Origin of the sequence: Oryzomicrobium terrae, assembly GCF_008274805.1 — a bacterium.
GTDB classification, from domain to species: Bacteria; Pseudomonadota; Gammaproteobacteria; order Burkholderiales; family Rhodocyclaceae; genus Oryzomicrobium; species Oryzomicrobium terrae.
Window position 1 is genome coordinate 3,113,856 of record NZ_CP022579.1, and the last position, 115,343, is coordinate 3,229,198.

The following is a 115,343-nucleotide window of genomic DNA, read 5'->3' on the forward strand; positions in this document are numbered from 1 at the left end:
ACGTCTTCCGCCACGCCAACGCCGCCGGCAGTTCCCGCTACGGCGGGGTGCTGGTGGTGGCCGGCGACGACCACGCCGCAAAGTCCTCGACCCTGCCGCACCAAACCGAGCACATTTTCAAAGCGGTGATGATGCCGGTGCTCTACCCGGCCAACGTCCAGGAGTACCTGGAGCTGGGCCTGCACGGCTGGGCGATGAGCCGCTATTCCGGCTGCTGGGTCGCCTTCAAGGCCTTGGCCGACACGGTGGAAACCTCGGCCTCGGTGAACGTCGATCCCTTCGCCGTGGACATCCGCCTGCCCAGCGACTACGCCCTGCCCGAAGGCGGCCTCAACATCCGCTGGCCCGACCCGCCGCTGCAGCAGGAAGCCCGCCTCACCCACCACAAGCTCTATGCCGCCCTGGCCTACGCCCGTGCCAACCGGCTCAACCGGGTGGTGCTCGATTCCCCGGCGCCGCGTCTGGGCATCCTCACCGCCGGCAAGTCCTACCTGGACGTGATGCAGGCCCTCGACGAGCTGGGCATCGACGCCGAGCTGGCGGCCCAGATCGGCCTGCGCGTATTCAAGGTGGCCATGGTCTGGCCCCTGGAATCCGACGGGGTTCGCCGCTTCGCCGAGGGACTGGAAGAGATCCTGGTGGTGGAAGAAAAACGCCAGATGCTCGAGTACCAGCTCAAGGAGGAGCTCTACAACTGGCGCGAGGACGTGCGCCCGCGCATCGTCGGCAAGTTCGACGAGAAGGGCGAATGGGCCCAGATTCCCAAGGCCAACGGCATCGTGGACCACGGCGAGTGGCTGCTGCCGGCGGCCGGCGAATTGTCGGTGGCGCGCATCGCCCAGGTGATCGCCCAGCGCATCGAGCGTTTCTTCACCTCGCCGGTGATCGAGGCGCGGCTGAAGCTGATCGAGGCCAAGCAAAAATCCCTGGAAACGCCGCTGGTGCTGGTCGAGCGCAAGCCCACCTTCTGCTCCGGCTGCCCGCACAACACCTCGACCAGGCTGCCCGAGGGCTCCCGGGCCCTGGCCGGCATCGGCTGCCACTACATGGCCACCTGGATGCCGGACCGCACCACCACCACCTTCACCCACATGGGTGGCGAGGGCGTGCCATGGGTCGGCCAGGCGCCCTTCACCGCCGAGAAGCACATCTTCGCCAACCTGGGCGACGGCACCTACTTCCACTCCGGGGTGCTGGCGATCCGCCAGGCGGTCGCCGCCAAGGTGCCCATCACCTACAAGATCCTCTACAACGACGCCGTGGCCATGACCGGCGGCCAGCCCATCGACGGCACCCTGACGGTACCCCAGCTGACCCGTCAGCTGGAGGCCGAAGGCATCGCCAGGATCGTCATCGTCACCGACGAACCGGAGAAGTACGCCGGCGTCACCGGCCTGGCCACCCCGGGCGGCCAGCCGATCCCGATCCGCCACCGGGATGAGCTGGATGCGGTGCAGCGCGAGCTGCGCGACTACCCGGCCCCCTCGATCCTCATCTACGACCAGACCTGCGCCACCGAGAAGCGCCGTCGGCGCAAGCGGGGCAAGATGATCGACCCGCCCAAGCGCGCCTTCATCAACGAGCTGGTGTGCGAGGGCTGCGGCGATTGCTCCCGGGAATCGAGCTGCATGTCGGTGGTGCCGGTGGAAACGGACTTCGGCCGCAAGCGCGCCATCGACCAGTCCTCGTGCAACAAGGACTTCTCCTGCCTGCGCGGTTTCTGCCCGTCTTTCGTCACCGTCGAAGGTGGCACCTTGAAAAAGGGCCGCGCCGTAGCCGGCGCCCAGGCGGACTTCCCCGAACCGCCCCTGCCTGAGCTGGCCGCCACGGCCCGGCCGTTCAACCTGCTGGTGACCGGCGTCGGCGGCACCGGGGTGGTGACCCTGGGCGCCCTGATCGGCATTGCCGCCCACCTGGACGGCAAGGGCATTTCGGTGCTCGACATGACCGGGCTGGCGCAGAAATTCGGCGCCGTGTTCTCCCACATCCGCATCGCCGACCGGCCCGAGGACATCCACGCCACGCGCATCGCTACCGGCGAGGCGGATGCGGTGCTGGGGGGCGACCTGATCGTTACCGCAGGCAGCGAGGCCCTATCGAAGATGCGCGAGGGCACTACCCGGGTGGTGGCCAACGTGGCCGAGGCCCCGACCTCGGACTTCCTCCTCAACCCCAACTGGCAGCCCCCCACCGCCAAGCTCGACCAGCGCCTGGAAGACACGGTGGGTGAAGGTAACGTCTGGTTCCTCGACGCCCAGAAACTGGCCACGGCGCTGATGGGCGATGCGCTGTACACCAACATGTTCCTGCTCGGTTTTGCCTGGCAGAAGGGCCTGGTACCCCTCTCCCTGGCGGCCCTGAGCCGGGCCATCGAGCTGAACGGCACGGCGGTGGAGAAGAACCTGGCAGCCTTCCTCTGGGGTCGCCGCGCCGCCACCGACCTGGCGGCGGTGCAACGCATCGCCGAACCGCCCGAGGTGGTCCACCTCCACCCGAGCCAGTCCCTGGACGACCTGGTGGCGAGCCGCGTGGCCTTCCTCACCGCCTACCAGAACGCCGCCTATGCCGAACGCTACCGCCGCCTGGTGGAGCAGGTGCGGGCCGCCGAGGCCTCCTTGGGTGGCACAGCCTTGAGCGAAGCGGTCGCCCGCTACTACTTCAAGGTGCTGGCCATCAAGGATGAGTACGAGGTGGCCCGGCTGTATACCGACGGAACCTTCACCGAACGCCTCCAGGAAGTGTTCGAGGGCGTCCCGGGCAAGGACTACCAGGTGCACGCCTATCTGGCGCCGCCCCTGTGGGCCAAACCCGACCCGGTCACCGGCAAGATCAAGAAGCGCCAGTACGGCCCCTGGATCTGGCCGGCGCTGAAAGTGCTGGCGCGGCTGCGCTTCCTGCGCGGCACGGCGCTGGACATCTTCGCCCGCAGCGCCGACCGGCGTCTGGAGTTGCAGCAGCTGGCCGACTACGAGGCCGATGTGGCGCTGATCCTGGCCAACCTCGGGACGGATCGCCGCGAAACGGCCCTGGCCCTGGCGCGCCTGCCCGAGCAGATCCGCGGTTATGGCCACATCCGTGCCGCCACCGCCCGTCCCGTCGAAGCAGAGCGGGCCCGGCTGCGCGCGGCCTTGACGGCCCCGGCCCAACCCCCGGCATCCCGCCCGGTCCCGGTACGCGTGGTCGCTGCCTGACGGCGGGTGCCCGGTCGCCTCAGGGGGCCGGGCACCCGCCGGCACGACCGCGCAGGGAGCTTGCGACAACGGGCATGCGGAGCGAGGGGGGCGCCGGTACAATCGCCGCCCATGTCTGCTCCCTCCCAACTCCCGCCCGACGACGCTGGCACCCCGCCCGACACGAACGCTGTCAGCGATGTCCCGGCACCGGCCGACGCGACCCCCTACCCTTCCCCGCGCCGTCAACTGGCGCTCCAGGGCGGCGCCATCTTCCTGGTGCTATGCATCGCCGTACCCACCTTCGGCCTGGGCAACACCCCCTGGCCCTGGGGCGGCATCGCTGCGGCCATCGGCGCTACGGCCCTGGGCCTGGCCTTCCTCACCCGCCAGCCCTGGTGGTGGAAGCTGATCCACGCCCTGTTCTTCCCCCTGGCCTGGGCCGTTTCCGGGCTGGGCATCGATCCGGGCTGGTTCCTGTTGGCCGCCATCGTTCTATTGTTGATCTACCGCGGCGCCCTGACCGGCCAGATCCCCCTGTTCCTGTCCAACCGGGCCACGGTGGCGGCCCTGGCCGAACATCTGCCGCCGGGCGCGCGGGTGGTGGATCTGGGCGCCGGCATCGGCAGCGTAGTCTTTCCCCTGGCGGCATTGCGCCCGGACCTGCACCTGCGCGGTGTGGAAAACGCCCCCCTGGCCTGGTTCATCGGCCGCGTACGCCAGGCCCTGGGCCCGCACCGGGCAAATGTCGCCTGGCAATTCGGCAGTCTGTGGGATGAACGGCTGGAGGCGGTGGATGTGGTCTATGCCTTCCTCTCCCCGGCGCCGATGGCAGCCTTGTGGGACAAGGTACAGGCGGAGTTGCCGCCGGGCGGCAGGCTGGTGTCGAACAGTTTTCCGGTACCGGACGCCACGCCCGAGCAGGAGGTGGTCGCCGGCGGCGATCATGGCCGCCACCTGTTCTTCTACCGGGTCGGGGCGGAGAGGGTCGAGGCGGAGGAATAGCCCCACAACTCAGCGTGCTCAACCGGGCATGGCTCGGGCCTCAGAGCCCCGGCGCCCACGGCTGGAGCAGCCAGGGGCGGTGCGCCTCCGTTACAGCTGGATACCGTAACGGCTGGCGGTGACCAGGGCCTGGGTGCGGCTGGAGACGCCGAGGGCTTTGAAGATGGCGGTGATGTGGATTTTCACCGTGCCCTCGGACAGCCCCAGAATCTGGGCGATATCCCGGTTCGACTTGCCCCGGGCCATCAGGCCGAGCACTTCGGCCTGCCGTTCGGTCAGGCCGTAGTCGGCGGGGGAGGCGTCCTTGCCCACCTGCCCCGGGGGCGCATCGACCAGGGGACGCTGCAGCGGTGCCCGGCTGGGGGTGAAGATCTGCCCCTCAAGCACCAGGCGCAGCGCGGCGAGCAGGGCTTCGGAAGAATAGGACTTGGGCACGAAACCCGAGGCGCCGACCTTCAGGGCACGGGTCACTGTATGGGTATCGTCGTAAGCGGACACGATGACCACCGGCAGCGCCGGAAAGCGCTCGCGGAACATGGTCAGGCAGCTCATGCCCTCGACCCCGGGCAGGGCCAGGTCGAGCAGCACCAGGTCCAGGTCGGGATTGGCCTCGACAATGGCCATGCCGAGCACGCAATCGCCGGCCTCGAACACCTCGACCTCGTCGTCCAACTGGCGCACCACGTTCGCCAAGCCTTCGCGAACGAGAGCGTGGTCTTCAATGACGATCAACTTGAGCATGGCACCACCCGGTCAACCCATTCATGACGTTTGATTTGCTGCGATTGTATCACCCCGGCCCCTCTCGCCGCTGCTTGTCGCCGTGATGATTGGGTTACTATGACAATTCCAACTTCAGACCAGGAGGCCTACGCCATGTCCGACCCCATTTCCGCCTCTGATCCCATGGAATTCATGCGCAACATGTGGGGGCAGCTGGGTTTCTCCCTGCCCGGCATGGTGGCGCCGACCCTGGATGTGGATGAACTGGAAAAGCGCATCAAGGATCTGAAGGCGGTCGAAGGCTGGCTGCGCATGAACCTGTCGATGCTGCAGCTGACCATCCAGGGCCTGGAAATGCAGCATTCCACCCTAGGCGCCGTGCGCGCCATGGGCAACCTGGCCCAGGCCAACGCCGCCCCGGAGAGCGCCGCGCCCGGCGCAGGCGACGCCGCCGGCCAGGCCTTCACCGACGCGGCCACCCAAGCGGCGCTGTGGCCCTTCAATCTGATGAGCCAGATGCAGAGCCAGTTCCAGGCCCACGTTCAGGATCAACTCGATCAGCACGCGCCCGCCACCCAGCCTGCGGAGCAAGCCCCTCCTCCGACCAAGAAAGCGGCGACGAACAAAGCGGCTGCCAAGCCGGCAGCGAGCAAGAACGGTAGCAGCGGTCGCAAAGGGAGCTAAGTCCGCCAGGGCCGCGATTCCACATCGGTTTCATGCCGTGGGCAACCTGGCCGCTCTACCCACCACCATGCGTGACTAGGCCCGGGAAATTCCCGGGCTTTTTACTGGGCGCTGGCCAGCCAGGCGGTCCACAGCGGCATGGTGACCATGGAAGCCACGGTTGTGGCGGAAATCAGCCAGGCCACGCTCTGACCGTCGCCCCCCATGCGCATCGCCAGGATGTAGGCCGAGGAGGCCGTCGGCAGGGAGGCGAACAACACCACCACCTGCAGGTACAGTCCGGACAACCCCAGGGCCTGCCCCATCAGCCAGGCCGCTACCGGCAGGGCGAGCAGCTTCACCACCACCAGGTACACCCCGGCGCCGCGCAGGGGCGTGCCGCCGCGAAAACGCAGGGCCGCCCCTACCGCCATCAGGCCGAGGGCCACCGATGCGTCGGCGAGGCGACCGAGGAAGACTTGAAGGGGTTTGGGCGGCACGAAACCGGCCCAGTTGAGGGTCAATCCGGCCAAGGTGGCCCAGATCAGGGGATTCCGGGCGATCTCTTTCCACACGTTGGCTTCGGCGTGGCGGGCCAGCATCCACACCGCCACGGTATTGGCCAGGGGCACGGCGCAACCGGTGATGAGCGCCATGGTGGCGATGCCCGGGGCACCGAAGAGCAGCCCTGCGGTGGCCAGGGCCACGTAGGTGTTGAAGCGAAAGCTACACTGGAACACCGAGGCGAATACCATCGGCGTCGGGCGAAAGAGCGGCGCCACCAGCAGGCCCAACACCATGCCTACGGCCATGGCCAGGTAGGCGGTAAGCACCAGGGGACCCGCGGCCCCCAGGTCGAGGGGGGTCTTCATTACCGAGTTCACCAGCAGCGCCGGGAACAGGACGTAATAGACCACTTTTTCCAGGCCGACCCAGAAATGGTCGCCCAGTTGCAAGTGGCGGCGCAGACCGTAGCCCAGCAGGATCAGGACAAAATCGGGAAGCAGGAGCAGGGCGGCAGACATGGGCGGCATTCTAATGGAGTCACCCCGACCTGGCCGCACCCGGCTACCGGGCGCCCATCCGGGCGCTCGGGCCCGAACGGGTGCAACGAGAAGAGGACTACAGGATGCCCTGGGCGAGCAGGCCGTCTACTTCGTCGATGGCGAAGCCGGCCTCGACCAGGATCGCTCGGCTGTCCTGTCCCGGCGACGGCGGAGTTCCGGTGGCGGCCAGGCGCACCCCATCCATGACGAAGGGCGAGGCGGCAGGCCCTTGCCCCAGCTCATCCGCCCCGCCCAGACCACGCGCCTGGAATTGGGGCAGGGCCAGGGCCTCCTCCGGGGTCAGTACCGGCGTGACGCAGGCATCCACCGTGGCGAATACCTCGCTCCAGTAGGCCAGGGGCTGGCTGGCGACCAAGGCCGCGACTTCGTGGCGCAGGGAATCCAAGGTCGCGCCCTCCTCGCTGTGGCGCCCGGTCCAGTCGGGGCGACCGACCGTGGCGCAAAAGGTGGCCCAAAACTTGAATTCCAGGGCGGCCACCGCCAGGTGGCGGCCGTCCTGGGTGGCATAGACCCCGTACCAGGGCAGACCCCCCGTGAGCATTTCGCGCCCTCGCGGCGCAGCCTCGCCTTCCCCCAGCAGGGGCGTCATATGGTGGATCAGCACCACCTCGGCCATGGCCACATCGAGCAGGCGGCCCTGGCCGCTCTGCCGTGCGCCATACAGCGCGGCGACGATGGACAGGGCCGCCGGCAGGGCGCCGCCGAGCAAATCGCCGATCTGCAGGCTGGGCACCGCCGGCAAGGAGGAATCGCGACTGGCGGTGCGTTCCAGCACTCCGCTCACCGCCAGGTAGTTGAGGTCGTGGCCGGCCAGGTCGCGCCAGGGGCCGTCCTGACCATAGCCGGTGATGGCGCAATAGATCAGGCGTGGGTTGACGGCCTTGAGGGCCTCGTAACCCAACCCGAGGCGGTCCATCACCCCAGGACGGAAGCTTTCCACCAGTACGTCGGCGGATTCGGCCAGGCGGCGCAGCACGGCCTTGCCCAGGGGATGCTTGAGGTCCAGGCGCAGGGCGCGCTTGCCCCGGTTGAGGGCGCGGAAGAAGCGGCTGTCGGCGTCGCGCAAACCGGGAGGGGGCGGCCCCATTTCCCGAGCGTAATCGCCAGCGCCGGTATCTTCGATCTTGATGATCTCGGCCCCCAGGTCGGCCAGGTGGCGGGTCGCCAAGGGCCCGGGCAGCAGCCGAGTCAGATCGAGGACCCGGACCCCGTGCAACGGAGCGGTGACAGGAGCAGAAGCGACAGAAGCGGTGGTCACAGCGGAAACTCCAGGCAGGAGCGAAAGAAAAACCCCGAGACCGATCTCGGCCCCGGGGTACGGATGTCAGGGGAAGCAGGCCGATGGCACAGCGGTATTCATCGTCCCGGGTCCGGTACGGCGGCGTCAGTCGTACTTGCGCGCGTCCTCGATCACCTTGCCATCGTTGGGCAAGGTGCCGGGAGTCGTGAGCAGGACCTCGCCACGCAGTTTGGTGATGTCGCGCACGCTACCCACCAGGGCCTCGGCCAGTCCTTCAGGCCGGCTTTCGACCTCGCAATGCACCACCATGTTGTCCTGGCCGGACGCATTGTCCACCACGATGCGGGCGCGCCGCACCTCCGGGTGACGCTTGACCAGGGCCGCCACCTGGGAAGGATGGACAAACATGCCCTTGATCTTGGTGGTCTGGTCGGCCCGCCCCATCCAGCCCTTGATCCGGGTGTTGGTCCGGCCGCAGGGGGAGATGCCGGGCAGCACCGCCGACATGTCGCCGGTGGCGAAACGGATCAGCGGGTAGTCCGGGTTGAAGGTGGTCACCACCACCTCGCCCACCTCCCCTTCGGCCACCGGGTCGCCGGTGCCGGGGCGGACGATCTCGACGATGATGTCCTCGTCGATGACCATGCCCTCCATGGCCGGGGTCTCGTAGGCGATCAGCCCCAGATCGGCAGTGGCGTAGCACTGCAACACCTGCAACCCCCGCTCCTGGAAGCTCTTGCGCACCGCCGGCAGCAGAGCCTCGCCGGACACCAGAGCCGTCTTCAGGCTGGAGATGTCGGCGCCCTGCTCGTCGGCCTTGTCGGCGATGATCTTGAGGAAGGACGGGGTGCCGACGTAGCCGGCCGGGCGCATCAGGGTGATGGCTTCTACCTGCTGCTCGGTCTGCCCCACGCCGGCGGGGAACATCGGACAGCCCAGGCGGGCGATGCCGCCGGCGAAGATGAAGGCTCCCGGGGTGAAGTGGAAGGAAAAGCTGTTGTGCACCAGGTCGCCGGGGCGAAAGCCGGCGGCGTAGAGTGCCCGAGCCATGCGCCAGGGGTCCTGGCCCTTGCCTTCCGGCTCCAGGATCGGCCCGGGGGAGCAATAGACGTGGCGCAGGTTGCCAAGCGGCGTGGCGGCCAGGCCGCCGAAGGGCGGCGCCGCCTTCTGCCGCTCGATCAGGTCGGACTTGTGGGTTACCGGCAGGGCGGCCAGCGCTGCCCGGTTGTGGATGTCAGCCGGGTCGACACCGGCCAGGATCTCGGCAAAGTAGGGAGCGTGCTGCTTAGCGTAGGCCACCTGGCTTGGCAGGCGGTCGAACAGGGAACGCTCCCGCTCGGCGGGGTCGCGGGTTTCGAGGGAATCGTAATGGGGCATGAAAGCCTCGCGAAACGGTGGGGTATGGGGCTGCGACAACGGGGAGATGGGGCGAACCCGGGGGGAGTGCTGATCCGCCGGCGGCTAAGGGACGGGGCCAGGCCTGCCTGTGCCGCCGACCGCCTCGCCGCCGGGAGGATCAGGACAGCCAGCGCTTGCGGCGGCGGTAGTGCTTGACGTCGCGGAAGCTCTTGCGTCCGGCGGAGGACAGGCCCAGGTAGAACTCCTTGACGTCCTCGTTGTTACGCAGCTCGTCGGCCGCGCCTTCCATGACGATGCGGCCCGATTCCAGGATGTAGCCGAAATCGGCGTAGCGCAGCGCCACCATGGTGTTCTGCTCGGCGAGCAGGAAGCTGACGTTCTCCCGGGCGTTGAGGTCCTTCACGATCTCGAAGATCTCTTCGACGATCTGCGGCGCCAGGCCCATGGAAGGCTCGTCGAGCAGGATCATTTCCGGATTGGCCATCAGCGCCCGGCCGATGGCGCACATCTGCTGCTCGCCACCGGAGGTGTAGCCCGCCTGGGACTTGCGCCGGGTCTTGAGGCGCGGGAAGTAGTGGTACACCTTTTCCAGCTGCTCGTTGAGCTGGCCGCGGGAAAGGGACTGGGTATAGGCGCCGGTGAGGAGGTTCTCCTCGATGCTCAGGTGACCGAAACAGTGACGGCCTTCCATCACCTGAATGACGCCCTGGCGCACCAGGTCGGAGGGCGTGAGCTGATCGACCCGGCCGCCCTTGAATTCGACGCTGCCCTTGGTGACATCGCCCCGTTCGGCGTGCAACAGGTTGGAGATGGCCTTGAGGGTGGTCGTCTTGCCCGCGCCGTTGGCGCCGAGCAGGGCGACGATCTTGCCCTTGGGCACGGTCAGGGAAACGCCCTTGAGCACCAGGATCACGTGGTCGTAGATGACCTCGATGTTGTTGATGCTGAGGTAATCAGCGCCGGGGGCTGCTGCAATGTGTGCGGTCATGTGTCGTCCCGTTTCACAGGTGGCGGAGCCGGCACGGCGTCCGCCGGGGACGCCGTGCCGTAGCCTCGCGGCTTACTTTTCCTTGGAGCAGTCGCGGGGCGTGATGCCCTTTTCCTTGGCGTACTGCTTGGCGGAGGCTTCGAACAGCGGGTGGATCAGGGACTTGTTACCCTCAATCCAGTCCGACACGGGCACCCACTTGGCGCCGTCCCACTGCTGGATCTTCACCTTGCCGGAGCCCTCGTGGTTGCTGCACGAGGTCTTCACCTCGGGCAACAGGCCGGTGGCACCCAGGGCCTTCAGGCGGGCATCGGTGACGTTGAGGTTTTCCAGGCCCCAGCGCACTTGCTCACCGTTCATGCCCTTGCCCTTGCCGTACTTTTCCTGGGCCTTGTAGATGGCTTCGACCGACACCACCGCAGCCGAGACGCCGCGGTTGTAGAGGATGGTGCCGAGCTTGGACTTGTCCTTGACGTTGCCCTGGCCGGCGCCGTAGACCACCTTCTCGATGTCGGTGATGAGCGGCACGTTCTTGCCGGCCACGTTCCAGGTGGCAGACATGTAGCCCTTGGCGGCGTCGCCGGCCGGCACGGTGTCCTCCTCGGAACCGGCCCACCAGGAACCGATGATCTTGTCGCGAGGGAAGCCCACCTTCTGGGCGGCCTTCAGGGCGGTCTGGTTCATCACGCCCCAGCCCCAGAAGATCACGTAGTCCGGCTTCTCCTGGCGGATCTTCAACCACTGGGCGCCCTGCTCGTTGCCCGGGTGGGCCACCGGAATCTGCACCAGGTTGAACTTGTTCAGGCGGCTCTCGGCCTCCAGGGCAACGATCGGCTCCTTGCCGTAGGCGGAGTCGTGGTAGAGGAAGACGATCTTCTTGCCTTCCAGGCTGCCCTTTTCCTTGTCCTTGATGAACTTGACGATGGCCGAGGCCTGCATCTGGTAGGTAGTGATCAGGGGGAAGGCGTAGGGGAAGACCGAGCCGTCCACCGCGTCGGTGCGACCGTAACCCATCATCGCCAGGGGCAGCTTGTCCTGGGCGGACTTGTCCACCAGGGCGTAGGAAATGCCGGTGGACATGGTGTGGATCGGACCGGCGGAAGCCTTGGCCTTGGACTTGAGGCGCTCGTAGCACTCGACGCCCTTGGCGTTGTTGTACTCGGTCTCGCACTCTTCCCAGGTGATCTTGACGCCGTTGATCCCGCCATTCTTCATATTGACGTAGTTCAGGTAGTCGACGAAGCCCCCGTAGAAGGCTTCACCGTTGGCACCGTAGGGGCCCACCCGGTACGAGGGAATCGGGAAAAACTGTTCGTCGGCCATAACAGCGCCCGGAGCAGCAAACACGGCGGCCACGGCAGCGGCACTGGCAACAATCTTGAATTGCTTAAACATGAAGTGTCTCCTCTTCGTTGGTATGGAACTGCACGGCGGCAGGGCTGCCCCTTAGTGGGGGAAAGGCCACAACCGCAGTTTTTCCTTGGCGATCTGCCACAGACGGGCCAGCCCGTGCGGCTCGACGATCAGGAAGAACATGATGAGCGCGCCGAAGATCATGGTCTGGATGTGGGAAATCGAGGCCCCATCCACCGGCAGGCTCAGCACTCGGGACACCGCCGGCAGCAGCACGTCGAGGAACACCGGCAGCAGCAGGATGAAGGCCGCACCGATGAAGCTCCCGAGAATGCTGCCCACGCCGCCGATGATGATCATGAACAGGATCTTGAACGACAACTCCAGGGAGAAGCCGTCCGGCTCCACCGAGCCCAGGTAGCAGAAGGCATAGAGGGCACCGGCCACGCCGCAGTAGAAGGAACTGACGGCGAAGGCGGTGAGCTTGGTGCGCATGATGCGGAAGCCGATCACCTCAGCGGCCACATCCATGTCGCGCACCGCCATCCAGGAGCGGCCGACGTTGCCGCGCACCAGGTTCTTGGCGGCCAGGGCCAGTACCACGACGATGCCCAGCACCAGCAGGTACTTCTCTTGGGGGGTACTGAACTCGTGGCCGAAGATGATGATCTTCTGCGCCGAGATCACCCCGGAAGAGGAGTTGTTGGACAGCCAGGGGAACTTGGTCAGGCACCAGACGATGAAGAATTGGGCCGCCAGAGTCGCCACGGCCAGGTAGAAGCCCTTGATGCGCAGGGACGGCAGGCCGAACAGGATGCCCACCCCGGCAGCGGTGACGCCCCCCAGCAGGAAGGACACCAGGATCGGCATGCCCTCGACACGCAACTGGAAGTTGTAGGCGGCGTAGGCCCCCACCGCCATGAAGGCGGCGGAGCCCAGGGACAGCTGGCCGGCGTAGCCGGTCAGAATGTTCAGCCCCAACGCGGCCAGGGCGAAGATCAGGAAGGGAATGAGGATCGCCGAGAACCAGTATTCGCTGGCGAACAGCGGTACCCCGAGGAAGGCCACGGCGAGCAGCACCACCATGCCGATGCGGTCCTGGCGGATGGGGAGGATCTGCTGGTCGGCCCCGTAGCTCGTCTTGAACTGACCGGCTTCACGATAAAACATGGGTTGTCTCCGTCTTGTTCTGGGGGTCGATCACACGCGGTCGATATGCTTCTCGCCGAACAGGCCTTCGGGCCGGAACAGCAGGAAGACCAACGCCAACACGTAGGGGAACCAGCCTTCGATGCCGCCGAAGTTGCCGCCGAACACGCTCTGCATCACCGGCGGGATGTACACCTCGGCGAGCTTCTCGCTGGCACCGATGATCAGGCCACCGACGATGGCGCCGGGCACCGAGGTGAAGCCGCCCAGGATCAACACCGGCAGGGCTTTCAAGGCAGTGAAGGTGAGGGCGAACTGGACGCCGTTGCGGGCCCCCCAGAGCATCCCCGCCACCAGGGCGACGAAACCGGCGACGCCCCAGACGATGGCCCAGATCCGCTCCAGCGGAATACCGATGGACAGGGCGGCCTGGTGATCGTCGGCCACGGCGCGCAGGGCGCGGCCGACCCGGGTGTATTGGAAGAACAGGGCCAGGCCGGTGACCAGCAGGCCGGCGATCAGGGCCGCCACCAGGTCGAAGCGGGAGACCACGATGCCGAAGCTGTCGAGGATGCTCTCGATCGGCTCATCCACGATGCCGATGTCCAGGCCGCGCACCGAGTGGCCCCAGACCAGGGGGGCGAATCCCTCGACGAAGAAAGTCAGGCCGATGGTGGCCATGAACAGGGAGATCGGCGCCTGGTTGACCATCTTGCGCAGCACGAAGCGCTCAGTGGCCATGCCGAACAGCAGCATGATGAAGAAGGCCAGGATCAGGGCCAACCACAGGGGAGCGCCCTTCTCCATGCAACCGACCACCGACAGGGCGGCGAAATAGACCATGGCGCCCTGGGCGAAGTTGAACACGCCGGAGGCCTTGTAGATCAGCACGAAGCCCAGGGCCACCAGGGAATACATCACCCCGGAAAGCAGGCCGCCGATGAGGATTTCGAAAAAGAACTGCATGGTGTCCGTCCCCTTCTTAGTGCTGGGTGCCGAGGTAGGCAGCGATCACCTCGGGGTTGTTCTTCACTTCGTCCGGCACGCCGTCGCCGATCTTCTTGCCGTAGTCGAGGACCACCACCCGGTCGGAGATGTCCATCACCACGCCCATGTCGTGCTCGATCAGGACGATGGTGGTGCCGAACTGGTCGTTCACGTCGAGGATGAAGCGGCACATGTCCTGTTTCTCCTCTACGTTCATGCCCGCCATGGGCTCGTCGAGGAGCAGCAGATTGGGCTCGGCAGCCAACGCCCGGCCCAACTCGACCCGCTTTTGCAGGCCATAGGGCAGGCGCCCCACCGGCGTCTTGCGGATGTGCTGGATCTCGAGGAAGTCGATCACCTCCTCCACCTTCTTGCGGTGCTCCAGCTCCTCATTGCGCGCCCGGCCCCAGAAGAAGGCCTGCTCCACCAGGGTGGCCTTCATCTTCAGATTGCGCCCGGTCATCAGGTTGTCGAGCACGCTCATGCCCTTGAACAAGGCGATGTTCTGGAAGGTGCGGGCGAAGCCCTGGCCCGCGGCTTCGTAGGGCTCCATCTTGCGGCGTTCCTCACCCCGGTAAATGATCTTGCCTTCCTGGGGGTGGTACACACCGTTGATGACGTTGAGCATGGAGCTCTTGCCCGCGCCGTTGGGGCCGATGATCGCCCGGATCTCGTGCTCGCGGATGTTGAAGCTGATGTCGGTCAGCGCTTTCACGCCGCCAAAGCGCAGCGAGATGTTCTGCAGGTCAACAATGACCTCGCCGATTTGTCGAGCCACCTGTTGTCTCCTCCGTGGCAACGGTCCCGACCCGGGCCTGGATCATGGATCAGGCCGGCCGGTCCGTCTTTGTGAAGTCGGATAGTGCGAATCAGGAAATGGGGACGGGTGCCGTAACCGTTCAGGCCGCCTGGCGCTGGGGAATCGCGTAGGTCTTGGCGTCGCAGATGCGCAGATCGGCGGCCACCATGCCCGAACGTCCGTCCTCGAATTTCACCTGGGTCTCGATGTACTGGCTGGAACGGCCGGCATAGAAGGCATCCACCAGCACCCCGTACTTCTCGGCGATGAAGCCGCGGCGCACCTTGCGGGTACGGGTCAGCTCGTCGTCGTCCGGGTCCAGTTCCTTGTGCAGCACGAGGAAGCGCGCCACCTGGGAATCGGCCAGCATCGGGTCGTGGATCAGCTCCGAGTTCACCTTCTCGACGCACTCCTGGATCAGGCCATAAACCTCGGGCTTGGCCGCCAGGTCGGTGTAGCCGGCGTAGGCGATGCCGCGCTTTTCAGCCCAGTTGCCCACCGCTTCCATGTCGATGTTGATGAAGGCGCACACCTGGCCCCGGTTATGACCGAAGCACACGGCTTCCTTGATGTAGGGGAAGAACTTGAGCTTGTTCTCGATGTAGTTGGGGGCGAACATCGCGCCATTGGCCAGCTTGCCCACGTCCTTGGCCCGATCGATGATCTTGAGATGGCCGTCCTCGTCGAAGAACCCGGCGTCGCCGGTGAGGAAGTAGCCCTCGGCATCGATCGCCTCGGCGGTGGAATCGGGGCGCTTGTAGTACTCCTTGAGCAGCATCGGGCCCTTGACCAGGATCTCGCCCTTGTCGGAGATCTTCACTTCGACGAAGGGGCCGGGCTTGCCGACGGAATCGAGCTTGATCTCACCATTCGGTTGCAGGCAGACGTAGGCGCAGGTTTCGGTCTGGCCGTAGAACTGCTTGAGGTTGATGCCGATGGAGCGGTAGAAGCGGAACAGGTCGGGGCCGATCGCCGCGCCGGCGGTGTAGCCGACCCGGATGCGGCTCAGCCCGAGGACGTTCTTGAGCGGCCCGTAGACCAGGGCATTGCCCAGGGAATAAAGCATCCGGTCGGCGAAGCCCACCGGCTTGCCGTCGAGGATGTCGGCGCCGCAGCGCTTGGCCACGTCCATGAAGAAATGGAACATGCGCCGCTTGATCGCCCCGGCGTCCTCCATGCGAATCATCACCTGGGTGAGCAGGTTTTCGAAGATGCGCGGCGGGGCGAAGTAGTAGGTGGGCCCGATCTCGCGCAGGTCGGACATGACCGTGTCGGACGATTCGGGACAGTTGATGGTAAAGCCGGCTACCAACGCCTGGGCGTAGGAGAACAGGTGGTCGCCAACCCACGCCATGGGCAGGTAGGACAGGGTTTCCTCGTCGGCGGTCAGCCCATCGAACTGGCAGGCGCCACGGGCGGCGCTGATGAAGGCGTGGTGAGCCTGGCAGACCCCCTTGGGCTTGCCGGTGGTGCCCGAGGTGTACAGCATCACCGCCGTATCGCTGCTCTCACCCTTATCGATCTCCGCCGCGACGAAGCCCGGATGGGCGGCGTTGTACTCGCGTCCGAGGGCCATCGCCGCCTCGATGTTGTGCAGGAACGGCTGATCGTAGTGACGCATGCCGCGCGGATCGTCGTAGATGATGTGCGCCAAGGCCGGCAGGCTGTCGCGGATTTCCAGCAGCTTGTCCACCTGCTCCTGGTTCTCGGCGAAGGCGAAGGTCACCTCCGCGTCCTGGAGAGCGAACTGCATCTCGTTGGCCACCGCATCCTGGTAGAGAGGCACCGGCACCCCGCCCAGGCACTGGACAGCGGTCATGGCCAGATACAGGCGCGGCCGGTTGTCGCCGATGATGGCGACATTATCGCCGCGCTTCAGCCCCAGCTTGGCCATCCCCCCCGCCAGCGCCACCACCTGTTCGCGGACGTCTTCCCAGGTCCAGGTCTGCCAGATGCCAAGGTCCTTTTCCCGCATGGCGGGGTGATTGCCGCGAACCTTGGCGTGATGCATCAACAGTCGCGGAAAGGTCGAGATCCCTTCCACTGCCTTGCTTGCCTTGTCAGGCATAGTCGTCTCCTCCGTTGCCACCTCACCGCCGCGGCGCTGCCGAGCGGTTGGAACAATTCGGGGGCGGGTGGGGCGGCGTGGTTGCCGCACCGGTTTTATTGATATCACCCGCCGGTGTCGTTGCTGTAGGAAGCCTTCGATGTGCGGTATCGCTGCAGGTCATGCTAGGCGGATGGCCTGACACGACACTTACGGCATAGTAAAACCATTTACCGAAACTGCTTCTGGGAACGCAGTCTAGTGACAAGTGGCGCCTATAATTGTCGCCTGGCTGACATTTGCGAAAAAAAATGCAAACGCTCAAGGAAGCATTACGTGGCGCCGTCTGGGCGAGGGAACTGGACGAGGAGACGCTGGCCCGCATCGAGGCCGGCACGGTGGAACGCAAAATCCCGGCAGGGGGCTTCGTCTGCCACCGGGGCGAGCCCACCGATCACTGGATCGGCGTGGTGGACGGGCTGGTCAAGATGAGCAGCCACTGGATCACGGGGAAGACAATGACCTTCACCGGCGTCCCCACCGGCGGCTGGTTCGGCGAGGGCTCCCTGCTCAAGCGCGAGATCCGCAAGTACGACGTGCTGGCCCTGCGCGAATCCCGGGTGGCCTATATGGGGGCAAGCACCTTCTACTGGCTGCTCGACCACAGCATCCCCTTCAACCGCTTCCTGCTCACCCAGCTCAACGAGCGCCTCGGCCAGTTCATCGGCATGGTGGAGTACGAGCGCATGCTCGACACCGACGCGCGCATCGCCCGCTGCATCGCCGCCCTGTTCAACCCGGTGCTCTACCCGGGGACCGGGGCCGAGCTGGGGATTTCCCAGGAAGAGATCGGCTACCTCGCCGGGGTTTCCCGGCAGCGGGTGAACCAGGGGCTGAAGGTCCTGGAGGACGCGGGCCTGCTCTCCCTCAACTACGGCAAAGTCACGGTACTCGACGTGGACGGGCTGCGCCGCTTCGGCCTGTAGCCCCTCACTCGATCGGCTCGGCCACTTCCACCCGGTTGCGTCCGCCGCCCTTGGCGGCGTAGAGCGCCGCGTCCGCCGCCTGGAAAAGGCGCAGCCACGCGCCATCGCCCGGCAGCACTTCGGCCACGCCGAAGCTGCAGGTAACGGTCAGAGAGACACCGTCCTCGGTGACGATCGGCCGGGCCTGAAGTTCGGCGCGCAGCTTTTCCGCCTTGGCCCGCAGGGCGTCGCGCCCCGGACTGGCCTGGGTGAGGAAGGCGAACTCCTCACCGCCGTAGCGCACCAGGATGTCATCGCCCCGGATCATGGCCTGCACCCGTCGCGCCACCTCCTGCAACACCCGGTCGCCGGCCAGATGGCCGTGGCTGTCGTTGATGCGCTTGAAATAGTCGATATCGAAGAGGATCAACCCGGCCGCCATGCCGGCGCTATCCGGGTGCGACAGCTCCTCGCCGAATTGCTCCAGGGCACGGCGGTTGAGCAGGCCGGTCAGGGCATCGGTCTCGGCCTGGCGGCGCAGCCGTTCGCTCAGAACCTGGCGCTCCTTGTCCCGCACCAGCGCTTCGCGCTGCCGCTGGCGTAGTACACCGATGGCTTCGAACAGGGCCGTCACCTCCCGCCCCCGGGCTGGTGGCGGCGGCACCTCGCGGAGGTCGCCCTTGGCCAGCTCGACGATTTCCCGCTTGGCACGCAGCAGGGGGCGGAAGACCAGGCGGTCGGCGCCGACCAGGATCGCCACCAGCACCAGCAGGCTGGCCAGCACCGCGGCCAGGGACAACAGCATCGAGTTGCGCGCCGCATCGCGCGCCGCCACGGCACGCTGCATGGTCAGGACGACCACCCGTTCGCGCAGGGTTTCCAGGGGGCGGAAGTCGGGGACGATGCGCTCGGTGAACTGCCCGGCGGTCAGGGGATAGACCCGCCCCGCCAGGCTTGCCTGCACCACCTCGTCCACCAGGTCGAGGGCGGCGCCGAAGTAGCGGCGCTGCACCTGCTCCATCAAGTGGGTGGTGGCATCATCGTGCAATACGACCGCGGCGTGCTGCTCCAGGGTCGCCCCGAGTTGCTCGACCCGCCCGCGCAGGCGGTTGACCCCGTGGCGCTGGGCGGTGTTCATGGGCTGCCCGGTGACCAGGGAAGGCACCAGCAGGGAGCCGATCCGGCCGGCGTTCTCGCGCAGGTCGCCCATCAGCCGTGCCAGGATCACCGGGCCGGCCAGCTTGTTGTCGTTCTCGATGATCCGGGCGCCACAGGCGTTCACTACCGGAACCAGGGTGTCCACCACCGTGAACATGGTGGTGATGGCTTGGCGGATTTGTTCCGGGCTGCGCGCCTGGCGCGGCAGGGCGGCCACCCGGTCCACTTCGCGCCGGCCCACGGCCAGGCGTTGGCGCACCAGGGTCAAGGCCTCCGGCGCGCCCTCGCCCGCTGCATCGGAATCGGCAGAAAGGGCCCGCCCCAGTTCATCCAGGGCCAGGTCCGAGCTTTCCCGGTAGGTCTGCAGCCGGGCCAGGTAAGGACTATCCGGATCGTTGTCGTCGCCCATCAGGCTGTTGCCGGGCCCGCGCTCGGCCGACACCAGGGTGGCGGCGCGCAAGGCGGCATGAAACACCTGCATGCGTTCGAGGCTGCGGGTATTGCGACGGTATTCCTGGAATGTCGGCGATACCACCTGCGTCGCCAGTGTCAGCGCCCCAAGCACGATCGCCACGGCACCCAGGCGGAGCTTGCGGCTTAACATGGTGAATCAGATTCCAGCGTCCACCTCCCCGGCGGTCCCGGCCCCTGCGGGGCTCTTCTCGGAATATGACAACAGCTGCCATTGTCTCCGAAAAGCCCCGCGCTTCCCTGACAACGCCGACAAAAAAACAGCCCCTGACGGGGCTGGGCGCCATGCGGCGCAGAGTGGTAGGCATGTCGGACCGGGCCGCCTGCCGGGGGGTTTCCCCATCGGCGGCGCCGGCACCACACCGTTCTACCGGAGGAAATTACTGTTTGAAGCCGAGGGCGGCGGATTCCTTGTAGATCGCCTCGATGGTGTCCTTGCCGACGCGGCCGGCCATCTCCTTGTGCACCGGCAGCAGGGCCTGGCGCCAGGCTTCGCGCTCCTTGTCGGTGAGGGTGATCACCTTGACCTTGCCGGACGCCTGGATCTTGCGCAGGGCTTCGTCGTTCTCCTGCTGGGCGATGGCGTTGGTGTACTTGGTGGCATCCTTCATCGCCCCTTCGAGGATGGTGCGGATGTCGGCGGGCAGGCCGTCCCAGAACTTCTTGTTGGTGATCACGGCGTAACCGATGTAGCCGTGGTTGGACACGGTCATGTCCTTCTGCACCTCGTGGGTCTTCTGGGTCCAGTAGTTGGACGGGGTGTTCTCGGTGCCGTCCACCACGCCGGTCTGCAGGGCCTGATACACCTCGGAGAAGGCCATCACCTGGGGCAGAGCGCCCAGGGCGCGCATCTGGGCCTCAAGGATTTTCGAGGACTGGATGCGCATCTTCAGGCCCTTGAAGTCCTTCACGTCACGCAGCGGGCGGTTGGCGCTCATCTCCTTGAAGCCGTTGTCCCAGTAGGCCAGGCCGACGATGCCCTTGGGCTCGAGCTTCTTGAGCATGGCCGCGCCCACCGGGCCGTTGGTCACCCGGTCGAGCACCGCGGCGCTGGGGAAGATGAAGGGCAGGTCGAAAACCTCGAATTCCTTCACGCCCAGGGGGCCGAACTTGGACAGGGAGGGGGCGAGCATCTGCACCGAGCCGAGTTGCAGGGCCTCCACCTCTTCCTTGTCCTTGTACAGCTGGCTGTTGGGATAGACCTCGACCTTGACCCGGCCACCGGTGCGCTCCTCGGCCAGTTGCTTGAAGCGCTCGGCGCCCTTGCCCTTGGGGGTGTCGGGTGCCACCACGTGGCTGAACTTGATGACGATCGGATTGGCAGCGGTCTGAGCCAGGGCAACGCCGGGCAGCGCCGCCGCCAGGGCGAGGGTGAGAATGGTCTTGCGAATGGATGTCAGCATTTTCATGGTCTCCTCCGTTGAATCACGGTTGTTTTAGGCTTGGGTTGGGGTTGAGGCAGGAACAACTGGGTACTGCAGGTACGGCGAAATCAGGATCTCAGGGCGGCAGCGGCAAGCAGGCGCTCGGCCCGGGCGATCACCGGGGCGTCGATCATGCGGCCATCCACCACCGCGGCACCGCCGCCGGCGGCCGCCGCCGCGGCAACCACCGCCTTGGCCCAGGCCACGTCCTCCTCGCTCGGCGTAAAGGCGGCGGTGACCGGACCGACCTGGTTGGGGTGGATCAGCAGCAGGGCGCCGTAGCCGTGGTTGCGCGCCCGATTGGCGTAGTAGGACAGGGCCTCGCCGTCGCCGATGGCGGTGAACACGCCATCCACCGGCAAGGGCAGGCCCGCGCGGCGGCTGGCCAGGGCGATCATGGCCCGGTAGGGCAGGAAGACCAGCTCTTCCCGGTCACTCTCGTCCGGGGTCAAGTTCAGGTCCACCGCCAGGTCGAGCTTGCCGAACACCAGGCGAACGCAGCCCGGTGCGGCGGCGATCTCGGCCAGGGCATCCATGCCCCGCCCCGTCTCGACGATGGGCAGCACCGGCTTGCCGCAGGCGCAGTGGCAGTAGGTCACCGCATCGGCGGTCTCTGCCTTGGGCAGCAGCAGGCCCGCCACCCCAGGGTGGCGGCAGGCGTCCAGGTCCGCTTCCAGCCAGGGCGTGCCAGTGCCGTTGATACGCACCACCACGGCGGCGGTGGGGTTGGCGTCGAGCCAGGCGGTGAGTTGACTCCGGGCCCCATCCTTGTCGGCGGGGGCCACCGCATCCTCCAGGTCCACGATCACCACGTCGGTGCCGCTGGCCATGGCCTTGGCAATGCGCTCGGGGCGCGAGGCGGGCACGAACAGGAAGGTGCGGGCATCGGCCAGGGGCGTCTTCAACTGGGGTTGGGAAGTTTGGTTGGCAGTCATCACACCACTCCTTTGGCATGCAGGTCGGCGGCCCGCTCGGCAAAGCCCAGCTCGGCCAGAATGGCGTCGGTGTGGGCCCCCAGGGCGGGGATCGGGTCCATGCGCGCCGGGCGGTCCGGGCCGGTGCCCGGGGGGTAGAGGGCGGGCAGCGGGCCCACCGGCGAGTCCACCGTGGTCCAGCGGCCCCGGGCCTTGAGCTGGGGGTGCTCCCACAGGTCGGCCATGGTGTTGACGTGGGCGTTGGCGATGTCCGCCGCGTCGAGCTTGGCGATCACCGCCTCGGCGCTGCTGGCGGCGAACTCGGCCACGATCAGGTCGTGCAACTCGGTGCGGTGGGCGGTGCGGGCGGCGTTGTCCACGAAGCGCGGATCGGCCTTCAACTCGGGGCGCTCCAGCACCTTGTCGCAGAAGGTGGCCCACTCGCGCTCGTTCTGCAGGCCGAGCATGACGGTGCGGCCATCGCCGGCCTTGAACGGGCCGTAGGGGTAGATGGTGGCGTGGGCGGCGCCGGAGCGGCGCGGCGGCTGCTGGCCCTTGTAGGCGTAATAGAGAGGAAAGCTCATCCACTCCATCATGGTGTCGATCATCGCCACCTCGACGCGCCGCCCCCGGCCGGTGCGGGCCCGCTCCAGCAGGGCGGCAAGGATGCCCGAATAGGCGTACATGCCGGCGGCGATGTCGGCCACCGAGATGCCGGATTTCACTTCTTCTTCAGGGGTGCCGGTCACCGACAGGAAGCCGCCCTCGCTCTGGATCAGCAGGTCGTAGGCCTTCTTCTCGGTGTACGGACCGCCATCGCCGTAGCCGGAAATGTCGCAGACGATCAGGCCCGGGTACTTGGGCGACAGGGCGTCATAGGACAGCCCCAGGCGGGCAGCGGCGCCCGGCGCCAGGTTCTGCACCAGCACGTCGGCCTTGGCCAGGATGGCTTCCAGGATGTCCCGGGCCTCGGGCTGCTTGAGGTCGAGGCAGAGGCTTTCCTTGGAGCGGTTCACCCAGACGAAGTGGGAGGCCAGGCCATCGACGCGGCGGTCGTAGGCCCGGGCGAAGTCGCCCACGCCGGGACGCTCGATCTTGATCACCCGGGCGCCCTGGTCGGCCAGGTGGCGGGTGGCCAGGGGCGCGGCGATGGCGTGCTCCAGGGAGACGACGGTGACACCCTCGAGGGGCAGGTTGGTTGCGGCGGTCATGGTCAATCCAGAAATACGGTGAAGCGGTATCAGAACAGGGAAGCGACGGAAGAGGCCTCGTGCAGGCTCCATACCCGGGCGATCAGGGCGCTGGCCTCGGCCTCGCTGGCGGCGCCGGAGAAGCGCGCCAGGCGGCGGGCCTTGTCTTCCAGCTCGGCACGGGACAGCGGATTACCCGGGTCGCCCTTGGGCTCGTCCAGGGCGCCGCGCAGGGTGCGGCCGTCCAGCGTGGTCACCTCGACCCTGCCCAGCCAGCGGCGCGGATAGGCGCCATCCACTTCCGGATCCAGCGCCATGCGCACCTTGGCGCGGAACGCGGCGACCCGGGGATCGCTAAGAGCGTGGTCGCGGAATTCCTCCAGGCCGGCCTTGCCATAAACGGCGATCAGGCCGAGCACGGTACCCATGGAGAACTTGGCCTGGTGCACCGTCACCGGCACGTCCACCGCGCCGAGCACGTCGATGGCACCCTGGTGCACCCGGGCGATGACCGCGGCGATGTCGCTGGCGGCCAGCCCCTCGCGCTGCATCAGGTCGAGCAGGGCGTCGGCGGCCGGGTGGGTGTGGCGGCACGACGAGTGGAACTTGAACGAGGTCTCCAGCAGGGCCCAACGGCTGCCCAGGCGATCCACCAGGCGGGCCGGATCGGCGTCCGAGGACATGCCGGCGGCCAGGCCCTGGGCGCCTTCGAGAATGCGCTGGGCGCCGGTGACGCCGGACTTGGCCAGATAGGCGGCGGCCAGGCCGTTGGCGGCGGCGTGGGCGGTGTGCAGCTGCTTGGAATCAGCGGCGTCGCGCAGGAACTCCCACAGGCCGGCGGCCTGAGTGCCGGCAGAACCCAGGGCGTTCACCATCTGGGCCGGAGTCAGGTCGAGCAGCCGGCCCACGGCCACAGCGGCGGCCAGGGTGCCGACGGTGGCGGTGGTGTGGAAGATCTTGTAGTGGGAGCGACCGAGGAACTCGCCGATGCGGATGCCGGCCTCGTAGCCGGCCACCGAGGCGGCGATCAGCTCGGCGCCGCTCTTGCCCAGGTCCTGGGCCGCCGCCAGGGCGGCGGGAAAGACCACGGTGGCCGGGTGCAGCACCGAGCTGTTGTGCAGGTCGTCCTGCTCCACCAGGTGGGACGAGGCGGCATTCACCCAGGCGGCGAAGAAGGCCGAGCTGCGTGTACGGCTGACCAGAATCTCGGCCGGCCCGGAAGCCGGCCCCATGGCCCGGGCGAACCCTTCGAACTGGGGAATCGGGTGCAGGCCCTTGGCGGCTAGGGCCGAGGCGGCCCAGTCGAGGAACAGTTCCTCGGTGCGGGCAACCACCGCCGGAGGCAGCTGGTCGTAGCGCAGGCCGGCGACGAATTCGGCCAGTTCTTGCGTGTAGGCGCGGGGAGCGGTCATGGCGTGTCCTCGGGATATTAGGGGCGCGGCATACGGGTTTGCACTCGGAGCGAGGACAAGGCGTGAAGCCGCAGACAGTGCGCTAGCACGGCAAGGCAAAGCAACGCAGTCATCACTTCGAGGGCAAAGCCGTCAGAACGAGCGGGGCAGACCCAGCAGATGCTCGGCCACGTAGGACAGGATCAGGTTGGTGGAGATCGGCGCCACCTGGTACAGGCGGGTCTCGCGGAACTTGCGCTCGATGTCGTATTCGCAGGCGAAGCCGAAGCCGCCGTGGGTCTGCAGGCAGGCGTTGGCCGCCTCCCAGGAGGCCTTGGCGGCCAGGTGCTTGGCCATGTTGGCGGCGGGGCCGCAGGCCAGGCCGGCGTCGAACTGGGCGCAGGCCCGGTAGCGCATCAGGTTGGCGGCCTCGATCTCCATGTGGGCCTCGGCCAGGGGGAACTGGACGCCCTGGTTCTTGCCGATGGGGCGGCCGAACACCACCCGCTCGTTGGCGTACTTCACCGCCCGGTCCACGAACCAGTAGCCGTCACCGATGCACTCGGCGGCGATCAGGGTGCGCTCGGCGTTGAGGCCGTCGAGGATGTACTTGAAGCCCTTGCCCTCTTCGCCGATCAGGTTTTCCTCGGGGATTTCCAGGTTGTCGAAGAACAGCTCGTTGGTTTCGTGATTCACCATGTTGAGGATGGGGCGCACGGTCAGGCCGTGGCCGATGGCCTCGCGCAGATCGACGAGGAAGATCGACATGCCTTCGGTCTTCTTGGCGCACTGCTCCCGGGGCGTGGTGCGGGCCAAGAGGATCATGTAGTCGGAGTGCTGGATGCGGCTGATCCACACCTTCTGCCCGTTCACCACGTAGCGGTCGCCCTTCTTGACGGCGGTGGTCTTCAGCTGGGTGGTGTCGGTGCCGGTGGTGGGCTCGGTCACGCCCATGGACTGGAGGCGCAGCTCGCCGCTGGCGATCTTGGGCAGCAGCATCTTTTTCTGGGCGTCGGAACCATGGCGCAGCAAAGTACCCATGTTGTACATCTGGCCGTGCACCGTGCCCGAGTTGCCGCCGCAGCGGTTCACCTCTTCGAGCACCACCGAAGCCTCGGTCAGGCCCAGGCCGGAGCCGCCGTATTCCTCGGGGATCATGGCGGCCAGCCAGCCGGCCTCGGTCAGGGCGTTGACGAATTCCTCGGGGAAGCCGCGGGCCTCGTCCACCTTGCGCCAGTACTCATCCGGGTAGTGGCTGCACAGGTCGCGCACCGCTTCGCGGATTTCCAGATGGGTTTCGTTGAGGTTGAAGTTGAGGAAGGGGGTCATCGGGGCACTCATTTCGGTCATGTCGGCTGCCGCCTCGGGGCGGTCGGAATCTGTTGGGGTTGGGGGCGTCGTTATGTGTTGTTATGCGTCGTTATTCGTCGTTCTGGCCAGCAAGTCGTTGCTTACTCGGCAAACGTCACGTCGGCCTTCATCGTCAGCCGGCCGGCGCAGTCGGTCCACAGTTTGGCCTGGCCCGGGCCGGTGATCTCGCCGCAGACGTCGAAGGTCTGGTTGTCGTAGATCGGACCCACGGCGCGGAAGGCAAAACCGGTGACGCGCTTGCCCGGGTTGGCCTGCAAGAAGCCCTGCAACAGCAGGGTGGCCGTCAGGGGGCCGTGCACCACCAGGCCGGGGTAGCCCTCTTCCTGGGTGACGTAGGGGTAGTCGTAGTGGATGCGGTGGCCGTTGAAGGTCAGGGCCGAATAGCGGAACAGCAGCACGCTGTCGGGTTTGCACAGCTGGCGGAACTGGCCGGGGGCGGCGGCCGGGGCCACCTCACCGCCCGGGGGCGTGCCCTTGGGGGCCGGGTTGCGGTAGACGATGTCGTGCTCTTCTTCCACCGCCAGGCCGTTGGCGCCGGAAATGGCGTGATGCACGGTGACGAACACCAGGTCGCCGGCCTTGCCGCTCTTGCGCTCGGCGCGGATTAGGCGGGAGACGCGGGTGACGGCCTCGCCGACGACGAGGGGCTGGTGGAAGGTCAGGCGGCCGCCGGCCCACATGCGGTTGGGCAGCTCCACCGGGGGCAGAATGCCGCCGGCGGCGCCGCGGCGCGGGTGGCCGTCCACGCCCAGTTCGGACTGGCGGGCGGCGGGGGTGAAATAGACCCAGTGCCACAGGGGCGGCAGTTCGCGCTCGGGGGGCGCGGCCCAGTCCAGGGTAGCGGCCAGGGCGATCACCTGGCGCGGATCGATGCGATCCTCGCGGGTTTCGCTGCGGCCGATCCAGTCGGCCAGGTTCGCGGTAGTCGGGCTTGCGGCTGCGGAATTGCTCATCTTTCCTCCTCAGGCCCCTTGGCGGGGCGCGGCGTGGAGGGCATCATGGCCGCGCTCCCCAGCCGGGACAATTCGCGATTTCGATAGCCTGCCTTCTGCGTTGACGAATCGCAGTGCAACACGGCGCCGCCGCAACGCCCCGCCGCCCCCTCTTTTTCCCGATCCGCCATGCACTTCGACCTGACCGACCTGCGCCTGTTCATTCACGTCGCCGAGAGCAAGAGCCTGACCAAGGGCGCCGAGCGCAGCCACCTGTCGTTGCCCGCCACCAGCGCCCGCATCAAGGACCTGGAAACCGAGGCCGGGGTGCGCCTGCTCTACCGGGCGCCCCGGGGCGTGGCCCTCACGCCGGCCGGCCAGAGCCTGCTCCAGCACGCCCGCATCCTGCTCGCCCAGATCGAGTACCTGAAGGGCGACCTGCAACGCTTCGGCGAAGGCGTCACCGGCCACATCCGGGTATTCGCCAACACCACCGCGGTCACCGAATTCATGCCCGAAGTGCTGGCCACCTTCCTCAAGAACCACCCCCAGGTGGACGTGGACCTGCAGGAACGGCTCACCGCCGAAATCATCCGCGGCGTGCTCGACGGCACCACCGACCTGGGCATCGTTTCCGGCCCGATCGACGATCCGGGTCTGGAAAAGCACCATTTCTCCACCGACCGGCTGGTGCTGGCGGTGCCGGTGGGCCACCGACTGGCCGGGGCGCGCCGGGTGCATTTTGTGGACACCCTGGAAGACGACTTTATCGGCCTGCACGAAGGCAGCACCCTGCAGACCTTCCTCAACCAGCTGATGCGCGACGTCAAACGACAGCTGCACATCCGCGTCCAGGTCAGCAACTTCGAATCCCTGTGCCGCATGGTCGAAGCCGGCGTGGGCGTCGGCGTGGTGCCCGAATCGGCGGGCATCCGCCACAGCAAGACGATGAAGCTGGTGCTCAAGGAACTGGACGAACCCTGGGCCCTGCGCGAGCGCTACGTGCTGACCCGCCAGGGCGCCGCCCTGCCCAGCTTCACCCAGGCCCTGATCGACACCATCCTGCTGCTCAACCAGGGGCCGGACCAGGGCGGCGCGAGCACGGGCCAAACGCCGGCGGCGCGCCCGGCGGCGCCGGCCAAGCCGGCCCGGACCAGGCGGCGCCAACCCACCGCAGACTGACACCGCCCCAACCCCGCACCCGGCAAGGATCTCCAGCATGGCATGGCGGAGATCGAGATCTGGCGCGGCTCTCCAGCCCCCCTGCCCTGAGAGGCCCTAGCGGCGCGGAGTTTCAGCCCCCCCCGGGCGGCAGCCTCCCGCGCCCCTAGGCCCTCGGTCCTCGGCCCTCATCACCCGACCCCCACGCCCGGCCACCGGCCCGGCAGCCCTTCGCTCCCGGACTTTTGCCCCATCATCCCGGCCGCCCCGACGGCGCGCGGAGGAGTAAACTTCCGCCCTCTGCCTTCGGGCACCGCCATGATCGCCACCGTGTTTTCCTGCCTTGCCGGCCGCTCCGCGGCCCTGCCCCGGCCTCGGGGCCCTGCGTCCGCCACGACGCGCCCTGTCCCTGCTTTCCGCCGCCTGGCCGTGCCGGCCGCCCTGGCCCTCGGCCTGGCCGCCTGTGCCGTTGCACCGCCGGCACCGGTGGTGACGCCGGGCCGTGCCACGACCGCGCCCAGCCCCCCGTCGCCGCCGCCCGCCCCCACGCCGATCACCGCCCCCAGCGGCGCCAGCATCACGCCGATCCTGCCGCCGCCCGCGGTGAGCGCCAAACCCCTGCCGCCCTCCCCCGCCGCCGCGCCGTCGGCACCGGCGGCACCGGCGGCACCGGCGGCACCGGCGGCACCGGTGGCACCGGTGGATACGGCGCCCCTGGAGCGGGAAGCCCGGGCCCAGGTGCTGCGCCTGCTGCCGGCCGGCCTTGCCGACCGGAACGGCTGGGCCGGCGACATCGCCACCGCCTTGGTGGCCCTGCGCCTGCCCCCCAGCCCGGCCAACATCTGCGCCACCCTGGCGGTGATCGAGCAGGAATCGGGCTTTCAGGGCGACCCCCAGGTACCCGGCCTGAACAAGATCGCCTGGAAGGAGATCGAGGCCCGGCGCAGCCGCTACGGCATTCCCAAACTGGTGCTGAGCGCGGCCCTGGCCAAGACCTCGCCGGACGGGCGCAGCTACAAGGCGCGCATCGACGCCCTCAAGACCGAGCGGCAGATGAACGAGCTGTTTTCCGACATGATCGCCGAGCTGCCGGCCGGCCGGACCCTGCTCGCCGACTACAACCCGGTGCGCACGGGCGGGCCGATGCAGGTCAGCGTCGAGTTCGCCAAGGCCCAGGTGCGCGAGAAGCCCTACCCCTACGGCCGTTTCGGCATGGACGTGCGCCGCGAGGTGTTCACCCGGCGCGGCGGGGTGTATTTCGGCATGGCCATCCTGCTCGACTACCCGACCGCCTACCCCCAGGCCCTGTACCGCTTCGCCGACTTCAACGCCGGGCGCTACTCCAGCCGCAACGCTGCTTTCCAGGCCGCCGTGGCCCGGCTCGCCGGCAAGCCCCTGGATCTGGACGGCGACCTGCTGCGCTATGAGAAGGGCCAACCGTCGGCCGACCCCAGCGCCACCCGCAGCGCCTTGGTGGCCCAGGCCCGGCGCCTCGGTTTCAACGCCGCCGCCATCGACCGGGACCTGGCCCTGGAAAAGACCGCCGCCTTCGCCCAGACGCCGCTCTACCAGCGCGTCTTCGCCCTGGCCGAACAGGACGGACGCCCCCTGCCCCGGGAGGTGCTGCCTCATATCGACCTGAAGAGCCCGAAGATCCAGCGCAAGCTGACCACCGAGTGGTTCGCCCGCCGGGTGGACGGCCGCTACCAGCAGTGCATGGCCCGCAGCCAGGCGTGACGGGGGCACACCCCACCCCCGGGCCGGCCACGAGGCGCTCGCGCGCGGCGGCCATCCGCCGCGAACCTTCCGGCCGCCGCCGGGCCTGACCTGTCAGGGTCGGCCGCACCCCGCAGTTTCCGCCCCGCCCGTGCCGATCTGCGCCGCTCTGCCGCGGCCCAGTCCGTTCCTTTTGCCACCTGCCGCGCCCCCTGCTCCGCCCCCGTCTGCCGCCGCCATGAACTACCTTGCCCACGCCGTCCTCGCCGGCCCCGATCCGCTGCTGCGCCTGGGCGGGCTGATGGGCGATTTCGTCAAAGGCCCCCTCAGCCCCGCCCCGGCCCACCTGCCCGAGCGGCTTACCCAGGGGCTACGCCTGCACCGGGCCATCGACGCCTACGCCGAAACCCACCCGGCCTTTCGCGCCAGCCGCGCCCGGGTCAGCCCGGAACGGCGCCGGGTGGCGGGGATCATGGTGGACCTGTTCTACGACCACTTTCTCGCCCGGGGCTGGGCGGCGTGGCCGGCGGCCCCCGGGTTTGCCGCCTTTTCCGGCAACGTGAGCCTGGCCGCCACACCTGGCGCAGTGCTCGCCCCACCACCCGCGTCAGCCGAGACCGGCGTAGCGGCAAGCCCGGACCACGGCATCGGGACAGTGGACAGCGGGACGGCGGGCATCGGCGCGCCAACCAAGCGGGGCTGCGCACAGGCCGCCGCCACATCCGTCGCGGATCGCGCCGCCCCGGAGCGGGATCGGCCGGTGGTGGATCTGGCCACTTACTGCACCGCCACCTACGCCCTGTTCGCCGACCATGCCGCCCTGCTGCCGCCCCGGCTGGCCGAGGTGGCGCCGCTGATGGCGGCCCACGACTGGCTCGGTTCCTACGCCGAGGCAGCCACCATCGCCCTGGCCCTGGACCGCATGGCGGCGCGGCGCTTTTCCCGGCCGACGCCCCTGGCCGGCGGCGGCATTGAACTGCTCGACGACTATGACGGGTTCGCGGCGGATTTTCGCGCTTTCTTCGCCGACGCCCTGGACTTCGCCCGGCAGTGGCGGCAACGGGAAGGGCTGGCGGAAGGAGGAGAATGAAGTGCGCCCCAGGGCGCGGCAGAGGTCAGGACGGGGGCTATAGCCTGGGAGGAGGGGGGAGCGAAACGGCTGCGCCGCCACCCACAACCCCAGGTCGCAGAAAACATACCTCGCCAAACACCGCGCCAATAAACGATCTTCAGACAGGCATCGCCGAACCCCGCGTCAATAAACGATCTTGAAGGCACAATCGTTAAGAACAAGCTCTGGCGCGGGTCTTCAGCCACTCTCCATGAAAATTGGCGCTATATCGCTGCGTTACCAGACCGCTTTCAACGCGGAGTAAGCCAGCGTAAGGCAGTACCTCACAAATCGTGCGCCCCCCTGTGCCCTTCTGCCCCGCCGAGCAACGCAGGCCGGGACGGAAAAAGGGCGAGGACTGTTTGAGGCCGCAGGCCGAGTTCCGCAGCCCCCGTCCCGGGCGAGTAGCGCAGGGCACCCCCAGCGCTTTTTGCTGGGGGCTGGGAAGCGGGCACGGCGTTCTTTGGCTACTTTCTGTAGCCGGACAGAAAGTGGCTCGCCGTCAGGCGAAACCCGGCGCTTCCGATTGCGACGGTGCCAGGTGCAAGCAACGCTGAACAGCGAACCACCGGGCAAGGCAAGGATGTGGTTCCCTGAAAACGCCGCCCCCCGGTACCTCATCCGCCGTTACGCCCCCCACAGGGCCGGTTCGGCCATGGCCAGCACCTGCTGCTGCAATTCGCCGACCCGGGCCTGCCAATAGTGGGCGGTGTTGAACCAGGGGAAGGCGGCGGGAAAGGCCGGGTCGTCCCAGCGCCGCGCCAGCCAGGCGCTGTAGTGGAGCAGGCGCAGGGTGCGCAGGGCTTCCACCAGGCGCAGCTCGCGCGGGTCGAAGTCGCAGAAGTCCTCGTAGCCGGCCAGCACGTCGGCCAGTTGCCGCGACATTTCCTGGCGGTCGCCGGAGAGCAGCATCCACAGGTCCTGCACCGCCGGGCCCATGCGGCTGTCGTCGAAGTCCACAAAATGGGGGCCCGGCGCGTCGCCTTCCTCGACCCACAGGATGTTGCCGCCGTGGCAGTCGCCGTGGAGGCGCAGCCGGCGCACCTCGCCGGCCCGCTCGAAGGCTTGCGCCACCGCGTCCAAAGCGGCGTCGGCGGCGCCGTGCCAGGCGCTGCGCAGTTCGAGGGGGACAAAATCGTGGTCGAGCAGCCAGTCCCGGGAGTCGTAGCCGAAGCTGCCGATATCCAGGGCCGGCCGGTGCTGGTAGTCGGCCACCTGGCCGACGGCGTGGATGCGGCCGAGAAAGCGGCCGATCCATTCCAGGGTGGCCGGATCGCCCAGTTCCGGCGCCCGCCCGCCGCGCCGGGGAAACAGGGCAAAACGGTGGCCGGCGTGGTGGTGCAGAGTGGTGCCGTTCAATTCCAGGGGCGCCACCACCGGGATTTCCCGGGCGGCCAGTTCCCTGGCGAAGGCGTGCTCCTCAAGGATGGCGGCGTCGCTCCAGCGCCGCGGCCGGTAGAACTTGGCGATCAAGGGTGCGGCGCCGAGGGGCTCGCCTTCGTTGTCGATGCCCACCTGGTAGACCCGGTTCTCGTAGCTGTTGAGGGCGAGCAGCCGCCCGTCGGGCACCAGCCCCACCGACTCCAGGGCGTCCAGGATCAGGTCCGGGCTCAGATCGGCGTAGGGCGTCCCGGACGTCGGGGCGGCGGTGAGGTGGTCAGCGGGAGGGGTCATGGCCGGAATCTCGTTATCAGGCAACTAGGATACCGCGACGGCGGTACACTGCCGGTCCGGCGCTGTGTGCCGGGCCTGCCCGGCCGCTGCCAGCCGGTCGTGCCGTGTTTTCCGTGCCTGCCTGGTATTGGGCCGCATCGGCGCCGCTTCGTTGCGCTGATGCAGCGAGACCCGCGGCCACCGGGACTTCGCCCTAGCGGCGCGGCGGCCCCGCTGCAGCCCGATCCGGCGCCACCGCCGGAATTTCTCCTCATCCCCACCGCCTTGCCGAACCCTAGCGAGCCTCGCCATGACCCCCCTGCCCTCCGTCACCCCCTGCGATTTCCACGGCACCCCGGCCCTGCGCCTGACCACCGGCGACGGCGCCAGCGCCGTGGTGTCCCTGCTCGGCGGCCAGCTGCTGTCCTGGGTGCCGCCGGGGGAAAAGGAACAGCTGTTCGTCAGCGAACGGGCCGTTTTCGACGGATCCAAGCCGATCCGCGGCGGCGTGCCGGTGTGCTTTCCCCAGTTCGCCGACCTGGGCGGGCTGCCCAAGCACGGCCTGCTGCGCACCCGCCGCTGGGAGGTGAGCGACCAATCCCAGCACAACGGCTGCACCCTGGTGTCCCTGGTCTGCGGCGACGACGCCGCCAGCCGGACCCTGTGGCCCCACGCCTTCCGCGCCGAACTGACGGTAGCGATCGAGGGCGAGCGCCTCGACCTGGAGCTGTCGCTGACCAACCCGGGGGAGGCGCCCTTCGCCTTCACCGGCGCGCTGCACACCTACCTGAAGGTGGCCGAGGTGGAAGAGGTGTCCCTGGAAGGCCTGTACGGCCTGGACTACCTGGACAAGCTCAAGGATGCCGCCCCCACCCGGGAGACGGCCCCCAGCCTGGTCGTGGAGCGGGAGGTGGACCGCATCTACTACGACTGCGCCCGGCCCCTGCTGCTGCGCGACGAGCAGCACACCCTGGGCATCAACACCGAGGGCTTTAGCGACGTGGTGGTGTGGAACCCCTGGGAGGGCGCCGAGGCGCGCTTCCCCGACCTGGCGGCCAAGGATTTTCGCCGCTTCCTGTGCGTCGAGGCGGCGGTGGCCCGCCAGCCGGTGACGGTGGCCCCGGGGGAGGAATGGTGGGGCCGGCAGACCGTGGTGGTGCTGTCCTGAGCCATCACGCCGGGCGCCGGGCGACAGCGCCTCGGCCACCCCGGCGGCGCGGGCTTATTCCTGGCGCTGGTTGAGCTTGGCCAGTTGGCGCAGGTTGTAGCTGGTGTAGGTGAAGGCGCCGGCGGCGACGATGGCCTGGACCACCAGGGGGCCGTCGAAGGCGGTGCCGTTGGCCAGGGCCGAGATGCACGAGCCGCCCAGGATCACCGTGGCGAACAGGCCACCGGCGATGCGGATCTTGGCGAAGAGCTTTTGCTGCGGGAGGGTGGGCTTCTGCAGGGCCATAGGGAGCAAGGATCGAAAGGGTCAGAACGCGTTGCGCACCGGGTCGCGGGGCGGGATGGGGGATAATAAGCAAATCCCGAAAATTTCATAGCCCATATTCATGTCCATCCAGTGGTTCCCCGGCCACATGACCTCGGCACGCAAGAAGGCCGCCGAGACCATGGCCAACATCGACGTCGTCATCGAGGTGGTGGACGCCCGCCTGCCCGAGGCCAGCAGCAATCCCATGATCCACGAGCTGCGCACCTTCCGGAACCGGCCCTGCCTGAAGCTGCTCAACAAGGTGGATCTGGCCGATCCGGAGGCCACCCGCGCCTGGATCGCCTATTTCAACGCCCAGGAGGGGGTCAAGGCCTTCGCCATGTCGGCCAAGAAACCCGCCGACGTGGCCCGCATCACCGGCCTGTGCCAGCAGCTGGCGCCCCACCGCAACGACCCGACCAAGCCCCTGCGCATGATGATCATGGGCATCCCCAACGTGGGCAAATCGACCCTGATGAACGCCCTGTTGAAGCGCAAGGTGGCGGCCGTGGGCGACCAGCCGGCGGTGACCAAGATGCAGCAGCGCCTCGACCTGGGCAACGGCATGAGCATCACCGACACCCCGGGCATGCTCTGGCCGCGCATCCCCTACGCCAGCGACGGCCTGATGCTCGCCGCCAGCCACGCCGTGGGCACCAACGCCTACATCGACGAGGAAGTGGCCACCTTCCTCGGCGACCTGCTGCTGGAGCGCTACCCGGCCCTGGTGGCGGCCCGCTACAAGATCGCCGACGCCGATCTGGCCGGATTGGACGGCGTCGGCCTGATCGAGCTGGTGGCGCGCAAGCGTGCCTGCCGCAAGATGGGCAAGGGCGGCGGCGACTGGGACCTGGAGAAGGCGGCGGTGATCCTGCTCACCGATTACCGCAGCGGCGCCATCGGCCGCATCAGCCTGGAAACCCCGGAATCCCGCGCCGCCATGATCGCCGCGGCGCCAGTGGCGGAAGCGGAAACCACGGCGGAGGATGACGACGAGCGCCCGGACGCGGGCAACGGCCGCGCCGGCTGACCTCCCATCGCGCCCAAAGCACACAGGCCCCGTTTCCGGGGCCTGTGTGCTTTGGGCGTCCGACATGGCAACGCCCTCAGGAAAGATCGACGACGCTGCTGGCTCAGACCCGCAGCAGCACCATCTTCAGCGGGGGCTGGCCGTCGTAGCTGGGGAAGTCGGCTTCCGGGGCGATCCACTCGAACTCGCGGATTTCCCGGCCGGCCTTGCGCGCGCTGCGCTGCAGCTGGTCGAGCCAGGCGTCCCGGTCCACCTGGGCGACGTTGTTGCAACAGATCAGGGTGCCACCGGGGGCAGTGCACAGCAGGGCCGGCTTGAAGATGGCGGCGTAGTCGTGCACCAGATCCACCACGCCGAAGGGGCTCTTGGCATAGCGCGGCGGGTCGAGAAAGACCAGATCGAAGGTCTGGGGTTCGAGCTTGGGAAAGGGCGGCAGGCGCTTGCCGCGCACCACCTCGGGCTGGCCGATGCCGGACAGCTGGCGAGTGGCGGCGAAGACGTCGCTCTTGATCATGCGCGGCCGGGTGGCCAGCTCGTTGAGTTTGGCGTTTTCCTTGCCGATCTTGAGGCTCGACTCGGCGAAATCCACGTTCACCACGAAGCGCGCCCCGGCCTTGGCGGCGGCCAGGCCGACCCCGCCGGTGTAGGCGAACAGGTTGAGCACCGACTTGCCCGGGGCCTCCTGCATCACCCGGCGCCGGCCGGCGCGCAGGTCGAGGAACAGCCAGGGGTCCTGGCCCTCGTGGCGCCCCTGGATGCGGTAGGTGATGCCCAGTTCGTGGGCTTCCCGGGGTGTTTCGGCGACGGCCAGGCGGGCCGGGTCGAGCCGGTTGGCGATGCGCGAATTGCCCCGGCTGCGGTCGTTGTACACCACCTCCAGCCCGGGCAGGGCGGTGGCGTAGAAGGCTTCCAGCTCGGCCAGTTGCGCATCGGCCAGGCTGGTGTGAAAGGTCTGCACCAGCAGCAGGTCGCCGTAGCGGTCCACGGTCAGGCCGGGCACGCCCTCGACGCTGCCATGGAAGACCCGGTAGGCGTCGGTCCCCTCGGCGTGCAGGCGCTCGATCAGGTCGGCGCGGGCGCTCAGGGCCAGCTGCAGGCGGTCGGTGAGGGGGGTATCGAAGAGGGGATCGGTCATGGTCGTCCGGGCAAGAAAGGGAAGGGATCGCCCCGCGGGGCTACCGTGCAAAGGCGCCATTCTACCGGGGGCGTAGAATGCGGGCCCTGAACGTTTTCTCCGCCCCACCGTGACTACTGCCCGCCGCCCCACTCCCGCCTCGCCGCCGCCCATCCCCGAGATCAAGCCCGGCCAGTCCATCGAGCTGCTCAAGGAGCTGCATATCCTGACCCGGGACGGCAAGCTCAATCAGGACACCCGGCGCAAGCTGAAGCAGGTCTATCACCTTTACCACTTCATCGAGCCCCTGCTCGACGAGGTGCTGACCGCCCCGGCCGGCACGGATGCGCCCCGGGACTTCACCCTGGTGGATCACGGCGCCGGCAAGTCCTACCTGGGCTTCATCCTCTACGACCTATTCTTCAAGTCCCGGGAGCTGGGGCACATTGTCGGCATCGAGACCCGGGCCGAACTGGTGGCCAAGTCCCGGGAACTGGCCGAGCGCCTCGGCTTTGCCCGCATGGCCTTCCATGACCTGACGGTGGAGCAGTCGATCGATTCCCCCCTGCTGCCGGCCCAGGTGGACGTGGTGACGGCGCTGCACGCCTGCGACACCGCCACCGATGACGCGATCCGCTTCGGCCTGGCCAAACAGGCCCGCTTCCTGGTGCTGGTGCCCTGCTGCCAGGCGGAAGTGGCCAGCGTGCTGCGCCAACACAAGAACGAATCCTTCGCCAAGACGCCGCTCTCGGAACTCTGGCGCCATCCCATCCACACCCGGGAATTCGGCAGCCAGCTGACCAACGCCCTGCGCTGCCTGCAACTGGAAGCCCACGGCTACCAAGTGACGGTGACCGAACTGGTGGGCTGGGAGCATTCGATGAAAAACGAGCTGATCATCGCCCGGCATACCGGCGCGCCACGGCGCAACGCCCGGGAGCGGCTCGAACAGATCCTGGCGGAACTCAACCTGGACGACCTGCACGGCCGCTTCCTCTACTGAGCCCGGTGGCGGCGATGTCTGCCGCACCGGGATGTTGGGGCCTAGCGGGCGATACAGCCGCCTTCGCCGCACTCGACCTGAAAGACCTGGCGATCGTCCAGGCGCAGGGCGGTCAGCGCCCCCCCCCACAAGCAGCCCGAGTCGAGAGCCAACAGATCGGGGCGCAGGTAAAGACCGAGGGCCGACCAGTGACCGGTGACCAGGACCGTCTCGCCGTCTAGGCTGCGTCGCCCGGGCACATCGAACCAGGGCAGATAGCCGGAGGGGGCATCGCTCAGTTCGCCTTTGGAGCGGAACTCCATTTCCCCTTCCGGCGAGCAGAAGCGCATCCGGGTCATGGCATTGACGATCACCCGGTGCCGGGCCGTGCCCGCCAACCTATCCTGCCAGGCGGCCGGCTCATCACCCCACAGGGTCTGGAGAAAGTGCTGCCAGCCGGCGCCGGCCAGTTCCGTTTCAACCTCGCGGGCCAGGGCCCGCGCCTGATCGGCCGACCAGGCCGGCAGCAGGCCGGCGTGCACCACGCAGTAGGCCCCTTCCCGATGACAGAGGGGCTGCTGGCGCAGCCAGTCGAGCAGTTCATCCCGATCCGGCGCCTGCAGCACCGGGTCCAGGGTATCGTCGCGGCCACGCTTAGGCACGGCTTGGGCCGCTACCATCAACAGGTAGAGGTCGTGGTTACCGAGCACGGTCACCGCTGCATCGCCCAGATCCCGAACAAAACGCAGGGTTTCCAGGGATTGGGGGCCGCGGTTGACCAGGTCGCCGACAAACCACAGGCGGTCGCGGGCAGGATCGAAGTGGCAGCGTTCAAGCAGGCATTGCAGGGCGGAAAAGCAGCCCTGGATGTCGCCGATGGCGTAGGTGGCCATAACAGAAATCAGTAGAAGCGTATCCCCGGGCCGCCGTGGCGGCACCGGGCAGGATCAGGGGAACAGTTCCGCGTCGGCAAAGGCCTGGCCGGCGCGGTCCTTGTCCGACAGGACGGGAGCACCCTCCAGGGGCCAGGCAATGGCCAGCTGCGGGTCGTCCCAGCGAATGCAGCGTTCGTTCTGCGGCGACCAGTAGTCGGTGGTCTTGTACAGCACGTCGGCTTCGTCCGAGAGTACCAGAAAGCCGTGAGCGAGCCCGGGTGGAACCCAGAGTTGTTGATGGTGTTCGGCGTCGAGCCGCACCCCGTCCCAGTGACCGAAGGTGGGTGAAGAACGGCGCAGATCCACCGCTACGTCGAAAATTGCGCCACGCACCACCCGGATCAGCTTGCCTTGGGGATTCCCCACCTGGTAGTGCAGCCCGCGCAGGATATGCCGCCCCGAGCGGGAATGATTATCCTGAACGAAGTGGGCAACAATGCCGGCCTCGACGGCGAAGCGGCGCTCGTTGAAGCTCTCGAAGAAGAAGCCGCGGCTGTCGCCATAAACTTCAGGCTCCAGCAGCAGAACCCCCGACAGGGTTGTGCTACTGACCTTCACCCCAACACCCGGTCAGTGAGCAAACTACAGAGATAGCGACCATATCCGCTCTTGGCCAACGGCACGGCCAAGGCGGACAGTGCGGCATCATCGATCCAGCCGAGCCGCCAGGCGATTTCCTCGGGCACCGCAACCTTGAGCCCCTGGCGGCGCTCGATGGTTTCGATGAACTGGCTGGCTTCCAGCATCGATTCGTGGGTACCCGTATCGAGCCAGGCGTAGCCCCGTCCCATGATGTCCACGGTCAACCGACCTTGTTCCAGGTAGTGGCGGTTGACGTCGGTGATTTCCAACTCCCCCCGGACCGACGGCCGGATACCCTTGGCGACATCCACCACCGCCGCATCGTAGAAGTACAGACCCGTCACCGCGTAGCGGGACTTGGGGGCTGCCGGTTTTTCCTCCAGAGAGAGGGCCCGCCCCCCTGCGTCGAACTCGACCACACCGTAGCGCTCCGGGTCCTGCACCGCGTAGGCGAAGATGCTGGCACCGTCGCCGCGGGCACTAGCTGTTTGGAGAATGGACGCAAAGTCATGGCCGTAAAAAATGTTGTCGCCCAACACCAAGGCACAGGGACCGCCAGCCAGGAACGCCTCGCCGATCAGGAAGGCCTGGGCCAATCCCTCCGGCGCCGGCTGTACCGCATATTGCAGATTGATCCCCCAACGCGAGCCGTCGCCGAGCAACTGACTAAAGCGCGGCGTGTCCTGGGGGGTGGAGATGATCAGGATGTCCCGTATCCCCGCCAGCATCAGGGTAGTGAGGGGATAGTAGATCATCGGCTTGTCGAAGATCGGCAGCAGCTGTTTGGACATCGCCAAGGTCGCCGGATAGAGGCGGGTTCCTGAGCCTCCGGCCAGGATGATGCCGCGGCGCGGCTTGGGTGCAGGCATGGCAAGACTCACAAACGCTCCTCGAAAAGCTCGCCCAGCAGCCGGTCAACGCCTTCCTGCCAAGGCGGCAGGTGGACGCCAAAAGCGGCACGCAAGCGGGACGTATCCAGACGCGAATTAGCGGGCCGAGGGGCGGGTAAGGGGTAGGCCGTCGCCGGTATGGGAACAATCGCCGCCTCTGCCAGACGCAGGGGGCGCCCCGCGGCCCGGGCGGCTTCCACTACATGGCGGGCGTAGCCGTGCCAGGACGTTTCGCCGGCCGCCGCCAAATGATAGAGCCCGACCAGTTCAGGGCGCAGCCGAACCAGGCGCAGGGCGTGGGCGGTGACGTCGGCCAACAGATCGGCTCCGGTGGGCGCCCCGAACTGATCCGCCACGACCTGCAGCGCATCCCGTTCGGCGGCCAGACGCAGGATGGTCTTGGCAAAGTTGCGTCCTCTGGCACCGTACACCCAGCTGGTGCGAAAGATCAGGTGCTGGCCACCAACGGCCTGTATGGCCAGTTCGCCGTCACGCTTGGTCTGCCCATAGACCGACAGGGGGTGCGGAACATCCTCCTCCCGCCACGGCTGCTGGCCGCTACCGTCGAAAACGTAGTCGGTCGAATAGGAGACCAGCCAGGCGCCCAGTGCCTGGGCCTCCCGGGCCAGTACGGCCACCGCGTCGCAGTTGATGCGCCGGGCCAGTTCGGGCTCGGCCTGGGCCTGATCCACCTCGGTATAGGCCGCGGCATTGACGATCACACTGGGAGCCACTGCCCGGATCGTGGTGGCAATACCGTCCAAATCGGCCAAGTCGCCACACAGCCCCTCGCTACCGTGGCGATCCAGGGCCACGACCGGTCCGAGCGGCGCCAGGGCACGCTGCAGCTCCCAGCCGACCTGGCCATTCTTGCCGAAGAGCAGGATCTTGGGCAGCCCCCCCATCAGTACCGGCCTTCGCCGCCGCCAGACGCGGATGCTTCATAGTGTTCGCGAACCCAATGACGGTAAGCACCGCTTTGGACATGGGCGACCCAGTCCGGATTGGCCAGATACCATTCAACCGTCTTGCGCAGGCCGCTCGCCAGGGTTTCGGCGGGACGCCATCCAAGCTCCGTCGCGATCCGGGTCGCATCGATGGCGTAGCGTCGGTCGTGGCCGGGGCGATCAGCGACGAAGGTCAGCTGCTCTTGGTAGGAGCGGCCATCCGGACGCGGCCGCAGCTCATCCAGCAGCGTGCAGAGCTGTTGCACGATATCCAGGTTGGTGCGTTCGCTCCATCCGCCAACGTTGTAGGTTTCCCCCGGGCATCCCGCTTCCAGCACCCGCCGGATCGCCCGGCAGTGATCCTCGACATATAGCCAGTCACGCACCTGCTGGCCGTCGCCGTAAATCGGCAGGGGCTTGCCGGCCAGGGCGTTGGTAATCACCAGGGGAATCAGCTTTTCCGGAAACTGGTAGGGACCATAGTTGTTCGAGCAGTTGGTCGTCAGTACCGGCAACCCGTAGGTATGGTGATAGGCCCGCACCAGGTGGTCGGACGCAGCCTTGGAGGCTGAATAGGGGCTATTCGGTTCGAAACGGTGCTGTTCAGTGAAGGCCGGGGCCTCCGGGGCTAGGGAGCCATAGACCTCGTCGGTGGACACGTGCAGAAAACGGAAAGCGCCCCGCTCCGTCCCCTCCAGCCCCGACCAGTAATCCCGGACGGCATCGAGCAGGCGGAAGGTGCCGACGATGTTGGTCTGGATGAAGGCTTCAGGCCCGCGAATCGAACGATCCACGTGGGATTCGGCAGCAAAGTTGATGATGGCCCGGGGACGATGCGTAGCGAGCAGGGTGTCGAGCAAGGCAGCATCACCGATATCGCCCTGGACGAAGCAATGGCGACGGTCATCAGCCAAGCGAGCCAGATTCTCCCGGTTACCGGCATAGGTCAGCTTGTCGAGGTTGACCACCGGCTCGCCGATCTCGGCCAGCCAGTCGAGCACAAAATTGGCGCCAATGAAGCCGGCCCCGCCCGTCACCAGAATCACCGCATGCTCCTCCGCAGGTCGCACCTCATGGACTACTCGCCGAACCCCATGGGGTTCATCGACTGCCAGCGCCAGGCATCCTGGCACATTTCAGCCAAGCCACGCCGGGCGTGCCAGCCCAGCAAGGCTTGGGCCCGGGATGGATCGGCATAGCAACTGGCCACATCGCCGGGCCGCCGGGAGGCCACCTGGAATGGGATCGACCGGCCGGAAGCGGCCTCAAAGGCCCGCACCATCCCCAGCACGGAAACACCATGACCGGTGCCCAGGTTGACGGTGATCATGCCCTCACTGGTGGGCCTGCGGGCCAGGGCATCGAGCGCTGCGAGATGTCCTTCGGCCAGATCCATCACATGGATGTAATCCCGCACCCCAGTGCCATCCGGGGTCGGGTAATCGTCGCCGAAGATCGTCAGCCGCTCGCGACGGCCAACGGCCACCTGGGCGATGAACGGGAGAAGGTTGTTGGGCGTACCTCGGGGATCCTCGCCGATCAGTCCGCTGGCATGGGCGCCCACCGGATTGAAGTAGCGCAGCCGTGCTAGCTTCCAGGAGGGATCGGCACGATACAGATCCGCCAGAATCTCTTCCACCATCAGCTTGGTGCGCCCATACGGATTGGTCGCCGCCAGGGGAAAATCCTCGCGGATCGGCACCGTCGCAGGATCCCCATACACCGTTGCCGAAGAGGAAAAGACCAGGGTCTTGACCTGAGCCCGGGCCATGGCCCCCAACAAGGTCAAGGTCCCGGCGACGTTGTTGTCGTAGTAGGCCAGGGGATCAGCCACCGACTCCCCAACCGCCTTCAGCCCGGCGAAGTGGATGACTGCATCCACTGAATCCGCCGCGAACAGGCGGTCGAGGTCGACACGATCCCGCACGTCCCCTTCTATCAGCTGCGGCGCCGTGCCAGTCAATAAGGCAAGCCGCTCCATCACCCGGGGGGAACTGTTGGTGAAATTGTCGAGCACACTAACCCGGTGGCCCGCTTCCGCCAGGGCCACGCAGGTATGGGAGCCGATGTAGCCGGCGCCGCCGGTGACGAGAATGTGCATAGATGTCTTTTAGCGGTGCAGCAGAACAGCCTCCAACGCCACCATTAAAAAAATACCGTGCTGGTTTGTGCGCTTACAGGCGCCACACCACCACATCTTCTCGCGGCGCCTGGCGCAACACGGACTTCACATCCGCCAACACCCCACCCGGGCAGATTTTCTGCCCAACTGCCCCGGCATCCTGGGCATAAGCATCATGGGCAACCGCCAGCACCACCGCTTCGGCAGTAGGCAGGTCTTCCCAGGCAGAAAGCTTCAGGCCGTACTCATGCATGGCCTCTTCGGGGTCAGCCAGCGGATCGTGAACGGAAACCTCTACCCCGTAGCTTTCCAGCTCATGAATGATGTCGGGGACACGCGAGTTGCGCAGATCGGGACAATTTTCCTTGAACGTCAAACCCAGCACCGCCACCCGAGCGCCCTTAATGCTTTGGCCTGCTTGAATCATCAACTTGATGGTCTTCTCGGCGATGAACTTCCCCATACCATCGTTGATCCGGCGACCGGCCAGGATCACTTGCGGGTGATAACCCAGCATATCGGCCTTATAGGTCAGGTAATAGGGATCGACCCCGATGCAATGGCCACCGACCAGACCAGGCCTGAATTTGAGGAAGTTCCACTTGGTACCGGCCGCTTCCAACACCTCGGTGGTATCAATACCCAGCTTGTCGAAAATGAGGGCGAGTTCATTCATCAGCGCGATGTTGAGGTCGCGCTGGGTGTTTTCGATGACTTTTGCCGCTTCCGCCACCTTGATGGACGATGCGCGGTGCACCCCTGCATCGATGATTGCTTCATAGAGTGCCGCCACCTGTTCCAGCGTATTCGCGCTATCACCGGACACGACCTTAACGATTCGCGTCAAGGTATGTTCCCGATCCCCCGGGTTGATCCGCTCCGGGGAATAGCCCACAAAGAAATCCCGCCCCCACTGTTTCCCGGAATGCTTTTCCAGCACAGGGATGCACACTTCTTCCGTGGCACCGGGATAGACGGTGGACTCGAACACCACGGTCGCCCCCTGCTTCAAGTAGCGACCTGCCGTTTCGGAGGCCCCGACCAGGGGTGAAAAATCCGGCTGATGCGCTGCATCCACCGGTGTCGGGACGGCCACTACGATGAAGTCGGCCTCGCCAAGCATGCTGGGATCAGTCGTCACTTCCAGCTTTTCGGCTTGCGACAAATCCTCCCGTGTCACTTCACCGGTCGGGTCTACGCCCTGGCGATACGCGGCGATCTTGGCTTCCGACAGATCAAAACCGATCGTGCGAAAGCGCTTACCAAATGCCACGGCCAAAGGAAGCCCTACATAACCTAGCCCCACGACCGCCACAACGGGATTGAACGGATTGGCATTCATAACATTGAATCCTTATTAACACTTGTTCTTGTAGTAATCCTGGTACCAGGTCACAAAACGCCCAATACCTGCTTCGACAGTCGTTGCCGGCGCAAATCCCACTGCCGTTTCCAATTCAGCGGTATCGGCGCTGGTGGCCGGCACGTCGCCGTCCTGCAGCGGCAGGAAGTTCTTTTCCGCCGTTTTGCCCAAGGCCCGCTCCAGGGTCTCAATGTAGGTCATCAGCTGCACCGGATTGTGATTGCCGATGTTGAACACCCGGTACGGCACATTGCTGCGGGCTGGATCCGGGTTGGCTGGATCGAAAGCGGGATCGGGCTGGGCGGGCTGGTCGAGGACACGAATGACGCCCTCGACGATATCGTCGATGAAGGTGAAGTCGCGCACCATCTGGCCGTGGTTGAATACGTCGATGGGGCGGCCTTCGAGAATCGCCCGGGTGAACAGGAAGAGCGCCATGTCCGGGCGCCCCCAGGGGCCATAGACGGTGAAGAAGCGCAGCCCGGTGGTGGGCAGGCCGAACAGGTGGCTGTAGGTGTGGGCCATCAGTTCATTGGACTTCTTGGTCGCCGCGTACAGGCTGACCGGATGATCCACGCTGTCGTGCTCGGAGAATGGCAGTTTGGTGTTGCCGCCGTACACGCTGGAACTGGAGGCGTACACCAGATGCTCGACCTTGCCGTGGCGGCAACCTTCGAGGATGTTCACGAACCCCGCCAGGTTGGCTGAAACATAGGCGTGGGGATTCTGCAGGGAATAGCGCACCCCGGCTTGGGCCGCCAGGTGCACCACGCGGTCGAAGCCTTCCCGCTCGAACAGGGCGGCCACCGCGGCGGTATCGGCCACATCGCCGCGCACCATGCGGAAATTCGCGGCATTGGCATGGGCCGCCAACCGGGCGGCACGGGCCTCCTTGAGGGTCGGATCGTAATAGTCGTTGAAGTTGTCGAACCCCACGACCTCGTCGCCCCGCTCCAGCAGGCGCAGCGACGTGTGCATGCCGATAAAACCGGCGGCACCGGTGACCAGTACTTTCAAACCATTCCCCTCAAACCTAGCGATGCGCCCAGGTTGCGCGCCAACCCGGAGCCAAAGGCGTCAAATTATACCGGAGCGGCAGGCCGCCCCATTAAGTACAAGAATCATCGCTTCGCCCCCATTGCTGCGGCACGCAGCTGGATTTCCCGCATCTTGGCGTACTTGGCAAAGCTGTTGAAGCAGCCGATGGCCACGTGAATGAAGCCGGGCAGACCGTCGAGAAAGCCGCGGCGCACCACATAAAACTTGATGAAACGCACCAGGGGCGACAGCACCACCCGTACCGCCGAGGCCCGCTTGCCCGCCGCCGCTGCCGCTTCGGCAGCCAGACTGGTGTAGCAATTCTGCTTGGTCAGATAGGCGGCGATGCTCTCGGCCGAATCGTGCATCAGATCGCCGGCCAGGGTGGCGACGGCGCCGGCAGCGGGGTCGAGCACTACCTTCTCGTGCACCGCATCGTCGGACCAGCGCCCATGGCCGCGCTGGAAGAGGCGCAGACTCCAGTCCGGATAGCCCTCGCCGTGACGCAGGTAGCGACCGAGGAAGCGGTTGCAGCGGGCAAAGCGGTAGGCTTTCGCTCCGGGCGCGGCCAGAGCCGCCACGATGCTCGCCTGCAGCGTCGCGCTGACCCGCTCGTCCGCATCCAGGCACAGCACCCAGTCGTGGGCCGCCTGCTCGACGGCAAACTGCTTCTGCGGACCGAACCCCAGCCAGTCCTGGTGGATCACCCGGGCGCCCCGGGCGCGGGCCAGTTCGACGGTGCCGTCGCTGCTGCCCGAGTCCACCACCAGCACCTCGTCGGCAAAATCGACGCTATCGAGGCAGGCCGGCAGTTGGGCCGCGGCATTGAGGGTAATGATGACGACGGACAGGGGCATGATGGTTGGGACGTTGAACAGGGAGGCAGGAGACAGAACGGCGGGGGCCCCGCCCATGACGGACGGACACCCGGAGGCGCGGCGGATCGGCGAGGGCCGCTATAATTCCCGCCTTGCCGGACCCTGAGCGCACTGAGCGCCCCCGGCCCCTGCGGCAACCTCGCCGCCCCACCTCTTCTTCGGCCGCCATTCTACCTTGCCGCCCCGCCCCGCTTCCGCCACTTCCCGCCCGTCTGCGCCACCGACCCTGCTGCTGGTCAAGACTTCCTCCCTGGGGGACGTCATCCACAACCTGCCGGTGGTCAGCGACCTGCGCCGCCACTTCCCCGGCGCGCGCATCGACTGGTGCGTCGAAGAAGGTTTCCAGGCCCTGCCCGGCCTGCACCCGGGCGTAGCCCAGGTCATTCCGGTGGCGGTACGGCGCTGGCGCAAGCACCTGCTGCAGGGCGCCACCTGGGGCGAGATCGGCGCCTTCCGCCGCACCCTGCGCGAGACCGCCTACGACGCCGTGCTCGACACCCAGGGGCTGGTCAAGAGCGCCCTGATCGCCCGTCAGGCCCGGGGCCCCAAGGCCGGCTACGCCCCGGAATCGGCCCGGGAGCCTCTGGCAGCCCATTTTTACAATCAGACCTACGCCATCCCCACCGGCATCCACGCCGTCACCCGCAACCGCTGGCTGGCCGCCGCTGCCTTCGGCTACGCCCAGGAGCTAGAGCTGCTGCCCCTGGACTACGGCATCGCCGCCAGCCCCAGGCTGCCCGCGCTACCCGCCGGGATCGATACGGCCCGCCCCTACGCCGTGCTGCTCACCGCCACCAGCCGGGACGACAAGCTGTGGCCGGAAGACCACTGGATCGCCCTGGGCCGGGCCCTGCTCGCCGCCGGCCTGGACCTGCGCCTGCCCGGCGGCAGCGCCCGGGAACGGGAGCGGGCCGGGCGCATCGCCGCCGCCCTCAACAGCTCCGGCACCACTCCGCCAAACCCCGCGTGGATAAACGATCTCCAGCCACCCCGCCTGGAGAATCAAGCTGGGCGCGCCTCTTCAGCCCCCCCCCGCGCCGAGGCCCTCCCCGCCTCGGGGTTGGCCGAGCTGGCCGCCGTGATCGGCGTCGCCCGGCTGGCGGTTGGGGTGGACACCGGCCTGACCCACTTGGCCGCGGCGCTTAACATCCCCACCCTGGCCCTGTTCGTCGCCACCGACCCGGGCCTCACCGGCGTGCTCTCCGCCGGCCTGCACGCCAATCTGGGGGGCAAGGCCCAGTGCCCCGATCCCCGCGACGTGGCCGCCCGGGCCTATGCCTTCCTCGCCGGCCGCGACCTGCCCGCCGTCGGCTGACCCCCCAGGCATCCCCTCCGCCCAGACACCCCAGTCAGCCCGATTCGCACGGCTCCCACCGCCCGCCATGGACCTCACCCGCCTCGCCTACTCCCTGCTCTTCTACGCCCTGACGCCCCTGGTCTGCCTGCGGCTGTGGTGGCGCGGCCGGCGCCAGCCCGGCTACCGGCGCCACCTGGGGGAACGCTTCGGCTACAGCGCCCCGCCGGATGGGGCCGCGCCCGACGACGGCACGCCCTGGCTGTGGCTGCACGCCGTCTCGGTGGGCGAAACCCGGGCCGCCCAGCCCGTGGTGCAGGCCCTACTCGACCGCTATCCCGGCCACCATCTGGTCATCACCGGCATGACCCCCACCGGCCGGGACACCGCCGAATCCCTCTACCTGGCCGCCGACTTCCCCGGTCGCCAGCGCATCGCCGTCGCCTACCTGCCCTACGACCTGCCCGGGGCGGTGAACCGTTTCATCGACGCCTGGCGCCCCAAGGTCGGCGTGCTGATGGAAACCGAGCTGTGGCCCAACCTGGTGCAAAGCTGCGCCGCCCGCCAGGTGCCGGTGGTGCTGGCCAACGCCCGCCTGTCGGAACGTTCGGCCCGGGGCTACCGGCGCTTTGCCGCCCTGGCCCGCCCGGCCTTTGCCGCCCTGGCCGCCGTGGCCGCCCAGACCCGGGCCGACGCCGAACGGCTGGCGGGCTGCGGCGCCGAAAACATCGCCGTATGCGGCAACGTCAAGTTCGACGTGGCGCCGCCCCCCGTCCTGCTCGACCGAGGCCGGACCTGGCGCGCCACTTTCCAGGCCGGCGGTCCGCGCCCGGTGCTGCTCGCCGCCAGCACCCGGGAAGGGGAAGAGCCCCTGGTGCTGGACGCCTTCGCCGCCCTGCGCCGCCAGCCCGGGCTGGAGCGAACCCTGCTCGTGCTGGTGCCGCGCCACCCGCAACGCTTCGACGAGGTGGCGACCCTGGCCCAAGGTGCCGGCCTGGCGCTGGCCCGCCGCTCGGCCACGCCGGGCGAGGCAGCACCCGCGGTCGATACCGCCACCGACGTCTGGCTGGGGGATTCGCTGGGGGAAATGCCGGCCTACTACGCCTGCGCCGACCTGGCCTTCATCGGCGGCAGCCTGGTGCCCCTGGGCGGGCAGAACCTGATCGAGGCGGCGGCCTGCGGCTGCCCGGTGCTGATCGGCCCCCACACCTTCAACTTCGCCCAGGCCACCCGGGACGCGGTGGCGGCCGGCGCGGCGCGGCAGGTGTCCGATCCGGCCGAGCTGGTGACGGTGGCAGGCGAGCTGCTCGCCCGGCCCGCGGAACTGGCCGCCATGAAAGATGCCGCCACAGCCTTTAGCGCCGCCCATCGCGGCGCGACAGAACGGGTCATGGCGGTGATCGCCGCCGCGATGCGGGGCTAAGGGCACCACGCGTCACCCAGGCAACCGGCGAAACCGCTACCAACGCGGCGTTCGCCGAGGCGCAGAGAAAGCAGAGAACGCCGCGGCAGGCACGTAGGCAGTACCAAATTTTCGCGCACGGCCTGAAAACCCGCGCCAATACTCGATCTACAAGGTGCATGCCTGGAAAGGCAATACTGGCGCGCCTTTCCAGGCATCGTCCGCCCGATTCGGCGGCCTACCGGCTGAAACCGGGCGGCGCCACCCAGAGTTGATGCGCCCGCCGGGTCTGCCCGGCACCAGGCAGTCAGTGCTCGAGCAGGGCGTTGACCTGGTCGATGTCCTCTTCGGCCAGGGTGCCCACGGCGGACTTCAGCTTGAGCTGGGCCACCAGGGTATCGAGGCGCGACTTGGCCAGGTCTCGGGTGGTGGTATAGACCTGCTGCTCGGCGTTGAGCACGTCGATGTTGATGCGCACCCCCACCTCGTAGCCCAGCTTGTTCGATTCCAGGGCCGAGGTGGACGACACCAGGGCCGCCTCGTAGGCCTTCACCTGGGCCAGGCCGCTCATCACCCCCAGGTAGGACTGCTGGGCCGTCAGGGCCGCATTGCGCTTGGCCCCTTCCAGGTTGGCGATGGCCGCCTGGCGCTGGGCCTGGGCTTCCCGGGTCTTGGAATTGACGTAACCGCCCTGGAAGATGGGGATGGTCAGTTGCAGGCCGACGTTGTAGGCATCGGTCTGGCTCTTCACCGCCACCGGCATGCCGTTGGCGTAACTTTGGGTAACCCCGGCGCTGTAGCCCTGGTTGGCCACCACGTCGAGGCTGGGCAGGTGGCCGGCGCGTTGCTTTTCCACTTCCCGCTCGGCCACTTCCAGGCCGGCCTGCTGCACCTGCACCAGGAAATTGTCGCGCTGGGCCGACTCCACCCAGGTGGTCATCGCCTGGGGCTGGGGCGGCGTCAGTTGGGCATCGCGCTTGAGCCGGGCCAAGTCGCCCGGCTCCCGGCCGATGATGGCGGCCAGGGCGCGGCGTTTGACTTCCAGGTCGGCCTCCGCCGCCAGTTCCTGGGCGGTGGCCAGGTCGAAGCGGGACTGGGCTTCGTGGGTATCGGTGATGGTAGCGGTACCCACCTCGAAGCTCTTTTTCGCCTGAGCCAATTGCTGAGCGATCGCCACCTTCTGGGCGCGCAGGGCGGTCAGGTTTTCCTGGGCGTAGAGCACGTCGAAATAGGCCTGGGCGACACGCAGCACCAGATCCTGGCGGGCCTGGGCGAACTGGGCTTCGGACTGGGCCACCAGGGCGCCGGACTGGCGGTAGGCGGCAATGCGGTCCCAGCGGAAGATCGGCTGGGTCAGCTGCACGTTCCAGCCGTTGGCGTTGTACTCGCGGCGCATCGACGGGTTGCTGCCCAGCTTGATGTCGTTCTCGTTCCAGGTGGTGCTGGCGGTGCCCACCACCGACGGCAACAGTGCCGACAACCCCTGGGGCCGCTTTTCCTGACCGGCTTCAAGCGTGGCCCGGGCGGCGGCGTACTGCGGGTCGCTGGTCAGGGCCTGGCGATAGATCTGGGCCAGGTCCTCGGCGGCCAGGGCCTGACCAGCGACGGTCAGGGAAAGGGTGGCGAGCAGTGCGCGCATCATGCCGGGATCTCCGCGGGAAGAATCAGTAGGTGGGCATGGCCGGGTCCACGTCCGCGGCCCAGCCGTGAACGCCCCCTGCCAGGTTGAATACCGGTTCCACCCCGGCCCGCTCGATGAACATCGCCACCTGCATGCTGCGCCCACCATGGTGGCAAATGCATACCACCGGCAACCCTTCCGGCCGCTCGTTCAGCTCCTCCCAGCGCGCCGGGATCTGTCCCATGGGCACGTGCCGGCTATTCGGCAGGTGACACAGGGCGAATTCCCAGGGTTCCCGGACGTCCAGCAACAGGGGCTTGGCCCGGTCGGGATCGGCCAGCCAGTCGGCCAGGTCGCGGGGAGAGAGATTCTGCATGGTCGGTCCGGAAGGAAGGCGCTTAGAAGCGGAAGGTGCTCGGCTGGGGCGCGTTCTGCAGGGCAGGCACCACGGTTTCGAACAGGTTCAGGGTGGAATAGGTGTGGGGCGCGGTGCAGGTGACGATCTGGGCTTCCATCACCGGCGCGGTACCGACGATGGCTGCCAGCCGGCCACCGACCTTGAGTTGACCGAGCAGGGCTTCGGGCAGCACCGGCACGGCTCCCGAGACGACGATCACGTCGTAGGGGGCGCCGGCGGACCAGCCTTGCAGGCCGTCACCCACTTCGACCCGGGCGTTGGCGACGCCGGCGGCCTTGAGGTTGGCGGCGGCGGTCTTGGCCAGCTCGGGGATGATCTCGACGCTGGTCACCTGGGCGGCCTTGGCGGCCAGCAGGGCGGCCATGTAACCGGAGCCGGTGCCCACTTCGAGCACCTTGTCGGTCTTCTTGACGGCCAGTTCCTGGAGCAGGCGGGCTTCGAGCTTGGGCTGCAGCATCACCTGGCCGTGGCCGATGGGCAGTTCCAGGTCGGCGAAGGCCAGGGCGCGGGATTCGGCCGGCACGAACTCTTCGCGCTTGACCGCGAACAGCAGGTCGAGCACCGACGTATCGAGCACGTCCCAGGGACGGATCTGCTGCTCGACCATGTTGAAGCGGGCCTGCTCGAAATTCAGTGTGCTTTCCATTTCCTTGCCTTCTCCATCGTTTCCCGGGTTCACGTTGCACCAGCGCGCGCCATGGGCGGAATCGCGCAAAACCTCGGGATTATACCGCAGGGGCCGCGGCCTCCTGCTGCCCCGCCTGGGGACGCACCCGGAACCAGGCGGCATACAGCGCCGGCAGGTAGAGCAGGGTGAGCGCCGTGGCGAACAGCAAGCCGCCCATGATCGCCACCGCCATCGGGCCGAAGAAGGTCGAGCGGGTGAGCGGAATCATCGCCAGGATGGCCGTGGCGGCGGTCAGCACCACCGGGCGGAAACGCCGTACCGTGGCCTCGACGATGGCCCGCCAGGGCGCCATTCCGGAACGGATGTCCTGCTCGATCTGGTCCACCAGGATCACCGAGTTGCGCATGATCATCCCCAGCAGGGCGATGGTGCCGAGCATGGCGACGAAGCCGAAGGGCCGGTTGAAGAGCAGCAGGAACACCGTCACCCCGATCAACCCCAGGGGGGCGGTGAGCACCACCAGCATGGTGCGCGAGAAGCTGTTGAGCTGGACCATCAGCACCGTCAGCACGGTGAAGATGAACAGGGGCATGCCGGCGGCCACCGACGACGAGCCCTTGGCGGCCTCCTCCACGGTACCGCCGGTCTCCAGGGTGTAGCCCGGCGGCAGCGCAGCGCGAACCGGCTCCAGTTGGGGCAGCAGCTGGGCGGTGACGGTGGGCGCCTGGATGCGACTGTCGTAGATCTGGCCGCGCACGGTGATGGTCGGCAGCCGGTTGCGCCGCCAGATCAGGCCGTCCTCCAGTTCGTAGCGCACCTTGGCCACCTGGGCCAGGGGCACGGTACGGCCGGCCCGGGTCGGCACGTTGAGGGTTTCCAGCTGGGACAGGTAGGTGCGTTCGCGCTGGTCGCCACGCAACAGGACCTCGATGGTGCGGTTCTTCTCGCGGAATTCGGTGGCTTTCAGCCCGATCAGGGCCGTGTTGAGCAACTGGGCCAGCTCGCTGGTGGACACGCCCAACTGGCGCGCCTTGTCCTGGTCCACTTCGAGACGCAGCACCTTGGACGGCTCGTCCCAGTCGAACTGCACATCGGACAGGTTGCCGTTGGCGCGCAGCACCGCCGCCACCTTCTCGGCCTGGGCGCGCAGGGTCGGCAGGTGCTCACCGCTGACCCGGAACTGGACGGGGAAACCCACCGGCGGCCCGTTCTCCAGGCGGGTAATGTTGGCCCGCACCGGGGCGAAGCCGGCGTCCTCCTGGAACAGCCGGATCAGATGGCCGCGCAGCGCCTCCCGGTCCTCGATGCTGCGGGTGAGCACGACGAACTGGGCGAAGGCAGTCTGGGGCAATTGCTGATCCAGGGGCAGGTAGAAGCGCGGGCTGCCGGTGCCGACCCAGGCCACGTAGTTCTCCACGCCCGCTTCCTTGGCCAGCATGGTTTCGAGGCGCTTGACCACTTGCTCGGTAGCGGTGAACGAGGAGCCTTCGGGCAGGCGCAGATCCACCATCAGCTCCAGCCGGGTCGAGCTGGGGAAGAACTGCTGCTGGACGAAGCGGAAGCCCACCAGGGCGGTGACGAACACTGCCAGGGTGGCGGCAATCACCAGCCAGCGGCGCTTGACGCACCAGTCCACCAGGGCGCGGAAGCGGTGGTAGAAGGGGGTGTTGTAGATGTCTTCCGGGTGGTCGTGGTGGTCCTCGACCCGGGAAGCGGTGAGCCGCTCCATCCAGCCGTTCACCGTGGTTTCCAGGCGCGGAAAGCGGGTCGACAGGTGGGCCAGCAGCGGGTGCAGCCAGCGCTGGCGCAGCCGATAGGACAGCCGGCTTTCCTTGGGCGCCAGGGGGTCGGGCAGCATGTGGTAGCCCAGGTAGGGAATCACCACCACCGCCGCCACCCAGGAGGTGAGCAGGGCGATGGCGTTCACCTGGAAGATCGAGCGAGTGTATTCGCCGGTGGCCGACTGGGCGGTGGCGATCGGCAGGAAGCCGGCCACGGTGACCAGGGTGCCGGAGAGCATCGGCCCGGCGGTGGAGGTGTAGGCGAAAGCCGCCGCCTTGCTCCGCTCCCAGCCCTGCTCCATCTTCACCACCATCATCTCCACGGCGATGATGGCGTCGTCCACTAGCAGCCCCAGGGCCAGCACCAGCGCCCCCAGGGAAATCTTGTGCAGGCCGACGCCGAAGTACTGCATGAGCAGGAAGGTGGCGGCCAGCACCAGGGGGATCGACACCGCCACCACCAGGCCGGTGCGCAGGCCCAGGGAAAAGAAACAGGTGATCAGCACGATGATCACCGCCTCGGCCAGGGCACGTACGAATTCGTTGATCGAGCGCTGCACCGCCTTGGGCTGGCTGGCTACCTCGCGGAACTCCAGGCCGGCGGGCAGTTCCGCCTTGAGCCGGGCGGTTTCCTCGTCCAGGGCGCGGCCGAGTCGGATGATGTCGCCCCCCGGCGCCATCGACACGCCAAGCCCGAGGGATTCCTCGCCCATGAAACGCATGCGCGGCTGAGGGGGCTCGCTGTAGCCGCGCTTGACCTCGGCGATGTCGCCCAGGCGGATCAGTCGGTTGCCGGCACGGAGCATGGTGTCGCGCACCGCCGCCACGCTGTCGTAAGCCCCGGACAGGCGCAGCCGCACCCGGTCCTCGCGGGTTTCGAAATAGCCCGGTTCGGTCACCGCGTTCTGCCGCGCCAGGGCCTCGCTGATGGTGGTCAGGTCAAGGCCCAGGTTGGCTAGCTTGATGTTCGATAACTCGACGAAGATCTTGTCGTCCTGGTCGCCGAACAGGTCCACCTTGGCCACGTCCTTGACCTGCAACAGCCGGTTGCGAATACGGTCGGCGTAGTCCCGCAGTTCGGTGGCGGAATAGCCGGGGCCGCTCAGGGCGTAGATGTTGCCGAAGGTGTCGCCGAACTCGTCGTTGAAATAGGGTCCCTGGATGCCGCTGGGCAATTGATAGCGCATGTCGCCGATGCGCTTGCGCACCTGGTAGAACAGGTCCGGCACCTGGGCCGGCGGGGTGGAATCCTTGGCCTGGAAGATCACCACCGATTCGCCGGGCCGCGAATAGCTGCGCAGGATGTCCACCTGGGGGGCCTGCTGCAGGGTCTTCTCGATCTTGTCGGTGACCTGTTGCTCCACCTCCCGGGCGCTGGCGCCGGGCCAATTGGTGCGCACCACCATCACCTTGAAGGTGAACGGCGGGTCTTCCGACTGGCCGAGTTTGTTGTAGGCCAGGGCGCCAAGCAGGGCCAGGACGAAGATCAGGTAGCGCACCAGGGGCTGGTGCGCCAGAGCCCACTCGGACAGGTTGAAGCGGCCGGTCACTTGGCGCCCCCGGCGGAAGCAGCTGCTGCGCTGAGCGCAGGGGGAGCCTCGCCGGGTAGGCTCTCGGCCCGCACCAACTGGCCCGGCTGGAGCTTGTGACCGCCCCGCGACACCACCCATTCACCGGCCGCCACGCCACTCACGAGCACCCCGTCTTCCCGGTACTGGGCCACCGTCACCGGACGCGCTTCGGCCTTGACCGGGCCGGCGGGCGCACCGGCCAGCACCCACACCACCGGCTTGCCCGCGGCCTGGACCAAGCCTCCCGGGGGCACCAGCACCACCCCAGACTGGGCGGTCGCCCCATTGCCGGCCACCACGGTGGCGGTCATGCCCAGGCGGACGGCCTCGTCCTCGCCCTTGGTAGCCGGCCGCAGGGTTACCTTGACGACGAAAGCCCGGCTGGCGGACTCCCCTGCCGGGGCGATCTCGCGCACCACACCGTCGATCAGGGGCAGGGGCCGGGCCCACAGGCTGACCTTGACCGGCTGGCCGATCTTGAAGGCGCCCACCTGGGATTCGCCGGCGGCGATCACCACTTCCTTTTCCCCATCCGGCGCCAGGCGCAGCACCGGCTGGCCGGCGGACACCACCTGCCCCTGTTCAGCGAAGTACTGGGTGACCACCCCGGCCACGTCCGCCGTCAGGGTGGCGTAGCCCGACTGGTTACCGGCCACCGTCGCCTGGGCCCGGGCCGCCTCGCTCCGCGCCGCGGCGGCGTCGTAGGCCGCCTGCTTCTGGTCCAGGGCCGCCTGGCTGATAAAATTCTGGCTGCGCAGGGCCCGGGTCCGCTCCAAATCCACCCGGGCCAGCTTCAGATCGGCTTCGGCCTGGGCCTGCTGGGCCCGGGAGGCGGCCGCCGACAGGCGCACATCCTCGGGATCGAGGCGGGCCAGCACCTCCCCAGGCTTCACCCGGGTACCCGGATCCACCAGGCGGACCGCCAGCTTGCCGGCGATGCGAAACGCCAGGTCGGCCTCACGGCGGGCCCGCACTTCCCCGGAAAAAACCTGACCACCATCGGGAGCAGGGCGAGCTTGGGCTACCAGCACAGGCAAGGGTGGGGCGGAGGTTTCCGGGGCCGGCCCGCAGGCGGCGAGAAGCAAGGCCGGCAGCAAACACAAGGCCGCGCGGGCAGGGCGAAACGAAAAGTCACGGAAGGTGTGCATGGCGGTGGTCGCAGGCCGGAATGCGGACAAGGAAGGGGACAAGGGCCGGGCGCTCAGGCGCCGCCGGCGGAACGGGCGCGCAGGCCGTCCAGTGACAGGTCCAGGTGGGTGCGCAGGTAACGCTCGGTGTCGTAGTTGGTATCGGACGGGCAGCAAGGCCCCATGGAATAGCGCCAGATGGCGAGCATCAGCAGGGGGGCGATGACCACGTCGATGGCGGTTTCCACGTTCACGGGACGGAATTCGCCGGCAGCCATGCCCCGTTCCAGGGTCAGGGCCAACAGCTGCCGCCCAGGGACGATCACGTTGGCGTAGTAGTACTCGGCCACGGCGGGGAAATTGCGCGCTTCGCTGATCATCAGCTTGGGGATGCCGCCCAGCGGGCCGGCGCCGATCAGGGCCCACCAGGCCATCAGCAGTTCTTCGAGCAAGGCAGCGGCGCTGCCCTGGTAGGACGCCACCCGGACCGCCGCCTCTTTCAGCGCCGGCACCATGCCCTCGCGGATGACCGCCTCGAACAGGGCCTCCTTGCTGTCGAAGTACAGATAGAGCGTCCCCTTGGACACCCCGGCCCGGGCCGCCACGTCGTCCAGACGGGTGGCGGCGAAGCCGCGCTCGACGAACAGTTCCAGAGCGGCGGCCATCAGCTCCTGGGGGCGAGCCTCCTTGCGCCGGCGGCGGGAAGGAGCGGAAGCAGCGGGATCGGGGGGTGGGGTGGGAGCCATGGCAAAAATAACTAACTGACCAGTCAGTAAACTAACGAACCATGACGCCGGCGTCAAACCCTTTTTACCGGTATTGAACCTGGGGCAACGACCTCGGCGGCGTAAACGAACACAGGGCGCGAAGATCGCGCCCTGTGTTGTTGTGCTCGGTCACCCGCGGCTAGCGACTTTCCTTGATCAGGCGGCCGTTGCCCGGCTGGACCGGGCGGGCGTTGTTGCGATAGAGGCGGGAGAAGATGCCGATCTGGTCCGCGGAGAGTTGGGCGGGCTGGCGGATCACCAGCCACAGCACGCCTTCGGTGCACGGCGGCGTGGTCAGGGAACCCATGTAGGCCAGGTAGCGTCGGTCCTTGGGCAGCAGGCTGGCCGGGTCCAGGCTGGCGGTGCTGGGCTGGAACTCGTCCTGCTTCTCCAGGGGCAGGTTGTTCCACAGGGTCTGGATGGTCGGATTGGCCTCGCCCCGTTCGAGCAGCACCGCCACCACCGCCAGGCGGCCGTCGGCGGACTGGTGCACCAGGTGGGCGACCATGTCGAAGTCGCGGCCATTGATGCGCTCTTCGCTGGGACGGTGGAAGTGGAATTGGGTGAGCCGGTAGGTACGCCCCATCACGGTGATGAAGTTGTTGCCCTGGGGGGTGACCTGCACCGTGTGGCCGTTATCGACGATGCGGAACGGTGCCTGCTCGTACTGGAACTGGATCGGTTCCTGATCGACGACGATGCTGTCGCGCAGGTCGATGGGCGACTGGCGAGTGCCCTTGGCACACTGGGCGAATTCGGGTTTGAGCTTGCCCCAGTTTTCCGGCCCGCCCGGGCCTTCGTAATCCCAATGCACCTCGTGCTCGCGGGCCACGACCCGGCGCGGCGCGGCCGTCGTCCGGGGCGCTGGCGCCTTGGCCATGCGCGCCTCCAGGGCCGCGGCCGGATCGGCCGGAGCCGCCCGGGCGGGTGCCACCGCTTCCTCGCTGGTGGCGACCTTCTTCACCGCCTTTTTGGTTTCTTTGGCCACCACCGCCTCATTGGCCTTCTGCAGGTCGAACGAGGCCACTTCCAGCACCCGGCCGGCGGCCCGCTCGGCCTCGCGCCGCACCTCGCCCGGGGTCTGGGGCCGGCAGATCTCGCGCAGCAGGCGATCCTCGATGCTGCCGGAGCGCACCGGCAACTCGGCGGCCGCCTTGACCTCCTCCTCGCGCAGCACCTCGCCGTCGCCGCGCAGGAACGAGCGCCGCAGGGTGGCGAAGGTGCGGTTGGCGCAGTCGTAGCGGTTGTAGGCCTGAACCACCTTGTAGGCCGCCGAACTGCGCGGATCGGGCACTTCCTTGTCGAGGACGATGCGCCCCCAGGCCACCGTCTTGCCGGTTTCGTCCTTCTTGATGCTGGCCCGGTCGATGTCCACCCGGCGCCCGGCCTCGCTGACCAGGGAACGCCAGTCCGCCGCCGGCGCCGCGGGCCGGGCTTCCGGCGCGGCCTTGGCGACCACGGCCGGCGCCTGGGTCGGCGCGGGCTGGCGCACTTCGGTGATCGGCTTGGCGTTGCTGCGCGGCCCTTCGGCGGCGTGGGCGAACAAGGGGCACACGGCCAGGGCGAGACTCAGGGCAGCGCCGAAAACGGCAGCGCCCCGGAAGCGGGGACATTGCTCCCCGACCGGGCTGGTCGTGCCGATTTGCGATTTGGTCATCTCTACTCCCCGAGGCGGCGGAAATTTGTGGTCTACGACGATTTTACGGCCGGCTGACAGGAAACTTGAGGGCGCTCCGCTTTTCCAGTACCTTGCGGGACCACGTTAGGGGTGCCGCGCGGATGGGCTGCGCGGCTGAGAGAGTCCCTTGGAACCTGATCCGGGTCATGCCGGCGAAGGGAAACGCCATGCCGCCATCGATTATCCTGCCAGAAGCTGACGTCCTCGCGACGTCGCCCTCGTCTTCCTCCTCCGCTCCGGGCGCCCGCCCGGCGGTGCCGCCCAACGTCGTGACCATTGCCGGGGTCGATCCCTCCGGTGGTGCCGGCGTGCTGGCCGATCTCAAGGCCTTTTCCGCCCTGAGCGCCTACGGTAGCGCCGTGATCGCCGCCCTGACCGCCCAGAACACCCAGGGCGTGGCCGGCGTGCACGTTCCCCCCAGCGATTTCCTGGCGCTGCAGATCGACACCCTGTTCGCCGACGTCGCCATTGCCGCCGCCAAGACCGGCATGCTCGGCACCCCGGCGGTGGTCCGCACCGTGGCCGAAGGCTTCGCCAAGTGGCGGCCGGCCCAGGTGGTGGTGGACCCGGTGATGGTGGCCAAGAGCGGCGACAAGCTGCTTTCCGACGAATCCATCGGCCTAATCAAGGAAGCCCTGCTGCCCCAGGCCACGGTGCTCACCCCCAACCTGCCGGAAGCCGCCGTGCTGGTGGAGAGCGGCCACCCGGAGTCGGTGCGCGAAATGTACAAGGCCGCCGAGAAGCTGCGCCGCCTGCTGCCCGACGATGGCCGGCGCTGGGTGCTGCTCAAGGGCGGCCACCTGCCAGGCGACGACCTCACCGACCTGCTCTTCGACGGCGACCGGATGATCGAATTCGAAGGCCGCCGCCTGCCCACCCGTAACACCCACGGCACCGGCTGCACCCTGTCGGCGGCCATCGCCGCCCTGCTGCCGCAGCGCCCCGACGTGCCCGCCGCCGTAGCCGACGCCCGGGCCTACCTGACCCGGGCCATCGCCGAGAGTGGCCGGATCCAGGTCGGCAGCGGCCACGGCCCGACCCACCACTTCCACGCCTGGTGGTGAGCGCCTACTTGCGCTAAAACCATCGTTTTTATAAGCCTCTTTGCACCACCCTGCCCCACCGGGAGTTTCCCCATGAACGCCAAAGCCCCCTTTACCGCCGCCCAGGCCCACGTGGACGACGCCGCCGTCGCCCCCCTGCCCAACTCGCGCAAAATTTACGTACAAGGCTCCCGCCCGGACATCCAGGTGCCGATGCGGGAAATTTCCCAGGCCGACACCCCCACCGGCTTCGGCGGCGAGAAGAACCCGCCCATCTACGTCTACGACTGTTCCGGCCCCTATACCGATCCCAACGCCAAGATCGACATCCGTGCCGGCCTGCCGGCCCTGCGTCAGCGGTGGATCGAGGAGCGGGGCGACACCGAGGTGCTGCCCGACCTGACCAGCGAATACGGCCGCCAGCGGGCCGCCGATCCGGCCCTGGACGAACTGCGCTTCCCCGGCCTGCACCGCAAGCCCCGCCGCGCCAAGGCCGGAAAGAACGTCAGCCAGATGCACTATGCCCGCCAGGGCATCATCACCCCGGAAATGGAGTACGTGGCCATCCGGGAAAACCTGAATCGCCAGCAGTACCTGGAAAACCTGCGCGCCACCGGCCCCATGGGTGAAAAGATGGTCAAGCTGCTGGGCCGCCAGCACAAGGGCCAGGACTTCGGCGCCGCCATTCCCGCCGAGATCACCCCGGAATTCGTCCGTTCCGAAGTGGCCCGGGGCCGCGCCATCATCCCCAACAACATCAACCACCCGGAAAGCGAGCCCATGATCATCGGCCGCAACTTCCTGGTAAAGATCAACGCCAATATCGGCAACTCGGCCCTGGGCTCTTCCATCAGCGAGGAAGTGGACAAGATGACCTGGGCCACCCGCTGGGGTGGCGACACGGTGATGGATCTGTCCACCGGCAAGAACATTCACGAAACCCGGGAATGGATCATCCGTAACAGCCCCGTGCCCATCGGCACCGTGCCCATCTACCAGGCCCTGGAGAAGGTGAATGGCAAGGCCGAGGAGCTGACCTGGGAGATTTTCCGCGACACCCTGATCGAGCAGGCCGAGCAGGGCGTGGACTACTTCACCATCCACGCCGGCGTGCTGCTGCGCTACATCCCCATGACCGCCAACCGCATGACCGGCATCGTCTCCCGCGGCGGCTCCATCATGGCCAAGTGGTGCCTGGCCCATCACAAGGAAAGCTTCCTCTACACCCATTTCGAGGACATCTGCGACATCATGAAGGCCTACGACGTGGCCTTCAGCCTTGGTGACGGCCTGCGTCCCGGCTCCATCTACGACGCCAACGACGAGGCCCAGCTGGGCGAGCTGGAAACCCTGGGCGAACTCACCGACATCGCCTGGAAGCACGACGTGCAGACCATCATCGAAGGTCCCGGCCATGTGCCCATGCACATGATCAAGGAGAACATGGACCTACAGCTGAAGCACTGCAAGGAAGCCCCGTTCTACACCCTGGGCCCCCTGACCACCGACATCGCCCCGGGCTACGACCACATCACCAGCGGCATCGGTGCCGCCATGATCGGCTGGTACGGCACCGCCATGCTCTGCTACGTCACGCCCAAGGAACACCTGGGCCTGCCGGACAAGAACGACGTCAAGGAAGGCATCATCACCTACAAGCTGGCCGCCCACGCCGCCGACCTGGCCAAGGGCCACCCGGGCGCCCAGATCCGCGACAACGCTCTCTCCAAGGCCCGCTATGAGTTCCGCTGGGACGACCAGTTCAACCTGGGCCTGGACCCGGACAAGGCCAAGTCCTTCCACGACGAGACCCTGCCCAAGGAATCGGCCAAGGTGGCCCATTTCTGCTCCATGTGCGGCCCCCACTTCTGCTCCATGAAGATCACCCAGGACGTGCGCGACTTCGCCGCCCAGCAGGGTATCGGCGAAGCCGAGGCCCTGGAGAAGGGCATGGAGACCAAGGCGGTGGAATTCGTCAAAACCGGCGCCGAGATCTACCACAAGGTCTGACCCGTCAAGCCGGCCCCAAACCGCCCCATTCAGGCGGCAACAAAAAGCGGGGCGTGCCGGAAAGGCACGCCCCGCTTTGTTTTCCAGACACCCTGCCCGGAGAGCAAGGCGGGGCGCGGCCTTTCACGGTGGCACCGCCAAGATCCGCGCCAGTACTAGGGTTTCAGGCAGGGGCTATTCAAGCGCTTGCAACGCAGAGCCCACAGAGACATAGAGAGCGGGGAAAAACCGAGCAAAATTCCCCGACGACTCCCGGGCCGGTCAGCGACCCGCCATGCACCCACTCCTCTGCGACCTCGGCGTCGCTGCGGTCTATACAGTCTCTGCGTCGAGAGCAGCTGGCTTGTCACGCGCAGCCAGGCACGGGGGGAACTCCCCTGTTTTTCAGCACTTGTTGGCCGCCACCCCGACCCGCTTGCACAGCGGGGCGAAAGCCGCCTCCACCGCCGGGTCTTCCCGCCCCGGGGGGAGGCCGGCCAGGCGCCGGGCCGCGCGCAATTCGGCCCGGCCGGTGGAGCCCTGCAACTCCAGCCAGGCCCGCGGCAGAGTATCGAGCATGGCGGTGCCGATGCGGTCGAGCCGGGGACGGATTTCGTCGGCCAGGTCGGGGGCACTCTCCGGCGGCGTGGCCGCACCCTTCTTCCAGGCGGCGAAATGGGCGCGCTGGCGCACCTTGGCGGCGCTGATCTGGGCTTCGAAAAAGGCCCGCACCTCGGCCCGCTTGGCCTTGTTCAGCCCCCGGGCCGCTGCCTTGCGCTCCATGGCCTCGAGCAGCGCAACCTCCCGAGGCGCATCCTCGATGGCGCCGTGGTGCAGCCATTTGTAGGCGGCCACGTCGTCCATCACCGCCAGGCGCTCGGCCATCAGGCCGGCCAGCCGGTCGAGGGATTCGCCGGCCCATGCCGGCGGGGCCAGCAGGGCCAGGAGGCAGGCGACGGCGCCCAGGGCGCGGGACAGGCGGGGCGTCATTGGGGAATCCATTTGGCCTGGATCCGGGCAAAGGTGCCCGATTCCCGGGCCAGGTGCAGCCATTGATCGACCCAGGCCTTGAGGGCGAAATCCCGGGGCAGCAGAAACGCTTTTTCCGAGTAGTCGAAGGGAGCCTCGGGGTGAACCGCGCACAGGCCGGGCCGCAACTTTTGCTGCAGGCGGGTCTCCACCGCATCGGTGATCATCAGGTCGGCCCGGCCGGCGACGATCTCGTCGAAGATGGTGGTGTTGTCGGGATGGACGCGGATCTGGGCCGTCTTGAGGTGGGCCCGGGCGAACTTTTCGTTGGTGCCGCCCGGATTGACCACCGCCCGGGTGCCGGGCTGGTCGATCTGGGCCAGGGTCTGGAAGCGCGCCACGTTCTCGCAGCGGGTGATCGGCGTCTTGCCGTCGCGCAGGTAGGGAGCGGAAAACAGGGCCTTCTTCTGCCGCTCCAGATTCACCGACACGCCCCCCACCGCCAGGTCGAACTTGTCGGCGGCCAGGTCGGCCATCAGGGTCGGCCAGGAAGTTTTCACCCACTCGACCCGCACCCCCAGGGCTTGGCCCAGGGCTTCGGCCAAATCGATATCCATGCCCTCGAAGCGCCCCTGGTCCGCCCGCCAGCGGGTGAACGGCGCGTAGTCACCCGGGGTACCGACGCGCAGCACGCCGCGGTCGACGATGGCATCGAGGCGGCTGGCGGCTTCGTCGGCCGCGGCAGTGCCGCCGGCCAGGATCAGCCAGGAGGCAAAAAGAACGGTGGCAAGGCGCAGCAGCATGGCAGTCTCCGTGGCTCGGTGGTTCAGCGACTCAGTGGCCTTTGCGCCCGTGGTGCTCGGCGGTGTGGCTGGCGGCCGGGATCATGGCTTCGGCGGTCCATTCCTGCAGCAGCCGGTAGCCCACCGCCAGCAGGGTCGGGCCGAGGAAGACACCGATGAAACCGAAGGCCACCACGCCGCCCATCACGCCCATCAGCACCAGGATGAAGGGCAGGCTAGCCCCCCGGCTGATCAGGAAGGGCTTGAGGAAATTATCCACGCTGCTCACCACCAGGGTGCCCCACAGGGCGAGAAACACCGCCCAGCCGGTTTCCCCCTGGAAATACAGCCACAGGGCCGCCGGCCCCCAGACCAGGGGCGGCCCCACCGGCACCACCGAGAGAAAGAAGATGGCCAGGCCGAGCAGCACCGGCGCCGGCACCCCGGCGATCCAGAAGCCGATGCCGCCAAGCACCCCCTGAGCCAGGGCGGTGCCGAGGATGCCGTAGACCACCCCCGTGACTGTGTCGCCAGCCACCCGGGTCAGGCGCACGCCCTTTTCCCCGGCCATGCGCTCGAACACGGCATTCAGGCGCACCGCCAGCTGTTCGCCATGAACGAACATGAAGAAGGCAATGAAGATCGACAGGGACAGCTCCAGCAGACCGGTGCCGAGCAGGCTGCCGGCCTTGAGCAGGGCACCGCCCAGGGGCGCCTGGATTTCCTTGATCTGGGTCGCCAGCCAGGCCTCGTCATGGAGGGCCAGCAACCAGTAAGCCTCGGCCCGCTCGCCGACCATGGGCAGTTCGCGCAGCCAGGCGGGCGGCAGGGGCAGGCCCTTGGCACGCAGGCTGAGCACCAGGTCGCGCAGCTCGCTGGCGTTGTCCGACAGCGTGACGCTGACCACCAGGAAGGGCGCCACCAGCACGCCAATGGTGAGCAGGGTGAAGGCCAGGGTGGCCAGGGTGCGCCGCCCCCCCAGCCATTTTTCCAGCCAACCGAGCAGGGGCCAGCTGGAATAGACCAGGATGGCGGCCCAGACCATGGCGGTGAGGAAGGGGCGCAATACGGCGAAACAACCGACGATCAACAGCGCCAGGGCAACGAAGGCGAGCCAGCGGTCGGCGATCTTGGCAAACATGGTCATGACTGGGGTTCCGGGAGAGCCTGGGGCAACGGCCGCGGGCAGGGGCGATTATAGGGGCAGCCGCTGCCCCGGTGATGACGGTGCCGCCCCCGCGGCCACGTTCCCGGGGGAACAGCCCCCCTGTCCCGGCGCCAGGAACTCCGTGCCTCCGGCATATTCCAATGGTTTCAATCGCCTTTGCCCCGGAGGGGGTTTGTGGGATGATCGATTGCACACCATGTTCATGACAAATGCCAGGCCGTGACTGGCTTCGCTGCGCGGCCCTCGCCGCCCCCGGGCTCTGCCATGTCATGACAGGAACCCGCCCGCAGCACATGGGGCCGCGTAGGTAACGACGACGGGAGCAAGGATGGATCACACCAACCCTGCCGCCCTCCCCGACGACGGGGTTGCGGGCGACGACGACCTCCTCACCTTCGCCGAGGAAGAACCGCCGGGCGAAGACACGGCCGGCACGCACCGCTGGAAGGTTCTCGCCATTGACGACGACCCCGACTTCCAGCGCTCCATGGCCTTCAGCCTGCGCAGCTTCTCCTCCCGCGAAGGCGGCATCGAACTGCTCCAGGCCTACAACACCAGCGAGGCCGCCGCCATCCTGGCCCGGGAGCGGGACATCGCCGTGCTGCTGCTCGACGTGGTGATGGAATCGGACGACGCCGGGCTGCGCCTGGTGCGCGCCATCCGCGAAACCATGGGCAACGCCGAGGTGCGCATCGTGCTGGTGACCGGCGCTCCCGGCGTGGCACCGATGAAGAGCGTGATGGCCGATTTCGACATCAACGACTACTGGACCAAGTCCGAATTGTCGGTAGAGCGGCTGCACACCCTGCTGGTCGCCAACATCCGCGCCTACCAGTACCTGACCAGCGTTTCCCGCGCCCGGCGCGGGTTGCAGATGATCGTCGAGTCGAGCAACGCCCTGATTGCCACCCACTCCCTGGGCGAGTTTTCCAGCCGCATCCTGCGCGAGATCGCCAAGCTGATCGGCGTGCCGCCCGAGGGCATGATCTGCGTCGAGCAGCGCGGCGAGTATGAAACCACGCCCCAGGTGCAGATCATCAGCGCCGCCGGGCGCTTTTCCCCGGCCATCGACCATTACCTCGAAGAACTGGGCTCACCGCCCATCGAAGCCGCCATCCGCCGCTGCCTGGCCGAGCAGCAGCACCTGTCCCTGCCCGACTGCCGGGTGCTGTTCTTCCCGGGCACCCAGGATTCGGCCAACTACGCCGCCTACCTGAGCACACCCCAGGTGCTCGACGCCACCGAGGAAGAGCTGCTACGGGTGTTCACCGTCAACATCCGCAGCGGCCTGCACAACGTCGCCCTGGTCAGCCGCCTCGACGAAATGGCCTTCCAGGATCCGCTCCTGGGCATCGCCAACCGCAACGCCCTGGTGCGCGGCCTCGAAGACCTGTACGGGCTGCGCTGCAAGAACGGCGAACCCTGCCTGGGCAGCTGCTACACCCCGGGCTACGTGCTGTTCATGCTCGACATCGACGAGTTCTCCACCGTCAACCTGACCCTCGGCTTCGAGCAGGGCAACCGCCAGCTGCGCGAGGTCTCGCGCCGGCTGCGCGCCGGCCTCAGCCCGACCCTGCTGGTGGCCCGCCTGCACGACGACATCTTTGCCATCCTCGGCCCGGGCAGCGAAGTGACCGAGGCGCGCATCAACGAACTGCTCGGGCTGACCGGCGGCGACGGCCCCCCCCAATTCGTCAGCATCGGCTCGGCCCGCCTCGACCTGGCCCAGTTCCGCGGTACGCCCACCGACGCCATCGTGGTCGCCTCCCTGCTGCTCAAGACCGCCAAGCGGCGCGGCCTTTCCCAGCACGAGGACTACCGGCCCGGGCTGGAGAGCGCCACCGCCGAGCGCTACCGCCTGGCCATGGCCCTGCGCGACGCCCTGGGCCGCGGCGAAATCCATATCGCCCTCCAGCCCCAGGTGGAACTGGCCAGCGGCCGCCTCACCGGTGCCGAAGCCCTGGCGCGCTGGACCCTGCCCAGCGGCGAAACCGTGCCCCCGGGCATCTTCATCCCCCTGGCCGAAGCCACCGGGTTGATCGTGACCCTGGGTGAGCAGGTCCTGCGCCAGGCCTGCCGGGCCGTCGTCCAGCTGGTCGGTGCCGGGCTGACCAACCTGCGCGTGGCGGTCAACGTCTCGACCCTGCAATTCGCCCGGGAGGGCCTGTTGCAGGACTTCCTCCGCATCCTCCGCGAAGAAGGGGTAACGCCCCGGCAGATCGAGATCGAGATCACCGAATCCCTCGCCATGCAGGACATCGGCACGGTGCAGCAGCGCCTGCAGGCCTTCCGCGACCAGGGCTTCGAAATCGCCATCGACGATTTCGGTACCGGTTTTTCCTCCCTTTCCTACCTGCGCCGCCTGCCCATCGACCGGCTCAAGATCGACCAGGCCTTCGTCGCCGAGATCGGCACCGTGGACGATGAGAACGCCATCGCCGAAATGGTCATCCGGATCGCCCAGCGCATGGGCATGACGGTCATTGCCGAAGGGGTGGAGACCCCGACCCAGGCCGCCTGGCTGCAGGCCCGCGGTTGCCAGGACGGCCAGGGCTATCACTTCGCCCGCCCCCTTGCCCTGGAGGACCTGCTGCAATGGCAGGCGACGCGCAACCCGGGCTGACGCCTCCGGCGGCCCCGCCGCCCAACCGCCCCGCCCCACCGGGCTCCCGGCATCTGGCGCGGCAGCTGCGCCGGGGAAGGCACCTCCTCTGGCGTCTCTGGCAGGTACGCCGCGCCTTTCTGCTGGCCCTGCTGCCCTGGACCGCTGCGCTGCTGTTGATCGGCGGACTGAGCTACGATCGTCTGAGCCAGAGCCGTCTCGAACCGCTTCGCCTGGCCCAGAACGACCTGACCCTGCACGGCCTGACCGTGCTCAGCCGCTGGAGCGGCTTTCTCAAGCGCGACCTGCTCTTCCTTGCCCGTTCCCCGGCCCTGGCGCGGGCGCTGGAGAACCAGCGGGACCAGCGGATCGATGACCTGGCCGCCACCTGGCTGGCCTTTTCGGAAACCTCGGGCATCTACGACAAGATCCGCTGGATCGACGAAACCGGCCGGGAGCGCCTGCGCATCAACCTGGAAGAGGGCCACGCCGTGCGGGTGCCCAGCGCCAAGCTGCAGGAAAAGACCCACCGCCCCTTCTTCTACGAAACCATGACCCTGCACCCGGGGCAGGTCTATTACTCGCGCCTCGACCTGAACATCGAGAACGACCTGATTGAACTGCCCTACAAGCCGACCCTGCGGGTGGCTACCCCCCTGTTCGACCGCCAGGGCAATTCCCGGGGCGTCCTGGTGCTCAACTTTCTGGCCCACGTACTGCTCGACCGCCTGGCGCAAATGCCCAGTTCCTTCGGTCTCGAACTGAATCTGATCGACCATGAGGGGTATTGGCTGCTCGCCCCGGACCCTACCCAGGCCTGGGGATTCATGCTCGACCATCCGGAACAGGCCCTGGCCCGGCGCAACCCCAAGCTCTGGCAAGCCATGCAACGGCGCACCTCGGGCCAGTTCACGGACAGCTCCGGGCAATGGACCTTCGACACCTACTCGCCGGTGGATGGAGACCCGGCCCTGCTGCTCGAAACCGGCGGCATGGACCCGCCCACCTGGTGGCTGGCCGTGCATGCGCCGCAAAGCGTCGTGGACGACCTGCGCCAAGGCGTCCTGCTGCGCAGCGTCGCCCTCTCCGCCCTGGCGTTTCTGGCCATCGTCCTGTTCGTCGCCCGGATCACCCTGGCCACCCACGAGCGCAACCAGGCCCTGGCCCGGCTGCGCCACCGCACCGTCGAACTGGACGAGGCCAACACCTCCCTGAGCACCGCCCTGGAACGCCAGCGCGCCATGCAGACGGAACTGGTGCGGGCGGAAAAGCTATCGTCCCTGGGCCTGCTGGTGGCCGGGGTCGCCCACGAGTTGAATACCCCGATCGGCGCCGCCGTGGTGGCCAATTCCACCCTGATCAAGGCACGGGAGGCCCTGGACCGCCAATTGGCCGACGGTCTGCGCCGCTCCACTCTCACCGATTTTCTCGCCCACCAGGCCGAAGGCAACCGCCTGATCGGCAGCAATCTGGAACGGGCCGCTGGGCTGATCCGCCTGTTCAAGCAACTGGCGGTGGACCGGGCAGCAGTGGAGCGGCGCCGCTTCGCCCTGGCCGAACTGGTGGACGACACCCTGCACATGCTGCGTACCCGCTTCAAGGCATCGCCCCACAGCATCAGCGCCGAAATCCCCGCCGACCTGCAACTGGACAGCTACCCCGGCCCCCTCGGACAGGTGTTGGAAAACCTGGTGGGCAACGCCCTGACCCATGCCTTTCCCTACCAGGGCAGCGGCGAGATCCGGATCGGCGCACGGCTCCTGCCCGGCGGCGAACAGATCGAGCTGAGCGTGGCCGACAACGGCGCGGGCATCGCCCCGGAGCAACTGGAGCGGATCTTCGACCCGTTCATGACCACCCGTCGGGGCCAGGGCGGCACCGGCCTGGGGCTGCACCTGGCCCACCACCTGACCACCGAACTGCTCGGCGGCAGCCTGGCCGTAAGCAGCGCCCCGGGGCAAGGGACACGCTTCACCCTGACCCTGCCGCGCAACGCACCGGCAACCACGGCCTGAGCCGGTGCGGCAGCCGGCGCCACGGACAGGCCAGCCCGGCCTTCCGGGTGCGGCCGCTTCGCATGGGGGTGGGGACAGGTATCATGGCCGCCATGAACTGTCGCCCCGGCTGCGCCGCCTGCTGCATCGCCCCCTCCATCACCGGCCCGATTCCCGGCATGCCCTTGGGCAAGCCCGCCGGGGTACCTTGCGTGCAGCTCACCGCCGACCTGGGCTGCGCCCTGTTCGGCCGCCCGGAGCGGCCCGCCTGCTGCGGCGGCCTGCAACCCTCGGCCGAGATGTGCGGCGACGACCGGAACGCCGCCCTGACCTGGCTGGCCCGCCTGGAAGTGCTGACCCGGCCCGACTGAGCCCCTGCGCAACGCCTTTGCCGAGAAACCGCGCCATGACCGACTCCCGCCTGTTCTCCCCCCTGCAACTGGGCCCCTTGCGCCTGGCCAACCGCATCGTCATCGCCCCCATGTGCCAGTACTCGGCCGAAGACGGCAACGTCGGCGACTGGCACCTGATGCACCTGGGCAACCTGGCCCTGAGCGGCGCCGGGCTGCTCATCGTCGAGGCCACCGGGGTCACTCCGGAGGGCCGCATCTCGCCCTTCTGCACCGGGCTGTGGAGCGACGCCAACGAGACGGCATTCGCCCGGGTGCTAACTGCCCTACGCCGCCATGCTCCGATCGCCCTGGGCATCCAGCTGTCCCACGCCGGGCGCAAGGGCAGCAGTTCGGCGCCGTGGACCGGCATCCGCCAGCTCACCCCGGCCGAGGGTGGCTGGCAGCCCCTGGCGCCCTCGCCCCTGGCCGGGCGCCCCGGCGAGGCCCCGCCCGCCGCCCTCGATGCCGCCGGGCTGGCCCGCATCCGCGATGCCTTCGTGGCCGCCGCCCGGCGCGCCGACCGGCTCGGCTTCGACCTGGTGGAGCTGCACGCCGCCCACGGCTACCTGCTGCACCAGTTCCTCTCGCCGCTGTCGAACCAGCGCGGCGACGCCTACGGCGGCTCCCTGGCCAACCGCATGCGCTTTCCCCTAGAGGTGTTCGATGCGGTGCGCGCCGTCTGGCCGGCGGGCAAGGCCTTGGGCGCCCGGCTGTCCGCCACCGACTGGGTGGAGGGCGGCTGGACCCTGGACGAAAGCGTCGCCCTCACCCGGGAATTGCAGGCCCGGGGCGCCGACTTCGTACACGTCTCCAGCGGTGGCCTCGACCCGCGCCAGCAGATCGTGGCGGAGCCGGGCTACCAACTGCCCTTCGCCGCCCGTATCAAGGCCGAGACCGGGCTGCCGACCATCGCCGTCGGGCTGATCACCGACCCGCACCAGGCCGAGCGGGTGGTGGCCGAGGGCACCGCCGACCTGGTGGCCCTGGCCCGGGGCATTCTCTACGACCCGCGCTGGCCCTGGCACGCCGCCCAGGCCCTGGGCGCCCGGGTGAGCGCCCCGCCCCAGTACTGGCGCTGCGCCCCGGCGGATGCGCCGCACCTGTTCGAGACGCCCTAGGCGCCCGGCGCCCACGCTGCGGCCGGAGCCCTCCGGTCCAGCCCGGCCCGTCCGTCTTCGTCACCCACTTCGCCACGCCGGTAGGCCTGCCGACAACGCCCCCGCGCCCCACGGCCCTGCCGTCCGGCCCAGGCGGCGCCTCCGGTCAGCCCCTGGACCGGAAGGGCGGCGGGGCAGCCGGTATAATCCCGGGCTTTTGCCTTTGCGGCCCGCCCCATGGACCTCCTGCTGCTGCTCAAAGCCCTCATTCTCGGCCTGGTGGAAGGCTTCACCGAATTCCTGCCCATCTCCTCCACCGGCCATCTGATCCTGGCCGGCGACCTGCTCGACTTCAACGACGACCGGGGCAAGCTGTTCGAAATCGTCATCCAGTCCGGCGCCATCCTGGCGGTGTGCTGGGAATACCGGGGGCGCATCGCCCACGTGCTCGGCAACCTGGGCCAGACCTGGGCCCAGCGCTTCGTCCTCAACCTGGCGGTGGCCTTCCTGCCCCTGGCCCTGATCGGCCTGGCCGTGGGCAAGGCGATCAAGGCCCACCTGTTCAACCCGGTGGCGGTAGCCACGGCCTTCATCGTCGGCGGCCTGATCATCCTGTGGGCGGAAAAGCGCCGCCACACGGTGCGCGTCCAGGAAGTGGAAGACCTGACCATCGTCGACGCCCTCAAGCTCGGCTTCGCCCAGGCCCTGGCGCTGATCCCCGGCACCTCCCGCTCGGGCGCCACCATCATCGGCGGCCTTTTCATCGGCCTGTCGCGCAAGGCGGCCACCGAGTTCTCGTTCTTCCTCGCCATCCCCACCCTGACCATGGCCACCCTGTACGAGCTGTACAAGGAACGGGCCCTGCTCTCCGCCGACGACCTGGGCATGTGGCTGGTGGGCTTCGTCGCCGCCTTCGTCTCGGCCTTCCTGTGCGTGCGCTGGCTGCTGCGCTACATCGCCAGCCATGACTTCACCGTGTTCGCCTGGTACCGCATCGTCTTCGGCATCGTCGTCCTCGCCACCTGGCAGCTGGGAGCGGTGAACTGGTCGGCGGGTTGAGCGGGCGGCGGATGGCGTCCGCCACCCCGCCCCTGCCGGGGTTCCTGACGGCCTACGCAGCCCCCGGCCCCCGGGCCGTGAACGAAAGCGACGGCGAGGTGCCCGGGCTGCACCCGGACGCGCCCCTGGCGACCCGCCGCTACCGGCCCGCGGGGCCGCTGCGCGGCGTGATCGCCTACTCCCACGGCCTCGGCGGCAGTTGCCGCTCCGGTGCCGCCTGGCTGCGCCACTGGGCCAGCCACGGGTTTCTCGGCGTGGCGCTGACCCACCGCCACGAACGGCCGATCGACGGCTCGCCCCTGCAACTGCGCCGCGCCCTGCGCGAAGCCCTGGCCGGAAAGGCACTACGGACGCGGGTCTCCGAGATGCATGCCCTAATCGCCGCGCTGGTGGCCGCTCTCCAGCCCCCCCCTCTGGAAACGCTCGTCCCTATTGGGGTTGCCGGCCACTCCTTTGGCGGCGTCACCACCCAGATCCTGGCCGGGGAGCGCCGCTGCTACGATCCTGCCCCCGGGGAAGACGAGATTGCCGGCCCCCTGTACGCGCCGGTGGCCGGCCTGGGCGCCGCCCTGGCCTTTTCCCCCTCGGCCCGGGCCAACCCGCTGCCGCTGCCCGAGCGCTTCGCCGCCGTGACCGCCCCCTTCCTCTCCCTCACCGGCAGCCGGGACGAGGGCCTGCTGCGCGGCGACATCGACGCCGCCAACCGCTGTCTGCCCTTCGAACACATGCCCCCTGGCGGCAAGTACCTGTTCGTCGCCGCCGAGGGCCGCCACAACGACTTTGCCGGCGAAGCGGAGGACAATGCCGGGAGCCCTCCAGCGCCGGCCTTCACCCCCTGGCTGAGCGCCCTGTCCACCGCCTTCTGGCTCGCCCACCTGGCCGGGGACAGCACCGCCCGGGCCGCCCTGGCCGGACTCGCCGCCGCCCCGCAACAAGCCGCGCCGCACCGCTTCGCCGCCAAGTAGTCCGGCCGCTTAGCCCCGAAACGCCGCCCCGACACGCCATAGCCCCCATGCTTCCCCTGCTCATTTACCTGCACGGTTTCCGCTCCTCGCCCCAGTCGTGGAAAGCCCGCCTGCTCGGCGAGGCGATGGCCGCCCGGGGCCTGGCCGACGCCTTCGTCTGCCCGCTGCTGCCCGACCGGCCGGCCGAGGCCATCGCCCTGGCCGAAGAGCTGATCCGGCAAGCCCGGGCCGCCGGCCGCCCGGTGGTGCTGGCGGGCAGTTCCCTGGGGGGCTACTACGCCACCTGGCTGGCGGAACAGCACGACCTGCGCGCCGCCCTGATCAACCCGGCGGTGGCCGCCCCCCAGTCCCTGGCGACCTACCTGGGGCCGCAAACCAATATGTACAGCGGTGAGGTGTTCGTGTTCACCACGGACCACATCGCCGAACTGGAAGCCCTCCACGTGCCGCACATCACCCCCTCGCGCTACCTGCTGCTGGTAGAAACCGGCGACGAGGTGCTCGACTACCGGCAGGCGGTGGCCCGCTACGCCGGGGCCGACCAGCGGGTCTTCCCGGGCGGTGACCACAGCTTCACCCGTTTTCCCGAGATCATTCCCCAACTCCTTGAGTTCGCGGGGATTGTCGATTCACACGACGCCGGGGGCACCCCGGCGCGAAAGGTATAATTCGCGGATGTTTATCCTGTTTGAAGAAGACGGCGCCTTCAAGGCCGGTTCCGTGCTCGCCGACAACGACACCACCCTGCAGGTGGAGGCGGCCTCGGGCAAGCGTTCCAAGATCAAGGCCGCCAACGTGCTGCTGCGCTTCAAGGAGCCCTCCCCCACGGCCCTGCTCGGCCTGGCCGAGTCTGAGGCCGCCGGCATCGATCCGGAATTCCTGTGGGAATGCGCCGGCGACGACGAGTTCGCCTTTGCCGCGTTCGCCAAGGACTACGTCGGCCACGAGCCCGGCGCGGTGGAGGCCACCGCCGTGCTGCTGGCCTTGCAGGCCGCGCCGATCTACTTCCACCGCAAGGGCCGCGGCCGCTTCCGCAAGGCTCCGCCGGAAATCCTCAAGGCCGCCCTGGCCGGCGCCGAGAAGAAACGCCTGCAAGCCGAGGCCATCGAGCGCATGGCCAGCGAGATCGCCGCCGGTACCCTGCCCGACGAGTTCCGCAACCAGGTCGACGCCCTGCTCTTCAAGCCGGACCGCAACCGCCCCGAGGTGAAGGCCCTGGAGGCTGCCGTGGAGCGCAGCGGCCAGTCGGCCGAGGCCCTGCTGTTCGCCGCCGGCGCCTTCCGTTCCGCCTACGAGCTGCACTACAAGCGCTTCCTGTTCGAGCAGTTCCCGCAAGGCACCGGCTTCCCCGAGATCGAGATCCCCCACGCCCCGGACGATCTGCCCCGGGCCGAGGTGCAGGCCTTCTCCATCGACGACGCCGCCACCACCGAGATCGACGACGCCCTGTCGGTAACGCCCCTGCCCGGCATCGGCTGGCGCATCGGCATCCACATCGCCGCCCCGGGCCTGGGGTTCGGCCTGGGCTCGCCCCTCGACGGGGTGGCGCGCAAGCGCCTGTCCACGGTGTACATGCCGGGCAACAAGATCACCATGCTGCCGAGCGAAGTGGTGGACCGTTTCACCCTCTACGGCGGCCGCGACTGCCCGGCCCTGTCGCTGTACCTGACCGTCTCCGATACCTGGGAGATCCTCTCCCACGAGTCGCGCTGCGAGGTGGTGCCGATCGCCACCAACCTGCGCCACCAGGACATCGAGCCCCTGTTCAACGCCGAGACCCTGGCCAGCGGCCTGGCCGAGTTCCCCTTCCGCGACGAACTGCTCACCCTCTACCACTTCGCCTGCGCCTGCGAGGGCCGGCGCGGCAAGCCCTCGGCCACCCAGGGCGTCAACGACTACAACTTCGAGATCGAGGGCGACCTGGACACCGATCCGGACGGTTGCCGGGTACAGATCAGCGAACGTCCCCGGGGCAGCCCCCTGGACAAGCTGGTGGCCGAGTTGATGATCGTCGCCAACGCCACCTGGGGCCGGCTGCTGGCCGACCTGAAGATTCCCGCCCTGTACCGGGCCCAGGTCGGCGGCAAGGTGCGCATGACCACCTCGCCCCTGCCCCACGAGGGCCTGGGGGTGGACTGCTATGCCTGGAGCACCTCGCCGCTGCGCCGCTACGTGGACCTGATCAACCAGTGGCAGCTGGTGGCCGCCGTCAGCGGCAAGCCCCCGACCTTCTCGGGCAAGTCCGACGTGCTGTTTGCCGCCATGCGCGACTTCGAGCTGACCTACGCCGCCTACGCCGACTTCCAGCGCGGCATGGAGCGCTACTGGGTGATCCGCTGGCTGGCCCAGGAAGGCATCACCGCCCTGGACGCCACGGTGCGCAAGGAAAACCTGGTGCGGGTGGACCGCCTGCCCGGCCTGCACCGGGTGCCCTCCCTGCCCGAACTGGTGCCGGGTACCCGGGTGGCCCTGGTGGTGGACAAGACCGACCCGCTCACCCTGACCCTGGATTTCCGCTTCGTCGCCACCCTGGGCGTCACGGCCGCCGACTCCGGCGCCGACCTGGAGGACGACGAGGCGGAGATCGACGACAGCGGCGACGGCAGCAGCGACGACAGCGTGCCCGGCGCCGAGCCGGCCGTCGAGGCCGCCCTGTCCCAGCCCAACGAGGATGCCTGAAATGAGCGCCACCGCGCTGCCCATGCCCCTTTCATCGCCGCCGGCGGACAGTTCCCGCACGCTGATGGTCGGCATCGGCGTCTCGGTGCTGCTCCATGCCGTGCTGCTGTCCCTGCACTTCCAGTTCCCCGACGCTTCCCGGGCGCTCCAGGACAAGGCCCTGGACATCATCCTGGTCAACGCCAAATCCAAGCGCCCGCCCAGCGACGCCCAGGCCCTGGCCCAGAACAACCTGGACGGGGGTGGCAACACCGAGCAGAACCGCCGCGCCAAGACGCCGCTGCCGCCGGCGCCGGAACACCGGGAGGGCAGCGAACTGGAGCGCAAGCAGCGCCGCATCGAGGAACTGGAAGCCAAGCAGCGCGCCCTGCTCAGCCAGGCGCAGAAATCCCGGGCGAGTACGCCCAAGGAGGCCCGGGAAGCCTCCCGGGAAGCGCCCCTGCCGACGCCCACCTCGGGCAAGGACCTGGCCAGCAGTGCCCTGGCCATGGCCCGCACCCTGGGCGAAATCGACCGGCAGATCGACGATTACAACAAGATGCCGCGCAAGCAGTTCATCGGCGCGCGCACCAGCGAGTACCGTTTCGCCCGCTACGTGGAGGACTGGCGCCTCAAGGTGGAAAAGGTCGGCACCCTCAACTATCCGGATGCCGCCAAGGGGCGCACCTACGGCACCCTGGTGATGACCGTGGTGATCCGCCCCGACGGGACGGTTCAGGAAGTGGAACTGAACCGCCCCTCCGGCTTCAAGGTGCTGGACGACGCGGCGCGACGCATCGTCCAACTGGCCGGCCCCTACGCGCCGTTCCCCCCGGATATCCGGCGCGACACCGACCTGCTCTACATCACCCGTACCTGGTCGTTCACCCAGGGCGACCAGCTGCAATCCAAATAGGTCCGGGCCCGGACCGCAACCGGCCCGGCACCGGAGACCTCAGCTCAGGCCCAGAAACGCTTGAACAGGCCGGACAGGCCGCTGCTGCGCGCCTTGTTCTCCCGGCAATAGGCGGCGTACTGCTGGTCCTGCACCAGGATGTGCTCCACCAGCCAGTCCTTGAGGAAGTGCAGCAGATCCAGGCTCAGGCGCCGGCCCTGGCTGGCGGACTGGCGCTCGGCGGCAATGCGCTGGACGAACTGGGCATGCAGGGCCCGGTGGGCCGCCAGGCCAGGGTAGCCGGCCCGCTCCATGAAAGTCTCCTCGGCGGAGAAATGGGCCACCGTGTAGCGCTCCAATTCCTCGATCAGCCCGAGCACCTCGCCCGGCGCCTCCTTGCCCCCGACCAGCACCGCCCACAGGCGGTTGATGGTGCTGAACAAGGCTTGGTGCTGCGCGTCGATCTCCTCCATGCCGACGCTGTAGCTGTCCTGCCAGGCCACGATGGCCCCATCCCGTGCACTCATTGATTGACCCCCCGATCAAAAAGAGCCCGATTTTCAATGACCCTGGCAACGTCTGCCGTGACCTAGATCAACTGCCCGCCACCCTGGCCGGTCCTTTTCCGCGGCATGGCGCGGACAAGGCGCTGGCCCCGCCCGCCACTGCCCGCTCCCGGCTGCCGGGGCGAGGCATTGCAGGTAAACTCTTACGCTTGCCCGCTCGGCACCCACGCCGCAACTCCCCCGCCCGGCGTGCCATGCCCGGCCTTCCCCACCTTCCACCGCCCGCCATGACTGATCGCTACTGCGTTTTCGGCAACCCCATCGGCCACTCCAAATCCCCCGCCATCCATGCCGCCTTCGCCGCCGCCACTGGCCAGGACCTGACCTATGAGGCCCGCCTGGCCCCCGTCGACCAGGCCGATGGCTTTGCCGAGGCCGTCGCCGCCTTCATCGCCGAAGGCGGGCGGGGCGCCAACGTCACCGTGCCGTTCAAGGAAGACGCCTTCCGCCTGGCCAGCGGCCCGGGCAACCGGCTGACCCCCCGGGCCCGGCTGGCCGGGGCAGTGAACACCCTGGTCTTCGGCAGCGACGGCATCCTCGGCGACAACACCGACGGCGTCGGCCTGGTGCGCGATCTCACCGATTTCCTCGGCGTGTCCCTGGCCGGGAAACGCATCCTGCTGCTTGGCGCCGGCGGCGCCGCCCGGGGCGCCCTCGGCCCCCTGCTCGATGCGGCGCCGGCCCACCTGACCATCGCCAACCGCACCGTGGCCCGGGCTGAGGAGCTGGCCGCCCTGGTGGTGGCGAGCCATCCGGCGGCGGCGGTGGATGCCTGCAGCTTCGCCGCCCTGGCCGGTCGCCAGTACGACGTGGTGATCAATGCCACCAGCGCCAGCCTGCAGGGCGAGCCGGTACCCCTGCCGGCAGGCCTGTACGCCCCCGGCGCGGCGGCCTACGACATGATGTACGGCAGCGAGACGCCCTTCCTCGCCCAGGCCCGCCGGCTGGGTGCCAGCGTGCTGGCCGACGGGCTGGGCATGCTGGTGGAACAGGCGGCGGAGGCCTTCGCCCTGTGGCGCGGGGTGCGCCCGGACACCGCCGCCGTGCGCCGTCTGCTGCGCCCGGCCTGAGGCGCCCGCCCCATGCGCGTTATCCTGCGCTGGCTGAAGCGTGCCGTGCTGGCCGTGATCGCCCTGGTGCTGGGCTATCAGCTGTGGCTGTTCGGCTGGGTGCTGTGGTGGAGCTGGGCCAACCCGGACATGACCCGCTTCATGGAAATCCGCCTGGCCGAGTTGCGCCTCAAGGACCCCAAGGCCCAGCTGAAGAAGCAGTGGGTCGATTACGCGCGCATCTCGCCCAATCTCAAGCGCGCCATCATCGCCGCCGAGGACGCCAAGTTCGTGGACCACGAGGGCTTCGACTGGGAAGGCATCCAGAAGGCCATCGAGAAGAACCAGCGGCGCGGCAAGGTGGTGGCCGGCGGCTCCACCATCTCCCAGCAACTGGCCAAGAACCTCTTCCTCAGTCCGGCCAAGACGCCCTGGCGCAAGGCCGAGGAGGCCGTCATCACCCTGATGATCGAAGCCACCTGGGACAAGCGGCGCATCTTCGAGGTCTACCTCAACGTCATCGAATGGGGCAACGGCGTGTTCGGCGCCGAGGCCGCCGCCCGCCACTACTACGGCATCTCCGCCGCCCAACTGGGCAGCGACCAGGCGGCCCGGCTGGCCGGCATGGTGCCCAACCCGCGCTTCTATGACCGCAACCGGGGCGCCCCGGGGCTGGGGCGCAAGGCGGCGATCATCCAGGTGCGCATGCCGGCGGCAGAAATCCCCTGATCCCGGCACGGCGCCGCCAGCCCGTCGGCCGACCGCGGATCGCCGCACCACCACGGCCAAACCCCGCGCCAATACTCGATCTCCAGGCAGGCCATCTGGAAAGCCGCGCCATTCCTTGATCTCCGGGCACCCCTATCCAAGAACGCCAAACGACGTGCCCTTGCGGGCAGCGGACTGTCAAAAAATTGACCTCGACCGGGTGCTAGAATCGTGAGCAGCCCCGGCTCTGCGCCCCCCTCCCGCCGCCGGATTCGCCCCCCTTCCCCAGCAGGCCCGCCATGCCGCCATCCGACAACGATCACGAGTTGACGCCCATGGGGGATGCGGACGCCCTGCAGGCGCGCCTGGCCGAGGTGCAGACCCTGCTGGCGCGGCACCGCCTGGTGGAGGATCTGGTGCATCGCCAGGAAATGCCCCGCCACGACCTGGTCGAGTCCCTGGTGCACAAGCGCCACCTGGCCGAGCTGCGCGGCAAGCTCGACAAGATGCACCCGGCGGACATCGCCACCATCCTCGAAGCCCTGCCCCTGCCCGACCGCCTGATGGTCTGGAACCTGGTCAAGGCCGAGCGCGACGGCGAGATCCTGCTCGAGGTCTCGGACGCGGTACGGGAAACCCTGATTGCCTCGATGGCCCCGGCCGAACTGACGGCGGCGGCCCAGACCCTGGACGCCGACGAGCTGGCCGACCTGGCCCCGGACCTGCCCCGGGAGGTGGTGCAGAGCCTGTTCCAGACCCTGCCCCATGAGGAACGGGAGCAGCTGCGCGCTGCCCTGTCCTACCCGGAAGGCACGGTGGGGGCGCTGATGGATTTCGACATGGTGACGGTGCGCGAGGACGTCACCCTGGAAGTGGTGTTCCGCTACCTGCGCCGCTTCGACGCCCTGCCCGATCACACCGACCAGCTGTTCGTGGTGGACCGCAACGACGTGCTGCAGGGGGTGCTGTCCCTGTCGCGCCTGCTCGTCTCCGAGCCGGAAACCGAAGTCACCGCGGTGATGCGCAGCGACACCCTGCGCTTTACCCCCCACGACCCGGCCGACGACGCGGCCGAGGCCTTCGACCGCTACGACCTGGTCTCGGCCCCGGTGGTGGACGCCGAGGGCAAGCTGGTGGGGCGCTTGGATGTGGCCGCCGTGCTCGACTACTTCCGCGAGGAGAGCGAAAGCGAACAACTGGCCCAGGCCGGTCTGCGCGAGGAGGAGGACATCTTCGCCCCGGTGTGGAATTCGGTGAAGAACCGCTGGGCCTGGCTGGCCATCAACCTGGTGACGGCCTTCATCGCCTCCCGGGTGATCGGCCTGTTCGAGGGCTCCATCGAGAAGCTGGTGGCCCTGGCCGCCCTGATGCCGATCGTCGCCGGCATCGGCGGCAATTCGGGCAACCAGACCATCACCATGATCGTGCGCGCCATCGCCCTCGGCCAGCTCTCGCCGGACCACGCGCGGCGCCTCTACCGCAAGGAACTGGGAGTCTCCCTGATCAACGGCCTGGTCTGGGGGGGGTTGCTCGGGGTGCTCGCCTGGGCGCTCTACGGTTCCCTGGCGCTGGGGCTGGTGATGACCTCGGCGATGACCCTCAACCTGCTGCTGGCGGCCACCGTCGGCGTGGCCATTCCGGTCACCCTGGCGCGCCTCGGGCGCGATCCGGCGGTGGGCTCCAGCGTCATGATCACCGCCGTCACCGACTCCGGCGGCTTCTTCATCTTCCTCGGCCTGGCCACCCTGTTCCTGCTCTGAGGCCCGGCCACAGCCGGGTCGGGCGGCCCCGCGCTCAGGCGGCCTTGGCGGCCCGGGCCTGTTCCAGACGCACCAGGGCGTCGTCCACGATGTCGTCCAGGTCCTGCTCGGCCAGGCCGAAGAAGGTGCAGGCCGCATGCTTGCCCTTGAGCCACTCGGCCTCGTCGTTGACCCGCAGGAACAGGTTCACGATCCGTTCCGCCAGCAGGTTGAGGGCGATCAGGGTGCACGTCTCGTCCGGCAAGCCCGCCTCGTGATCCAGGGAGACGAAGTCGTGGTGCGACAGGATGGCCTGGCAGATGACGTCGGAGAGGCCCCACTGGCGGGCGAACAGATAACCGACCACGGCGTGGTTGGTACCGTAGGCGGCATCCTCGACCTGGGTGTAGCGCAGCCCCTCGGTGGCGTTGGCGCGCTTCAGCACGTCCTTGTAATCGGCATACTTCTGCATCAGCAGCGGCATGCCGCAGTCGCGGAACAGGCCGAAGCTGTAGGCCGTCTCCCGGGACGTGCCGGGCAGTTGGGCGGCCAGCATGGCGCATACCGTCGCGGTATAGGCGGCGCTGTCCCAGAAGCGTGCCATGGCGGGGGGGCGCTCGCCGGCCGCCTGAATATTGCGCACCAGTTGGTTGATCACCAGGTTGAAGACATTCTTCAACCCGAGCAGGCTCAGGGCCTCGTTGACCGAGCCGACCTGGCGCCCACCAAACAGGGGGGAGTTGGCGATCTTCAACACCCCGGCAGCCAGGGCCACGTCCTGGTTGATCAGGCGGCTGACCCGCGGCAGGCTGACCGCCTCGTGCTCCATTTCGCGGGAAAGCTGGTTGAGGATGGCCGGACAAGGGGGAATCTGGACCCCTTTGAGGAGCGTGTCGATCTGGCGTTCGTCGATGGCGGGCATGGGCAACACAGGCTGAAAAATCGCGGATGCGGCAAGCAAGGGGCCGGCACGGCGCCGGGCCATGCCGCTGGCAAGGCGCAACCCTAGCACCGAAGGGGTGGCAAAGGGAATAGAAAGGCGGGAAATGGATCGCCCGGCAGCCGGGTAAACGCCAATGGGGCGCGTCGCGACGCGCCCCGTTGGCCGATACGACGGCAGTTGGCGGCTTGCCTGGATCAGGCGCGCAAGGCCGGCGACGGCGGGAGGGCGCAGGCCAGCCGGTATTCCTCGGCCAGCCGGGCGGCTAGTGCGGCCACCGTGGGCACATCGTGGATGGTGGCGACGCCGTGGCCGGCGCTCCACACGTCGCGCCAGGCCTTGGCTTCCTCGCCGTAGTCGTGGTTGGCCGGCTTGCCGCCGGCAGCCAGGCTTTCCTGGGTGTAGCCGGCCTTCTCCAGGCTGGGCCAGAGGAAGTTGGCGTTGGTGCCGGAGACGGCCGGGGTATAGACGATGTCGCGGGGCCCGGCGGTGGTCAGCATGTCCTTGTAGGCCGGCTGGGCCATGGACTCCTGGGTGGCGATGAAGCGGGTGCCCATGTAGGCGAAGTCGGCGCCGAGCACTTCGGCGGCGCGGATGCTGGCGCCGTCGGAAATGGCGCCGCCCAGGATCAGGGTGCCGTTCCAGAACTCGCGGATCTCGCGGATCAGGGCGAAGGGGCTTTGCGTGCCGGCGTGGCCGCCGGCGCCGGCGCCCACGGCGATGATGCCGTCCACCCCGGCCTCGATGGCCTTCTTGGCGTGGTAGGCGTGGATCACGTCGGAGAACACCACACCGCCGTAGGCATGCACCGCTTCCACCACCGGCGCCGGGTTGCCCAGGCTGGTGATGACGAAGGGCACCTTGTGCTTCACCACCAGGGCCAGGTCGTCGGCCAGGCGGGTGTTGGACGGATGCAGGATGAGGTTGACGCCGTAGGGGGCGTGGGTCTCGTCCAGAGTTTCGTTGAGCTGGCCGAACCAGGCGTCCAGGGTTTCCAGGGGCCGGGCGTTGAGGCTGGGGAACGAGGCGGCGACCCCGGCACGGCAGGCGGCGGACACCAAGTCCGGGCCGGACACGAGGAACATCGGGGCGACGATGGCAGGCACCGTCATCCGTCCGCGGAAGGCGGCGGGGATGGTCATGAAGCTGTCTCCAGATGGCAGTTTGTGGACGGTGCGAACACCGCTTCATCCCTCTGCCCGTTTTTTATGGCGACGCGCCGGTCTTGGCCGCCCGCTTCAATCGAACATGGTGCGGGCCGCTTCGAAACGCTCGGCGTAGTAGCGGGCGTCCAGACGGTCTACCCGGATTTTGCCACGGGAGTTGGGCGCGTGGACGAAGCGGTTGTCACCGATATAGATGCCGACGTGGGAGTAGGGCCGGTTGAGGGTATTGAAGAACACCAGGTCACCGGGGCGCAGGTCGGCACTGCCCACCGGACGGCCCTTCTGCGCCAGATCGGCGGCCGAACCGGTCAGGCGCAGCCCGGCGGCCCGGTCGTAGATGAAGCTGACCATGCCGCTGCAGTCGAGGCCGGCCTCCGGGTTCTTGCCGCCGAAACGATAGCCGGTATCGAGCAGTCCAAGGGCGTAGAACACCACCTCCTGCGCTTGGGGCACAAGTTCCCGGGAGGGCTGCGCTATAGTGGAGCGGGACGTTTCCCCGGGCCGGGGAGCAGGCCCGCTGCAGGCCGCCAGGCACAGTGCCACCAACCAGGGGGCGAGGCGCCAGGCCGAAGGGAAAAAATCGCGACAGACAAGACGATCGAAGGCCATAACGGAGCCGGACCTAGCCGGCGCTCTTAAAGTGGTTTGTTAATAATCTCGCCTACCCGACGGAAAAATCAAGTCATGAGCACCATTCTTTCTCTCCAAGACAGCCATTTGCTGCAACAGCTCGCCTACGTCGACGGCCAGTGGATCAGCGCCGACGACGAGGCCACTTTCCCCGTGACCAACCCGGCCAGCGGCACCGTACTGGCTCGGGTGCCGCGCTGCGGCAGCGCCGAAACCCAGCGCGCCATCGCCGCCGCCGAGGCCGCCTGGCCGGCCTGGCGTGCCCGCACCGCCAAGGAGCGGGGCCAGATCCTGCGTCGCTGGTTCGACCTGATGAATGCCCATGCCGAGGACTTGGCACAACTGATTACCGCCGAGGGCGGCAAACCCCTGGCCGAGGCCCGCGGCGAAGTGACCTACGCCGCCTCCTTCGTCGAGTGGTTCGCCGAGGAAGGCAAGCGCGCCTACGGCGAGACCATCCCCACCACCGCCCCGGACAAGCGCCTGGCGGTGATCAAGCAACCGATCGGGGTGGCCGCGGCGATCACGCCGTGGAACTTCCCCGCCGCCATGATCACCCGCAAGGTGGCCCCGGCCCTGGCCGCCGGCTGTCCGGTGGTGGTCAAACCGGCCGAACAGACGCCGCTCACCGCCTTGGCCCTGGCCGAATTGGCCGACCGGGCGGGCCTTCCCGCCGGAGTGTTCAACGTGGTCACCGGCGACGCTGCCGATGCGCCAGCCATCGGCGCGACCCTGACCGCCAGTCCGGTGGTACGCAAGCTGTCGTTCACCGGCTCCACCGAGGTCGGCCGGCTGCTCATGGCGCAGAGCGCGCCAACCCTGAAGAAACTGTCCCTGGAACTGGGCGGCAACGCTCCCTTCATCGTCTTCGACGACGCCGACGTAGACGCGGCCGTGGACGGGCTGATGGCCGCCAAGTACCGCAACACCGGCCAGACCTGCGTCTGCGCCAACCGGGTGCTGGTCCAGGAGGGCATCTACGCGCGCTTTGCGGCCGCCTTGGCCGACAAGGTGGCCCAGCTCCGGGTCGGTAACGGCGCCGAGGTCGGGGTACAGCAGGGGCCGTTGATCGACGGCGCCGGCCTGGCCAAGGTCGAGGAACTGGTGGCCGATGCCCTGGCCAAGGGGGCCCGCGTGCTGACCGGCGGCGCTCGGCTAGAGGACGCCTGGGCCCGGGACGGCCATTTCTTCCAGCCGACGGTGCTGGCCGAGGTGACCCCGGCGATGCGTCTGGCCCGGGAGGAAATCTTCGGCCCGGTGGCCCCGCTGTTCCGGTTCGCTAGCGAGGACGAGGCGGTGCGCCTGGCCAACGCCACCGAGTACGGTCTGGCCGCCTACTTCTACAGCCGCGACGTGGGCCGCTGCCACCGGGTATCCGAAGCCCTGGAATACGGCATGGTGGGGGTCAATACCGGCCTCATCTCCAACGAGGTGGCACCCTTCGGCGGGGTCAAGCAATCCGGCCTGGGCCGCGAGGGGGCCCATTACGGTCTGGAGGAATACCTGGAAGTGAAGTACGTGTGCACCAGCATCGCCTGATGCAGCCCTGCATATGGGCAACGAAAACGGGGGCCGCGGCCCCCGTTTTTTTATGGCGGCCTGCCCCAAGGCAAGCCCCGGCTTTCCTGGCCGGATCAGCCCCGGCCGCTACCGTGGCGGGCGTACCAGTCAAGCAGGCGCTTCCACCCCTCCTCGGCCTCGGCCTTGCGATAGCTGGGCCGGTAATCGGCATGAAAGGCGTGGCCGGCCTCGGGGAAGACGACAATGTCCGAACCGCTCTTGCCCTTCTTCAAGGCTCCTTTCATTTCCTCCACGTCGTCGAGGGGAATCCCCTGGTCCTTGCCGCCATAGAGGCCGAGCACCGGCACGGTCAGACCGGCGGCCAGATCGACAGGCTGCTTCGGGGCCAGGGCGCTGGGGGCGCCATCGACCTTGCCATACCAGGCCACCGCGGCGCGGAGGGTCGAGTTGTGGGCGGCGTACAACCAGGTGATGCGCCCCCCCCAGCAGAAGCCGGTCATGTACAGGCGCTTGGCGTCGCCGCCGTGGGCAGTGGCGAACTTCACCGCCGCGTCCAGGTCGCCCAGCACCTGGGCGTCCGGCACCTTGGCAACGATGCCATCGAGAATCTGCTGGACGTTGCTGATCTTGGTCGGATCGCCTTGACGCACGAACAGGTCCGGGGCGATGGCGAAGTAGCCCTGATGGGCCAGGCGCCGGCACACATCCTGGATGTAGTGGTGCACGCCGAAGATTTCCGAGGCCACCAGCACCACTGGGAACGGCCCCTTGCCTTCCGGGCGGGCATAGTAGGCCGGCACCGGGTGACGGTCGGCGCCGACCAGGGGCTCGATGCCGGTCACCAGCCCGTCCGGGGTGGTGTCGATGGCCGTCTGGGCCATCACCGGCTGGGTCGCCAGGGCAAAGCCGGCAGCAATGCTGCCGACCAGGAAGCCGCGCCGGCTGAAGCCGACCCGGGGCATCAGGCTGTCGAACTCGGTGCTGGTTTCTTTTTCAAGCATCGTCATCAGTGTTTCTCCTGGGGAAGGATGGGGATTCGGGTTGCGGGCCGCGCGGTTACGGCACTGCAACACAATTGTCATGGGGTTCGGAGGTATGATCGACCGGGATGGCTATCGCTGTCACTCTGTTACTGCGTAATTTTGACCTTCACCGCTCACTTCAGGGAAAACCATCGCCATGAACGCCCAGAACGGCTACGACATCGAAGACCTGCAACCCGGCATGAGCGCGAGCCTGGCCAAGACCGTCACCGAGGCGGACCTGATCCTGTTTTCCGGGGTGTCCATGGACACCAACCCGGTACACCTCAACGAGGAATACGCCAAGACCACCATGTTCGGCGGGCGCATCGCCCACGGCATGCTGTCCGCCGGATTCATTTCCGCCGTGCTGGCCAACAAGCTGCCTGGCCCCGGCACCATCTACCTGGGCCAGACCCTCAAGTTCAAGGCACCGGTGCGCCCCGGTGACACCGTCACCGCCACCATCACCGTCAAGGAGGTGGACGTGGCCAAGAAGCGCTGCGTGCTGCAGACCGTTTGCTCCGTCGCCGGCAAGACCGTCATCGAAGGCGAAGCCACCACCATGTGTACCAGCCGCGGCTGACTCCGGATTGACCTTGTAGCCCCCCTGGCAACACCTGGCACCGCCCCGACTGGGGCGGTGCCTCATTTCACCATAACGATATGGAGACATTCATGACCGCCCCCATCAGCCGCTTTTCCGTTCCTGCCCTCGCCGACCTGCCCGAGGACATCCGCACCAAGCTGCTCGCCGTGCAGGAGAAAGCCGGCTTCGTACCCAACGTATTTCTCACCCTGAGCCGCCGGCCCGACGAATTTCGCGCCTTCTTCGCCTACCACGACGCCCTGATGGAAAAGGACGGCGGCCTGACCAAGGCCGAGCGCGAGATGATCGTGGTCGCCACCTCCGGCGCCAACCAGTGCCAGTACTGCGTGGTGGCCCACGGCGCCATCCTGCGCATCCGCGCCAAGAATCCGCAGATCGCCGACCAGCTGGCGATCAACTACCGCAAGGCCGACATCACCCCGCGCCAGCGCGCCATGCTCGACTACGCCCTGAAGGTGGCCCTGCGCGCCCAGGAGGTGGACGACGCCGACCTCGCCGCCTTGCGCGAGCACGGCTTTGACGACGAGGACATCTGGGACATCGGCGCCATCGCCGCCTTCTTCGCCATGAGCAACCGGCTGGCCAACATGACCAGCATGCGGCCCAACGACGAGTTCTACCTGATGGGCCGGCTGCCCAAGGCCTGACCCCCACCCCACACCAGGGGCGTGTGACATTTTCCGCACCTGGGCCAACTTCCCCCACCTACCGGGTGGCGAGGTTGACCCAGGTCAGGCGGAAGGCGCCGGGGGGTGGCTATGCTTAACGTCATACTCCTACTTTTTTGCCCGCGCCCATCGCCCATGGTGTTCCACTCATCCCCCCACGGATCGGAAACCCCGGTCCTCCCCGACGACGTCATCATTACCAAGACCGATCCCCAGGGCCGTATCACCTACGCCAACCGTACTTTCATGCGCATCGTCGGCGCCCCTGAAGCGGCATTGCTGGGTCATCCGCACAACATCATCCGCCATCCGGACATGCCCCGGGGGGCCTTCCGCCTGATGTGGAAGACCCTAGCCGCCGGACACGAATTCTTTGCCGCGGTGAAGAACTGCACCGCCAGCGGCGGCTTTTACTGGGTCTTTGCCAACATCACCCCGGACTACGACGCGGCGGGCAAGCTGCAGGGCTACTTCTCGGTGCGCCGCCACCTGCGCGCCGAAGCTCGCACGGCGATCGAGCCGATCTACGCCCGGATGCGCGCCATCGAGCAGGAAGCAGGCAAACAGGCTGGCCCGGACCGTTCGATGGAATGGCTGGCCGGCGAACTGGCCAAGCTGGGCGTCAGCTACGAGCGCTTCGTCCTCGACCTGGCCGGTTTCGGCCTGGAGGGTGGCAAATGAACGCGCCCGCCTCCCGTCAGAACATCCCCTTCCTCAGCACCCAGCTGAAGCTGCTGCTGGTCTTTCTCAACGCCCTGGTGATCGCTGCGGTGGTCCTCGCCTATCTGGTACCCGACTGCCTGCTCGCCCTGGCGATCATCCCCGTGGTGGCCCTGACGATCACCGGCGTGGCCATCCGCGCCGCCCGACGGCCGTTCCGGGTGCTGATGGTGATTCATGAGCAACTGGCCCACGCTCGCCAGGGTGAACTGCACCACCGCGCCACGGAAACCCGGGGGCTGGGCGAAATCGGCCTGGTGGCCTGGGAGTTGAACGACCTGCTCGACCTGGTGGAAACCTACTTCAAGGAAATCAACACCTGCTTCCGCCGCGTCAGCGGTGGCGACTACAGCCGCCGCCCCATTGCCAGCGGCATGCCCGGCGTGTTTTCCATCTCCCTCGACAACGTCGCCAAGGCGGTCCAAGCCATGGGCGAAAATGACCGCTACGTGCGCCAGAACCGCCTGGCCTCGCGCCTGCACACCCTCAACACCGACAACCTGCGCGCCAACCTGGCCTCCAGCCAGACCGACCTGCAGCGCATCACCGAGGCCGTCGGTACGGTGGCCGACATCGCCCGCGAGAATGCCGATTCGGCCCGCACCAGCCTGGCCGTGAGCGCCGACCTGGGCGGTCACCTGGACACCATCGCCGCCACGGTGGCCACCGTCGGCGACGCGGCCGGCGCCCTGCGCCAGGAATGGCAAGGCATCGAACGGGCACTCACCGGCATTGCCGCCATCGCCGAACAGACCAACCTGCTAGCCCTCAACGCGGCCATCGAAGCCGCCCGGGCCGGCGAGGCCGGGCGTGGCTTCGCCGTAGTGGCCGACGAGGTGACCAAGCTGGCCAGCCGCAGCAAGAACACGGTGGACGATGTGCAAAAGGTGCTCGGCACCTTGTCGGCACGCATCGAAGCGATGAACAGCGAGGCCGGCAGCGCCGGCTCGGTAGCCGGGACCGTGCGCGCCGCGGTGGAAGACTTCCGCCAGCGCTTCGCCCGGGTGGCGGAGACCTCCGCCGAAGTGATCGACCGGGTCGCCGGCGTGGAAGACCGGGCCCTGGTATCGCTGATGAAGGTGGACCGGGTGGTCTTCAAGCAGGAGGCCTATCACGCCCTGGCCGACGGCAGCAGCCACGTCCTGAGCGATGCCGAAGATTGCCGCCTGGCCCAGTGGATGAACAGCGAAGGGCGCAACCGCTTCGGCCACCAGCCCGCCTTCAACGCCCTGGCCGCCCCGCAGCGGGCGATGCACCACGAAGCCAGCCTGGCCGTAGCCGCCCTGGCGGACAACGACGACGAGCGGGTGGTGCAGCAGATGGGCAAGGTTGAAGCCGCCAGCCGCGACCTGCTCGCCCTGCTCGACCGCCTCGCCGACGAAGGCCACGCCCGGGCAGCCGCGCGACCGGCCTGAGCGCCCGGGCAGCATCACGCCGCACTACGAAACACGCCCCGGTGGACAACCACCGGGGCGTTTGCATTTGCTGACCCTTGAACGCCTGGGACGGGCCCGGAGCCCTCACGGCAGCAATGTGTCGTACTGTCCCCATCGCGAAGACCCCGCGACATCCGCCGCCGCAATGGCCTCACTTCCGGACGCACTAGGCGGATGCAGCAGCGAGGGCCTCGGCGCTTCCCAAATGCATCAGCGCAGCTCGCAAGCGTGCGGGCTGTATCGGTTTGTGGAGCAAGAGATAACCGCTCGCACTAGCTTCCCGAAGCCGCTCGGGAGCCGTGTCCCCCGTCAAAATCATTGCAGGGACAGAACGCCCCAGCGCGCGACGAACCTCCGCAATGGTCTCGCTACCCTTTGCCCCTCCGCGCAATCGGTAATCCGCCACGATGACATCCGGCACGAAACCCTCAGCAGCCATGCTTGCCAAGGCATCCTGGGCACTGAGCGCAGTCAGGACGGGGCATCCCCAACAGACCAAGACTTCTTCCATGGCTTGGCAAATGGCGGGCTCATCGTCGATCACCAGCACGGCCCACCCTCCAAAACCAAGCGATGTGGCTTCGTCAGGCATGGGGGACTGAACGTCCTGTTCCACACAGACAGGAACCCGAACGGAAAAAACAGAGCCTCGCCCCAGCGTCGAGCGCAAATCCAAGCGGTGGCCGAGCAAGCGGCACAGATTGTCTACAATCGCCAAACCCAGCCCGAGCCCCTTGCGCCGATCCCGCTCCGGATTGCCGATCTGGTAGAACTCTCGAAAAATTGCCTCATGGTACTCAGGCGCGATACCGGGCCCCGTATCGTAAACCGCCAGCGCCACCTCCCCATCGCCCTGTCGGCGACAACCGACCAACACCGCACCCTTGTCGGTATATCGAATTGCATTGGTAATGATGTTGCGCAGGATGCGCGCCAGCATCTGAGGGTCACTCCAGACCGTCAGACGGGAGGGAACAAATCCGAGATCGAGCCCTTTTTGCTCCGCGATCGGCCTCAATTCCTGGGCCAGACCGTCAAACAACTTTTGTACTTCCACCACCATATTCTGGGGTTTCAACAAACCCGCTTCGAGCTTAGAAATATCGAGCAGATCGTTGAGCAACTCCTCCAGGGCTTGGGCGGAAGCCCCCAAATACGCCAGTACCTGCTCCGCCTTGTCGGCATCCTGAGCATGGCGCAGCGCCTCAACAAACAAATTGACCGCATGCAGGGGTTGGCGAAGATCATGGCTGGCAGCAGCGAGAAAACGGGATTTCGCCTGATTGGCCTCTTCCGCTTTTGCCCGCGCTGCTTCCGCCGCTGCTTTTTCCGTCTGTAATTGCTGCACCAACTGCTGCTTCTCCAAGCGCAGCTGCAAAGACTCGATCAGCCCCTGGGACAAACGACGGGCGGAAGTCAGGACATTGGCCAGGTACAGCAGGCACATCAGCCCCATGACCCAGAAATGACCACCAGCAAACAGGTAGCACAGGGCAATAGGCAAGGCGGTGGGAATCGCGGAGTACTGCGCGGGCGGCCATGCCGAGTAAGCGGGTACGGAACCGGCAGCGATGCCCGCCAGAACGATCGTGACAAAGATCAGCGCCACCGGTGAATCCGGAATAAAAAATAACCACCCGGCAGCCCCCCAGACCCCTCCTGCCAACACAGTCGCGATTGTCAAATAGGTGTGCCAAGGCGCAGCGCCCGTCTCCGGACATCGCCGATAACCGAATAACAACCCCACGCGCACCACGACGAAAAAGGCAATGGTCAGCCACCAACCAATGATCGTGCCATGGTCGGCCACATCCCACAGCACCCAGGCCAGACCGGATGAAAGCAAGAGGTTGGTCAGCAGCGAAAACGGCGTATTGCGGAACAAGATGTCGATCTGTTCCGCTCGAACCTGCATCTGCTGGGTCGATATCGTGCTCGGAGAAGCGTCCACATCAAGCGCCATCGGAGACCACCAATTGCCCCAGTGCGACGCGCGCGGCATCTTCCCGGGACTCGACTCCCAGGCTCTTGAGGATGGCGGACACATGAACGCGTGCCGTGTTTACACGCATTCCCAAGGCATCGGCTATTTCCTTGTTCGATTTATTCCTCGCCAGTAACGCCAGAACCTCACGCTGGCGCTCGGTCAGCGCCTGGGAGTCGGTCCCGGAAACCGGTGGGCGCAAGGCGCGCAGGGATGGCATGTAGGTGCCTCCTGCCAAAACCACTTGTAACGCCGCCATCACCACCTCGGGCTTGGCAGATTTGGGAATAAAACCATGGGCCCCCCGACCCATGCCGTCCATGATGAATTGGGGATTTTCGTTGGCCGAGAGCAGCACGATCGGCGTTGTTGGACACAACTCACGAAAGCGCTGCACCCCATCCAAGCCGTTCATCCCCGGCAACGCCAGATCAAGCAGGATGAGATCCGGATTCCGATGGCCATCTAGAAGTGCAAACGCCCCTTCGCAATCATCTGCCTGCAGAAACTCGTGATCACCGGGTAGTTTTTCCAACAGCAGCAATAGGCCGTGACGGAACAACGCATGATCATCGATGAGCAGGAATTTCATGGATAGCTTTCACCACCTAGTCGTGACATTTGCATCAAAAATCAAGCCAAGACAACTAAAGGACTAGTCCTCGACCTAGTCCTTTCTAGTCTATCGGCATGATTGACCCCCCACCAAACGGCTAGGGATTATAGCGGCAGGGAGCATTCCGCTTCGCCTCGCCGCCTCACGAGATGTTTGCCCTTGACCCAGGACGTCAAGGCGAAATTCTGCCGGGAACTCTGCTCCGGGCGGAAGCTCCCCTGCGCTGCTTGCTCGTACCGGCGTACCGGATCGCGGTAGTACGGCATTTGCAGTCTTGAGATGTGACTTCCATCTCGACCACCGATCGAACACAAGGAGATTCCCATGGCTTCCGATGGGTCCGTTGCGCCAAAAGAACGCGTCAATATCGTCTACCGGCCTACTTCTGGCGATGCCCAGGCCGAAGTTGAATTGCCTCTGAAGTTGCTGATTTTGGGCGACTACACCCTGCGTTCGGACGATACACCCCTGGAGGAAATGAAACCGATCAATGTGGACAAGGACAACTTTAACGAGGTCCTCAAGGCGCAGAAGCTGTCTCTCAATCTGACGGTTCCCAACAAGCTGGATGAAAACGCTGACGCCAACGAAATGCTCGTCATCAGCATGACCATCGACAACATCAACGATTTTTCTCCTGATGCCATCGTCGACAAGGTTCCGGAACTCAAGCAATTGATCGCCCTGCGCGAGGCCCTCAAGGCATTGAAGGGCCCCCTCGGCAACATCCCAGATTTTCGCAAGCAGGTGCAGGAATTGGTTCAGGACGCGGGGGTGCGTGCCCGCCTGCTGGCTGAACTCGGCATCCAAGACCAGTAACCAGGCGAGGGCCAAGCAATGAGCGAAGAACAAAAGCAGCAAGCAGCTGAAGTGGCCGTCGTCGGAGAGAGCGGCTCACTCTTGGACCAACTGGTGGAAACCGCGCGCATCAAGCCCGGCGACGACGCCTATTCGATCACCAAACAAGGCATTCAGGCATTCATTTCCCAGTTGTTGGAACCTCAACGGGCCGTAGAACGGGTGACCCAGGCCACGGTCGACGACATGATCGCCGAGTTGGACAAGAAGCTCTGTGCCCAGGTGGACGCCATCCTGCATCACCAGGACTTCCAAAAGCTGGAGTCAGCTTGGCGCTCTCTCAAGTTTTTGGTGGACCGCACTAATTTCCGGGAGAACATCAAGATACAGATGCTCTCCTGCAGCAAAGACAAACTGCTCGATGATTTCGAAGATGCTGCCGACATCACCAAATCCGGGCTGTACAAGAATCTTTACACCGCCGAATACGGGCAGTTTGGTGGGCAACCCTTTGGCGCCATCGTAGCCAATTACGAATTCGGCCCTGGCGGACAGGACATCAAGCTGTTGCAGCATGCAGCCAGTGTCGCCTCCATGAGCCATGCCCCTTTCATCGCCGCAACCGGCCCGGAATTCTTTGGCGTTGACACGTATGACCAGCTACCGAATCTGAAGGATCTCGAATCGGTATTCGAGGGGCCCCAATTCACCAAGTGGAATGCCTTCCGCGAAACCGAAGATGCCCGCTACGTCGGCCTGACCCTGCCCCATTTCCTACTGCGCGTTCCCTACGGGGCCGACACGGTGCCGGCCAAGACCTTCAATTACAAGGAGGACGTTTCGGGGGGCAACCAGGACTTCCTGTGGGGCAATGCAGCCTTCGCCTTTGCCTCGCGCCTGACCGACAGCTTTGCCGACTACCGCTGGTGCGCCAACGTCATCGGTCCCCAGGGGGGCGGGACGGTGGGAGACCTGCCGGTCTACAGCTATGAATCCATGGGGGAATTGCAAAACAAAATCCCCACCGAGGTCTTGATTTCCGAACGGCGCGAGTTCGAACTGGCCGAGCAAGGCTTCATCGCCCTCACCATGCGCAAGAACAGCGACAACGCGGCCTTCTTCTCTGCCAATTCGGTGCAAAAGCCAAAATTTTTTGGCAACACCAAGGAAGCCAAGGAAGCAGAGCTCAACTACAAGCTCAGCACCCAGCTTCCCTACATGTTTGTCGTCAGCCGACTGGCCCACTACATCAAGGTGATCCAGCGGGAAAACATTGGCACTTGGAAGGAACGTGGCGATCTCGAAACCGAGCTTAACGCCTGGATTCGCCAGTACGTAGCCGATATGGACAACCCGGCAGAAGGGGTGCGCAGCCGCCGCCCCCTGCGTCAGGCGGAAATCTCCGTCAACGACGTCGACGGAGAACCTGGTTGGTACAAGGTCGACCTGAAGGTTCGCCCCCATTTCAAGTACATGGGCGCCTCTTTCACCCTCTCCCTGGTCGGCAAGCTGGAGAAGAACTAATCCATCCAAGCCACCGCCGCCGATCACGGCGGCGGGCGCCATACACCACTTACGGCCCCTTCATGACGGGGCCGCCAATCTGTCCGAAATGATTGGCAGACCACTCTTATTCCAATCCAGAACGAAAGGAAACAACCATGCCGATGCCGTGTTACCTCTCCCTCGAAGGCCAAAACCAGGGGCCCATTGACGGCTCCGTCCTGGTCAGAGGTCACGAAGGAAAAATCCTCGTACAGGCGGCCGATCACACCATCGAAATCCCCAAGAGCCCCCAGACCGGGCTGCCAACCGGCAAACGGATTCATGGCCCCCTGACCCTCACCAAAGAAATCGACAAGTCCTCACCCAAACTATTCCAAGCACTGACGTCGGGGGAACAAATGAGTAAGGTGGTACTGGAGTACTACCGCATTTCCCCGAAAGGCACGGAAGAGAAGTACTACAAAGTACAGCTTGAGAACGCCATCATCACCAGCATACGGGCCTGGGTCCCCAACTGCCTCGGTTTGGACACCCGCCAGATGGGGCACATGGAAGATGTGTCCTTTACCTACGAAAAGATCACCTGGACCTGGGAACCGGACGGCATCGAAGCGGAAGACAGCTGGTTGGCACCCAAGTCCTGATCTCTGCCCTGAAGCTGAACCGCGATGCGGGAACTGCGTCTGCTGGAACGGATATCCAGATGGGAAGGAGGCGGCGAGCGAACGCACCAGACCCAGACGGATATCCTCGTTCAGTCACTCACGGGCCATCTACGCCGCCTCCTCAATACTCATCGGGGCAGCGTGCAGATCGATGACATGTACGGGGTACCGGACTTTTCCAATCTCGCGGCCAGTCTCTCCGCAGGTTCAACTCGCGACATCGAAGAAGAAATCCGCCGCATGGTGCTCAAGTATGAACCGCGTCTGAAAGCACCCAAGGTCGCATTGCGTCAGGGGGGCGACGACGTACTGTCCCTCCGTTTTTCCTTGTCAGGCTTCGTGCAGGTCGACCAGCGCGAGATCCCTCTGCAGTTGACCACTACGGTCGAGGCCAACGGCAAAGTGCACATTGCATGACGCCCGCGATGCTTGCCCCAGATTGTCACAGGGCGCACCCATGATTAACCGCTATTACGAGGATGAGCTGCACAAGCTGAAAAGCCTGGCGGTTGAATTCGCTCAGGCCAATCCAGCGTTAGCCCCAATGCTGGCGGCAGCATCGGCGGACCCTGACGTCGAGCGCCTGCTCGAAGGCGTTGCCTTCCTCACCGGCCTTACCCGCCAGAAACTGGACGATGAGTTCCCCGAATTCGTCCAAGAACTGGCCAACCTGCTCTTTCCCTACTATCTGCGGCCCATACCGGCCTCTACGCTGGTCAGCTTCACAGCCAAAGGGATGTTGAGCGAAACCGCCACCATCCCCGCCGGGACCGAAATCGCCTCTGTGGCGGTGGACGGTACGTCTTGCCGCTTCAGAACCTGTCACGATCTGGAGGTTCCTCCGCTAGTTCTTCAGCAAACACGCTTAGACGGTGGCGCGGGCACCAGTCCCAGACTCGTGCTCGACTTCGACTGTATGGGCGGCGAGGTAGATCGCTGGGGAGGCGACGTGCTACGGCTGTTTCTCGGCGGCGGCTACGCCGAAGGAGCCAAACTGCTGCTCTTGCTTGCCAAGCACGTCACGTTCGTTCGCATCGGCAATGATGACAGCACCTGGGAATTGGATCCCCGGGCACTTCGCCCGGCGGGCTTCGACAACCCGATGCTGCCTAGTCCCAGTCATGCCTTTCCCGGTTTTCGTACGGTCCAGGAATTCTTCGTATTGCCGGAGAAATTCTTGTTCGTCGAACTCAAGGGCTTGGCCCGTTGGACGACCAGCGGGAAAGGATCGCGCTTTACCCTCACCCTGGGCCTGGACCGCGTGCCGGACTGGATGCCGGAAATACACGCCGACAGTTTCCTGCTCAATGTGGTGCCCGCCATCAACCTGTTCCCCCACGAAGCCGCCCCGATCACACACGATCATCGCGTCACGGAGTACCGCGTACGCCCCGAAGGGGACAATTCTCAGCATTACCAAGTCTATGGCGTAGACGAGGTCACGGGTTACCAGCAAGGGGTAGCGAAGGAACGGGTGTACCGCCCCTTCGGTGCGCTCCGGGGCAACGACCGTCACGGCGCCCCGAGCTACCACACCGTCATCCGTCCGGCGGCTGTCGGACGCGGCAGCGACACCTTTTTGAGCGTGAATTACGCCCCCGGGACCGAGCCTGTTCCGGAAACCCTTTCGCTGCGCATCACCTGTACCAATCGCCATCTGCCGGAAAGCCTCCAGCTAGGGGACCTTTGCCGCCCTACCGGCTCATCCCCCGAGCGGATGAATTTTCAAAACATACGTCCCATCACACCAAGCATCTCTCCACCAACCGGAGAGGCCCTGCTGTGGCGCGTTATCGGCATGGTCTCCCTTAACCTGCTATCCATCGCCAATGCTGAAAATCTCAAGTCCCTACTGGCACTCCACATTTTCGGCGAGCGCAGCGAACAGGGGGCAACGGCAGCCAATCGCCGGCGCATCGACGGCATCGAGGCGGTAACCGCCACGCCGGAAACGCGGCTGGTGGGCCGCGGCAGCGTCCTGCGTGGGCAGCGAGTCCAAGTCAAATGCCGCCCCGACCATTTTGGTGGCATCGGTGACCTCTACCTGTTCGGCTGCATGCTGGACCACTTCCTCAGCAACTACGCCGGCATCAATGCCTACACTCGCGTCGAACTCGTCGATGCCTTCTCGGGAGCCGTTTTCACATGGCCGCCACGACTGGGACAACAGACGCTGTTGTGAAGGCACAGCTGCTCGCCAATGGTGAGCGCTATGCCTATTTCCAAGCGATCCGCCTGCTCCGGCTGTTCAGCCGGGCCGATGGCACGCCCCTGGACAGCCTGCGCACCCGGCCCCAGCTCACCCTGGGGTTCCCCGAGACAGACATCGAGCGCATCGAGCCCCGGCCCCAGGGCGGCTACCAGGTCAGCGCCAACTTCTTTGGGCTCTACGGGGTCGCCTCTCCCCTGCCGACCTTCTACACCGAAGATCTGCTGGACGAACAACGGGAAGGACGGCATGCCACCCGGGATTTCCTCGACATCCTCCATGACGCGCTATACCCGCTGTTGTTCGATGCCTGGTCTAAATACCGGCTACCGCGGCGCCTTATCGAGGAAGACGATCGGCAGCTGGAAAATCTGCTCTACGCCTTCGTCGGACTGGACGATCCGAACCAACGGGCTCGCCTGCCCTACGCCAGCGAGTTGCTGCGCTATGCCGGGCTATTCAGCCAGCGGCCTCGCTCGGTTCTGGGCCTGCAAACCCTGCTGGCGGACTGTTTCTCGCCGGCCCGGGTGGTCATCGATTGCGCCGTCCCGACCATGGTGCCGATTCCCGTGGAACAACGCCTCTGCCTGGGAAACCGAGGCCAACGCCTGGGTGAAAACGCCTTCCTGGGGAGTGAAATCGAGGATGTCAGCAGCCACATTGCCATCCACCTCCAGGAACTGCCGGCGCCCCTGTTCCACCGCCTGCTGCCCGGTGGCAGCGAACATCAGCGCTTACGTTTTCTGGTCACCTACTACCTGACCGATCCGCTCACGGTGGTGGTCGTCCTGGAACTGCGCCACGGCGAAGCCAAAACCGCCAGAACCTGTGGCACCACAGATGGGCCATGGTCACGTCTCGGCCTAGACACCTGGCTGGCCCCGGAAACGGCAGGCCAGCCCACCCGCACCGTATTCACGCTGTAGAACGAGGAATCTTCAAGATGCTGCTGGTTGAACTCAAACCCCTGGTGGGGCGGCTCAACGCCTGGACCAAACAGGCCCTGGAAGATGGTATCGGGCTGTGCGTCAGCCGAACTCATTACGAAATCACGGTGGAACACCTGCTGGCCAAACTGCTGGTCGATCCTCAAGCCGATATTGCCTTGCTGCTGCGCCAGCAGGACGTGGAGGCGGCCCGGGTGAAACGGAACATCGACCGGGCCATTGACAACATGAGGTCTGGGAATACCGGGCAACCGGCCTTTTCACCTCTCTTACTTGAGCTGTTACAGGATGCCTGGCTGATTGCCTCGGTTAACCTGGGGCAACCCCACATCCGCTCCGGCGCCATTCTCTTGGCCTTCCTCGCCCGGGCCAGCTATTACGCCACAGGCGACTACGCCGAGCCCCTCCGCGCCCTCAGCCGGGATGCCCTGATGCGGACGTTCGCCCAGACCTGTTCAGGCTCCCTGGAAAACGCGGCCGGCAGCGGCGATACCGGCTCCTCCCGGGGGGACGCCGCCCCGACCGGTGACGGCAGCGCCATTGCCCGCTTCTGCGAAAACTTCACGGAAAAGGCCCGCACCGGGAAAATCGACCCGGTTTTCGGCCGTGATCCGGAAATTCGCATGATGGTCGATATCCTGGCTCGCCGCCGCAAGAACAACCCCCTCTGCGTGGGCGATCCCGGCGTTGGCAAAACAGCGGTGGTGGAAGGGCTGGCCCTGCGAATCGTCAATGGCGACGTGCCCCAATCCCTGCAGGACGTCACCCTTCTCGGCCTGGACATGGGGCTGTTGCAAGCCGGCGCCAGCGTCAAAGGCGAATTCGAGAATCGCCTCAAGAACGTCATCAGCGAAATCAAGGCCTCGGCCAAGCCCATCATCCTCTTCATCGACGAGGCCCATACCCTCATCGGTGCTGGCGGCCAGGCTGGTACGGCGGATGCGGCCAACCTGCTGAAGCCGGCGCTGGCGCGGGGGGAGCTGCGCACCATCGCCGCCACCACCTGGGCCGAGTACAAAAAATACTTCGAAAAGGATGCCGCCCTGGCCCGCCGCTTCCAGCTGGTCAAGCTGGACGAGCCGGACCTGCCGACAGCAACCCTGATCCTCCGCGGCCTGAAAGAAAAGTACGAGGACGTGCATGGGGTGGTGGTGCGGGATGACGCCATCGTCGCTGCGGCCGAACTTTCCAGCCGCTACATTACCGGTCGCCAGTTGCCCGACAAGGCGGTGGACCTGCTGGACACCGCCTGCGCCCGCATCAAGGTGCTGCAAAGCGCCAAACCGGCGCCCCTGGAAGATCTGGAGCGCCAGATTGCCGCCCTGGAACGGGAAAAGCGCAGCCTGCTGCGGGACCAGGACAACCAGCAGCCGGTGGATGGGGAACGCCTGGCCGCCATCGATGCCCGGCTGGCAACCCTGCCCGCGGCAGCAGAACAACTGCGCCAGAGCTGGGCCGTCCAGCAGGCGGCCGCCCAGGAACTGCTGGCGGCACGCACGGCACGCCATGAAGCCAAGGCCGCCGGCGCTGCCACGGAAGAACTGGAGGACCTGGCCGCCCGCATCGAAGCGGCCGCCAGCGCCTTCCGCCAGGCCCAGGGCGACCAGCCCCTGGTACGGGTGGATGTGGACCCGGACGTGGTGGCCCAGATCATTTCCGACTGGACCGGCATCCCCGTCGGCAAGATGCTGCGGGATCAGGCGGAAAGCGTCATGCGCATGGAAGAAACCCTCTGCGCCCGCATCCACGGCCAGGATCACGCTATGCGCCAGGTCTCTCAAACTCTCAAGAGCGCCTGCTCAGGCCTCAAGGACCCGCAGCAACCCATGGGCGTCTTCCTCCTGGCAGGTCCCTCCGGCGTCGGCAAGACGGAAACCGCCCTGTCGGTGGCCGACCTCCTCTTTGGCGACGAGAAATCCACCGTGGTCATCAACATGAGCGAGTTCCAGGAGAAGCACAACGTCAGCCGCCTCATCGGCTCCCCTCCCGGCTATGTGGGCTATGGCGAGGGGGGCGTGCTCACCGAGGCGGTGCGCCAGCGCCCCTATTCGGTGGTCCTGCTGGACGAGGTGGAGAAGGCCCATCTGGACGTGCTCAACCTCTTCTACCAGGTCTTCGACAAGGGCGTCCTGTCGGACGGTGAAGGCCAGGAGATCGACTTCTCCAACACGGTGATTTTCCTCACCTCCAATCTGGCCACCGACGTCATCACCGCCATGACCAGCGACGGCGAGCGGCCCGATGCCGACACCCTGCTGGAGGCGGTACGGCCGATCCTCTCCCAACATTTCAAGCCGGCCCTGCTGGCACGCATGACGGTCATTCCCTATTACACCCTCGGGCAGGAGGCCCTGGCCGGTATCGTGCGCCGCAAGCTGGACAAGATCGGCCAGCGCCTGCATCACAACAACCAGATGGCCTTCGCCTACGACGAGGCCGTGGTGGAGCAGATCGCCGCCCGCTGCACCGAGGTGGAAACCGGGGCCCGCAATATCGACTTCATTCTCGGCGGCAACATCATGCCGCGCCTTTCCGAAACACTCCTCGAGCAGATGAGCCGCGGCGAGGCAGCGGGCCAGGTCTGGCTGGAAGTCGGCCCGGAGGGGGAATTCGCGGTGCGCTACGAGTCGGTCTAAGGCAGGAAGCAGCCGATGACCTCTCTAGCCAAGCACCTGGCAACGAACAAGCGCTTTGACTTTAGCTGCAGCGCTTGCGAGAAGGACAAGTTCGACGTCATCGTCATGGACGGTTACGAGGCCATCTCGCGCCCTTTCCGCTTCACCCTGACCCTGGTTTCCGACGATGGGGCCATCGACTTCGATGCCATGCTGCAGGCCACCGCCACCTTGCGCATCTATCCGCCAGACGGGGGCGACGCCACCTCCTATCACGGCGTGGTGGCTGCCTTCGAGCAACTGCACCAGGCCGGTGGCTATACCTTCTATCAGGCTGTGCTGGTTCCCCGGCTGTGGCGCCTGTCCCTATCCCGCATTTCCGAGGTGTATCTCAACGAGCAGACCATCCCGCAAATCATCACCGGCCTGCTCAGGGAACATCACCTGAGCAGTGCCGACGTGGAATGGAGGCTGACCGGAGCGTACCGGGCCCGCAGCTTCGTCTGCCAATACCAGGAAACACCCCTCGATTTCATTTCCCGCTGGCTGGAGAAGGAAGGCATGGCCTATTTCTTCGACCATTCCGGTAGTAGCGACAAGCTGGTCATTGTGGATGACAAGCGGATGCACCCCGCCCAGGCACTGAAGGTCCAGTACCGGCCGGTGGATACCCTGGACACCGGCAGCAGCGACGATTCGCTACAGAGCTTCATCTGCCGCCAGCAGCCTCTGCCGCAAACGGTCGTACTGCAGGAATACAACCACCGCAAAGCCAGCCTCGCACTCAAGTTCAGTGCCACCGTGGCCCCCCAGGGCTTCGGCGAAGTCATGCTCTACGGCGAAAATTTCCGCGACGAAGCCGAAGGCCAACGTTATGCCCGCCTGCGGGCCGAGGAGATCCGCTGCGGCGGCACCACTTTCTCCGGCGAGGGCACGGCCACCGGGCTGCGCAGCGGCTATTACATGGACCTGGCCCACCATTACCGGGATGATTTCAACGGCCGCTATCTGGTCACGGAGGTGACTCACAGTGGCACCCAGGCCGGCGCCCTGCTCAACGGCATGCACCACCCCTATGGGGAGACCGAACACGGCACAGCCTATCGGGTCACGTTGACCGCCATTCCGGCCGATACCCAGTTCCGCCCCGCCCGCCTGACCCCCAAGCCGCGCATTGCCGGCACCATGACGGCCAGCATCGATGCGGAAGGCAGCGGTGGCTACGCCGACCTGGATGAATTCGGTCAGTACAAGGTCCAGCTCCCCTTCGACCGCAGCGACAAGGCCGCCGACAAGGGGTCGGCCCGCATCCGCATGGCCTCCCCTTACGCGGGTCATGACTACGGCCTGCATTTCCCCCTGCGCAAGAAGGCAGAAGTCCTCCTCGCCTTCGCCGATGGCGATCCGGATCAGCCGGTCATCATGGCGGCGGTCCCCAACTCGGAGAATCCTGGCCCGGTCAATAACCAGAATCCGAGCCAGAACCGGCTCGGCACCGCCGGGGGCAACCACTTCTATCTCGACGACGCCACCGACAAGACCTGCATCTGGCTGCGCTCGCCCTACCAGAACACCCAACTGGGCCTCGGCGCCACGGCCACCCAGGAAGCCAAGCCAGGCCTCTGGAGCAGCACCGCGGGCAGCGCCACCAGCATTACGGGAGGTGAGAGCCGCTCCGTATTCAAGGGCCCCTGGACCACCGTCAACCTGGCCATGCGCAGCACCCTGTCCACCGCCGCGGCCCTGGGCATGGGCCTGGGTAGCACTGTCAGCTACCGGGCCAGCACCGATCTAGCCTGGACCAAAGGCCGCCGCCTGACCATTGACGAAGGGGAGTCCCTGGCCCTGCACGGGTCCGGCCGGGTACAGGCCGAAGATAGCCTGACGCTCTCGGGAGGTCAGCGGCCCTCGGTAAAGTCTGCGGTGGACCAGATCAAGGCCCAGGCCAGGACCCAACTGGAACGTAACATCACGGCCAACCAGACCGCCGCCACCGAGGCCGCCAGCGCCATCATTCCCGCTCCCCAGCCCCCCCAAAGCCCGGCGCCCCTATGGCAGGCAGGCAGCAACGGCGTCAGCAAGGCTCACGGCCTGCTCGCCAATCTCTCGGCAGAAGCGGCCCACCAGGCCCTGGAAACCGCGGCCCAGGGCATTGCCGACACGGTACGGCAAGCCCGGGCCTATGCCAGCAATATCCAGGTCAATGGTCAGGGCATCCAGCTGACAGTGGATCAGCTGCAACCGGAAGGCGACAGCGCTGTCGCCATTCAGGCAACAGCTGTCCGCATCCACAGCCAGACCCAGGTGCCGCCGCAGACCTCGGCCATCGACCTTTCCCCAACCGCCATCCAGCTGGCCGCCAAGCAGGCAGGCCCCGAGTCCAGTTCCCTCCAGCTTTCCGGCAACCAGGCCGAACTGGCCACCGCCAACCCTAATGGCAGCCTTGTGTTCCACCACCCCCTGGGAGGCCAGGCCACCCTGGCCCAGGACGGTTGGGTACTCTGCTCCGGCGCTGCCCAACTGGCCGTGGAAAAGGGTCAGGGGGGCACCCTGAAGATGGGCAAGGCGGGGGTGTATGTCACCCCCAACCAGGTCCTGGCCGAATACGGTAAAACCAGCCTGAGCCTTACCCCCACCGAAGCCCGGCTGGAACTGGCGGCGTCCGGTCTGACGGTATCCCCCGGGGGCCTGACCCTAAACGGTTCCCTGATCCGGCTGGGCTGACCCATGCAAATTCAGCGCCCCGATTCCCTGGCTGTGCTCTATCGCACCTTTCATTGGGCCCAGGGCTACACCCTCTCCATCGGCATGCTGGCCTGCTTTCCCTTCGGTGCAAGCCAGCCGGAGGAACTGCGTCCGGAAGGGGAATTATGGGCCGCCGTCGCCGCGGCCCTGGGGGAAAACGCCGTGCTGGACGAGGGCTACCCCAAACCGGCCGCAGAATTCAAACTCTACGGGACGGCCTGGGCCCCCGGCGGCCAGCCGGTCACCGAGTTGGGCGTTCGGGTCCGGGTCGGGCCCCTGTCCAAGCAGTTGGTCATCAGCGGCGAGCGCCATTTCAATGCCGCCGGCCTGATCACCGGCCCAGCCCCCTTCACGCACCTGCCCATCACGCCGGAAAACGCCTTCGGCGGCCCGGACTGCCAGGCCAACCCCGTCGGCCAGGGACAGGCCCCCCTCGCCGCCGGACCCTGGCCCCTGCCCCAGGTGGAAACGCCCTTCGGGCGTCTGGCCAATCGCGGCGACCGCGTGGAACCGGCCGGCTTCTGGGGCTTGCCGGTGGCCGCCCCGCAACGCCTGCGCCACCTGGGGGCCTGCGATCAGGCCTGGCTGCAACAGCGCTGGCCCCATCTCCCCCAGGACACCGACCCCGCCTATTTCATGACTGCGCCACACGACCAGCGGCTGGCAAGCTATTTCCAGGGCGGGGAGGCGCTGGAAATGCAGCACCTGCACCCCCAACAACCGCAGCTCTCATGCCGCCTGCCGGTCCTGCGCGCCCGCTGCATCCTGCGGCGGCGCCTGGCCGACGGGACGGACACCTGGACCGACCTGGACACCCGGGCGGAAACCCTGTGGCTGCTTCCCGAACAGGAGTGCGGCATCATCCTGCATCGGGCCCATCTCCCCACGGCCGACGAGCAGGCCTCCGACATCCTGGCGCTCCTGGCCGATTGGGAATCCCTGGAGGCTCCCCCCCGGCCCCTGGCTCACTACACCGTTCCATGGACCAGCCCGGAGCATGAGGCAGCCCCCGCCGATACGACGGCCCACCTGCCCACTCCACGCCGGGAGCCTTACCAGCCCCAACTCAGCCGCGACGCGGTGCTCGAACGCCATGGCCAGGGACAGAGCCTTTCCGGGCTGGATCTTTCCGGGCTGGACCTTTCCGGCTTGAGCCTGACCGGCGCCGATTTTTCGGGCTGTCTGCTGGCCGGGGCCACCTTTGCTGGCTGTCGTCTGACGACTGCGTGCTTCGATGGTGCCTTGTTGCTACAGGCGGATTTCAGCACGGCCGACCTTTCCCACGCCAGCCTGGCCAACGTCAGCGCCGGTGAAAGCCGCTTTGCCCAGGCCCAGTTGCAGGATGCCCAGCTGCAGGGCGGCGATTTCACCAGCGCCGATTTCAGCGGTGCCGATTTGCGCAGCGCCACCCTGAATAACGCGCTGTTCCATGGCGCCCGCATGACCGGCGTGCGCGCCGCCGGCTGCACCGCCCAGGAATGCAGCTTTGCCGATGCCGACCTCAGCGACGCCGACTTCCGGCAAGCCAGACTGCAAGGGGCCCAGTTCCACAGCGGCAGGCTAGAGGCTGCGGATTTCACTGCGGCTGACTGCAAGGGAGCGGAGTTCTACGCGGTCACCGCCCCCCGTAGTCGATTCACTCAGGCCAACCTGCACGACAGCCGGGCCGATGATGCCAGCAACTTCAGCGGAGCCGACTTCACCAACGCCCAGTTGCCCCGGGCCCACTGGTCAGGAGCCCAGCTTTCCGACAGCACCTGGCAGGGCGCCATCCTGGACGACACCGACTTCAGCGCCGTCCAGGCCCAACGGGCCGACCTGCGCCGGGCCTCTGCCAAGGGGATGAGGCTGAGCGGTGCCAATCTGGCGGAGGCCGACCTGAGCGGCATCAACCTGTTTCAGGGCTCCCTGCGACAAAGCTGCCTGGAGCGGACCTGGCTGCGCCAGGCCAATCTCTACGGGGTGGATTTCGAGGGCACCCAACCCACCATCGCCCAGTTGGAAGGTGCCAACATCGACCAAACCGTATTGGCTTTCCGGCCGCCCCAGGTATGAAGGAGTCCATCCCCATGAATGCGGAACACGCTTGGCAAACCCTGCAGGACAGCGGATGGTTGCAAGACGTGGACATCTCCGGCGTGGACTGGTCCGGGCGCGATCTGGCCGGCTGCCGGCTCCATCATGTCCGTCTGGACCGCGCCTGCCTGAGCGGCGCCGTGCTGGACGGTGCCGACCTCCAGGGGGTCAGCCTGCAACAGGCGCGACTGGACGGCGTCCAGGCCCGGGGCTGCCGGCTGCTGGAAGTGGACTTGCGCCAGGCCGACTTGCGGGACTCCCAGTGGTCATCCGCCGCCTTCAGCCGCTGCCTTGGCGAGCAGGCGAACTTTGGCCGTGCCCACCTGGAGCGTGCCGACATGGACGCCTGCCACCTTAACGGCGCGGATTTCACCCAGGCCAATCTGACCCGCTGGACGGCCCTGGCGTGCGGCCTGGCGGGCGCCATTTTCAGCGCCACCTGTCTCCGCCAGGCCTACCTACGGGAAGCCGGACTGGAAGGACAGCGATTTCCTGGCTGCGATCTGACCATGGCCCTGTTCGACCGGGCCCGGCTGATCGGGGCGGACTTTTCCCACGCTCTCCTGGACCGCACCAGTTTCCTCGGCGCCCAGTTGCAGGAGGCCTGCCTACGGGGCGTCCGGGGCCGCTACACCACCTTGATCGGCGCCCGCCTGGCCCAGGCGGACCTGACCGAGGCGCGCTTCGAGATGGCCGATGCCAGTGACGCCGATTTCAGTGGCGCCCGGGCTCCCCGCGTGCAATGGCGCCAATCCGCCTTGTTGCGGAGCCAATGGCAGGACGCCGACCTGAGCGAGGCGGAACTCCTTCACTGCGACCTGGCCCATGCCGATCTTTCCCGGGCCAACTGCCGTGCTGCGGATTTCAGCGGCAGCAACCTTCATGCCCTGCGGCAAGCGGATACCCACTGGGACAGCGCTCGCCTGACCCACACCCGCCCCACCGACCCGTCCCTGGCCCGGGCCGAGGCCTGGCAACCCCTTCCCTGACCCCAGAAGCGCCCATGCCAACTCCATTACACGCCCTGCCCCAAGCCGGTGCCGATCCGGCCATCCGGCTCACCTACGCCACCATCTCGGGACGAGCCGACACTTGGTTTTTCCTCCGTTCCGCTGCTGGCGACGCCGACCGGGCCCTGCGTGCCGAAAGCTGCCTCCTCGAACCCCAGTGCGGCGACATGGTGCTCATCAGCCAGGATTCGACCCCCGGGAGCAAGCGCCCCCCCTACATCCTGGCCATCCTCAGCCGCACCGCGCCGACCCAGGGCACCCTGACCCTGCCGGGCGGCGTACGCCTGGAAAGCAACCGGGGACAACTGCGCACGGTGGCCGAGCACACCATTCTGGAGGCCCGTCAGCACCTCACCGTCAGCGCCCCCGGACTCACCCTGAGCGGCGGCCAGGGAGATATCCGCTTTGAACGGCTACAGGCCGAAGCCGGCACGGTGGAAGCCCGCCTGGGCACACTCCAGCTCCTGGCCCAGCAGGTGCAGAGCAGCGTCGGGCGCCTGGTGCAAAAGGCCCGGGATTGCTGCCGCTGGATAGAGAACCTGGACGAAACCCGGGCCGGCCGCGTACGCCTCCAGGTGCAAGAACGCTTCGATCTGCGCGCCCGCCACGCCGCGGTGCTGGCCCAGGGCCAGGTGAAGATCGACGGCGACAAAATCGATCTGGGCTAGGAGGCGCATCCCATGTTTGCCGTTACCAAACAAGCCGGGCAGTGCCTGGCCATGCCGGACGTCTGCAAGACACCGGCTCCGCCGGGACCGCCTATTCCCCTGCCCTATCCCAACATCGCCATGCCCATGCTGGGCAACCCGGCCACCTTGAAGGTGCTCATCTGTGGCATGCCAGCCCTGCACCAAAGTTCCAAGATCACCCTGAGCAGTGGCGACGAGGCCGGCATGGCCGGTGGCGTGGTCTCGGGCAAGGTGATGGGCCCCGCCGAATTCATCACCGGCAGCCTGAAGGTGAAGCTGGAAGGGCATCCCGCCGTCCGCCTCGGGGATAGCACTCGGCAAAACGATGGCAACGCAGTGGGCGCCGTGCTGGCCCCCAGTCAGTCCGTGGTCATGGTGATGGGCTGAGCTCGCAAAAGGACAGGAAAACGATGAAAAACATCTGGATCAGCGCCCTCGGCTCACGGGACCAAAGTGTCCCCCGGGTGGCAGCGGCCAAAGCCGCCCTGCACGCCTATGGCCTGGGGGCTGCCGGTCATTTCTGGAACGACGCCAATGACAAGCTGGCCTGGCGGGCGGCCTTGGAAGCGCTCCAGGAGGCTCGTTCCGACCTCTGGCTGATTCTTGCCGACGGCGAGGCGATGGCCCGGCCCGCCATCCGTTATGGCCTTTCGCTGCTGGCGGCGTCCCTGCGCCATCTCCGCGGCCATGCCTTCCCCATCGTCCTGCTTTGGCCCGGGCAGGTGCCTGCCGAGGAAGAACGGCCGTCCCTGTTGCGTGCCGCCTCCGAACTGAATGGAAGCAATGGAGCGTGGCCTGCCCAGGTGGTGGCCAAGGCGCATCGAGGCACTCCGGCACCGGCACCCGACTACCGCCTCAACATCCTCGGGGATGAACGGCTGGGCCAGTGGTTCGAAATCGGTCCCCGGGAAGGGGAATGGTCGGGTGCCATATTCGCGATCGCCGGCCCGGACGCCGCTATCGACTTCCATGCCGTCGGCCCCACGGGAGGGCTGCCCCAAAAAACGGTACTGGAGTTTGCCCAGCAGGGATTGCGACTGACCGCTGGCGAACGGAACTTTACGGCCTGGGCAGTGCGTAACCGGCTCGACACCGATACGTCCTATTACGTCCGCGTCACGGGGTGCCCGGAGGCCATCCTGTTCCTGCCCTATGCAGACGACGACACGGCCGAAACCACGATCGTGGCGTTGGCATGAAATACCGCCCCTCCTCCTGCGTCAGGGCCCCATCGCCCGAACCGGCCAACGCCGCCATCTGGGAGCGCAAATCAATGGCGCCAAACCGGCGGGTCTCCACGAAATACGGACGATCGCTGTGAGCAACGCATTTTTATACCCAAGGCATGCGGCTGCGCCAGCAAGGCTGGCTAGTCCATCGCCTTCCCCAAGGTGCTTGGTGGGTTGCCCCCCGCGTCCAACCCTGAAGAAGCCGCCCTTGTCTTGTCTGATCCCCCTTCTGGGTTGCCTCGTGGCGGCCAGCCTGACCGGATGCACTGCGGCCAATTCAGCCCTGGGCGGCAACACCCGGAAGAGCGCCATCGCCGAAGCGCGTTGGCAGTACGCCAAGGATGCGCTCGTGCTCGAACTAGCCGCCGATACCCGGCTCAATGAATACGACGATGAGGCACACACATTGTTGCTAGGGGTTTATCAAATGGCAGACCCCGCGCAGTTCTACAAACTCATGGCCAATCCGGAGGCCCTCGCCAAGACTCTGGAAAATGGCAACGCAGGAAATGGCTTCGTGGACTTTTCCCGCCATGTGATCGGGCCAGGCCAGCATACGGTGCTGAGCCTAGATCGCGCCCAGGATGCCCGATTCGTCGGTATCAGCGCGGGCTACTACCACATCACCCCCACAAGAATTACCCGCCTCTTTCCAATTCCTCTCCAGGTAGACAGCACCGGCTGGCTTGGCAGGACTTATACAGCCGCTCCCTCTGTCTTGAGACTACGCCTGCAGTTGGGGGCTGAGGGGATCATCGGCGCCGAGCGCCTCCAACCGGTCCCGGGAGATGTCGCGGGGAGCACGTCCACTTCTCTATCTCCTGATCGTGATGGCAATGAGATCAGCCTCTCCCCCGAAGCGCTGGAAGCGGACATCCACATGGTCAATATGGCCAAAACCATAGGCAACTAGGAAATCGCCATGAATCACTCTCAAGCCATCTACTGGCATCAAGGCATGTTCCTGCAACCCCAGCATTTCCAGCAGGCTGAGCAACACCAACGTTTCCAGCTCAGCCCCCTCCTTGAATCGGGTCTTCCTCATTTCTGGGGAGTGGGCCGCCTGGATCTGCCCCCCTCGGCCCTGGCGAACCGTACCGTTGAGATTCGCAACGCCCAACTGGTCTTTCCCGATGGCACCTACATCGACTACCCGGGCAATGCCGTCATCAAACCCCGCACCTTGAATGCCAACGGAATCGAAGGGAACAAACCCAATACCGTCTATCTGGGCCTGAAAAAGCTGCTACCCCGGGAAATTAACGTCACCGAGGCGGCCAGTCTCCAGGAGGCTGGCGACGCCTCCACGCGCTTTGCTTCCCTCGCCAATCCCCAGGAGACGGCTGACCTGTACGCCGAAGGCCCCACGGCCCAAGTACGAACCCTGCTGCATGTCGTCCGTATTTTCTTCGAGCACGAAATCGAACATGTCGAGCAGTACGACCTCATCCCTATCGCCCGCTTGGTAAGGGATGGGGAGGCCATGGTCCTCTCGCCTAGCTTCATTCCTCCCTGCTACACGCTCGCCGGTGCTGAGCCCCTAAGCGCCATGATCCGGGACATCCGCGACGAGTTGGCCGGCCGGGCCCGCCAGCTGCAGGAATACAAAAGCCCCCGGGAAATGCAGAAGGCCGAATTCGATTCCTCCTACCTGGTGTTCCTGCTGGCCCTGCGCTCCCTCAATCGCATCACGCCCTACTTGTTCCACCTGACGGAAACCCGCCAGGCCCACCCCTGGCAAGTCTATGGCACCCTGCGCCAGCTGGTGGGAGAGCTGAGTTCCTTCTCCGAACGTTTCGACATGCTGGGCGAGGCGGAAGACGGCACGCCCGGCCTGCCCCCCTACGATCATGGGGACCTGGGCAAATGCTTCGGCCGTGTGCGTAGCCTGATCAGTCATCTGCTCAACGAAATCACGGTGGGTCCGGAGTTCCTCGCCATTCTGACTTACCAGGATGGCTGCTACCGCAGCACCCTGCCCCGAGATTTCTTCGGGCAGCGCAACCGCTTCTATCTGGTTGTCCGCACCGAGGCGGATCCTCTGCGGGTGGTGGAGGCACTGCAAAGCGAGGCGCGTCTGGCCGCCGAGGATGAGTTGCCTCAACTTATCGCCCACGCGCTCCCTGGCCTGGAGTTGATCCACATGCCGTTGGCGCCCCAGGGCCTGCCCCGACGAGCATCTTCCTATTACTTCCGCATCGAACAGCAAAGCCGGCAGTGGGAGGCGGTCGAACGGGATGGCAGCATCGCCCTGTATTGGCTTGACGCACCAGATGATCTGAAGGCGGAAATTGTGGTCCTCGGGAGATAAGCCATGAGCCTTTTCGCTACCTCCCTGGCGGACGCCTTCATGCCGCTCATCGCCTATCTGCGCCAGTTTCAGCAGGCACCTGCCAACGACACGCCTCAACTGGCCGCCAACGTGGACCGCCTCATCGCCGATGCCCGCCGCACCGCGCATGACCTTGGATTTACCGAGGCCGACATAGACAGCGCTCTATTCGCCGTGGTGGCTTGGGCCGACGAGGCGCTGCTGGCCGCCCCCTGGGGTGGCGCCGCCGAATGGCCAAGGCATCTGCTGCAAAAGCGCTACTTCAACATCACCAACGCCGGCGTCGACTTCTTCACCCGCCTGGAGGCACTGACGCCGCAGCAACTGCCGGTACGCGAGGTTTACACACTGTGCCTCAGTCTTGGGTTTGCGGGTCGCTATGGCTACGAACGTAACCTCAAGGCACGGGAAGAAATCCAGCGTGCCAGTATGAAACTCCTGCTGCAGGACGGCGAAGGGCTCCCGGCAGCGGTAGACGAGCATCTGTTTCCAGACGGCTATGGTCTCAACCTGCCGCCGCCTCGGCCCGAGCCCGCCAGCAGGCTGCGCTGGCGTTTCACCTCCCTGTCCTTCCAGGCGTTCATTGCCCCCCTGGTAGGGCTGGCGCTGCTGTACCTCCTCTATCACGTCACGATCTGGCAGATGGTCGATACGCTGCTGCCCCAAATCAAATGAAAAAAATCGGACTCTTTTTGCTGTGGTTACTGGCAATGCTCCTTCTGGCTGCCGTCAGTTGGGGCGTGGCGCTATATCTAGACTGGCCACAGTGGACAGCGGTGGCGATTTTTCTCGCCTTCCTCGGCAGTTATTTCCTGATCAAAGCCCTGCGCCGCATCCTCGTGGTCATGCGCTCGCGCAGCAAAATGGCTCAGCCATCAGAGGCGAGCCGGGCCAGCATGGCCAAAATCGCCTCCCCCGAAGCCCTGCTGGTCAAGAAGTGGAAAGCCGCTGTGGCCACATTGCGCCATTCCAGCTTGAAACGCCTGGGCAACCCCCTTTATGTCCTGCCTTGGTACATGGTGATCGGCCGTAGCGGCACCGGCAAAACATCGGCGCTGACCCGAGCCCGCCTCGCCTCGCCGATCCAGAAAGTCAGCCAGCAAACCAAGGTGGAACAAACCCTGAATTGTGATTGGTGGTTTTTCGACCGTTCCATCGTCCTGGACTGCGCCGGCCGCTACGTGGGGTCGGAAGACCGGGAAGCAGACAAACGGGAGTGGGAGTTGAACCTCGATCTGCTGGCCAAGTACCGCGCCAAGGAAGGACTGAACGGCCTGGTACTGGCGATCGGCGCCGACCGTCTTCTGGCCCCCGAACGCGACCTTCTGGATGACGAAGGCCGCGTGATACGCGAACGCATCGAGCAGTTGATTCGCCTGTTTGGCAAGCGCTTCCCCATCTACCTTCTGATCACAAAGTGCGACCAGTTGTACGGCATGGAATGCTGGTCCCGGCAATTGCCGGAGCATCTTCTCGGCCAGGCCATGGGCTACCTGGCGGAGGACCATGAAGGAGAGCAAAAAGAAAGCGTTTTTCTCGATGCGGCCTTCGCCAGCATCGGCGAGCGCCTGCGCAAGCTGCGCCTTGCCCTGGTGGCCCGAGACGCCGATGCGCCACCGGAGTTGCTGCTGCTTCCCAACGAGATAGAGCGCCTACGCCCGTCTCTGGAAGCCTTCCTCCGCACCTGCCTGGGTAACGATCCCTACCTGGAGTCCCCCTTCCTGCGCGGGCTGTTTTTTAGCAGCGCGCAACAACAAGGGGGCGTCACCTCTGCGCTCCTGGGGAACTTGCTGCCACCCACTCCGGCCCACGGAGAGCAAAGTACCGGGCTCTTCCTGCATGATTTCTTCGGCCGCATCCTCCCCCAGGATCGTCACATTTCCCGTCCCGCCGCCCTAGTGAACCACTGGTACCGGATCACCCAGAATCTGGGGTTGGTTGGCTGGCTGCTGTTCACCGCAGCAGTCGGCACCCTGATGACCGTTTCCTTCTTCAGCAATCTGGAAACCCTATACGCCATCAGCAACCGCTACCCTTTCAACAGCACCTTCACCGGCCGCCTGGAAGACGATGTGGTGACGCTGGACAGCATCAGTGACAGCCTGATCCGGATCGAGCGCAACAACACCCACTGGAAAGCCCACTGGATGGTCGTCATGACCAACATGGACGATCTGGAAGAAAAGCTGAAGCAAAACTTTGTCGGTAAATACCGCCGCTTCATCCAAAACGAGAAGGACGACGATCTCGGCCAAGACCTTGATCACATACGCCTGGATGCTCCAGACACCCAACGGGCGCAGCAGGCGATCAACCTGGTACGCCACATCAACCTACTTCGCGCCAGGATGAACGGTGCCAAGCGCGATCAGTTGGCCATCCTGCCCCAAGCCGGCCACGTACAGCGCTATACACCGGAGCTGTATCAACGCTTCAATGCCCTCTATCTTTCACACTTGGCATGGAGCGATGCCCGCGACCCCTATCTACAGCGCATGCTGGGTCGGGAGCGGGAGATGTTCAGCACTATCGCCGATGGAATCACCCCGCCCTTCACTTGGCTAGTCGCGTTAGTCGACCGAAATGCCCCCCTCGGAGGGGTCTCTCCTAGCCTGTTCTGGAAGAACACGGGCAATTCCAAGGCCACGGCAGAGCTGCCGTTCACCACTGTGGCACCAGCCTTCACGGCAGCAGGTCAGCAGGCCATCGATGGCTTTTTGACCGAACTGGAAACCAGCGCCGACAATGGCGCCCGCTTCGTCGGTGAGCGCACAGCCTTTGAAGCCTGGTACAACGAACAGCGCCTGCAGGCCTGGCAACGCTTTGTCGTCGATTTCCCGTCGGCAGAAAAGATACTGCATGGGGAGGTGGCATGGCGGGCCGCCCTAGGGAGTATCACCGGCCCCCAGAGCCCCTACTACCGCCTGATCGACCGCTTGAACGAGGAATTCAAAGCAGTGCCGGAGCAGGCATTGCCCGATTGGTTGCGCTTCGCACGCGAATTTGCCCGCCTGCGTGAACAAGCTCGCGCAACGGCGGCAGGCAGCCAGGCGATGCAGCTTGTCGGCGCCATCAATAACAACGGTGGGAAAGCCCTCAAGCAGGTGGTCGCCGGGCAAGTGCAGGAAGGTAGCCAGTCCATTGGCCTTAGCCTGGATGCCAGCGACACCCTGCGCCATTTCCTCAAAGGCATCGATACCGCTGCGGCGGAATCGGCTGCGGGGCCTGCCCAAGCGTATCAGCTAGCGGCCGAGTTCCATGGCTTTTCCCGAGACGCCGGGGTCAAATCGTCCAAGCTTCAGGCTATCGCCGATTCCCTGCGAAAACTCAAACAACAACTCAATCACAACAGCGCCGACAGTGAGTCGATCTGGCAGTTGATCGAGGGGCCCTTCCGCTTTGTCTTGTCCTATACGCAGTTACAGGCTTCCTGCAGCCTGCAGCAGGCATGGGAATCCAAGGTGCAATGGCCATTGCAAACCGCGACCACCATGACAGATGTGGTCGATCAGCTTTACGGCCAGTCCGGCTCGGTATGGGCCTTTGCCGACGGCCCGGCCAAGCCCTTCTTGGCGCGGGACGCCAATCGCTTCCATATCGTCGAAACCCTCGGTTTTTCCGTCCCTTTCACCGGCGACTTCCTGCCCATGCTCAACGGCGCTGCCGGCAAACGGGTGGAGCAACTGGTAGCGCAGCAAAAAATGGAAATCACCAAGCGTCAGGAGGAAATACAGGCGCAGAAGGAGCAGTTACAGGCGCAGCAAAATGCGGCCGAAGCCGACCATATGCTGACAGACATCAAGCAAAAGAAGGAGGCCTTGAAGGCGCAAACCCTGCAGCTGAGAATCACAGGTCAGCCCACCAGCGTAACCCCGAACGCCAGGGCCAAGCCATTCGCCACCGTACTCACCCTGCAATGTAACGGCGGCAGCCGTACCTTGAATAACTTCAACTTCCCCAGCAGCGAGAACTTCGCGTGGTCCATCGGCAATTGCGGCGATATCAACCTGCAAATCAAGGTGGATGATCTGGTGCTGGCCAAGAAATACCCTGGGCCACTGGGGCTAGTGCGGTTCCTCCAGGATTTCCGCGATGGGCACCGGCAGTTCAACGCTGACGAGTTTCCTGGCGCCACGGCCAAGTTGGCAGCCCTGGGCATCCGCCAAATCGGCCTCTACTATCAATTTGAGGGTCAGGAAAACCTGCTCAAGCTAGCGCAGCAGTTAGAGCAATTGGAAACCAAAGAGCGGGAAGCCAATGCACTTAAGCAGAAGGCGCTAGAGACCCAAAACGCCAAGGGCCAGTACTTGGTGGAAGTAAAATTGGCGGGGGCGCCGGAAACGCCGATGAAAGTATCGCTGCCGGAACGGATCGGCGTCTGCTGGGATGAACGCAGCACACCCCACAAACCCCAGACCATGGAAACCTTCTTTAAGGAGCAGGTCGGGGAGAAACTGCGCGAAGCTGGGGCCTAATATTGGAAGGCGGAATCGGTGCCAGAACGGCACCGATTCCGCCTATGGCCTACGGCTCAGGAGGCTGCCAGTTTGACTGCCGCCCCCATATCCAGCTTCACAATGCGTGCCAGCAGGGCTTCGGCCCGCTCCCGTTGTGCCTGGACAAATACCTGATAGGCGACCTGAAGCCCGTCCAAGGCCAGTGCCGGCTCCCATTCGTCCAAGTGATGGCGGTCGATGGTGTCCACAATGACCTGGGCAAAAGACGGTAGATTGGCGACAAGACGTGAGGTCAGCAGCAGTTGGCACAACTGGATATGCACCCGCAGTCGCTGGAGGGGAGTCACCGAAGTCTGCAAGATCTCTTGCAGCACCGCTGCGGCCGCAGCAGGATCCCCCTCGGCCACCCACCGCCGCGCCTGCGCCAAGACCCCCGCCAGAGGGTCTGGGGCAATGCGCTCGCCCTCGCCCGCAGACGCCAGGGAACCGAGCCAAGCCCGGGTCTCCGCATCCGCAAACGGGCGACCATCGGCAAACGTCAAAACCTCGAGTCCCGGAAACCGCGCTAACAAACGCGCGGTTTCGCCGCTGACCTCAGCCGTCGCGGCGGCGTATGCCGCACCCATGCGCTCCAGGGCCTGGCAGCAAATACGATTGAGATCCAGCCAAAAGGGGGAAACGGTCAACTGCCCCTCGGCAAACTGCACCAGACCTTCATCTGACTGACTGGCGAGGAGCCGGTCGCATACGGTGATCACCTGCTCCGGGGGTGAAGGGATACGGGTAGCCCCTCCCTGGGCAGGCGGTGGATTGTCCAAGCTGCCCCAAACTGCCTGACGTTTGAGACGATAAGCACGTGCATCCGCAAGGCTTGCTTGTAACAGCACATCTGCAATCTCACCGCTCCGACGGCACATTTGCTCCAGCGCTTGCTCAACATCATCGCCGGGGGCTACGGAGAATGCCGCCGTCACTGGCTGGACAGGAGCGATGGGGGCAGGCGTTGCAGTAGTCCCGTCTGAGGTTGTGGCCGGCACCACAGTCGGTGTGACGGTTGACGCAACCGTCTGAGGAACCTCATCAGGGACAGGCAACAAGGGGATTCCGCGCAGCAACGTCAGCACAGGGCGCAGAGAGGGCCCCTCTTCATCCTTTTCACCAAGGAAGCCGTCAAGGACCTTAAGGCTGCTTTCCAGACGGGCAACTAGCTCCGGCACCTGGGGAGGCCCGCCGGACCAGTCATGTTCCGCAGCATGGACCTGGATACGGTCGATCAGCCATAGGAGGGAATTGCGCCGGCCTCGCAGACGCTGTAACGGTGGGAATAGCGTCTCCCAGTAACGCGGCACCATGTCCGCCAAGACACCCAGGCCATCGGCCAGTCCGGACAGTCCGCGCTGCTGCAGAGCCGCACCAGCCAGATAGGCC

Annotated in this window: 95 protein-coding genes and 1 riboswitch (2 of these 96 cut by a window edge); of the genes, 48 read left to right on the forward strand and 47 right to left on the reverse strand. The window is 66.5% G+C overall.

The features are described 5' to 3' along the window. Nucleotides 1-3,191 carry the 3' portion of an indolepyruvate ferredoxin oxidoreductase family protein gene (locus tag OTERR_RS14155; protein ID WP_149426147.1) on the forward strand. It extends 373 nt beyond the left edge of the window, so only the last 3,191 of its 3,564 coding nucleotides appear in the window; its start codon lies off the left edge, out of view; it ends in the stop codon at nucleotides 3,189-3,191. Between the two features lie 111 nt (nucleotides 3,192-3,302). After that, nucleotides 3,303-4,175: a class I SAM-dependent methyltransferase gene (locus tag OTERR_RS14160; protein ID WP_187775250.1), complete on the forward strand. Its 873-nt coding sequence runs from the start codon at nucleotides 3,303-3,305 to the stop codon at nucleotides 4,173-4,175. A 90-nt stretch (nucleotides 4,176-4,265) separates the two neighbouring features. Here OTERR_RS14160 and OTERR_RS14165 read toward each other — a convergent pair whose 3' ends face one another. Then, the gene (locus OTERR_RS14165; RefSeq protein ID WP_054619560.1) at nucleotides 4,266-4,916 is read right to left on the reverse strand and encodes a response regulator transcription factor; all 651 of its coding nucleotides are present in this window, start codon (nucleotides 4,914-4,916) and stop codon (nucleotides 4,266-4,268) included. 135 nt (nucleotides 4,917-5,051) lie between these two features. Between OTERR_RS14165 and OTERR_RS14170 the strand changes: the two genes are divergently transcribed. Beyond that, the gene (locus tag OTERR_RS14170) at nucleotides 5,052-5,582 is read left to right on the forward strand and encodes a PhaM family polyhydroxyalkanoate granule multifunctional regulatory protein (RefSeq protein ID WP_054619561.1); all 531 of its coding nucleotides are present in this window, start codon (nucleotides 5,052-5,054) and stop codon (nucleotides 5,580-5,582) included. 101 nt (nucleotides 5,583-5,683) lie between these two features. Here OTERR_RS14170 and OTERR_RS14175 read toward each other — a convergent pair whose 3' ends face one another. From OTERR_RS14175 to OTERR_RS14215, 9 genes are all read right to left on the reverse strand, one after another. Beyond that, nucleotides 5,684-6,586 carry an AEC family transporter gene (locus OTERR_RS14175; protein WP_054619562.1) on the reverse strand — a complete coding sequence of 301 codons (903 nt, stop codon included), beginning with the start codon at nucleotides 6,584-6,586 and terminating at the stop codon, nucleotides 5,684-5,686. A 97-nt stretch (nucleotides 6,587-6,683) separates the two neighbouring features. Next, nucleotides 6,684-7,886: a CaiB/BaiF CoA transferase family protein gene (locus tag OTERR_RS14180; RefSeq protein ID WP_149426148.1), complete on the reverse strand. Its 1,203-nt coding sequence runs from the start codon at nucleotides 7,884-7,886 to the stop codon at nucleotides 6,684-6,686. A 126-nt stretch (nucleotides 7,887-8,012) separates the two neighbouring features. Next, on the reverse strand, nucleotides 8,013-9,245 hold the full coding sequence (locus tag OTERR_RS14185; RefSeq protein WP_149426149.1) for a phenylacetate--CoA ligase family protein: 1,233 nt from the start codon (nucleotides 9,243-9,245) through the stop codon (nucleotides 8,013-8,015). 139 nt (nucleotides 9,246-9,384) lie between these two features. Further along, a complete protein-coding gene (locus tag OTERR_RS14190; RefSeq protein WP_054619565.1) occupies nucleotides 9,385-10,215 on the reverse strand; it encodes an ABC transporter ATP-binding protein in 831 nt (276 codons plus the stop codon). A gap of 72 nt (nucleotides 10,216-10,287) precedes the next feature. After that, entirely contained in the window at nucleotides 10,288-11,610 is a 1,323-nt protein-coding gene (locus OTERR_RS14195) for an ABC transporter substrate-binding protein (protein WP_149426150.1), read from the reverse strand. 51 nt (nucleotides 11,611-11,661) lie between these two features. Further along, a complete protein-coding gene (locus tag OTERR_RS14200) occupies nucleotides 11,662-12,738 on the reverse strand; it encodes a branched-chain amino acid ABC transporter permease (RefSeq protein ID WP_054619567.1) in 1,077 nt (358 codons plus the stop codon). Between the two features lie 30 nt (nucleotides 12,739-12,768). After that, complete coding sequence (locus OTERR_RS14205) at nucleotides 12,769-13,683, reverse strand: branched-chain amino acid ABC transporter permease (RefSeq protein ID WP_054619568.1); 915 nt, start codon at nucleotides 13,681-13,683, stop codon at nucleotides 12,769-12,771. Between the two features lie 16 nt (nucleotides 13,684-13,699). Beyond that, complete coding sequence (locus OTERR_RS14210) at nucleotides 13,700-14,482, reverse strand: ABC transporter ATP-binding protein (RefSeq protein WP_149426151.1); 783 nt, start codon at nucleotides 14,480-14,482, stop codon at nucleotides 13,700-13,702. Between the two features lie 121 nt (nucleotides 14,483-14,603). After that, nucleotides 14,604-16,571, reverse strand: a complete 1,968-nt coding sequence (locus tag OTERR_RS14215; protein ID WP_054619570.1) for an AMP-dependent synthetase/ligase — start codon at nucleotides 16,569-16,571, stop codon at nucleotides 14,604-14,606. Nucleotides 16,572-16,861: 290 nt separating this feature from the next. Between OTERR_RS14215 and OTERR_RS14220 the strand changes: the two genes are divergently transcribed. Then, nucleotides 16,862-17,536, forward strand: coding sequence for a Crp/Fnr family transcriptional regulator (locus tag OTERR_RS14220; RefSeq protein WP_054619571.1), 675 nt, complete (start codon nucleotides 16,862-16,864; stop codon nucleotides 17,534-17,536). A 4-nt stretch (nucleotides 17,537-17,540) separates the two neighbouring features. Here OTERR_RS14220 and OTERR_RS14225 read toward each other — a convergent pair whose 3' ends face one another. The 7 genes from OTERR_RS14225 to OTERR_RS14255 all read right to left on the reverse strand — a co-directional run bounded on the left by OTERR_RS14225 (nucleotide 17,541) and on the right by OTERR_RS14255 (nucleotide 26,387). Further along, nucleotides 17,541-19,277: a GGDEF domain-containing protein gene (locus OTERR_RS14225; protein WP_149426152.1), complete on the reverse strand. Its 1,737-nt coding sequence runs from the start codon at nucleotides 19,275-19,277 to the stop codon at nucleotides 17,541-17,543. Nucleotides 19,278-19,524: 247 nt separating this feature from the next. Beyond that, nucleotides 19,525-20,547 carry a TRAP transporter substrate-binding protein gene (locus OTERR_RS14230; RefSeq protein ID WP_149426561.1) on the reverse strand — a complete coding sequence of 341 codons (1,023 nt, stop codon included), beginning with the start codon at nucleotides 20,545-20,547 and terminating at the stop codon, nucleotides 19,525-19,527. 89 nt (nucleotides 20,548-20,636) lie between these two features. Continuing rightward, on the reverse strand, nucleotides 20,637-21,503 hold the full coding sequence (locus tag OTERR_RS14235) for an HpcH/HpaI aldolase/citrate lyase family protein (protein ID WP_149426153.1): 867 nt from the start codon (nucleotides 21,501-21,503) through the stop codon (nucleotides 20,637-20,639). Continuing rightward, entirely contained in the window at nucleotides 21,503-22,693 is a 1,191-nt protein-coding gene (locus tag OTERR_RS14240) for a CaiB/BaiF CoA transferase family protein (protein WP_054619575.1), read from the reverse strand. Before OTERR_RS14240 ends, OTERR_RS14235 begins: the two co-directional genes overlap by 1 nt. A gap of 29 nt (nucleotides 22,694-22,722) precedes the next feature. After that, the gene (locus OTERR_RS14245) at nucleotides 22,723-24,084 is read right to left on the reverse strand and encodes an MmgE/PrpD family protein (RefSeq protein WP_149426154.1); all 1,362 of its coding nucleotides are present in this window, start codon (nucleotides 24,082-24,084) and stop codon (nucleotides 22,723-22,725) included. A gap of 132 nt (nucleotides 24,085-24,216) precedes the next feature. Beyond that, nucleotides 24,217-25,413 carry an acyl-CoA dehydrogenase family protein gene (locus tag OTERR_RS14250; RefSeq protein WP_246154190.1) on the reverse strand — a complete coding sequence of 399 codons (1,197 nt, stop codon included), beginning with the start codon at nucleotides 25,411-25,413 and terminating at the stop codon, nucleotides 24,217-24,219. A 101-nt stretch (nucleotides 25,414-25,514) separates the two neighbouring features. Next, nucleotides 25,515-26,387 carry an HTD2 family dehydratase gene (locus OTERR_RS14255; RefSeq protein ID WP_149426155.1) on the reverse strand — a complete coding sequence of 291 codons (873 nt, stop codon included), beginning with the start codon at nucleotides 26,385-26,387 and terminating at the stop codon, nucleotides 25,515-25,517. Nucleotides 26,388-26,555: 168 nt separating this feature from the next. Between OTERR_RS14255 and OTERR_RS14260 the strand changes: the two genes are divergently transcribed. From OTERR_RS14260 to OTERR_RS16760, 3 genes are all read left to right on the forward strand, one after another. Further along, entirely contained in the window at nucleotides 26,556-27,548 is a 993-nt protein-coding gene (locus tag OTERR_RS14260; RefSeq protein ID WP_149426156.1) for a LysR family transcriptional regulator, read from the forward strand. 297 nt (nucleotides 27,549-27,845) lie between these two features. Further along, the gene (locus OTERR_RS14265) at nucleotides 27,846-29,264 is read left to right on the forward strand and encodes a DUF1615 domain-containing protein (RefSeq protein ID WP_149426157.1); all 1,419 of its coding nucleotides are present in this window, start codon (nucleotides 27,846-27,848) and stop codon (nucleotides 29,262-29,264) included. A gap of 217 nt (nucleotides 29,265-29,481) precedes the next feature. Further along, a complete protein-coding gene (locus tag OTERR_RS16760; RefSeq protein ID WP_425466017.1) occupies nucleotides 29,482-30,333 on the forward strand; it encodes an acyl carrier protein phosphodiesterase in 852 nt (283 codons plus the stop codon). 648 nt (nucleotides 30,334-30,981) lie between these two features. Here OTERR_RS16760 and OTERR_RS14275 read toward each other — a convergent pair. Next, entirely contained in the window at nucleotides 30,982-32,028 is a 1,047-nt protein-coding gene (locus tag OTERR_RS14275; RefSeq protein WP_149426158.1) for a serine/threonine protein kinase, read from the reverse strand. A 289-nt stretch (nucleotides 32,029-32,317) separates the two neighbouring features. On the opposite strand from OTERR_RS14275, the gene OTERR_RS14280 reads away from it, so the two are divergent. Continuing rightward, nucleotides 32,318-33,175 (forward strand): D-hexose-6-phosphate mutarotase, encoded by an 858-nt coding sequence (locus OTERR_RS14280; protein ID WP_149426159.1) that lies wholly within the window; start codon nucleotides 32,318-32,320, stop codon nucleotides 33,173-33,175. 54 nt (nucleotides 33,176-33,229) lie between these two features. Here the strand turns inward: OTERR_RS14280 and OTERR_RS14285 are convergent, their stop codons facing one another. After that, nucleotides 33,230-33,460, reverse strand: coding sequence for a hypothetical protein (locus tag OTERR_RS14285; RefSeq protein ID WP_054619581.1), 231 nt, complete (start codon nucleotides 33,458-33,460; stop codon nucleotides 33,230-33,232). 100 nt (nucleotides 33,461-33,560) lie between these two features. On the opposite strand from OTERR_RS14285, the gene ylqF reads away from it, so the two are divergent. Then, complete coding sequence (gene ylqF, locus OTERR_RS14290) at nucleotides 33,561-34,511, forward strand: ribosome biogenesis GTPase YlqF (protein WP_149426160.1); 951 nt, start codon at nucleotides 33,561-33,563, stop codon at nucleotides 34,509-34,511. Nucleotides 34,512-34,614: 103 nt separating this feature from the next. Here the strand turns inward: ylqF and OTERR_RS14295 are convergent, their stop codons facing one another. After that, nucleotides 34,615-35,646: a class I SAM-dependent rRNA methyltransferase gene (locus OTERR_RS14295; protein WP_149426161.1), complete on the reverse strand. Its 1,032-nt coding sequence runs from the start codon at nucleotides 35,644-35,646 to the stop codon at nucleotides 34,615-34,617. 109 nt (nucleotides 35,647-35,755) lie between these two features. On the opposite strand from OTERR_RS14295, the gene OTERR_RS14300 reads away from it, so the two are divergent. After that, nucleotides 35,756-36,628, forward strand: coding sequence for a class I SAM-dependent methyltransferase (locus OTERR_RS14300; RefSeq protein ID WP_187775251.1), 873 nt, complete (start codon nucleotides 35,756-35,758; stop codon nucleotides 36,626-36,628). A 41-nt stretch (nucleotides 36,629-36,669) separates the two neighbouring features. Here the strand turns inward: OTERR_RS14300 and OTERR_RS14305 are convergent, their stop codons facing one another. From OTERR_RS14305 to OTERR_RS14345, 9 genes are all read right to left on the reverse strand, one after another. Continuing rightward, a complete protein-coding gene (locus OTERR_RS14305) occupies nucleotides 36,670-37,500 on the reverse strand; it encodes a symmetrical bis(5'-nucleosyl)-tetraphosphatase (protein ID WP_054620273.1) in 831 nt (276 codons plus the stop codon). A 54-nt stretch (nucleotides 37,501-37,554) separates the two neighbouring features. Next, nucleotides 37,555-38,100, reverse strand: a complete 546-nt coding sequence (gene rfbC / locus OTERR_RS14310) for a dTDP-4-dehydrorhamnose 3,5-epimerase (protein ID WP_149426162.1) — start codon at nucleotides 38,098-38,100, stop codon at nucleotides 37,555-37,557. Beyond that, a complete protein-coding gene (gene rfbA / locus OTERR_RS14315) occupies nucleotides 38,097-38,993 on the reverse strand; it encodes a glucose-1-phosphate thymidylyltransferase RfbA (RefSeq protein ID WP_149426163.1) in 897 nt (298 codons plus the stop codon). Before rfbA ends, rfbC begins: the two co-directional genes overlap by 4 nt. A gap of 8 nt (nucleotides 38,994-39,001) precedes the next feature. Further along, nucleotides 39,002-39,919 carry a dTDP-4-dehydrorhamnose reductase gene (gene rfbD / locus OTERR_RS14320; RefSeq protein ID WP_149426164.1) on the reverse strand — a complete coding sequence of 306 codons (918 nt, stop codon included), beginning with the start codon at nucleotides 39,917-39,919 and terminating at the stop codon, nucleotides 39,002-39,004. Continuing rightward, nucleotides 39,919-41,007, reverse strand: a complete 1,089-nt coding sequence (rfbB, locus tag OTERR_RS14325) for a dTDP-glucose 4,6-dehydratase (RefSeq protein WP_149426165.1) — start codon at nucleotides 41,005-41,007, stop codon at nucleotides 39,919-39,921. The genes rfbD and rfbB overlap by 1 nt, the downstream gene beginning before the upstream one ends. Before the next feature lie 32 nt (nucleotides 41,008-41,039). Further along, nucleotides 41,040-42,062, reverse strand: a complete 1,023-nt coding sequence (gene galE, locus OTERR_RS14330) for a UDP-glucose 4-epimerase GalE (protein WP_149426166.1) — start codon at nucleotides 42,060-42,062, stop codon at nucleotides 41,040-41,042. A 73-nt stretch (nucleotides 42,063-42,135) separates the two neighbouring features. After that, nucleotides 42,136-43,425, reverse strand: coding sequence for a nucleotide sugar dehydrogenase (locus OTERR_RS14335; protein WP_149426167.1), 1,290 nt, complete (start codon nucleotides 43,423-43,425; stop codon nucleotides 42,136-42,138). A gap of 15 nt (nucleotides 43,426-43,440) precedes the next feature. Further along, entirely contained in the window at nucleotides 43,441-44,463 is a 1,023-nt protein-coding gene (locus OTERR_RS14340) for an NAD-dependent epimerase (RefSeq protein ID WP_149426168.1), read from the reverse strand. 104 nt (nucleotides 44,464-44,567) lie between these two features. Beyond that, a complete protein-coding gene (locus OTERR_RS14345) occupies nucleotides 44,568-45,341 on the reverse strand; it encodes a glycosyltransferase family 2 protein (RefSeq protein ID WP_149426169.1) in 774 nt (257 codons plus the stop codon). Between the two features lie 196 nt (nucleotides 45,342-45,537). Here OTERR_RS14345 and waaC point away from each other — a divergent pair, with 196 nt between their 5' ends. After that, the gene (waaC, locus tag OTERR_RS14350) at nucleotides 45,538-46,677 is read left to right on the forward strand and encodes a lipopolysaccharide heptosyltransferase I (RefSeq protein WP_149426170.1); all 1,140 of its coding nucleotides are present in this window, start codon (nucleotides 45,538-45,540) and stop codon (nucleotides 46,675-46,677) included. A gap of 67 nt (nucleotides 46,678-46,744) precedes the next feature. Continuing rightward, nucleotides 46,745-48,079, forward strand: a complete 1,335-nt coding sequence (gene waaA, locus OTERR_RS14355) for a lipid IV(A) 3-deoxy-D-manno-octulosonic acid transferase (protein WP_149426171.1) — start codon at nucleotides 46,745-46,747, stop codon at nucleotides 48,077-48,079. 286 nt (nucleotides 48,080-48,365) lie between these two features. Here the strand turns inward: waaA and OTERR_RS14360 are convergent, their stop codons facing one another. From OTERR_RS14360 to OTERR_RS14390, 7 genes are all read right to left on the reverse strand, one after another. Continuing rightward, complete coding sequence (locus OTERR_RS14360; protein WP_342780104.1) at nucleotides 48,366-49,700, reverse strand: TolC family outer membrane protein; 1,335 nt, start codon at nucleotides 49,698-49,700, stop codon at nucleotides 48,366-48,368. 22 nt (nucleotides 49,701-49,722) lie between these two features. Next, the gene (locus OTERR_RS14365; protein ID WP_054620294.1) at nucleotides 49,723-50,055 is read right to left on the reverse strand and encodes a rhodanese-like domain-containing protein; all 333 of its coding nucleotides are present in this window, start codon (nucleotides 50,053-50,055) and stop codon (nucleotides 49,723-49,725) included. A 22-nt stretch (nucleotides 50,056-50,077) separates the two neighbouring features. Beyond that, nucleotides 50,078-50,731, reverse strand: coding sequence for a protein-L-isoaspartate O-methyltransferase family protein (locus OTERR_RS14370; protein ID WP_149426565.1), 654 nt, complete (start codon nucleotides 50,729-50,731; stop codon nucleotides 50,078-50,080). Nucleotides 50,732-50,822: 91 nt separating this feature from the next. After that, entirely contained in the window at nucleotides 50,823-54,056 is a 3,234-nt protein-coding gene (locus tag OTERR_RS14375) for an efflux RND transporter permease subunit (protein ID WP_246154193.1), read from the reverse strand. Continuing rightward, the gene (locus OTERR_RS16445) at nucleotides 54,053-55,051 is read right to left on the reverse strand and encodes an efflux RND transporter periplasmic adaptor subunit (protein WP_246154196.1); all 999 of its coding nucleotides are present in this window, start codon (nucleotides 55,049-55,051) and stop codon (nucleotides 54,053-54,055) included. The genes OTERR_RS14375 and OTERR_RS16445 overlap by 4 nt, the downstream gene beginning before the upstream one ends. Nucleotides 55,052-55,278: 227 nt before the next feature. After that, a complete protein-coding gene (locus OTERR_RS14385) occupies nucleotides 55,279-55,950 on the reverse strand; it encodes a TetR/AcrR family transcriptional regulator (protein WP_149426174.1) in 672 nt (223 codons plus the stop codon). 160 nt (nucleotides 55,951-56,110) lie between these two features. After that, the gene (locus tag OTERR_RS14390; protein ID WP_149426175.1) at nucleotides 56,111-57,628 is read right to left on the reverse strand and encodes a carbonic anhydrase; all 1,518 of its coding nucleotides are present in this window, start codon (nucleotides 57,626-57,628) and stop codon (nucleotides 56,111-56,113) included. 97 nt (nucleotides 57,629-57,725) lie between these two features. After that, nucleotides 57,726-57,827, forward strand: a riboswitch (TPP riboswitch). Between OTERR_RS14390 and thiD the strand changes: the two genes are divergently transcribed. Next, a complete protein-coding gene (thiD, locus tag OTERR_RS14395; RefSeq protein WP_149426176.1) occupies nucleotides 57,817-58,713 on the forward strand; it encodes a bifunctional hydroxymethylpyrimidine kinase/phosphomethylpyrimidine kinase in 897 nt (298 codons plus the stop codon). Its footprint overlaps the riboswitch before it by 11 nt. A gap of 72 nt (nucleotides 58,714-58,785) precedes the next feature. Further along, nucleotides 58,786-60,702, forward strand: coding sequence for a phosphomethylpyrimidine synthase ThiC (thiC, locus tag OTERR_RS14400; protein WP_149426177.1), 1,917 nt, complete (start codon nucleotides 58,786-58,788; stop codon nucleotides 60,700-60,702). 384 nt (nucleotides 60,703-61,086) lie between these two features. Here thiC and aroQ read toward each other — a convergent pair whose 3' ends face one another. Genes aroQ through OTERR_RS14415 form a run of 3 tightly spaced genes read right to left on the reverse strand, consistent with a single transcriptional unit; the run spans nucleotide 61,087 to nucleotide 63,579 of the window. After that, nucleotides 61,087-61,671, reverse strand: a complete 585-nt coding sequence (aroQ, locus tag OTERR_RS14405; RefSeq protein WP_187775252.1) for a gamma subclass chorismate mutase AroQ — start codon at nucleotides 61,669-61,671, stop codon at nucleotides 61,087-61,089. Then, on the reverse strand, nucleotides 61,668-62,453 hold the full coding sequence (locus OTERR_RS14410) for a transporter substrate-binding domain-containing protein (protein WP_149426179.1): 786 nt from the start codon (nucleotides 62,451-62,453) through the stop codon (nucleotides 61,668-61,670). Before OTERR_RS14410 ends, aroQ begins: the two co-directional genes overlap by 4 nt. A gap of 31 nt (nucleotides 62,454-62,484) precedes the next feature. After that, entirely contained in the window at nucleotides 62,485-63,579 is a 1,095-nt protein-coding gene (locus tag OTERR_RS14415; RefSeq protein WP_246154198.1) for an AI-2E family transporter, read from the reverse strand. Between the two features lie 349 nt (nucleotides 63,580-63,928). Between OTERR_RS14415 and OTERR_RS14420 the strand changes: the two genes are divergently transcribed. The 9 genes from OTERR_RS14420 to OTERR_RS14465 all read left to right on the forward strand — a co-directional run bounded on the left by OTERR_RS14420 (nucleotide 63,929) and on the right by OTERR_RS14465 (nucleotide 75,283). Beyond that, nucleotides 63,929-66,223, forward strand: a complete 2,295-nt coding sequence (locus tag OTERR_RS14420) for an EAL domain-containing response regulator (protein ID WP_149426180.1) — start codon at nucleotides 63,929-63,931, stop codon at nucleotides 66,221-66,223. Beyond that, nucleotides 66,196-68,217, forward strand: a complete 2,022-nt coding sequence (locus OTERR_RS14425; protein ID WP_149426181.1) for a sensor histidine kinase — start codon at nucleotides 66,196-66,198, stop codon at nucleotides 68,215-68,217. Before OTERR_RS14420 ends, OTERR_RS14425 begins: the two co-directional genes overlap by 28 nt. A gap of 92 nt (nucleotides 68,218-68,309) precedes the next feature. Continuing rightward, nucleotides 68,310-68,567 (forward strand): zinc/iron-chelating domain-containing protein, encoded by a 258-nt coding sequence (locus tag OTERR_RS14435; RefSeq protein WP_082396606.1) that lies wholly within the window; start codon nucleotides 68,310-68,312, stop codon nucleotides 68,565-68,567. Between the two features lie 35 nt (nucleotides 68,568-68,602). Continuing rightward, the gene (locus OTERR_RS14440; RefSeq protein WP_149426184.1) at nucleotides 68,603-69,706 is read left to right on the forward strand and encodes an NADH:flavin oxidoreductase/NADH oxidase; all 1,104 of its coding nucleotides are present in this window, start codon (nucleotides 68,603-68,605) and stop codon (nucleotides 69,704-69,706) included. Nucleotides 69,707-69,922: 216 nt separating this feature from the next. Next, on the forward strand, nucleotides 69,923-70,744 hold the full coding sequence (locus tag OTERR_RS14445) for an undecaprenyl-diphosphate phosphatase (RefSeq protein ID WP_054620307.1): 822 nt from the start codon (nucleotides 69,923-69,925) through the stop codon (nucleotides 70,742-70,744). 11 nt (nucleotides 70,745-70,755) lie between these two features. Then, nucleotides 70,756-71,709, forward strand: coding sequence for an alpha/beta hydrolase family protein (locus OTERR_RS14450; RefSeq protein WP_149426185.1), 954 nt, complete (start codon nucleotides 70,756-70,758; stop codon nucleotides 71,707-71,709). Between the two features lie 47 nt (nucleotides 71,710-71,756). After that, the gene (locus OTERR_RS14455) at nucleotides 71,757-72,377 is read left to right on the forward strand and encodes a YqiA/YcfP family alpha/beta fold hydrolase (RefSeq protein ID WP_149426186.1); all 621 of its coding nucleotides are present in this window, start codon (nucleotides 71,757-71,759) and stop codon (nucleotides 72,375-72,377) included. 7 nt (nucleotides 72,378-72,384) lie between these two features. Beyond that, nucleotides 72,385-74,388 carry a ribonuclease catalytic domain-containing protein gene (locus OTERR_RS14460; RefSeq protein WP_149426187.1) on the forward strand — a complete coding sequence of 668 codons (2,004 nt, stop codon included), beginning with the start codon at nucleotides 72,385-72,387 and terminating at the stop codon, nucleotides 74,386-74,388. Nucleotide 74,389: 1 nt separating this feature from the next. Beyond that, the gene (locus OTERR_RS14465; RefSeq protein ID WP_054620310.1) at nucleotides 74,390-75,283 is read left to right on the forward strand and encodes an energy transducer TonB; all 894 of its coding nucleotides are present in this window, start codon (nucleotides 74,390-74,392) and stop codon (nucleotides 75,281-75,283) included. Nucleotides 75,284-75,327: 44 nt separating this feature from the next. Here the strand turns inward: OTERR_RS14465 and OTERR_RS14470 are convergent, their stop codons facing one another. Next, nucleotides 75,328-75,789: a bacteriohemerythrin gene (locus tag OTERR_RS14470; protein ID WP_054620311.1), complete on the reverse strand. Its 462-nt coding sequence runs from the start codon at nucleotides 75,787-75,789 to the stop codon at nucleotides 75,328-75,330. 266 nt (nucleotides 75,790-76,055) lie between these two features. Here OTERR_RS14470 and aroE point away from each other — a divergent pair, with 266 nt between their 5' ends. The 3 genes from aroE to mgtE all read left to right on the forward strand — a co-directional run bounded on the left by aroE (nucleotide 76,056) and on the right by mgtE (nucleotide 79,345). After that, nucleotides 76,056-76,898 carry a shikimate dehydrogenase gene (aroE, locus tag OTERR_RS14475; RefSeq protein WP_149426188.1) on the forward strand — a complete coding sequence of 281 codons (843 nt, stop codon included), beginning with the start codon at nucleotides 76,056-76,058 and terminating at the stop codon, nucleotides 76,896-76,898. 12 nt (nucleotides 76,899-76,910) lie between these two features. Further along, complete coding sequence (gene mtgA / locus OTERR_RS14480) at nucleotides 76,911-77,606, forward strand: monofunctional biosynthetic peptidoglycan transglycosylase (protein ID WP_149426189.1); 696 nt, start codon at nucleotides 76,911-76,913, stop codon at nucleotides 77,604-77,606. Between the two features lie 314 nt (nucleotides 77,607-77,920). Then, nucleotides 77,921-79,345, forward strand: a complete 1,425-nt coding sequence (gene mgtE / locus OTERR_RS14485) for a magnesium transporter (RefSeq protein ID WP_054620313.1) — start codon at nucleotides 77,921-77,923, stop codon at nucleotides 79,343-79,345. A 34-nt stretch (nucleotides 79,346-79,379) separates the two neighbouring features. Here mgtE and OTERR_RS14490 read toward each other — a convergent pair whose 3' ends face one another. The 3 genes from OTERR_RS14490 to OTERR_RS14500 form a co-directional block, all read right to left on the reverse strand. After that, nucleotides 79,380-80,246 (reverse strand): HDOD domain-containing protein, encoded by an 867-nt coding sequence (locus OTERR_RS14490; RefSeq protein ID WP_054620314.1) that lies wholly within the window; start codon nucleotides 80,244-80,246, stop codon nucleotides 79,380-79,382. A gap of 215 nt (nucleotides 80,247-80,461) precedes the next feature. Then, nucleotides 80,462-81,406, reverse strand: coding sequence for an NAD(P)H-dependent flavin oxidoreductase (locus tag OTERR_RS14495; RefSeq protein ID WP_054620315.1), 945 nt, complete (start codon nucleotides 81,404-81,406; stop codon nucleotides 80,462-80,464). 96 nt (nucleotides 81,407-81,502) lie between these two features. Beyond that, nucleotides 81,503-81,883 carry a C40 family peptidase gene (locus OTERR_RS14500; RefSeq protein ID WP_246154200.1) on the reverse strand — a complete coding sequence of 127 codons (381 nt, stop codon included), beginning with the start codon at nucleotides 81,881-81,883 and terminating at the stop codon, nucleotides 81,503-81,505. 231 nt (nucleotides 81,884-82,114) lie between these two features. On the opposite strand from OTERR_RS14500, the gene OTERR_RS14505 reads away from it, so the two are divergent. Continuing rightward, nucleotides 82,115-83,599 (forward strand): NAD-dependent succinate-semialdehyde dehydrogenase, encoded by a 1,485-nt coding sequence (locus OTERR_RS14505; RefSeq protein ID WP_149426190.1) that lies wholly within the window; start codon nucleotides 82,115-82,117, stop codon nucleotides 83,597-83,599. A 95-nt stretch (nucleotides 83,600-83,694) separates the two neighbouring features. On the opposite strand, the gene OTERR_RS14510 is transcribed toward OTERR_RS14505, so the two are convergent. Beyond that, the gene (locus OTERR_RS14510; RefSeq protein WP_149426567.1) at nucleotides 83,695-84,582 is read right to left on the reverse strand and encodes a dienelactone hydrolase family protein; all 888 of its coding nucleotides are present in this window, start codon (nucleotides 84,580-84,582) and stop codon (nucleotides 83,695-83,697) included. 178 nt (nucleotides 84,583-84,760) lie between these two features. Here OTERR_RS14510 and OTERR_RS14515 point away from each other — a divergent pair, with 178 nt between their 5' ends. The 4 genes from OTERR_RS14515 (at nucleotide 84,761) to OTERR_RS16610 (ending at nucleotide 88,016) form a co-directional block, all read left to right on the forward strand. After that, nucleotides 84,761-85,189 (forward strand): MaoC family dehydratase, encoded by a 429-nt coding sequence (locus OTERR_RS14515; RefSeq protein ID WP_149426191.1) that lies wholly within the window; start codon nucleotides 84,761-84,763, stop codon nucleotides 85,187-85,189. Nucleotides 85,190-85,281: 92 nt separating this feature from the next. Continuing rightward, complete coding sequence (locus tag OTERR_RS14520) at nucleotides 85,282-85,860, forward strand: peroxidase-related enzyme (RefSeq protein WP_149426192.1); 579 nt, start codon at nucleotides 85,282-85,284, stop codon at nucleotides 85,858-85,860. 156 nt (nucleotides 85,861-86,016) lie between these two features. Beyond that, complete coding sequence (locus tag OTERR_RS14525; RefSeq protein WP_054620320.1) at nucleotides 86,017-86,562, forward strand: PAS domain-containing protein; 546 nt, start codon at nucleotides 86,017-86,019, stop codon at nucleotides 86,560-86,562. Further along, on the forward strand, nucleotides 86,559-88,016 hold the full coding sequence (locus tag OTERR_RS16610; RefSeq protein WP_187775253.1) for a methyl-accepting chemotaxis protein: 1,458 nt from the start codon (nucleotides 86,559-86,561) through the stop codon (nucleotides 88,014-88,016). Before OTERR_RS14525 ends, OTERR_RS16610 begins: the two co-directional genes overlap by 4 nt. A 187-nt stretch (nucleotides 88,017-88,203) precedes the next feature. On the opposite strand, the gene OTERR_RS14535 is transcribed toward OTERR_RS16610, so the two are convergent. Then, nucleotides 88,204-90,000 carry an ATP-binding response regulator gene (locus OTERR_RS14535; protein ID WP_187775254.1) on the reverse strand — a complete coding sequence of 599 codons (1,797 nt, stop codon included), beginning with the start codon at nucleotides 89,998-90,000 and terminating at the stop codon, nucleotides 88,204-88,206. Then, the gene (locus OTERR_RS14540) at nucleotides 89,990-90,613 is read right to left on the reverse strand and encodes a response regulator (protein WP_149426195.1); all 624 of its coding nucleotides are present in this window, start codon (nucleotides 90,611-90,613) and stop codon (nucleotides 89,990-89,992) included. The genes OTERR_RS14535 and OTERR_RS14540 overlap by 11 nt, the downstream gene beginning before the upstream one ends. A 348-nt stretch (nucleotides 90,614-90,961) precedes the next feature. On the opposite strand from OTERR_RS14540, the gene tssB reads away from it, so the two are divergent. From tssB to OTERR_RS14625, 17 genes are all read left to right on the forward strand, one after another. Further along, nucleotides 90,962-91,456 carry a type VI secretion system contractile sheath small subunit gene (gene tssB, locus OTERR_RS14545; protein WP_149426196.1) on the forward strand — a complete coding sequence of 165 codons (495 nt, stop codon included), beginning with the start codon at nucleotides 90,962-90,964 and terminating at the stop codon, nucleotides 91,454-91,456. Nucleotides 91,457-91,474: 18 nt separating this feature from the next. Next, nucleotides 91,475-92,959, forward strand: a complete 1,485-nt coding sequence (gene tssC, locus OTERR_RS14550) for a type VI secretion system contractile sheath large subunit (RefSeq protein ID WP_149426197.1) — start codon at nucleotides 91,475-91,477, stop codon at nucleotides 92,957-92,959. Nucleotides 92,960-93,096: 137 nt separating this feature from the next. After that, entirely contained in the window at nucleotides 93,097-93,585 is a 489-nt protein-coding gene (locus tag OTERR_RS14555; protein ID WP_149426198.1) for an Hcp family type VI secretion system effector, read from the forward strand. 24 nt (nucleotides 93,586-93,609) lie between these two features. Then, complete coding sequence (tssE, locus tag OTERR_RS14560; RefSeq protein WP_149426199.1) at nucleotides 93,610-94,023, forward strand: type VI secretion system baseplate subunit TssE; 414 nt, start codon at nucleotides 93,610-93,612, stop codon at nucleotides 94,021-94,023. Nucleotides 94,024-94,063: 40 nt separating this feature from the next. Then, nucleotides 94,064-95,788, forward strand: a complete 1,725-nt coding sequence (gene tssF, locus OTERR_RS14565) for a type VI secretion system baseplate subunit TssF (RefSeq protein ID WP_149426200.1) — start codon at nucleotides 94,064-94,066, stop codon at nucleotides 95,786-95,788. Then, complete coding sequence (gene tssG, locus OTERR_RS14570; RefSeq protein ID WP_223115957.1) at nucleotides 95,785-96,741, forward strand: type VI secretion system baseplate subunit TssG; 957 nt, start codon at nucleotides 95,785-95,787, stop codon at nucleotides 96,739-96,741. The genes tssF and tssG overlap by 4 nt, the downstream gene beginning before the upstream one ends. 17 nt (nucleotides 96,742-96,758) lie before the next feature. After that, the gene (gene tssH, locus OTERR_RS14575) at nucleotides 96,759-99,398 is read left to right on the forward strand and encodes a type VI secretion system ATPase TssH (RefSeq protein WP_149426202.1); all 2,640 of its coding nucleotides are present in this window, start codon (nucleotides 96,759-96,761) and stop codon (nucleotides 99,396-99,398) included. A gap of 15 nt (nucleotides 99,399-99,413) precedes the next feature. Further along, on the forward strand, nucleotides 99,414-102,101 hold the full coding sequence (locus OTERR_RS14580) for a type VI secretion system Vgr family protein (protein WP_149426203.1): 2,688 nt from the start codon (nucleotides 99,414-99,416) through the stop codon (nucleotides 102,099-102,101). Between the two features lie 3 nt (nucleotides 102,102-102,104). After that, a complete protein-coding gene (locus tag OTERR_RS14585; RefSeq protein ID WP_149426204.1) occupies nucleotides 102,105-104,177 on the forward strand; it encodes a DUF2169 family type VI secretion system accessory protein in 2,073 nt (690 codons plus the stop codon). A 14-nt stretch (nucleotides 104,178-104,191) separates the two neighbouring features. After that, nucleotides 104,192-105,187 (forward strand): pentapeptide repeat-containing protein, encoded by a 996-nt coding sequence (locus tag OTERR_RS14590; protein ID WP_187775255.1) that lies wholly within the window; start codon nucleotides 104,192-104,194, stop codon nucleotides 105,185-105,187. A 14-nt stretch (nucleotides 105,188-105,201) separates the two neighbouring features. Continuing rightward, nucleotides 105,202-105,876, forward strand: a complete 675-nt coding sequence (locus OTERR_RS14595; RefSeq protein WP_187775256.1) for a DUF3540 domain-containing protein — start codon at nucleotides 105,202-105,204, stop codon at nucleotides 105,874-105,876. A 12-nt stretch (nucleotides 105,877-105,888) separates the two neighbouring features. Then, nucleotides 105,889-106,284, forward strand: a complete 396-nt coding sequence (locus OTERR_RS14600; RefSeq protein WP_149426207.1) for a DUF4150 domain-containing protein — start codon at nucleotides 105,889-105,891, stop codon at nucleotides 106,282-106,284. 23 nt (nucleotides 106,285-106,307) lie between these two features. Continuing rightward, entirely contained in the window at nucleotides 106,308-107,096 is a 789-nt protein-coding gene (locus tag OTERR_RS14605) for a hypothetical protein (RefSeq protein ID WP_149426208.1), read from the forward strand. A gap of 238 nt (nucleotides 107,097-107,334) precedes the next feature. Then, a complete protein-coding gene (locus OTERR_RS14610) occupies nucleotides 107,335-108,039 on the forward strand; it encodes a type VI secretion lipoprotein TssJ (RefSeq protein ID WP_187775257.1) in 705 nt (234 codons plus the stop codon). Nucleotides 108,040-108,048: 9 nt separating this feature from the next. Next, nucleotides 108,049-109,437 carry a type VI secretion system baseplate subunit TssK gene (gene tssK / locus OTERR_RS14615; RefSeq protein WP_149426210.1) on the forward strand — a complete coding sequence of 463 codons (1,389 nt, stop codon included), beginning with the start codon at nucleotides 108,049-108,051 and terminating at the stop codon, nucleotides 109,435-109,437. A gap of 3 nt (nucleotides 109,438-109,440) precedes the next feature. After that, nucleotides 109,441-110,133, forward strand: a complete 693-nt coding sequence (locus OTERR_RS14620; protein ID WP_149426211.1) for a DotU family type IV/VI secretion system protein — start codon at nucleotides 109,441-109,443, stop codon at nucleotides 110,131-110,133. Further along, nucleotides 110,130-113,933 (forward strand): type VI secretion protein IcmF/TssM N-terminal domain-containing protein, encoded by a 3,804-nt coding sequence (locus OTERR_RS14625; RefSeq protein ID WP_149426212.1) that lies wholly within the window; start codon nucleotides 110,130-110,132, stop codon nucleotides 113,931-113,933. Before OTERR_RS14620 ends, OTERR_RS14625 begins: the two co-directional genes overlap by 4 nt. Before the next feature lie 56 nt (nucleotides 113,934-113,989). Here OTERR_RS14625 and tssA read toward each other — a convergent pair whose 3' ends face one another. Beyond that, nucleotides 113,990-115,343, reverse strand: the 3' portion of a protein-coding gene (tssA, locus tag OTERR_RS14630) for a type VI secretion system protein TssA (protein ID WP_149426213.1). It continues 209 nt past the right edge of the window; the window shows 1,354 of its 1,563 coding nt (coding positions 210-1,563); its start codon lies beyond the right edge, outside the window; the stop codon is at nucleotides 113,990-113,992.

Bases quoted from the DNA above. Each gene is read 5' to 3' on its own strand.
- OTERR_RS14160 (WP_187775250.1), top strand. From the start codon at position 3,303: ATGTCTGCTCCCTCCCAACTCCCGCCCGACGACGCTGGCACCCCGCCC.
- OTERR_RS14165 (WP_054619560.1), bottom strand. From the start codon at position 4,916: ATGCTCAAGTTGATCGTCATTGAAGACCACGCTCTCGTTCGCGAAGGC.
- OTERR_RS14170 (WP_054619561.1), top strand. From the start codon at position 5,052: ATGTCCGACCCCATTTCCGCCTCTGATCCCATGGAATTCATGCGCAAC.
- OTERR_RS14175 (WP_054619562.1), bottom strand. From the start codon at position 6,586: ATGTCTGCCGCCCTGCTCCTGCTTCCCGATTTTGTCCTGATCCTGCTG.
- OTERR_RS14185 (WP_149426149.1), bottom strand. From the start codon at position 9,245: ATGCCCCATTACGATTCCCTCGAAACCCGCGACCCCGCCGAGCGGGAG.
- OTERR_RS14190 (WP_054619565.1), bottom strand. From the start codon at position 10,215: ATGACCGCACACATTGCAGCAGCCCCCGGCGCTGATTACCTCAGCATC.
- OTERR_RS14195 (WP_149426150.1), bottom strand. From the start codon at position 11,610: ATGTTTAAGCAATTCAAGATTGTTGCCAGTGCCGCTGCCGTGGCCGCC.
- OTERR_RS14200 (WP_054619567.1), bottom strand. From the start codon at position 12,738: ATGTTTTATCGTGAAGCCGGTCAGTTCAAGACGAGCTACGGGGCCGAC.
- OTERR_RS14205 (WP_054619568.1), bottom strand. From the start codon at position 13,683: ATGCAGTTCTTTTTCGAAATCCTCATCGGCGGCCTGCTTTCCGGGGTG.
- OTERR_RS14215 (WP_054619570.1), bottom strand. From the start codon at position 16,571: ATGCCTGACAAGGCAAGCAAGGCAGTGGAAGGGATCTCGACCTTTCCG.
- OTERR_RS14220 (WP_054619571.1), top strand. From the start codon at position 16,862: ATGCAAACGCTCAAGGAAGCATTACGTGGCGCCGTCTGGGCGAGGGAA.
- OTERR_RS14225 (WP_149426152.1), bottom strand. From the start codon at position 19,277: ATGTTAAGCCGCAAGCTCCGCCTGGGTGCCGTGGCGATCGTGCTTGGG.
- OTERR_RS14230 (WP_149426561.1), bottom strand. From the start codon at position 20,547: ATGCTGACATCCATTCGCAAGACCATTCTCACCCTCGCCCTGGCGGCG.
- OTERR_RS14235 (WP_149426153.1), bottom strand. From the start codon at position 21,503: ATGACTGCCAACCAAACTTCCCAACCCCAGTTGAAGACGCCCCTGGCC.
- OTERR_RS14240 (WP_054619575.1), bottom strand. From the start codon at position 22,693: ATGACCGCCGCAACCAACCTGCCCCTCGAGGGTGTCACCGTCGTCTCC.
- OTERR_RS14245 (WP_149426154.1), bottom strand. From the start codon at position 24,084: ATGACCGCTCCCCGCGCCTACACGCAAGAACTGGCCGAATTCGTCGCC.
- OTERR_RS14250 (WP_246154190.1), bottom strand. From the start codon at position 25,413: ATGACCGAAATGAGTGCCCCGATGACCCCCTTCCTCAACTTCAACCTC.
- OTERR_RS14255 (WP_149426155.1), bottom strand. From the start codon at position 26,387: ATGAGCAATTCCGCAGCCGCAAGCCCGACTACCGCGAACCTGGCCGAC.
- OTERR_RS14260 (WP_149426156.1), top strand. From the start codon at position 26,556: ATGCACTTCGACCTGACCGACCTGCGCCTGTTCATTCACGTCGCCGAG.
- OTERR_RS14265 (WP_149426157.1), top strand. From the start codon at position 27,846: ATGATCGCCACCGTGTTTTCCTGCCTTGCCGGCCGCTCCGCGGCCCTG.
- OTERR_RS16760 (WP_425466017.1), top strand. From the start codon at position 29,482: ATGAACTACCTTGCCCACGCCGTCCTCGCCGGCCCCGATCCGCTGCTG.
- OTERR_RS14275 (WP_149426158.1), bottom strand. From the start codon at position 32,028: ATGACCCCTCCCGCTGACCACCTCACCGCCGCCCCGACGTCCGGGACG.
- OTERR_RS14280 (WP_149426159.1), top strand. From the start codon at position 32,318: ATGACCCCCCTGCCCTCCGTCACCCCCTGCGATTTCCACGGCACCCCG.
- OTERR_RS14285 (WP_054619581.1), bottom strand. From the start codon at position 33,460: ATGGCCCTGCAGAAGCCCACCCTCCCGCAGCAAAAGCTCTTCGCCAAG.
- ylqF (WP_149426160.1), top strand. From the start codon at position 33,561: ATGTCCATCCAGTGGTTCCCCGGCCACATGACCTCGGCACGCAAGAAG.
- OTERR_RS14295 (WP_149426161.1), bottom strand. From the start codon at position 35,646: ATGACCGATCCCCTCTTCGATACCCCCCTCACCGACCGCCTGCAGCTG.
- OTERR_RS14305 (WP_054620273.1), bottom strand. From the start codon at position 37,500: ATGGCCACCTACGCCATCGGCGACATCCAGGGCTGCTTTTCCGCCCTG.
- rfbA (WP_149426163.1), bottom strand. From the start codon at position 38,993: ATGCCTGCACCCAAGCCGCGCCGCGGCATCATCCTGGCCGGAGGCTCA.
- rfbD (WP_149426164.1), bottom strand. From the start codon at position 39,919: ATGGGGGGGCTGCCCAAGATCCTGCTCTTCGGCAAGAATGGCCAGGTC.
- galE (WP_149426166.1), bottom strand. From the start codon at position 42,062: ATGCACATTCTCGTCACCGGCGGCGCCGGCTACATCGGCTCCCATACC.
- OTERR_RS14335 (WP_149426167.1), bottom strand. From the start codon at position 43,425: ATGAATGCCAATCCGTTCAATCCCGTTGTGGCGGTCGTGGGGCTAGGT.
- OTERR_RS14345 (WP_149426169.1), bottom strand. From the start codon at position 45,341: ATGCCCCTGTCCGTCGTCATCATTACCCTCAATGCCGCGGCCCAACTG.
- waaA (WP_149426171.1), top strand. From the start codon at position 46,745: ATGGACCTCACCCGCCTCGCCTACTCCCTGCTCTTCTACGCCCTGACG.
- OTERR_RS14360 (WP_342780104.1), bottom strand. From the start codon at position 49,700: ATGATGCGCGCACTGCTCGCCACCCTTTCCCTGACCGTCGCTGGTCAG.
- OTERR_RS14365 (WP_054620294.1), bottom strand. From the start codon at position 50,055: ATGCAGAATCTCTCTCCCCGCGACCTGGCCGACTGGCTGGCCGATCCC.
- OTERR_RS14385 (WP_149426174.1), bottom strand. From the start codon at position 55,950: ATGGCTCCCACCCCACCCCCCGATCCCGCTGCTTCCGCTCCTTCCCGC.
- OTERR_RS14390 (WP_149426175.1), bottom strand. From the start codon at position 57,628: ATGACCAAATCGCAAATCGGCACGACCAGCCCGGTCGGGGAGCAATGT.
- thiD (WP_149426176.1), top strand. From the start codon at position 57,817: ATGCCGCCATCGATTATCCTGCCAGAAGCTGACGTCCTCGCGACGTCG.
- thiC (WP_149426177.1), top strand. From the start codon at position 58,786: ATGAACGCCAAAGCCCCCTTTACCGCCGCCCAGGCCCACGTGGACGAC.
- aroQ (WP_187775252.1), bottom strand. From the start codon at position 61,671: ATGACGCCCCGCCTGTCCCGCGCCCTGGGCGCCGTCGCCTGCCTCCTG.
- OTERR_RS14410 (WP_149426179.1), bottom strand. From the start codon at position 62,453: ATGCTGCTGCGCCTTGCCACCGTTCTTTTTGCCTCCTGGCTGATCCTG.
- OTERR_RS14415 (WP_246154198.1), bottom strand. From the start codon at position 63,579: ATGACCATGTTTGCCAAGATCGCCGACCGCTGGCTCGCCTTCGTTGCC.
- OTERR_RS14420 (WP_149426180.1), top strand. From the start codon at position 63,929: ATGGATCACACCAACCCTGCCGCCCTCCCCGACGACGGGGTTGCGGGC.
- OTERR_RS14425 (WP_149426181.1), top strand. From the start codon at position 66,196: ATGGCAGGCGACGCGCAACCCGGGCTGACGCCTCCGGCGGCCCCGCCG.
- OTERR_RS14435 (WP_082396606.1), top strand. From the start codon at position 68,310: ATGAACTGTCGCCCCGGCTGCGCCGCCTGCTGCATCGCCCCCTCCATC.
- OTERR_RS14440 (WP_149426184.1), top strand. From the start codon at position 68,603: ATGACCGACTCCCGCCTGTTCTCCCCCCTGCAACTGGGCCCCTTGCGC.
- OTERR_RS14445 (WP_054620307.1), top strand. From the start codon at position 69,923: ATGGACCTCCTGCTGCTGCTCAAAGCCCTCATTCTCGGCCTGGTGGAA.
- OTERR_RS14450 (WP_149426185.1), top strand. From the start codon at position 70,756: ATGGCGTCCGCCACCCCGCCCCTGCCGGGGTTCCTGACGGCCTACGCA.
- OTERR_RS14455 (WP_149426186.1), top strand. From the start codon at position 71,757: ATGCTTCCCCTGCTCATTTACCTGCACGGTTTCCGCTCCTCGCCCCAG.
- OTERR_RS14460 (WP_149426187.1), top strand. From the start codon at position 72,385: ATGTTTATCCTGTTTGAAGAAGACGGCGCCTTCAAGGCCGGTTCCGTG.
- OTERR_RS14465 (WP_054620310.1), top strand. From the start codon at position 74,390: ATGAGCGCCACCGCGCTGCCCATGCCCCTTTCATCGCCGCCGGCGGAC.
- OTERR_RS14470 (WP_054620311.1), bottom strand. From the start codon at position 75,789: ATGAGTGCACGGGATGGGGCCATCGTGGCCTGGCAGGACAGCTACAGC.
- aroE (WP_149426188.1), top strand. From the start codon at position 76,056: ATGACTGATCGCTACTGCGTTTTCGGCAACCCCATCGGCCACTCCAAA.
- mtgA (WP_149426189.1), top strand. From the start codon at position 76,911: ATGCGCGTTATCCTGCGCTGGCTGAAGCGTGCCGTGCTGGCCGTGATC.
- mgtE (WP_054620313.1), top strand. From the start codon at position 77,921: ATGGGGGATGCGGACGCCCTGCAGGCGCGCCTGGCCGAGGTGCAGACC.
- OTERR_RS14490 (WP_054620314.1), bottom strand. From the start codon at position 80,246: ATGCCCGCCATCGACGAACGCCAGATCGACACGCTCCTCAAAGGGGTC.
- OTERR_RS14495 (WP_054620315.1), bottom strand. From the start codon at position 81,406: ATGACCATCCCCGCCGCCTTCCGCGGACGGATGACGGTGCCTGCCATC.
- OTERR_RS14505 (WP_149426190.1), top strand. From the start codon at position 82,115: ATGAGCACCATTCTTTCTCTCCAAGACAGCCATTTGCTGCAACAGCTC.
- OTERR_RS14510 (WP_149426567.1), bottom strand. From the start codon at position 84,582: ATGCTTGAAAAAGAAACCAGCACCGAGTTCGACAGCCTGATGCCCCGG.
- OTERR_RS14515 (WP_149426191.1), top strand. From the start codon at position 84,761: ATGAACGCCCAGAACGGCTACGACATCGAAGACCTGCAACCCGGCATG.
- OTERR_RS14520 (WP_149426192.1), top strand. From the start codon at position 85,282: ATGACCGCCCCCATCAGCCGCTTTTCCGTTCCTGCCCTCGCCGACCTG.
- OTERR_RS14525 (WP_054620320.1), top strand. From the start codon at position 86,017: ATGGTGTTCCACTCATCCCCCCACGGATCGGAAACCCCGGTCCTCCCC.
- OTERR_RS16610 (WP_187775253.1), top strand. From the start codon at position 86,559: ATGAACGCGCCCGCCTCCCGTCAGAACATCCCCTTCCTCAGCACCCAG.
- OTERR_RS14535 (WP_187775254.1), bottom strand. From the start codon at position 90,000: ATGGCGCTTGATGTGGACGCTTCTCCGAGCACGATATCGACCCAGCAG.
- OTERR_RS14540 (WP_149426195.1), bottom strand. From the start codon at position 90,613: ATGAAATTCCTGCTCATCGATGATCATGCGTTGTTCCGTCACGGCCTA.
- tssB (WP_149426196.1), top strand. From the start codon at position 90,962: ATGGCTTCCGATGGGTCCGTTGCGCCAAAAGAACGCGTCAATATCGTC.
- tssC (WP_149426197.1), top strand. From the start codon at position 91,475: ATGAGCGAAGAACAAAAGCAGCAAGCAGCTGAAGTGGCCGTCGTCGGA.
- OTERR_RS14555 (WP_149426198.1), top strand. From the start codon at position 93,097: ATGCCGATGCCGTGTTACCTCTCCCTCGAAGGCCAAAACCAGGGGCCC.
- tssE (WP_149426199.1), top strand. From the start codon at position 93,610: ATGCGGGAACTGCGTCTGCTGGAACGGATATCCAGATGGGAAGGAGGC.
- tssF (WP_149426200.1), top strand. From the start codon at position 94,064: ATGATTAACCGCTATTACGAGGATGAGCTGCACAAGCTGAAAAGCCTG.
- tssH (WP_149426202.1), top strand. From the start codon at position 96,759: ATGCTGCTGGTTGAACTCAAACCCCTGGTGGGGCGGCTCAACGCCTGG.
- OTERR_RS14580 (WP_149426203.1), top strand. From the start codon at position 99,414: ATGACCTCTCTAGCCAAGCACCTGGCAACGAACAAGCGCTTTGACTTT.
- OTERR_RS14585 (WP_149426204.1), top strand. From the start codon at position 102,105: ATGCAAATTCAGCGCCCCGATTCCCTGGCTGTGCTCTATCGCACCTTT.
- OTERR_RS14590 (WP_187775255.1), top strand. From the start codon at position 104,192: ATGAATGCGGAACACGCTTGGCAAACCCTGCAGGACAGCGGATGGTTG.
- OTERR_RS14595 (WP_187775256.1), top strand. From the start codon at position 105,202: ATGCCAACTCCATTACACGCCCTGCCCCAAGCCGGTGCCGATCCGGCC.
- OTERR_RS14600 (WP_149426207.1), top strand. From the start codon at position 105,889: ATGTTTGCCGTTACCAAACAAGCCGGGCAGTGCCTGGCCATGCCGGAC.
- OTERR_RS14605 (WP_149426208.1), top strand. From the start codon at position 106,308: ATGAAAAACATCTGGATCAGCGCCCTCGGCTCACGGGACCAAAGTGTC.
- tssK (WP_149426210.1), top strand. From the start codon at position 108,049: ATGAATCACTCTCAAGCCATCTACTGGCATCAAGGCATGTTCCTGCAA.
- OTERR_RS14620 (WP_149426211.1), top strand. From the start codon at position 109,441: ATGAGCCTTTTCGCTACCTCCCTGGCGGACGCCTTCATGCCGCTCATC.
- OTERR_RS14625 (WP_149426212.1), top strand. From the start codon at position 110,130: ATGAAAAAAATCGGACTCTTTTTGCTGTGGTTACTGGCAATGCTCCTT.